Here is an 85,904-nt window from a genome sequence, read left to right as displayed (position 1 = left end):
TTACGGTATTGTTTGGGTTCCTTTCGTAGCGAGCGAATTTGTTTACGTTCCTCTACATCTTCGCTAGCGTTAATCTTTTCTGTATATGTTTGGATGGTTTCATCTAGCTTCTCTACTACTTTAGAAAGTTCCGCGGTAGATAGTTCATCAAGACTTTCCCGTTCGATTTCAGGGATGATCTCTTTTTCTAACAACTCTTCATACATCTGACTGGATCTTTCTACAAGACCTGAACTATACTGTTCCACGGACTTGCGCCAGACAAATGTAAATTTGTTCGCATTCGCCTCAATCTTCGTTCCATCAATAAAAATAGCTTCTTCATCAATTAGCTGTTTTTGTACCAGCTGGCAACGAAATTGCACGAAGCACAGACGTAATAATTCTTTCACATTGGGATCAACGCGAAAACGATTAATTGTGCGATAGCTTGGTTCATAACCTTGGGCGAGCCACATCATGCGAAGACTGTCTTTTAACAGTCCCTCTATTTTTCTACCCGAAAAAACAGACTGTGTATAGGCACACAAAATGATCTTTAACATCATACGTGGATGATAAGATGGGCAACCTGTCTCATGCGAAAAACTGTCAAAAGCCTCTTTAGGAATGCTTTCGACTAGATCGTGCACAGCGTAAGCAATCTCATGTTCTTGTAAGCTAATTTCTAAATCCAAAGGTAAAATCAGTTGATTCATGTTATAATCTTTAAACATAAGGATACCTCCGATACTTTTTGTTGTGGTGACTAAATTTTATCAGAAGGTATCCTTTTTTTCTTCCTAAAACTTAAAAATCCAATACAAAAAAAAGAACGGACCCGACAAGTTTCATAGGGTTCGTTCTTTTTCAATTAGAGGAGGGTTTTGTCCCAGCCTCTTTAATTATGTTGGGCTCTATCTAATAAAACACAAATACCGTCCTCAACAACAAACGAGCTCCATTGCCATCAGTGGAGGTATTTCCGACCCACTGTGGAGAATTGCAGCTTCGTACACAACTATAGATCGGTTACTTGTTTTTCATAAGAGAACTCTCATTTAAACCCTCACTGAATATATTTCCAAACATCTTCCACAGATTCATAACCGAAAATATTACACAATAACAACTCCAATTCAATCGAGTACGCTCACATTATCGCTTCTTTAATGTCTACTTGTGCCCCTGCATCTTATTAATTTAGTTTCGTATATTTTAAACTTAAAAAGCCAACAATGGAATTAATATCGAATTTTACCGTTCTTCCAAAAAATGCTTTGTAACATATAGAAGTGAGGAATGTACATGTTTTGGAAAAAACAATCAGATGAAAATAAGCCTGTTTCTCAATCAAACGCAGAATCAGAAATATCAATAGAGACTCTAAAAAAAGCCCTCGTTCAAATGGATGATGCGGAATTTGTGGAACTCAACATTTCTGAAAATCAAAATGTTGATCTTATCTACGTAAGAACTCTGATTGACCAAGAAAGATTAAATGAAAGCATTCTAAAACCTTTATCTAACTGTTCCAAACAATCCATTCAGGAATGCAATGTTCACTCAACAATAAACTCCATCTCCACTTTTAATGAGGCAATAAAGCAGCTGTTTAAAGGATCTGTTTTGTTATTTGACTCTTCGTCAAACCTTTGGTTCGCTATCCCTTTAGAAAATCCACTTGGACGTGCAATTGAACCATCCGATACTGAAACCATCCTTTTAGGAGCAAAAGACAGCTTCAGTGAACAGCTAGAACAAAATATTACGCTCATTCGTAGGCGTCTTCCAACACATGATCTGAAAACAGAGAAGTTCACCGTTGGTTCTTTAAGTAGGACAAATGTGGTTTTATTGTACATAGAAGGGCTGACCAATCCAGAATTTGTTTCAACTGCCAAAAAGAAGATTTCGGAAATTAATTATGATCTCTTATCTGATTCTTCTCAAGTAGCGGAATTCATGGAGGAACATCAAGATAGTATTTTTCCTCAGTTTCAGCAAACTGACCGACCTGATGTTGTTGCTTATTCTCTGGGATCAGGAAAAATTACGATTCTGGTAGACAATACACCTTTTGCTCTCGTTGCCCCAATTACTTTTTTTCATTTGTTCCAATCACCAGAGGATTATATTAATCGATGGGTAGTTGCCAGTTTTTTGCGCATCATCCGATATGTAAGTTTTATTCTGTCTATCACATTGATCCCATTCTACGTGGCATTAACAACTCATCACTATCAAATGATTCCTTTACAAACACTTTTCGTCTTGGTGGAGTCAAGGAGCAAGCTTCCGTTCACTCCTTTTTGGGAAGCATTTATCATGTTGATTTTTATTGAAATTATAAAAGAAGCAAGTTTAAGGATGCCAACAAAGACTGGTCAAACGCTTGGGGTTATTGGGGGCATTGTAATTGGTCAAGCAGCAGTTGAGGCTGGTATGGCAAGTCAGGTGTTAATTGTCATGGTAGGGATTTCAACTATCGGATCTTTTCTTGTTCCTAATTACCTTGTGACAAAGGCGAATTCATTGATTCAATTCATTCTTCTTGTATTTTCTTCGTTCCTTGGGATAGTAGGGATTGTTTTGGCAATGATTGTAATTTTAGCCCACCTTAATGGCTTGTCTTCACTCAAGCAGCCATATTTATCTCCTGTTGCCCCTTTCTACGGAAAAGATTGGCTTGACCTATTCATTCGAGGGCCTTTAGTCAAAATGAAAGAGCGTCCAGAACATCTTAAACCGCTGAAGATGAAGAGATATCAAACTAGGAGATGAACTGATGGAAGCCCTTCAATTATTTAATAAGAATGAAACCTATAATGGGTTCTATGTCATGTTGATGGTAAATCGCCTCCAGATGCTTTACTTTTTTTTGATTATGCCAAGGTTTTTGATTCATTCATATATGATTTGGGTGATTATAGCGGTCGGCATATTGTCTCAACTAAACATTCTTCTTTTATCCAAATGGTTTTTAACCCGGATTTCTAGCGAAGGATACAAGGGATTTGTCCAATTATTCGGAAAAAAACTTGTACGTCTCCTCTCATTCATCGGGTTGTTCTTTATCCTGCTTAAACTTTTCGTGATTTTGTTAGGATTCTCGGAAATGGTTCAAATATTTATGTTTCCAGCTACAGATTCAAATTGGCTGATCTTTTTTATTCTGTTGTCTTGTTTGTATGTAGCATGGAAGGGCGTTGAAAAAACTATACGTTTTGTCGTGATTTCATTTTTGGGTACATTTTGGATGTTCTTATTCTTTGCTTTTTTCTTCTTTCCTCCAATAGCTCAACTCAGTGATTTGTATCCAATTATTCCAATGGAATTAAGTGTGATTTCCTGGAAAGGAATATTTTTAATTTTATCTTCCTTTTCAGGGCCTGAATTTCTGGTATTTTTGGGACCGTGGTTTAAAACAAATAATAAGACATTTCGCTATTTGTCTTATGGCAATGCTCTAACCGTTATAGAGTATGTATTCTTGTATATGGCGTCCATATTCTATTTCGGTTCCAATTATTTAAGCAAAAGTCAATTTCCAGTTGTCACTATGGCCCGTTATTTTCAAAATCCAGTAATTGAACGTATGGATATGGTCATGCTTTCTTTAGAATTATTTAACATCGTCTTTGCGGTTTCAATTTTTCTACTGTTGTTTTATGGAGCATCTAAAATAGCTAGTGGGAAAATGGAGAGACCACCCAGTCGAGTAGGCTTTTTATTCAGTGTATTCATTATTTTAATTGGAATGATTCTTGTAAATGAATGGATTTGGAAGTCAGATGAAAAGCAAGTTATTTTACTTAATCTTCAAATTTTAGCAGGAAGCTTAAGTTACTTAGTGGTTCCAATTACTATGATCGTAGTGATGAAGATAAAGGGGTTTAATAAACATGAGACTACGAAAGAAGATGGCTAAAAAATTGTCAATCATATTTATGGCGTTATGGTTAACTGGATGTGCCCCTTTTACTGAAAATAACATTATTGAAGAGCTTACTCCAGTCACATTTTTATCACTTAGTAAAGGGGATGAAGGTAAAATAAAAATCAGTACGATTTTGCCTTCTCTAAGCAAAGAAAAAAAGAGTGTAATAACGCAAGAAGTAAGCTTAATAAAGGAGGTACTAAGGAGTTTTAATTTAAACTTCTACCAGGAAATGAAATTTGGGCAAATGCGAATGCTGATAATTAATGAAGACCTCGGAAGAAACGAGGGGATTATGTCCATTATTAATGTGTTATTGACTGATCCGGATATTTCTTTGAGAATCTATTTAGTTATCGTAAAAGGAAATTTTGAAGAATACTTGGAAAATCAATTGGACAAACAAGAAAATCTTGATTACTCTTTTTACCGAATGCTGAAGCACTATGAGGAAAAAAATCAGGGAGAATTAAGTGTCGTTAATCTACATGAATTTAAAAAAATGTTATATACTCCTTATTCAGATCCTTTCTTACCTGTATTCAAAATAGAAAATGACGCTATCCGCTATGAAGGTACAGCCCTGTTTCAAAATGATAAACTAGTTGAAATAATAACAACTTTTGATGATCGTATCTTTCAGCTGTTAACCAACGATCACTACTTAGCAGTTTTACCGATCCCAGAATTAAAAGTTGTTCTAGGTCATGTTAGGTCTAAAACGAAAGTGGATATCAATAAAAGCTTGACTACAATGACCTATACTGTGAATATAGACTCAAGAATTGAAGAATACCGGGGAGAAAAGCAATTATTTGATCCAAAGGATTTAGAAGATTTTAAAAAAGATATCCAATCCAATCTTGAAAAACAAACACAAGAACTAGTAAAAAAGATGCAAGAATTGAATGTGGATCCATTACAGCTAGGCATTCATACATTAAAGCCATTCTCAAAACCAATGGATGAAAAAAAATGGATTGAACTTTACAAGAAGATGGACATTAAGATTGATTATCAGTTAAATATTGAGCCTTTGACGGATGCAAATTCAAAAAGGCAAAACCTTTAATTCTTCCTATTGCAATCTCTTTCTCATTAATCGGACGTGCGTCTTCTTCAGCCTGCTTTTCCTTTAACCATTGTTCACGTTCGACCTTCGGCTTCCGTCCGCGCTTTTTCGGTACCTGCTTCTTTTTCTTTTTGGCGGCTTGGACTCGATCTCTTGCCTCAAAATGTGTGGCATCGAAGGCGACATATTCATCGCTGATATGCCCTTCGTCGATGGCAAGTAGAATTATCATGAATCTGCGGAACTACTACAGCATCAGGTGGCGTATGAGAGGCACCTGATATGATTACATTCTGCTCTCTATACTTCCCTGCATTTGCTCTGTCTATTGAATGCAAGACGATGCTATGCAATTCTTTAATCACTATTTCTGAGAGGGGCTGATCTTGCTGCACTATTTCTTCTGCAACTAAAATAGCTTCCTTATGATTAATAGCTTCTAGATGCTCTCTCATGGATTTTCCGGCAATAACTATGCCATCATCTAGCACTGCTTTCGTTTCATAAATCGATAATCTATTTCCTTCAATCGCATTGGAATGATATGTATTTTTAATTGAAAAGTCTTCTTTCAAGCTACGAATAAGCCCTTTTGAAATTGGTCGTCGTTGATCGACATTCTTTTTTAACAGTGAAAGTCGATCCGTTTTTTCTATCACAGCTTACATCCCCTTTATTAAAATAAGGGATATTGTGCAAGAGCTCACTCTTGTACAATATCCCTTCATCGAAAAAGTATAGAAAACCGATTCATCACTGGATATATTTCCAGATGTATTCAACGTCTTCGTATAGGTGCTTCACTACAATTCATTTTCTAAAATTCGATCTATTATTCGTATGATTTCCTTTACAGATATATCTTCTTGTTCGTTTTTAGAGTATATGGTTAACGGATATATTTCTAAGTCGGCTGTGACTAAATACCATATTACACGAAATCCGCCACTCTTTCCTTTGTTTGCATTTGGATTACTCAATCTGGTTTTATATACGACATTTCCTTTGGTTCTGGGAATTCGGTCCCCATATAATTTACCTTCTTCAAAATCCGAAAAAAGGGAATCGACTAAATCAACCACTACTGGATATTTTCTAGCGATTTTTAAAAGCTCTTTTTCGAACGCTTTAACGCCAAGCACTTTATACTCCATTATTTTTCTTCTAAGCTCTTCCTCACTCGGTTCATCATATCCTTATATGAATGTTTGGGTAACTTTCCCTTTCTCATTTGGTCTACTTCTTTTATAGATTCTGTCAGTATTTTTTTACTATCTGCCTGATTGTCTTTTAAAATGGCCATTTCATTTTCCTCCTTCTCATCCACACATACCACATCCTTTCAGATTATGTATATGTGTAAGTATGTAATGAGCATGATGATTTAAACATCGTTTTACTTTATTTTTAAAAATAAGGGATATCACACAAGAGGTTCTCTTGTACAATATCCCTTACATCTTATTACACCTTAATCTCATAATGGAGACGGTGGGAGTCGAACCCACGTCCAAAGGCTCTGCTACTTCAGCGTCTACGCGTGTAGATTGATCATTTGGTTTCGCGCAAGCATTATGCCATCAATCAGGGCTTCCTGTGCGCTATTCCGGGAATCTCTTATGACAGCCTCAGAATGCAGATGTCATCGTAGCTCACTATAAGTGAACCTTACGCCTCCACATGAGCGATGAAAACGGAAGGTAGATTCAACAGCTTATGCTGCGAATGCTAGGTTGTTGTTTGTTTTGCCAGTTATTATTAACTGTCGTTTCTGACGGAGACGATCCCTCCGACGCGCGGCTCAAGCCCAGACCACCCCTGTCGAATCCGTAACGTCCCCGAAGGAAAGTCCGGAACCCAGGCCCGTTTCACTTAAAACGGCGGATCGTACTTGATACTTCATCTAGTATACAATAATTCAGCTGAAATATCAATCTTGTTGATTGGCTTTGAAAGCTCGTTGCATATCGCGCTTATGCTCTTTTTCTTTCAAGTCTTGGCGCTTATCATAGAGTTTCTTCCCTTTACCTACACCGATTAATACTTTGGCGAAGCCGTTTTTAATATACATTTTCAATGGGATGATCGAATAGCCTTGTTCTTTCATCGTGCCTGCGAGTGAAGCGATCTGTTTTTTGTGCAACAGTAACTTACGCACACGAACCGGATCATGGTTATGGATATTCCCTTGTTCATAGGGGCTGATATGCATATTCGACAGCCATGCTTCGTTATTACGGATCAATATAAATGCATCGCGCAACTGGACTTTCCCTTTGCGGATCGATTTAATTTCCGTTCCTTTTAACACGATTCCTGCTTCAATCGTTTCTTCAATTGCGTAATCAAAGTTCGCCTTTTTATTGACGGCGAGTACTTTTCCAGTTCCTTTGGCCATGCAACTTCCTCCCTGACAGAAGACCGGAGACAAGCTCCAGTCTTATTTTTTCTTCGGACGTTTCTTAGATTTCTTTGGCATACCTTCATAAAACTTCTTCTTCGGCTTTTCATACTTTTTATTGCGCTTGTCGCTGGAACTTTTCGCTCCGCCACCGGCACTCGATTTAGTACTAGTACTTTGACTTCTTCCTCTGCCTGCACCTTGGCCACGGCTCTTGCCTCTGCCAGCCTGAATGACTTTTGGTGTTTCTTTACGAGAGCCTCTGAAGTTTTCTTTCATTCCAACAATTTCGAAGTCTACTGCTTGCTCTTCTGGCTTAACAGATGTCACACGCACTTTTACTTCATCACCGATACGGTATTGTTTCGCTGTACGTTCCCCGATCATCATCATTTGGCGATCATCGAAGCGATAATAGTCGTCGTTCATATTCTTGACATGGACAAGTCCTTCGATCGTATTCGGAAGCTCCACAAAGATACCGAAGTTTGTAACAGACGAAATGACCCCTTCAAACTCTTCCCCCACTTTATCGACCATAAACTGTGCTTTCTTCAATGCGTCCGTATCACGCTCTGCATCTACTGCACGACGTTCACGTTCAGACGTGTGACGAGCAATTTCAGGCAGTTCAGCAGACCAATGGGCAATCGTTTGTGCGGACCTGTCTTTATTGAATAAATACGTACGAATCAGACGGTGAACGATTAAGTCCGGATATCTTCTGATCGGTGCGGTGAAGTGCGTGTAGAACTCCGTCGCTAAACCAAAGTGACCGATACTGTCTTGGAAGTACTTCGCTTGTTGCATCGAACGCAATAGCATCGTCGAGATCAGAGATTCTTCTGGCAATCCTTCGATGGATTCGACAATTTCTTGCAATGCACCTGAATCTACTTGTTTACCTGTTCCTTTAACGACGATTCCAAAGGTCGTAAGAAACTCGAAGAAGCGTTGTAATTTCTCTTCTTTTGGATCTTCGTGAATTCGGTATAAGAAAGGTACTTTCATCCGGTCTAAGTGCTCTGCAACGGTTTCATTGGCCGCTAACATGAATTCTTCGATCAAACGTTCAGAAACTGTACGCTCGATAATGATCACGTCTGTCGGCCAACCATCTTCATCTACGAGAATTTTGGATTCTTTGAAATCGAAATCGATGGCGCCACGGTTTTTACGCTTTTGACGGAAATTGCTAGCCAGTTTCGCCATATCGTTTAGCATCGGTACGATTTCTTCGTATTTCTTCGATAGCTCTTCGTCTTGATGTTCGATGATTTGGTAGACATCACCATAGGTCATGCGATAACTCGAGTTGATGACACTTGGATAAATGTCATGGTCGATGACTTTACCATTTGCATCGACTTTCATTTCGCATGTCAATGTCAAGCGATCTTCTCCTGGATTAATGGAACAAATACCGTTAGACAAACGATGCGGTAACATCGGAATCACGCGGTCCGTAAGATAGACACTTGTGCCACGGTCTGCTGCTTCTACGTCCATTGGAGAGTTCTCCGTGACATAGTAGCTAACGTCTGAAATATGCACAAATAGACGATAGGATCCGTTGTCTTCTTTGAAGACTGAAATCGCATCATCCAAGTCTTTTGCATCGGCACCGTCAATAGTCATCGTCAATTCTTTACGTAAATCTCTACGGCCTTCGAAGTCTTCTGGCTGAACTGTCGTCGGTACACTGTTCGCGTGTTCCATGACGTCTTCAGGGAATTCAATCGCAATGCCATGCTTGTGAATGATCGATAAGATGTCCACGCCTGGGTCATTTTTATGTCCAAGAATTTTTGTGATCATGCCCGTTGCATTGTTTTCATCCGTTGGCCAGTTCGTAATTTCCGCGATAACTTTCTGACCGTCTACCGCTTCCAATGAATGACCTTTTTCGATATACAAATCTATCGGCAATTTCTTGTCGTCCGGCAAGACGAAACCATATCCTTCATGTGCTTGATACGTTCCGACCACTTGCGTAGTTTTACGTTCGACGACTTTCGTGATGACGCCTTCGCGACGGTCTCCGAATGAGCTACCGGACACACGTACGAAGACGATATCGCCATTCATTGCGCCGTTTATTTCATGAGGTGGGATGAAGACATCATCGCCCTCTACGTCTTCAGGTACGACAAAGCCGAAGCCTTTTGCGTGACCGATGAATTTTCCGCGAAGAAGATTCATTTGTTCAGGTAAGCCGTAGCGGTTATTGCGTGAACGAACGATTTTCCCGTTCTGTTCTAATTGTACGAGCATTTTCACTAGTTCTTTAAAGTCGTCCGCCTGTTCTACGTTGAGTGCTTCTGAAATCTCGTGGACAGTGGACGGCATATAGGATTTCTCTTTTAATAAAGATAAAACCCGTTCTTGTAACTCTTTTATATTTGGTTCCAAACAATCATCTCCTCCTTTTTTCAAACTATATAAGTTGTTAGAAACGTTGATTTCCGTTCCAGGCGGACGCGTTCCGCGGGCACGGCTTCAATCTCCTCGTCCGCTTCGCTTCCTGCGGGGCTTTCAGCTCGCGCTGTTCCCACAGGAAGAGCCGTCACGAAGAACGGCTTTTGCGAGTAAAAGCGAAGCGTTAGGAGCACATCTTTGCACACGCCGCCTGAAACGAAAATCAACTGAGTGTTCTATTAATAACAAATTCCTTTTTAAAGACGAAAATTCAACTTATATAGTTATATCTTCCCCTAATTTCACTCTTGCCAATCAAGGGATTCTAAAAAATGTAGTACGTTTTCGTGAAGTTGTGCTTTTTCGGGACCTAGTGTAATGACATGTCCTGATTCTTCGTACCATTGTAGCTCTTTTTCTGTAGATTGTGCTTCGTCGTAAATAATTTGTGCGGAGTTCGGATCGATTACGTCATCATGTCGTGATTGAACCACAAGTAACGGTGTGTAGATGCAGTCGACTTGATCGCGCACGTTTTGGACCATGGATTGTAAACCGTCAAGGCCCGGCATGGACTTTGTTTTCAAGTCGTCCATTTCTAATTTGATTTGCTCGTCTGATTGACCTGCGAACTTTTTATAGTCTCGTGCGTACTTCAGCACGCCTGACCACATCAAGTCAGTCGTTTTCATCGTCATCGGTGCACACATTGTCACGATGCCTTTTAGCGGAAATTGCGCTGCCAGTCTCAATGAAAATACACCACCGAGTGATAATCCCGCCACAGCAATCTCATTATATCCTGCCTCTTTCAGCTGATTATATGCACCTAATACATCTTCCCACCACTGGTCAGGATTCGTCTTGATCAATTCTTCAGGCGGCACGCCATGACCGCGGTAATGCGGTGCCAATGACGTATAATTGTGCTTTTCAAGGAAGCGGCCAAGCATCCGCACATCCGCAGATGTTCCTGTAAACCCATGCAACAGTAATACCGCACGTTTTCCATGTTGAAAGAAGAATGGTTTCGGTTGGGCAATTCGCATGTCTTTCGTTCCTTTCTACGAAAAGCGCCTGACCGTTCAAACATGGTCAGGCGCTTGCATTTTATATTTTCATGATCGCAATGGTTAGGACAAAAAATAAGACAGATAAGACGATCGTCGCTCTTTGTAGAACGAGATCTAATCCACGTGCTTTTTGTTTTCCGAAAAGTTGCTCTGCGCCTCCGGAGATGGCCCCTGACAGTCCCGCACTCTTACCGGATTGCAATAAAACGACTACTATTAATGCTATAGCTACGACTATCAGCGATGCTGTGAAAACTGCATGCATGTTTTTCCACCTCCAAAAATAGCAAGTTACAACATTTCTATTCTACCAAAGCAAGTCTCTCGGCACAACCTTTTGTTACGAATTATGCCGATTGACTGAACTATATAAGTTGAACAAATGATTTGTTACTTAGTATTACTAAGTTGCTTGGAGTGCAAGGCGGCGACTCCTGGGGGATTAGCGTGCGCCTTGAGACCCCGCAGGTAGCGTAGCGAACGAGGAGGCTCAAGCCACGCCCCCCGGAAAGCGTCCGCCTGGAACGGAAAGCAACGGTTGGTACCGTCCATTTCTTTAATTCATCTAATATAGTTGCGATTATTTATTCAAATTATAGAATGTATCTTTGCCTAGGTACTGAGCAGTTTCAAACAATTGATCTTCGATACGAAGTAATTGATTGTACTTCGCGACACGATCCGAACGAGAAGGTGCACCCGTTTTAATTTGGCCAGCGTTTGTTGCCACTGCGATGTCCGCAATCGTTACGTCTTCTGATTCACCTGAACGGTGAGAGATGACAGCTGTATAGCCTGCACGTTTCGCCATTTCAATTGCATCGAATGTTTCAGTCAATGTACCAATTTGGTTCACTTTAATCAGGATCGAGTTACCGATTCCTTCTTTGATGCCGCGTGATAATTTCTCTGTGTTTGTAACGAATAGATCGTCACCAACCAATTGCACTTTGTTGCCAAGACGCTCTGTCAATAGCTTGTGGCCATCCCAGTCGTTCTCGTCCAAGCCGTCTTCGATCGATACGATTGGGTACTTCTCACAAAGCTCTTCATACCAAGCAACCATTTCTTCAGATGTTTTACGGATATCTTCACCTGCAAGGTAGTAGTTGTTTTGGTCTTTATCGTAGAACTCAGAAGAAGCTACGTCCATAGCAAGCAAGATGTCTTCGCCCGCTTTGTAACCGGCTTTTTCGATTGCTTCGATAATGGTAGTAAGTGCTTCTTCGTTAGAAGCAAGGTTCGGAGCAAATCCGCCTTCGTCTCCAACTGCTGTGTTCAAGCCTTTGCCATGAAGAACTGATTTTAGGCTGTGGAAAATTTCCGTACCCATGCGAAGTGCATGACGGAAAGATTCTGCGCGAACTGGCATGATCATGAATTCTTGGATGTCTACGTTGTTATCCGCATGCTCTCCGCCGTTTAAGATATTCATCATCGGTACCGGTAATTGCTTCGCGTTGAAGCCGCCAAGGTACTGATACAATGGAACGTCTAAGTAGTCTGCTGCTGCGTGTGCAACCGCCATAGATACACCAAGAATGGCGTTAGCACCGAGCTTGCCTTTATTCTCCGTACCGTCTAGTTCGATCAATGCTCTGTCGATAACCACTTGATCCAATACGGAATAGTTTTCTTCGAATTCAGAAGAGATGACTTCATTGACGTGATCTACGGCTTTCAATACACCTTTACCGTTGTAACGATTTTCGTCGCCGTCACGTAATTCTACCGCTTCATACTCCCCAGTAGATGCACCAGATGGTACGATGGCACGTCCAAAGGCACCGCTTTCTGTGAATACTTCTACTTCTACAGTTGGATTGCCTCGTGAATCCAATACTTCTCTAGCTTGAATGTGGGTAATAATTGGCATGAAAATCTCTCCTTAGAATAATGGTTTTCCGGTCATTTCAACCGGTTGTGGAATTCCTAACATTTTCAACATCGTCGGTGCCAAGTCTGCAAGAATACCGTCTGTGCGCAACACTACGTCTGGATTCGTGACAATGACAGGTACAGGATTTGTCGTGTGCGCTGTCATTGGTTGTCCACCGACGGTCGTCACTTCATCCGCATTGCCGTGATCCGCTGTGATAATAGCCGATCCGCCTTTTGCCGATAACGCGTCAATGATTCGGCCTAAACAAGCATCAACCGTCTCAATCGCTTTTACAGTGGGCTCTAACATACCGCTATGGCCGACCATATCCGGATTTGCGAAGTTTAGGATAATGGCATCTTGTCGTTCCGCTTCGATTTCGGCAATTAACGCATCGGTTACTTCGTATGCGCTCATTTCCGGTTTCAAATCATACGTCGCGACTTTCGGCGAATTGATCAAAATCCGAGTTTCCCCTTCAAACGTCTCTTCGCGTCCGCCACTCATAAAGAATGTCACATGTGGATACTTTTCCGTTTCCGCAATCCGCAACTGACGCTTGCCTTGGTCTTCAAGCACTTCACCGATTGTTTTGGTTAAATTGACATTATGGAATACAATGTCCGCTACTACATCATCATTATAATGCGTAAAGCCGACAAAATGTAAGTCCGTAAATTTTTTCACGCCTCGATTGAAGCCATCAAAGTCAGGTTGCGTGAGAGCACGAGACAATTGAATCGCGCGGTCTGGACGGAAATTGAAGAAGATGACCGCATCTCCATTCTCGATCGTCGCCACTGGTTTGCCGTCTTGTTGAATGACGAATGGCTCGACAAACTCATCATGTATTTCTTCGGCATACGAAGCACGGATTCCTTCTTCTGCCGAATCGCAATGTGGTCCGACACCATATACCATCGCGTCATACGTTTTTTGCACGCGTTCCCAGCGCTTGTCGCGGTCCATCGCAAAATATCTGCCGGACACCGTCGCAATCTGACCGACACCGACTTCTTCCATCACATCTTCCGTACGTTTAATATACGGAAGAGCCGTCGTTGGTCCTACGTCACGGCCATCGAGGAATGCATGCAAGTAGACACGCTCTACACCGTGTTCTTTCGCCATTTTCAATAAAGCGAATAAATGCTCATAATGACTATGAACGCCACCGTCAGACAATAGGCCCATTACGTGAAGCGCAGAGCCTTTCGTTTTGACATGCTCCATCGTGTCAAGCAATGCCGCGTTGGCAAAGAACTCGCCTTCACGAATCGACTTATTGATGCGCGTTAAGCTTTGGTAGACAATACGGCCAGCACCAATATTCAAGTGCCCCACTTCAGAGTTCCCCATTTGTCCTTCTGGTAACCCTACTGCCTCACCACATGCTGTCAATGTCGCGTGCGGGTAGTTCTCCCACAGCAAGTCAAAGTTTGGAATGTTGGCGTGCGCTACCGCGTTGCCATACGTTTCATCGCGTAAGCCAAAACCGTCCAAAATAATTAACGCGACCGGTTTATTCGCCATGAGTCCCAGCCTCCACTAATTTTACGAATGCGTTCGGATCAAGACTTGCTCCTCCGACTAATGCACCGTCGATATGATCTTTGCTAAGTAATTCAGCGATATTTTCTGGTTTTACACTACCGCCATATTGAATACGGACTGCATTGGCCACATCTGATGAGTAGAGTGTTTCGATCTTATGACGGATCGCTGCACATACTTCATTCGCATCATCTGCCGTTGCTGTTTTACCTGTGCCGATCGCCCAGATAGGTTCGTACGCAATGACGGACTGTTTCGCTTGTTCCGCTGTGACACCGACTAACGCTTTTTCCACTTGCGCGGAGACGATCGAAACGGTTTCGAGTGCTTCGCGCTGTTCCAACGTTTCTCCTACACAGATGATCGGAACCAAATGATGGTTGAACGCTGCGAGTACTTTTTTATTCACTGTATCGTCTGTTTCATTGAAGTATTGACGACGTTCAGAATGTCCTAGAATGACATACTGTACCCCTAAGTCTTCAAGCATAGCCGGGCTAATTTCGCCAGTGAATGCCCCTTCTTCTGTATCATGCATCGTTTGAGCGCCTACTTTGATCGCAGTCGTTTCAAAACGTTGTAGTAAATCGTTCAGATACAATGCCGGTGGGCAGATAACTGCTTCGACTTGATCTGACGCCGTGAGTTGTTCTTTAATCTGTTCCGCAAATTCTGCAGCTTCTCTAGATAATTTAAACATTTTCCAGTTGCCCGCAATGATTCGTTTTCGCAAAAGAATTCCTCCTTATTCTCGATCTTGTAATACAGCTACTCCTGGCAACTCTTTGCCTTCCATGAACTCGAGTGAAGCGCCGCCACCAGTAGATACGTGATCCATTTGATCGGCTACTTCAAACTTCTCAACAGCCGCCGCAGAGTCGCCTCCACCAATTACCGTATACGCAGACGTTTCCGCCATTGCATCCGCCACAGTTTTCGTTCCGTTTGCGAATGGTTCCATTTCGAACACACCCATTGGCCCGTTCCAAATGACAAACCGTGAATCTTTAATGACTTGCTCGTAACGCTTTGCAGTTTCCGGCCCGATATCCAGACCCATCCAACCTTCTGTAATAGCATCGACTGAAACCGTTTTAGTTTCTGCATCCGCAGCAAATTTATTCGCAACGACTGCATCTGTCGGCAAGTATAAAGTGACTGCCTTTCGCTTCGCCTTTTCAATGAAAGACTTCGCTAACTCTACTTTATCTTCTTCTACTAGTGAATCTCCAGTTTCGTGACCTTGAGCGCGTGTGAATGTATACGACAATCCGCCACCAATCAACAAGTTATCGACTTTATCCAACAAATTATCAATGACGCCGATTTTGTCTTTTACTTTCGCGCCACCTATGATCGCCGTGAAAGGACGATCGGGATGAGACAATGCTTTTCCGAGAACATCTAATTCTTTCTCGAGTAAGAAGCCCAGAACGCCAGGTATGTATTCTGCAATTCCAGCGGTAGAAGCATGTGCGCGGTGCGCTGTTCCAAAGGCGTCATTCACAAAGACGTCGGCAAGTTCTGCAAATTGCTTGGATAGTTCAGCATCATTCTTCTCTTCGCCTGGATTAAAGCGAACGTTTTCAAGCAAAATCACGTCGCCATCTTTCATTTCTGCAATCGCTTTCTCTACTTCTTCACCGATCGATGAATCGAGTTTCTTCACTGTTTTACCTAGAAGCTCAGACAATTTATCGCCAGCAGGTGTCAAACGCATATCTTCTTGCACTTCACCTTTAGGCCGTCCTAGGTGGCTAGCTAAAATAACTTTTGCCCCCGCGTTCGTCATATATTCAATTGTTGGGAGTGCCGCTCGAATGCGCGTATCATCCGTTACCTTTCCATCTTCCATCGGTACGTTGAAATCTACGCGACAAAATACGCGCTGACCGTCCAATTTAATATCTCTGATTGTCTTTTTCATGTTCATTCAATAAGTCCTCCTCGGCTTAAATACAAAAAGAGGAACGGGGTTCTCCGTTCCTCTCACCCATATTTATTCATTATAATCGGTTAGTTGTGGAATGGCTACGATTTATAACAGAATTCATGGTTTTCTCTACTTATAGACCTTGTTCGTTCATATATCGTGCTAAGTCGATACAACGAGCGGAGTAACCGGACTCATTATCGTACCAAGAAATGACTTTCACCATATTGCCTTCCATGACCATTGTAGACAAACCGTCTACTGTGGAAGATGCAGTGTTTCCATTGTAATCAACAGATACGAGTGGCAAATCACTGAAATATAGAAGTCCTTGTAATTCGCCTTCGGATGCTTTCTTCAATGCATTATTCACATCTTCAACTGTTACTTCTTTTTCTAATTCTGTCACAAAGTCCACAAGTGAAACATTTGGAGTCGGTACACGCACTGCCATTCCATCAAGTTTGCCTTTCAATTCAGGAATAACTTTCGTTACAGCGGAAGCTGCACCCGTTGAAGTCGGAATCATCGACACACCAGCCGCACGCGCACGTCGGTAGTCGGAGTGTGGAAGATCAAGAATTTTCTGGTCGTTCGTATACGAGTGAATGGTCGTCATCATACCTCGCTTAATACCGAATGAATCGTTCAACACTTTCACAATAGGCGCTAAACAGTTCGTCGTACAAGACGCGTTCGATACGATGTTGTCGTTCGCTGCATCGTACGTTCCTTCATTGACACCCATCACAAGTGTAGTCATTTCACCTTGCGCTGGAGCCGACAAGATAACTTTCTTCGCGCCTGCATCCAAGTGTTTTTGCAATCCTTCTTTTGAACGGAAGACACCTGTACAATCGATGACGATATCTACCCCAAGGTCTTTCCAAGGTAGGTTCGCAGGATCTTTTTCAGCAAATACACTAATCTTTTTATCATTTACACGAATAGAAGATTCATCTGATTGCACGTCTGCATCGAAAACACCGTGTACTGAATCATATTTCAATAAATGAGCCAACATCGCTGCGTCCGTCAAATCATTGATTGCCACGACTTCCATATCTTCAGTTGCAAATGCTTCTCGAAGTACCAATCGTCCAATTCGTCCAAATCCGTTAATCGCTAGTTTCACTGTCATAATAAATCGCCTCCGTTAAAGTAGTTATAATCTTTTCGCCTTCTAGGCAGTGCATCTGCGGGTCACATCAGCGACAGCATGTTTTGTGCTGCGCCTTCGTCTGTTACTAAAATGGTTTGGGACGGTGCACTCGCTAAATACGACAGCAGTGCTTCCGCTTTACTCGCCCCGCCGGCTACAGTGAGCACGAGCGGAACGTCTTGCAATTGCTCCATCTGAATCCCAACTGTTCGAATACGATGGACAATTTCACCTTGCTGATTAAAATAAAAGCCGAACGCTTCTCCCTTAGCTTGTCGATCCCGTAGAATCTGCTGTTCCTCTTCAGGAGAGTTTCGCAATACAGCCATTTTCGTCGCATTCCCAACACCATGGATCACGCAGTCGGTGCGACTATATAACTCCAGCATTTCTTTCGCAGCAGGCTCATGCTGGAATACCGCATGCGCTTCTTCACTAAGAGTATCTGGATAATAAAACGCTTTATATGTTGCATGACACGCTTCCGCAAACGAAGCTGCGATCATATTCGCCTGTAAGCCAATTTCTTCTCCCACGCCACCTCTTGCTGCGATGAATTGCACATCCGGCAACTCGTCTTGCTGCATAAACGATGGAATCGCGGCTACTGAACTGCCGCCAGTTACTGCGACAATTTCATCACCTTTTATACGCGAGCGGAATTGCTTCGCCGCTTGCATACCGAGCAGCTTTTTCGTCAAAGGCGAATCATCGGAATCCCCTTCCACTACATGTACTTTTAGAATGCCAAGGCGCTCCGCCAACTCATTCGCAAGTTGTCGTCTGCCCGACTTTTCCTCCATCGTATCATGCAATGCAAAGAGCACTTCTATACCTTTTTCTGTAGTTGACACGCCTTCTTTCGCAATATGCACCAATTCCTGCTCTTTCAATAAATCGAGCATCGTACGCGTTTCCCTCTCGGAAAGACCAGACACAGAACTAAGCGTTCTTCTGCCAACAGGGCCCGACGCTTTGATCAGTTTCAACATTTGATAGCGTTGCTCGATTAACAGTGGAAGTTCAGGAATAAGTGCGAGTTGCGCTTCATAAAATGATAAACTCACTCACATCACTCTTTTCAAGCGGGTTATATTTGATCCCTCTAAATAATTAACGTCCCACCTAGGGTAAAAAAATACTATACATGAAGTATAGCATATTCAGAAATGAAACACAACAAGAAAGCGTTTTCATTATTCAATTAATTCCAAAATATCGATATAGCCGATATTTCCATATGTTAACACCTGTCCCTCGTGCTCAACAACTGGGATCATCAGCATAAATTTCTCATGAATATCGTCATCTTCCTCTATATTAATCGTCTGCCACTCGAGTGGATAATCTTCCGCGACCAAATGAAGCATTCGTTCCGCTTCTTCGCACAGCTCACAATTAGGTTTCGTGTAGAATTGAATTTTCATATGTAGGTCACCTCGTTTTTATTTATGATTACATGAAACTGGTTATATTTCTAGGGATTTGACTTTTTTGGGGTGGTGGATGGGTTGGGTGGGTGGGCGCGGCGATCGAATGTGGGAATATAAGGTGTCAGGCCGCGGGCATTGAGCGGGTGCAAGGCATCATTGAGCGGGTAACGGGATATCATGAGCGGGTGCGGAATGTGATTGAGCGAATAACGTTACGCATAGAGCGCTTGCGGGATCACATAGAGCGGATAGCGTACCACATTGAGCGGCGCGCAACGCGAATGCAAAAAACTAGATGGCGCGACGATAGAATTTGGGAATGTTAAGTGTCGAGCCACGGGCATAGAGCGGATGCATGGCTTCATTGAGCGGGTAACGGGAAACCATGAGCGGGTGCGGAATGTGATTGAGCGAATAACGTTACGCATAGAGCGCTTGTGGGGGCACATAGAGCGGATAGAGTACATCATTGAGCGGCGCGCACCGCGAATGCCAAATACTAGATGGCGCGACGATAGAATTTGGGAATATAAAGTTTCTGGCCGCGGGCATAGAGCGGATGCAAGGCTTCATTGAGCGGGTAAAGGAATACTTTGAGCGGATGCAGATTTTGATTGAGCGGATAACTTTACGCATAGAGCGCTTGCGGGATCGTATAGAGCGGATAGCGGGATACATTGAGCGCCGCGCGCCGCGGACAGGGCATAAAAAAAGTGACGACCACTCACGAATCGAGTCATCGTCACTTCCTACGAAACAAGCTATTACCAACTTCGACCTGCTCCGCCACCACCACCGGAACCACCGCCGCCGAAGCCACCAAAGCCTCCGCCGCCACTTCCACCTCCGAAGCCACCACCACCGGGGCCAGGGAAGAATATTGGACCGCCGCTAGATCGACCACGTGGACCGCCGCCACCGCCTCTTCCACCACCGCCGAAAAAGACGCGGAAGATAATGTAGAGAACGATGATCACAATAACAAATGATGGAATGCCAACGTCTTCTTCACCTTGTTCGGGGTATACGACTGGCAACTCATCGCCTTCGAGCCCGTATTCCGCCGCTATTTCATTATAGAACGCTTTGTACGCTTCCATAATCGCAAGGTCTGGTTGTTCTTGAATTAAATAGGGCATCGCGAGTTCATCAATATAACGTCCGACTTTCCCATCAGGAAGTGCTCCTTCCAAACCGTAGCCGGTCGTTAAATAAAACTTGCGCTCAATACCTGCCGCTTCATTTTTTTCTGTGGACACGACAAGTAATGCGCCATTGTCCATTTCTTTATCGCCTAATTGCAATTCACGAAGTAGGCGTAAGGCATAATCCTCCACAGGTTCCCCTTCTAGGGAATACACTGTACGAACAGCAAGTTCTGCTTTCGTAGCCGCTTGCAAGCGAATGCCATATTCTTCTATTTCCGCTTCTTGAGCGGGTGATAAAATGTCCGCATCATCCACTACCACTTCTGTAATCGCATGAACCGTTGTAGTACCAGTAAGGGCCACTAGTAGCGCTACGAGGAACATGCAGACGCGGTTTATCACTTCACGTCATCCCCAAAATCGACTGATGGCGGTTGTTGCGCCCCTTCGACCGCTTTGAAGTATTCTTTTTCATCGAATCCAAAGATCGAAGCCACGATTTTACCTGGGAATCGTTTAACGGTTCTGTTGAAGACCGACACGACGTCGTTATAATCTTTACGAGCCACCGCGATACGATTTTCCGTGCCTGCTAATTCATCCATTAGCTGTTGGAAGTTTTGGTTCGCTTTTAAATCCGGATAATTTTCTACTACTACTAATAAACGACTTAATGCGCTCGATAGTTCTGAATCTGCTGCTGCTTGTTCTTCAGGACCTCGTGCGCCGGCCATTTTACTACGTGCGTTCGCAATGTTTTCAAGCACCTCTTTTTCATGTGAGGCATATCCTTTCACCGTATTCACTAAGTTCGGGATTAGATCTACTCTACGTTGTAATTGCGTTTCAATCTGCGCATACGACTGGTCGACGTCTTCTTCCAAATTAACTAACTTGTTGTAAGAAGGAACAATCATAATCGCTGCGATGACTACTAACACTATAATGGCTATAAGCGGGCCAGCTATTTTCTTCATACATCACTACTCCTCTCATCATTTCATTAGTATGTACTTACCCTACTTCTTTCACTCACCAAACTTCCTGATGCGATATTTTAAAAGTTAGTGGTTAGGTCTATGCCCCATTTACTTCCTATATATAAGCATAAACTACATACAATATGATGCATCTAATCAATCATTTGTGCTTTTAGATAAAATTTGCAAGAATATTTTTCTAAACTACTTTACAGACAATTTTGAGTAAGTTATACTGATAAAAGTTGTACGAAGGAAACAATATAGTACCAATCATGCATTAGAGTTGCATAAGGGAAACAATTGTTTTATATTATTACCTATCAAAAAACCATAATGCTTCTTAACTAAAATAAAAGTAGTATTCCTTTTATCTGAAAGTTGCACCAGGGAAAGAAAAGAGGAGGAAACTGGATGATACATCCGATAACAGTCAATAATATAAGTGTTTCGTATGACGGCCATGAAGTAGTAAAAGACGTTTCATTTTCATTTGGATCTGGAAGTTTGATTGGTGTTCTTGGCCCGAATGGTGCGGGTAAATCCACATTGATGAAAGCGATGCTTGGCTTAATCCATAAAGATCATGGAGATGTAAAGATCGGTAGCGAGACAGTGGATTCTATGCGGAAACAAATTGCCTATGTTCCCCAGCGTTCCAATATTGACTGGAACTTCCCTATCGTTGTGAAAGATACAGTTTTGCTTGGAACTTATCCAAAAATCGGCTTGCTAAGACGTCCACGTAAAGCGGATAAAGAGTGGGCCATGGAGTGTTTAAGGCAAGTAGGAATGGAGAGCTTTGCCAATCGCCAAATTGGGGAATTATCAGGCGGGCAACAACAGCGAGTGTTCCTTGCACGTGCACTAGCGCAAAAGGCGGATTACTTCTTCCTTGATGAGCCTTTCGTAGGAATTGACGTATCGAGTGAAGAAATCATAATTGAGATTTTGCGTGAAATGCAAGCGAATGGCAAAGTGATTTTCGTCGTTCACCACGACTTGTCAAAAGTGAAGAAATATTTTGATGGGCTCATTCTTATTAACAAAGAGTTAATTGATGCAGGTCCAACGAATAAAGTATTCCAATCCAGCAATATGGCGAAAGCATACAACCGTGAATTTATGATCGACGGCTTGGAGGTTTCTATGTAATGGAATTTATTCAAGACTTACTGACGTACGGTTTCTTACAGAAAGCATTGATTACGTCGATCATGGTCGGCATCATTTGTGGAGTTATTGGAAGTTTCATTGTCCTTCGGGGCATGGCATTGATGGGCGATGCGATTTCCCACGCAGTTCTACCGGGTGTTGCTATTTCGTATATGCTCGGAATTAGCTATTTCTACGGCGCAGTGTTTACGGGTGTTCTGACAGCATTCAGTATCGGTGCCATATCTCAAAATAGTCGAATCAAGAATGATTCTTCGATTGGCATAGTCTTTTCAGCGTTTTTCGCTCTTGGGATTATTTTAATCACACAAGCTAAAAGTGCGACAGACTTGACGCAGATTTTATTCGGTAACGTGTTGTCTGTCCGCAGTTCCGACATGTGGCTGACTTTGATCGTCGGTGCCATTGTCATTTTAGTAGTCTTTCTGTTCTTTAAAGAACTACTCGTTTCCAGTTTCGACGAGACGATGGCTGCGGCTTACGGTTTAAAAACACGTTTGATTCACTACGCGATTATGTTTTTACTCACACTGGTTACTGTCGCTTCCCTACAGACTGTCGGGGTGATCCTCGTTGTATCTTTATTGATTACACCAGCTTCTACAGCGTATCTGTTAACCAATCGACTATCGGTCATGGTCATATTGGCAGCATTTTTCGGTGCTGTGTCCTCCATTACTGGACTGTATTTCAGCTTCTTGTATAATATGCCAACCGGGCCCGTGATTGCCTTGACAGCGACAGCCATCTTCGTCTTGGCATTTTTATTCTCGCCTAAACAAGGAATTGTCGTGGGGATGTTCCGTAAGAAGTTTAAACGTAAATCGATTACAGGCGCAACCAACTAAGCGTTTAACTGACCTGGCAGAAAAAATTTGTATTCACAAAGGAGTAGAATGTACTACATGAAAAAATTAGCAAAATGGCTAACACTATCATTGCTCGCTGTATTCATGTTAGCAGCATGTGGCAATGACAAGGGCACGAAAGTTGGTGACCAAGCAGCGGAAACGGACGACAAGCTAAAAGTCGTTACTTCATTTACCATCATTGCGGATATGGCACGCGAAATCGGTGGGGACTATGTAGAAGTATATAACTTAGTGCCAACCGGAACGGATCCTCATGAATATGAGCCTTTGCCAAATGATATTAAAGCCGCAACCGATGCAGACGTATTATTCTACAACGGTTTAAATCTTGAAGGCGGAAAAAAAGGCTGGTTCTTCAAAATGATGGATTCCGTTGGTCAGAAAGACGAAAACATCTATAGCTTAACTGAAGAAGTAGAACCTAAGTATATCGGTGGAAAAGACGGCACTGACGAGGAAATCAACCCACACGCGTTTATCGATCCAGCTGTTGGTGTGAAAATGGCAGAAGCTATGCGCGATGCATTGATTGAAAAACACCCGACAGAAAGTGAAAAAATTCGAGAGCAAGGCGATGAGTACGTACAACGCCTACAAGAATTAGATGATGAATTTGCGGAACGCATTTCTACGATTCCTGAAGAAAATCGTGTACTCGTAACAAGTGAACGTGCTTTCCAATACTTGAGTGACCACTATGGCTTAAAAGAAGCGTTTATCTGGGAAATCGATACGGAAGAGAATGGTTCACCTAAACAAATCAAAGAGCTCATTCGCTATATCCAAGAACATAACGTGCCTGTATTATTCGTGGAATCTAACGTAGATACTCGCCCGATGGAAACTGTTTCCGCAGAGACTGGCGTTCCAATTGCTGAAAAGCCCATCTACTCTGACGAAATTGGTAACCCTGGTGACGCGATCGATACGTATATAAAATACTTGAACTACAATATGAATCTCATCCATGATGAGTTAAGCAAAGAACGATAATTAGCATGATCTATCAATTTCAGACAAAAAGGAAGCCACACTGCCCTGTGACTTCCTTTTTTGTTTGTCTAAAAGCATTGAACATATAAGCCTGAACTTATATGATATAGATACTAAAAAATAAAGGAGTATTTTATGAATCCTAAACAAATGGAACGTTACTTAAAAACCATTGGGGATCAATCCCGATTACAATTACTGAAGGCATTGGAGCAAAAACCTCTATGCATTTGTGATTTGAATACTTTACTAGACGTATCACAACCCGCAATTAGTCAGCATATGCACAGATTAAAAAGTGATGAGATCGTGCTGAATGAACGACGTGGACGCTGGGTATATTGGTCACTTAATCATTCCCATCCCTACTATTTCTTACTATTGGAATTATTGAAGGTATTGCCGGTTCCGACTATTGAATGTAGCGAGGAGGAGAACCCATGCAAATAATACTGGCTTCCCTTATATTTCTACTCACACTGATCTTGGTTATTTGGCAACCACGCAATCTATCCATCGGCTGGTCTGCCATCGCCGGCGCTGTTCTCGCTCTACTTGCGGGCGTCGTCAGTTTTACTGATGTCATCGATGTAACGTCTATCGTATGGAATGCTACATTGACGTTCGTCGCACTAATCATTATTTCATTGATCCTAGATGAAATCGGATTTTTCGAGTGGTCCGCATTACATATGGCGCGCTTTGCCAAAGGAAGTGGCGTTCGCATGTTTTTACTTGTCATCCTACTTGGCGCTGGTGTGTCGGCTTTATTCGCGAATGATGGAGCCGCTTTGATACTCACACCCATTGTCCTTGCAATGGTGCGTGCACTGAATTTCAAAGAGAAAATGATTTTGCCCTTCGTCATGGCGTCAGGATTCATTGCGGATACTACTTCCTTGCCACTTGTCGTCAGTAATCTCGTGAACATCGTTTCCGCCGACTTCTTCGGCATCGGTTTTGCTGAATATGCAAGCCGTATGATCATCCCGAACTTCTTCAGCCTTGGTGCCAGTATTCTCGTGTTGTATATGTATTTCCGGAAATCTATACCGAAACGTTTCGATGAAAAGTTGTTGCGTACACCTGCGAGTGCTATACGTGACCATAAATTGTTCCGCATTTCCTGGGTAGTGCTCGGTATGTTGCTGATCGGCTACTTCATTAGTGAATCATTAGGTTTACCTGTCTCCTTCATCGCCGGTTCCATTGCGATCATGTTCTTGCTAATTGCAAGAACGAGCGAAGCAGTGCAGACTAAAACGGTAATCAAAGGTGCTCCATGGGCTATTGTGTTCTTTTCCATCGGGATGTACGTAGTCGTCTATGGATTGCGCAATGCAGGATTGACATCTGTTTTGACCGCGTTGATCGAGTGGACATCGAGCCACGGCTTGTACGCCGCTACGATTAGCATGGGGTTTATTGCGGCAATCCTGTCATCGTTCATGAACAATTTGCCAACCGTGATGATAGATGCGCTAGCGATCCAGGATGCTGCGGTTCCGCCTGATGTGCGGGAAGCGTTGATTTATGCCAATGTAATCGGGTCTGATTTAGGTCCGAAGATGACACCGATCGGTTCGCTCGCCACGTTGCTGTGGTTGCATGTGCTGTCGTTAAAAGGCATACGGATCTCTTGGGGATATTATTTCAAAGTAGGTATTATATTGACTGTGCCTACTCTCCTCATTACGTTGACGGGGCTATGGTGGTGGCTTTCAGTTTCTTAAATCGGTTGTCAGTTAGACAGGAAATATACTTGATTAATATAGGCCCCACTCGGTGAGATAACCTATTTTCTCACTGTGTGGGGCCTATATATTAATCGAATTCTCGTAAGCAATAAGTAGATGGTAATTCAGGTGCAACGATGACAACCGTAAAATCTGTAATGGAATCTTCTGAAATGACTTCTAGAATTTCTATTTTGAAAATCAATTGATTTATTCTTCCTGTAAGCGTAGTTCATGCGTTATGTTTCACTTCTCGCTATTACTAACATCGGCATATGTTTTTAGAAAAAAGCCTTCTGTTTTTGACCATTCACAATACAATATATGTTGAAGATTCACATGCCCTAAGCGTTCCATTTCCGCATAAAGCCATGCCTCCGTTTTTCCAATAAAGTCTAAGACTTCCTTCTTGATCTGTCCCTCATCAATTAAGAGTACGGTCGGTTCTTCTTCTCGGTTCTCCAGATTCATATCCTGTACAGCCACGGGTTTATACTTGGCGTATTGATTAATTGAAATATCTCCTCCCGGCTCGATAAACAAGTCCCGTACTTCTCTCAACGAAAAAATCCCTTGTTTACGAAGCATCGTTCTCAACTGCTCCATTTCTAATTGGTTTTTTTTCATCAATTTTTTATTGATTTTCCCATCATGGATCAACTTGTCCGTTTCTCCTTTAATCAATATACGTAACGGATTAGATAGGGTGACAATTTTCTCTACGGCATAAATGGCAACTGCCCACACTACAACCGAAAATAAAAACAGGAAGATAGATATCTTATTATCATAGAGGCTCTCTTCAAGAATTCCACCGAATACGAGAAGATACACCACATCATACGGTGTCATTTGGCTAAGATGTTTTTTCCCTAATAGTCTTATGACAACTAGAAGAGCAACCAAGCCGATTATCAGCTTTCCACCCGTCATTACATAATCCATCTTAAACACCTCCAGACTTATTCACAACTAACAAAAAACAGTTAGATAGTGAGCTGAGCTGCCTATAATTTTTCCCCTCTTTATTTTACCCAGCATTTTTACTTGGTAGCTGATTTAACGCAGTTCAACTATTTATCGAGTTAAGAAACCATTTACCTTGCTCTAGTTTGTAGTGGACTATTTCGCACCTTGCTACTCTTTCAGAAGGCCCCGAGTGTTTGTATACGAACTAATCGAGAGTTATTTGGCCCTGTTTTCATTAGCACCTACAGATAGCATCCCCATTTGTACAGTGAACTAAACAAAGTACGTTTGTTTCCTTCCTCCATTTTATGCAAGGAAAAAAACGTCTTCTGACGGTGGAATACACATATGAAACCAAAGACTGCCAAGAGATATTTAGCAACGAAGTTTAAAAGAAGTGCCAGACGGGGAAAATAAAGAATAGAAAGTTCGGAGCAATAGAAATTCCAGCATAAAAAAAGCGTTTGAGCATGATCGCAAAATGCGAACTGTTCAAACGCTTCACTATGATGCCCTCGGCGGGAGTCGAACCCACATTTCAAGCTTCGGAGGCTTGCGTGCTATCCATTGCACCACGAGGACTAAACGTGTAATATCAAGCTTTAACTATAATTACTCAACTACAGAAAAAAGCTTTTCTTCTGTAAGAGACATCTTCCATTATATCGTAGAATATAATGAAAAGCAATGTGTATTTTTAAGGCAAATGATTTGACCTTTGTTGACCTTAATAGGTAAAATACAGTTATAGTTGAAATACGAAATGATTTCAACCGAACGAATATTATGAAGTGATTAAAGGAGGAAGTCTAATTGAATCTAATTCCTACAGTTATTGAACAAACAAATCGTGGTGAGCGAGCGTACGACATCTACTCTCGTCTATTAAAAGACCGTATTATTATGTTGGGGAGCGGCATTGACGACAATGTGGCAAACTCCATCGTTGCACAACTGCTATTCTTGGAAGCTGAAGATCCAGAAAAAGATATCTCCATTTACATTAACAGCCCAGGTGGAAGTATCACAGCAGGTATGGCAATCTACGATACAATGCAATACATCAAGCCAGACATCCGCACAATCTGTGTAGGGATGGCAGCATCTATGGGTGCATTCTTGCTAACTGCTGGTACAGAAGGTAAACGTTATGCTTTGCCAAACGCAGAAGTAATGATTCACCAACCACTAGGTGGCGCACAAGGTCAGGCAACTGAAATTGAAATTGCCGCAAAACGCATCTTGCACCTACGTGAAAAACTAAACCAAATCCTTTCAGATCGCACAGGTCAGCCAATCGACGTCATCGCAAAAGACACAGACCGCGATAACTTCATGACTGCCGAACGCGCTAAAGAATACGGCCTAATCGACCACGTTCTAGAACGTAGCGAAATCGAAAAGAAATAATAACTATAGGTTGTCACGGAAAGCCAAATGGCCTTCCGTGACAACCTTTTTTTATTTGGATTTTTATATTGGTTTGGGTTTTATTTTTACCAATCAAATGCACTAGCTCTCTAACTCCAGAGTGAGACACTTGTTGGTCAGAGTGGAAGGCGGCGACTCCGAGAGGATAAGCATGAGCCTTGAGACCCCGCACAGATGCCTTAATTTCTGCAAAGTACACAGATATACGTCAAAGCGAACACTTCGCTGTTCGCTTGGCTCAAGCCATGCCCGCAGGAAAGCGTCCGCCTGGAACGCAGATCAACTGCGCCACCCGCCTCACTACGTAAACAAATAAAAAAGGTAACGAAACCCAACTACAGGTTACCGTCACCTAATCAAATCAACTTACTGCTCCACTTCCACAATCTCAGCTAAATTCTGAAGAGCCAAATCTTCATCAATCCCGTCTGTAATCAACGTGATCTCTGTTCCCTTGGCAATCGCCAAACTCATAATCCCCATGATACTCTTTGCATTCACTTGACGAGTATCCTTCTTCAAATAAATGTCAGCCGAGTACTTATTGGCCTCCTGCACAAATAACGCCGCCTGTCTCGCTTGCAAACCAGGTTTAATTCCTACTTTTAGTGTTTTTTCTACCATATTGTGTGCTCCTTTTCTTCCTCTTCTTAAGAAGGATCTACTAATAATTTACCGTAATCGATCTGCAATTTCTTCAATCTTACGCAAACGATGATTGACACCCGATTTACTAACCGGTGTACCCGTTACTAGCTCGCCTAACTCCTTTAGCGTCACATCTTGATGAGTAACACGTAATTGAGCAATCTCTTGTAGACGTTCGGGTAATTGATCTAAACCAATCGTCCGCTCAATCAACTTAATATTTTCTACTTGCCTTTGTGCTGCACCAATCGTCTTATTCAGATTAGCGGTTTCACAATTCACTAGCCGATTCACGCTGTTGCGCATATCTCGCATGATTCGCACATCCTCAAACTTCATTAGGGATACATGTGCACCGATGATGCCCAGGAAATCGGATATTTTTTCTGCTTCTTTTAGATACGCGATAAATCCTTTTTTGCGTTCAATAGATTTTGCGTTCAAATGAAAATGGTTCATCAACTCAACAAGTGATTGACTATGTTCTTGATAGCTTGAGAAGACTTCCAAGTGATAGGAAGACGTCTCCGGATTATTAACGGAACCTCCTGCCAGGAAAGCTCCCCGTAAGTATGCGCGTGCACAGCAATCTTTTTCAATTAGCTGTGGATCGATCGTGTTAATCATTTGGAAGTCATGTGTCATAATGGATAACTCTTCCAATAAGTGCTTGGCTCCATCACGGATCCGGCAAATATAGACATTGTTTTTCTTTAAACGCATTTTTTTCCGAACAAGCAATTCCACTTTATATGGATACAACGCCTTTACATTCGAATACAAACGACGCGCAATAGAGGCATTTTCCGTTTGAACGTCAAGACTAAGTTGTTTATTTGAAAAAGACATGACACCATTCATACGGATGAATGCCGCAATTTCTGCTTTCGTACAACAATCATCCGTTTCAATCTGCGTCAATTCTTTCTTTGTTTTGGATGCAAAAGACATGATATTCCCCCTCTTCGGCGATTTTCACATCTATCCGCCTTCTACGTTCTCTCTATATAACGCATCAACATATCTGACACTTCCATTGTTTTATGCATTACCGTCCCATCGATAAGAGACGCGATCTCTTGCACAAATACTTCAGGCACTAGCGCTTGCAGGCACTCCAAATCATTCTCCACAAGCCAAGGTTCTTCATTTTCAGCCAGGTTATGCATACGTCTGAACGCTTCTACGTTATTCACTAGAACTGCATCAAGAAACGGTTCTCCCGCATGATCATAGAGTGCCTGAACATGCTCAGAAGCAGTATAGCGATACGTTTCGCCACGTTGTGTGGTTAAGTTACCAACATAGACTTTTTTGGCAGTACTTTCGAGAATCGCTTCGCGAATGTCCTGCACTAAAAGTGTTGGCAAAGTACTAGTATACAAGCTTCCCGGTCCAAATACGATTAAATCTGCATTTTTTATCGTATCGGCTGTTTCCGGTAATGGTTTTACGTCTTGAGGCGTGATGAAAACGTTACGGATTTTCCTTCCATAGAGAGGAATTTTCGATTCGCCTGTAATGATTGAACCATCTTCAAGCTCTGCATGCAAGGTAATTCGCTGATTTGCAGCAGGTAATACGGTTCCTTTAATATTCAGAACAGCGCCCATCTGCTCGACTGCACGGGCGAAATCACCAGTAATCGTTGTTAAGGCCGTAAGCATCAAATTCCCAAGAGAATGTCCCTTCAATCCATCTGATCCCTCAAAGCGATGCTGGAACATTTTTTCAATCATGGGTTCGACATCTGAAAGCGCTGCCATAACCTGTCTTATATCTCCAGGTGGCGGGACGTTATACTGGTCAAATAAACGACCTGAACTTCCCCCATCATCCGCCACCGTTACAATAGCTGTCAATTCAATTGGATAACGCTTTAAACCGCGAAGGATATTGGATAATCCTGTACCGCCTCCGAATACAACAACGCGTTTCCTCTTAGTGGATTGCATATTCATGTCAACCCTTTCTTTTTTCAACATCCCGATGCGATACATGTGTTGGGTATTCACTTTTAAAAACGCCTGTAAAGTATTCAGCGAGTGTAACAGAACGGTGTTGACCACCTGTACAACCGAATGCGATAACTGCCTGACCTTTTCCTTCTTGTTTATACTGTGGAATTATGAACTTGAATAAATCCGTTAGTTTCTCAATTAATTCTTTCGTGTCCGCCCATTTCAATACATAATCAGATACTTCATGATTCAAACCTGTCAACGGACGTAATTCTTCCAAGTAAAACGGGTTCGGTAAAAATCGTACGTCAAATACTACATCTGCATCAATCGGCATCCCATGCTTGAAACCAAATGATACAAAATTCAAGGTAAAGTTCGGCTCGCCTGCTTCAGAAAACTCACGTGTAATTTTTTCCCGTAAGTCTTTGGGCTTTAATTTCGATGTATCAATAATAGAACGTGAAAGTCCTTTTATTTCAGTCAGCAAATGACGCTCTTTCCGAATCCCTTCAAGTAACACGCCACCTTCAGATAATGGGTGTGATCTGCGTGTTTCTTTATAACGTTTTACAAGAGCTTCATCATCTGAATCCAAGAATAACAAACTGGTTTTGACATCTTCCATCTTGAATAATCCTTCGATTGCTGTAATCATGGAATCAAATAAACTTCCGCCGCGCGTATCCATCACTGCGGCAATACGTCTCATCTGATTATTCGACTTCATCATCAAATCGAGGAATGTTACAAATAGTTCGGGTGGCAAATTGTCGATACAATAGAATCCCATGTCTTCAAAGCATTGCATAGCGACTGTCTTGCCTGCACCTGACATACCCGTAATAATTACCACTTCATATTCATTTACCACTTGTGGTTGATCCATAAATATTATTCACCTTCCATTGATTGTTGAAGTGATTCCCGCAAGAGGCGGAATTGCTCTGTATAATAGAATGTTCCATACTGCATGCCTTGCTGATTCACTGCAAAGAGCAAATTCTTGCGATCACCTTCCGCCATTGGCAGTGTATGCAAACTTTCTATCGGATGCCATTCTAATTCACCTTCGATAGTTGTCTTCATCAATTCTCCGGAATAATCATGTGCGACAAATGTGAAGAGTAACCATTCGTTCAATAATTCTTTTCCCTCATCGTCCATAATCATCATCGTATATATGCCTTTTACATGTGGCGAGATTGCCTGCGCACCGGTTTCTTCGAGAAATTCACGATGAGCTGCTTCATAAACCGACTCACCTTCGTCTATTTTCCCACCCGGTGCCACATACCATCCACGCCTTGGCTTCTTTAGTAATAGGACTTGACCGTCTTTCACCACGAGCAAGTTAGCAATTTTTTGCATATGTAGTTCCCCACTTTTCAAGTATGTATGTATAGTATACAACGCTTTCATTGAAAACGAAAAAAAAAGACGGCTATTCACGGAAGATTATACCGTAAATAGCCACAAAGTTGCTATATTGTGAAAGGGGGTGTCTTTCTTCTTCTATTATCCCTCTCTTATATTGCAAGACGATTACACACACGTTACAATTTCAACAATCGTTTATGCCTTTGCTTCTACTTCTTCCGCCAACTCTTCGATATACTTCTGAGCTGCTTGAGCTGCAATACTGCCGTCTCCTGTAGCCGTCACGACTTGGCGTAATAATTTCTCCCGCACATCGCCAGCAGCAAAAATACCAGGAATTTTTGTTTCCATAATATCATTCGTTTCGATATAGCCGTTTTCATCCAAAATGCCGAGATCTTTGAAAGGCCCTGTTATGGGATCTAATCCTATATAAACGAACATACCTTCCGTTTCCATTTCGCGTTCAGAACCATCTTCAGTTGAGACGAGCGTCAAGGAACCAATCTTACCATCTTTTTCATTCACTTGCTTAACCGTTGAATTCCAAATGAAATCAATCTTCTCATTTGCGAATGCACGCTCTTGTACGATTTTTTGTGCACGCAATGTATCACGACGGTGGATGATTGTTACCTTGTTAGCAAAACGTGTTAAGTATGAACCTTCTTCTACCGCGGAGTCACCGCCGCCAATTACGACGATATCTTTATTACGGAAGAATGCTCCGTCACATACCGCACAATAACTCACACCGCGACCAGTCAATTCCTCTTCGCCCGGAACACCTATCTTGCGGTATTCTGCGCCAGTTGCCAAGATGATTGCACGTGCTTTATATTGTTTCTCGCCCACATAAATTGTTTTGTATTCGCGACCGTCTTCGATTTTCGTTACGTCACCGTAAGCATATTCTGCTCCGAAACGTTTCGCATGATCGAACATTTTTGTGGAGAGATCTGGACCTAAAATACTTTCAAATCCAGGATAGTTCTCTATTTCTTCTGTGTTGGCCATTTGACCGCCTGGCACGCCTCTTTCTAACATCAATGTAGACATATTTCCTCGTGATGTATAGACAGCCGCTGTCATACCTGCTGGTCCTGCACCAACGATGATTACGTCATAAATCTTTTCTTCCGTCGTCATGGTCGTTTTCCTCCTTAAAAATATGCACCTTATTTGGTGTTATTCACTTCGTCAAAAATTTCATCTGACTAGCAGATAAAACTATCGCTATATAAAATCGTACGAGAAACACACCCAAATTTCAACTTAAATGCAACTTCTGCAGATAGTTATTCATTTGTATAAGGCAGAAATTGAAGCAATTCCTGAATATACTTGGATAGCGTCGAAACGGAAACGTTATAGTTTTCTGCTACAGATTTCTTTGTCACTTTCTCGTCATGCGATGATTGGAACATATAATCTGCCGCAGCAGCTAGTGCATGCACGTTACTGAACATATATTTCTGCTCAAGTGCATGTTCACATAGCGTGAACCACATTTGAAAGAGTTGTACACTTCGCTCATCAAGCGGTTTATACTCTTCATACAATAGATCACAAATAGCTAACGCTTTTTTCAAAGCCTTTTCGAATGGATTCGTCACTTGGAATGAATAGCTCAGGCTATGCGCTAAAAACAACTGTTCCACAGCAGTCAATTTTTCAACGTCAATATATCCTGGATGCGAAAGAATTTCCTGTAAATGTGACGACTTTCCTACTACATACAAGCCGAACATTCGCTCACTGCGATAAGGGCTCGAAATCTTTTCAATCAGGAACGGAACATCCTCTTCGTAAGAATCTACGTCCACCTCTTCGTCCAATGATTTCCATGGTTCAAATCCTTCTTTAGTCGGGTCCAATTTCAGCAAGGCTTCATTTGCCTGCTCCGCTACTTTTCGGTGACCTGTAAAGTATGCAGCATTCGCCAGCCAGAAGTAGTATCCGACATCTCCTTCAAATCCGCGTTTTTGCAGACTGCGAAGCCAGTGGTACGCTTCTTCATAACGACCTGTCAGCGCAAATGTCGCTCCTAATTTATAGCGCTGTTCGAATTGGTACGGTTTAATCTTCGACAACAGCTCCATCATGCTGTTCAGGCGCTCTTCATCCCGATTGTAATAAAAGAACACTGCTAAGTTACACAGCGCATGGATATTGCCTTTTTCCTCACGTAAGACATTGTATAGAATATCTTCCGCATGTTTTTCCTTACCTATATAAAAATACGCAAGCGCCAAATTATTATGGACAGCCCATGTCTTTGGATAATCCACTAATAAATCCTCAAGCACGTCAATGGCAGCTTCAAAGTCCCCTTGTTCCATCATACGGCGCGCTTTTTCTTGCCTAAATATGACTTCCCCATCCAGCTGTTCGCCTTCTTCAACAAACATTTCTTCTTGATCAGCGAATTCAGAGATTTCATGGGCTTCTTCCACAAATACGCCATCCGGTGCTATAGCAACATATTTCAATGCGTACTGCTTCGCTTCACGCAGCAAGCCTAGATGTGCGTGAACTTCTGCTAAATAAAATGTCGTCTCTTCATTGTTTGGATCCAGGTCATCAGCCGTTTGCAGCAGTTCATACGCATCTTCAAAGCGACCAACTTCCATTATAAACACACCGTATTCCATATGTGTCAGTGCATCTTCTGGATTCAAATCCAGTGCACGTTTATAATATTTTTCCGCGTCAGAAAATTGTTCGCGTTGCATAGCTTGCATCGCGCGTTTACGATAAAAATCACCGTCAGGCAGGAATGATATAATTTTATCTTTTTTAAAACGTTGGTTGTTTTTCAATCGAACTCCTCCGAAAAAGTAAGAGGAACGCACGTGACGTCCCCCTGCAATGTATCCTCTAGTATAGCACAACTACATGGCCCGTCATTCATTTGCTTTCACGTGCTGCACGTTCTACCATTTGTTCGGCTGTATATATAATACGCACCGGATTACCGCCAGCAAATGTACCGGCCGGAATGTCTTTATTGACAAGTGATGCAGCGGAAACAATGGCACCGTCACCAATTTTCACACCCGGCAAAATCGTCGTATTGGCTCCAATCAGTACATTATTGCCTATTTCCACATCTCCAATACGATATTCGTCTATCAAGTATTCATGCGCCAAAATCGTCGTATTAAACCCAATTATGGAGTTTTCGCCGACAGAGATGCGTTCCGGAAACATGACATCCGGTACAACCATTAGCGCAAAAGCCGTATGTTTTCCAACTTTCATTCGCAAGAACCATCGATAGAGAACGTTTTTCCATGAAACAAATGGCGTGTACCGCGCAATCTGAATGACGATGAAATTCTTTGCGACCTTAAAGATCGAGATGGTACGGTAAATATGCCAAAGTGAATTAGCATCTCCTTTGGAAGGATGCCGTTCCGTGCGTCTCATAATTTGATTCCCGCGGTGATTTTAAGTAAGTCGGACATATGTTGCAACATAAAGTCGGGTTTAAATGTCTGCAAATATTTTTCCCCTTTTAGTGCCCATGCAACTGCCGCAGTTCGCGTTCCTGCATTTTGTCCTCCGAGTATGTCGTGGAAGTTATCCCCGATCATGAGTGACTCTTCTGCTGTTCGATCAAGACGTTGCAATGCCAATAAAATCGGCTCTGGATCCGGTTTAGGATTCGTTACATCATCCAGTCCAATCACAGTCTCAAAATAAGGTGCAATACCTAGAAGATCGATCCCTCTTTCCACCATATCGCGCTTCTTTGTGGAAACGACTGCCATCTTCAAGCCTAGATCATATAATTTACGAAGCGTATCAGTCACACCTTCGAATTCAGTTACATAGTCATCGTGATGCGCTAGATTCCATTCACGGTAATCTGCTACCAGTTCTTCTGTCATATCCGGTGCAATCGAAGAAAAAGTATCATGTAATGTAGGTCCGATAAACGGTAACATCTCTTCTCGCTGGAAACGTCCAGGGAAATATTTTTCCAATACATACTGGAAAGTTGAGAGTATTAACTCATTTGTATCGGCAAGCGTTCCGTCAAAATCAAATAGTAATGTAGTAATTGGTTGATTAGTCAATAACAGCTTCCCCCTTCTCTCTCGGCTGCTTCCATAAAATACTCACTGTGATCGTCAGTACAATGGCGGTCACAAGCCGAATTATCAATAATGGCCATATCGGTATACCGAGTGGCAGGAATAACAGTGTATCCTCAATCACCGCATGACATGCCATCAAGAAAATAAAGGCCAGTGTAATATCGCGTTTCGATACGCCATCTTCCTGCACCGCTTGAATCATGACACCTGCACCATATGCCAAACCGATCAATAATCCGGCAACGAGTGTCATCGACGCATTGGGTTTTACACCAATCATTTTTGTAAACGGTGCCAATCCAGTAGAAAAACGCTCCAAGTAATTGCGATCTTTCACATACTGCACAACTACCATTAATGGAATGACGATCAATGCCAACTGCAAGACACCAAATATTGCCTTTTCAAGTCCAAGTATGAAAATCTGCAAAAAGCCTTCTGGCACAACTTCCGCTTGCGGCGTTAGACCGTATTGCGCGATTTCGTTGCCGCCTGTCCAGAATACATTGATCAGCACTCCAGCTAGCACAGCCAATCCAAGTCGAACGACAAGCACTGTCCATAGTTTAACGCCTACTTTTATGGCGACAGCTGTCTCAATGAACAGATTATGCGCAAAGCTGATCATCACAGCAATAATGAATACTTCTTTAACCGTTAATTCTAATGAAATGATGCCCGCAATTCCAGCATATAAGTTTAATGCATTACCAAGCACGAGGGGCACAGCAGCTTCACCGCGCAAGCCAAATAGATGCATAATCGGTTCAACCAATTGCACCAGCCAAGGCAAGATAGGTGTAAACTGCAAAATGGTTACAAGTAATGTAATTGGGAAAATGATCTTGCCGAGTGACCATGTCGTTTTCAATCCCACTTGTAATCCATTTTTCAACGTATTGGATAATGCGATAGTATGTTTAGTTGTCATCATAGTTCTCTTTCACTTTCATTACATATCTACGGTACAACAAGATGGCAAGACCTACGACAATTCCTGTTACAGATACTAACTGTGCTGCCCGCAAACTACCGATGACATATAAACTATCCGTCCGCATTCCTTCAATAAAGAATCTACCGATTGAATACCAAATGACGTAGAACAAGAACACTTCGCCTCGTTTCATCTTCAGCATTCTTCGGATAACTAAAATGAGAATGAGTCCGACCACGTTCCATAACGACTCATACAAGAATGTCGGATGATACGTTATCCCCTCAATCGTCATTTGATTCATAATCCAGTCTGGAATTATGGTGTTTTCTTTAAACGTATCTGAAACCGGTCCACCATGGGCTTCCTGATTCATGAAATTTCCCCAGCGCCCGATAATTTGTCCGATTAATAAACCAGGTGCCGTAATATCTGCAACTTTCCAGAAGGATACCCCACGCTTCCTACAGAAAATCACCGCTGTAATGACCGCACCGATCAACGCACCGTGGATCGCAATCCCGCCATTCCAAATTTGAATGATTTGGTCCGGATGATCACGATAATAATCCCATGTGAAAATAACATAGTAAATTCGTGCACTGACAATTGAAATAGGAATCGCCCAAATGAGCATGTCCGTTAGTAAGTCGGGGTGCATTCCTCGCTTTAGCATTTCTCGTTGAACTACCATAAATCCTAAAATAATTCCGAGCGCGATCAAAATACCGTACCAGCGAACTTCTAGGCTGCCAATACTGATCGCGACTGGATTAATCGCTAGCATGGATACATTCACTTAGTCGCGCTCCTCTTCTTCTAATAGTTCCGCATTGTCTGCGATTGCTTGATCCAAACGATTGGCAAATTCCTCTGCAGCATTAATGCCAAGACGTTTCATGCGATAATCCATTGCCGCCACTTCAATGATCACCGCGATATTCCGCCCTGGTCTTACGGGAACGGATAATTTCGTAATTTGCGAATCGAGTATTTCTACCTTCTCTTCGTCGATACCAAGACGGTCATAATGCTTCTTATCATCCCAAATCTCCAAATCGACCGCTAACAATACACGCTTATCATCTTTCACGGAACTTGCACCAAATAACGTCATCAAATCAATAATACCGACACCACGAATCTCTAGCATATGCTTCAACAGTTTTGGTGACGTTCCGATTAAGATGTTATCGGATACTTGACGAATCTCAACAGAATCATCTGCAACTAGTCTATGCCCTTTTTTAATGAGTTCTAACGCAGTCTCACTTTTACCTACTCCGCTGCCACCCGTTATTAAAACCCCTACGCCATATACGTCGACTAGCACACCATGAACTGTGGTCATCGGAGCGAGTTGTCCGACCAAGTAATTCGTCAACATTCCAGAAAACTGTGTAGTCTTAAAATCCGTCCGAAGAACAGGAATGTTTTTCTCTTCAGCTAATTGGCTCAATTCTTTTGGACCTTCCTCGCCATGAGCAATAATGAAAGCCGGCGTATCGTCCGAACAAAGTCTTTCCAAACGCTTTCTTCGCGTAATGGAAGACAATGTTTCAAGGAAAGACATCTCCTTGCGCCCGATCAACTGCACACGTTCGGCAGGATAATAATCAAAATAGCCCGCCATCTCAAGCCCCGGCCGTGAAATATCACTCATTAGGATCTGCTTATGAATGCCCGCGTGCCCAGCAATCAATTCCAATCCAAATCGATTCATAATATCTTCTACTGTTAATTCACCCATGAAGTTCCCCACTTTCTGCTACGATGTACGTATTCCGGAAATCATTTGCCGAATCATCGTTTCCTGTGCTTATGTACAAATCATTCAACCCTATTTTACCATGAAGGAAATGAAAAGAAATGGATTACTTCTTGATCTATATTCCCTTTTTGTATCCTTTTCAAAAGTCTTCTCTATATAGAGGATAAAGGAGAGTGGAGAGAATTGACACTAATTATTCTTGATGCAGGTCACGGGCCAGATACACCCGGCAAAAGAACACCTGATGGAAAACTTCGCGAGTACGATTTTAATGCGGCAGTAGCTGTACTGGTCGGAGAGTTTTTAACGAAGGAAGGCATGACAATAAAGTATACGCATGCGTCTACACACGACGTAGCTTTAGGTGAACGAACAGCTTCGGCTAACCGTATGAGAGCGGATGCTTTTGTTTCCATCCATGCCAATGCATTCGGCAATGGCTGGAACACTGCACAAGGGATTGAAACGTATATGTATCCACAAGCAAGCAAAAGTTCCGCAGTCCTCGCCTCGGCAGTGCATAAATCTTTAATTTCTGCTTGCCAACGTCCCGACCGCGGCGTGAAGAAGGCCGATTTTGCGGTCCTGCGCGACACCAACATGCCCGCGATTTTAGTTGAGTGTGGCTTCATGTCGAATCAGACAGAGGCTACTCTATTGCAAAGCAAAACGTATCAACTTCAATGTGCACGAGCTATAGCTTTTGGTATTTTGTGTTGGGAGTATGGTAGATGAATTGTGAAGATGTGGGAGGAAGATGCGTGGGGTTATGAGCGGTTATGAGTCATGATTGAGCGGGTATCCCGTGGGTATGAGCGGTTACGGACTGTGATAGAGCGGCTAACCCGTGTCATAGAGCCGCTACGCAAGATCTATGAGCGCTTATACGAATTTTATGAGCGGCCCGAGCGCCTGCCTGCTCGCCCAAAGCGGCTGCCCTCTCGCCGCAGGGACTATGAGCGGCTAAACGTCGTGATTGAGCGCATATCCCGTGGGTATGAGCGGTTACGGACTGTGATAGAGCGGTGAACCCGTGTCATAGAGCCGCTACACAAGATCTATGAGCGCGTACACGAATTTTATGAGCGCCCCAAGCGCCCTAAGCGGCCGCCTTCTCGCCGCAGGGACTATGAGCGGCTAAACATCATGATTGATCGCATAAACCGTGGGTATGAGCGGTTACGGACTGTGATAGAGCGGCTAATCCGTGTCATAGAGCCGCTACACAAGAACTATGAGCGCTTACACGAGTTTTATGAGCGCCCCGAGCGCCCCGAGCGGCCCAAGCGATTGCCCACATCAAATATACAAACACAAAAAACACCTGCACCGCCACAAACGGCAAATGCAGGTGTTTCATTAAGCTATCAATCCATATCAACAGAGTTATAACGAACCAAAACAGTACCTGTCTTGGATTCACCCGTAACATGCAGCGGTTCTTTCGTTGCGTCCTCCACATTTTTGCTGAAACGGATTGTACGATGCAAAAACTGCTCTTGCTCTTCCACACGTGATACGTCCTTCAACCGCAAGTCAAGCTTACCCATGTTGGATGAAATTTCTCCCTTTACTCCTAAAGATGACGGGAAGTAAATTTCAACCGTCCCGCTGATGGACTTCGCTTCTATACTTCTTGCATCAGCAGATGAAGTCGTCAACGTCACGTTTCCGTTTAGGGATTTTGCGTCTACATCATTTACCGCGCCATCTACATAAACTCGACCATTTAATGTTTCGGCTTCTAACTTTTCACCGGTAACTTTTAATAAACGTACCATACCATTTGCAGTTTCCAGCTTCGCTTCATCGAATGTACTATCTGCACATTCGATTTTACCATTCGCTGTTCTAATACGTAGATCTTTAAAATCTACACCTTCCAATGAACAGCCGCCGTTCAATAAACGTATAGAAAGTTTACTATATGGTGTGGCTGTCGGTACATACAGATCGACATTTACTTGTAACATCTTCAAGTCGCTTCCGATACGCAACTTATTGCCGTCTTTTACGAACAATAACTTCTCAAGGAACTGACTTAGCGCATCTGCTTCGGAATCATTATTAAAATGCTTTACAGAGAACTTCGCCATGATCTCGTCATTGTCTGAAGGATGAACTTCCACAGTACCATGGTCAATATGGATGATAATTTCTTCGATATCTTCTACCGATTTACTTTCCGTATGTGTAAAGGAGACAGATTTGCTGAATGGTGCTTCGAAATCGAATTCTTTCACACGGTGTACGGCCGTATCCATAAATCGCATGAAGCGGTCACCTGCTGTGACGAATTCTTTACGGATATCTTCGAAGAAAGCATCGGCTGAAGAGTTCTCTTCTGCTGTTTCTTTTTCAGGTTCTTTACCCATGGCTTCTAGTAATTTCAATGCTTCATCAGCTGTGATTTTACCTTCTTCAAGCATCGTTAGTATTCGTATGCGTTCATTTTGCATAACCAGATTCCTCCTCGTTTTGGCTAATCTTTTTAGCAGCTATCTATTTATACGGTTCTGCGGAACAAAAGTTTCATTTCTATTTCGTTACTACACTTTGAATTTGTTCCTTCATCCGATTTCGATCTCTTTCTAGGATGGTTTTCAAATATTTCCCCGTGTAGGACTCTTTAACTTCTGCTATCGCTTCCGGTGTCCCCGTTGCAACGATTTCTCCGCCTTTGTCTCCGCCTTCCGGACCGATATCGATAATATAATCGACCGTCTTAATGACATCCAAATTATGCTCAATGACGAGAACCGTGTTACCCCCATCAACTAGACGTTGAAGAACTTCAAGTAACTTGGCTATGTCATGTACGTGCAAACCTGTTGTCGGCTCGTCTAAAATATAAAACGATTTACCCGTGGAACGTTTATGCAATTCCGAAGCCAATTTCACACGTTGGGCTTCCCCACCTGAAAGTGTCGTTGCGGGTTGACCTAATTGTACATAGCCTAAGCCTACATCAACTATCGTCTGTAATTTACGGTGAATTTTCGGGATATTTTCGAAAAACACCACTGCATATTCCACGGTCATCTCCAGTACGTCCGCAATGTTTTTTCCTTTATATTTCACTTCCAACGTTTCCCGGTTATACCGTTTGCCGTGACATACTTCGCACGGTACATATACGTCCGGAAGGAAATGCATTTCGATTTTAATGATTCCATCTCCACGGCATGCTTCACATCGTCCACCTTTTACGTTGAAACTAAAGCGACCCTTTTTATAGCCCCGAACTTTCGCTTCATTTGTCATCGCAAAAACATCGCGTATATCGTCAAAAACGCCTGTATACGTAGCTGGATTGGAGCGGGGTGTCCGTCCGATTGGTGATTGATCAATATCGATGATTTTCTCCAAATGTTCCACACCGTTAATACTCTCGAACTTTCCAGGTCTTTGTTTGGATCGATTCAATTTCTGAGCCAATGTTCTATGCAAAATATCATTGACCAATGTACTCTTACCTGAACCGGAAACTCCAGTGACTGCGATAAATTGACCGAGAGGAAATTCTGCATCGATATGCTTTAAATTGTTCTCTGAAGCACCTTTAACAATAATGCTGCGTTCATCACGTGATCTTCGTTCAATCGGAAGTGGAATGAATTTCTTTCCGCTTAAATATTGTCCGGTCAGCGATTTCTTGTTTTTCATAACTTTAGCGGGAGTACCTGCAGCTACTACTTCTCCTCCTGCCACGCCAGCGCCAGGACCGATATCAATTAAATAGTCCGCAGCCATCATCGTGTCCTCATCATGTTCTACAACGATCAACGTATTACCGATATCTCGCATACTCTGAAGCGTGCCAATTAGTCTGTCATTATCTCGCTGGTGAAGCCCGATTGAAGGTTCATCCAGTATATATAGAACACCCGTCAAACGTGATCCAATTTGTGTAGCCAATCGTATTCGTTGTGCTTCTCCACCAGATAATGTCCCTGCAGAACGAGATAAATTGAGATAGTCGAGACCTACGTTTACCAAAAAGCCCAAGCGTTCTTGGATTTCTTTTAGGATCATATCGGCAATTTGCGTATCTTTCTCAGAAAGAATTAGTTGGTCAAAGAACTTTGTCGTTTCAACAATCGAGCGTTCCGTGATTTTTCCGATATGCTGACCATTCACTAATACCGCAAGTGATTCAGGCTTTAGGCGGTAGCCTGTGCAAGTGGGACATGACTTTTCTGTCATATATTTACTCATCTGCTCACGAATGTAGTCTGATGATGTCTCATGATAACGTCGTTCAACGTTGCGCAAAACCCCTTCGAAATAAATATCGCTATCACGGGTATTACCAAATTCATTTGTATAGCGGAAGCGAATCTTTTCTTTTCTCGATCCTACCATCAGTTTTTCAATATCCGAGTCAGCCAATTCGCTAACCGGTACATCCATTGGAATCTTATAGTGCTTCGCAATCGTCTTCAGGAGTTCTGGGTAATACTGCGAGCTTGTTGGCTCCCATGGGGCAATGGCGTGTTCTTTTAGCGTCAAATCACTATTTGGAATGACTAAATCTGGATCCACTTCGAGTTTCATTCCAAGTCCGTCACATTCAGGACAAGCGCCGAATGGGCTGTTGAATGAGAACATACGCGGTTCGAGTTCGCCAATAGAGAATCCACAAATAGGACACGCGTGGTGTTCACTGAAAAATAGTTCTTCTTCACCGATTACATCTACCAGCACATTTCCGTCAGCTAGTCGCAAGGCGGATTCCAACGAGTCACTTAGACGTGTTTCGACGCCTTCCTTCATGACAATTCGATCGATGACGATTTCAATCGTATGTTTTTTATTTTTATCTAACTCTATATGATCATCCAAATCAATCGTTTCACCGTTGACTCGTACGCGTACATAGCCTTGTCTTTTGATATCTTCAAATAATTTAGCATGCGTCCCTTTACGTTCTGAAATAATAGGAGCCAAAATTTGAATTCTCGTACGCTCAGGCAACTGAACTACACGATCCACCATCTGTTGAATTGTCTGTGTAGAGATTTCAATACCATGGTACGGACAATGTGGTTTCCCAACTCGCGCATATAGCAAACGCAAGTAATCATAGATTTCCGTCACCGTTCCTACAGTAGACCGTGGATTTTTACTTGTTGTTTTTTGGTCAATAGAAATGGCGGGTGACAGTCCTTCTATAGAATCCACGTCTGGTTTATCCATCTGTCCAAGGAACTGACGCGCATATGCGGATAAGGATTCCACATAGCGACGCTGTCCTTCCGCGTAGATCGTATCAAAAGCTAGTGAAGACTTGCCTGAACCCGACAGGCCCGTAAGTACAACCAGCTTGTCGCGTGGAATCTTCACCGTAATATCTCTCAGGTTATTCGCTCTCGCTCCCTGTATTACAAGTTCTTTATTTTTCATGCGGACTCTACCTTTCTGCTTTCAGTTCTATTACGGTATCGCGTAACTCTGCGGCTCTTTCGAAGTCCAAAGCTTTTGCTGCGTCTTTCATTTCTTTTTCCAATTTGATTAGCAATAAGCCTTTCTCGTCTTTCGATAACTTCTTGCCGTTCGTCACCTTTTGCAAATACGATTCCGTTTCTTCAGCCACTTGAGTCGCACGGATCAATTCACGTATCGGCTTGACAATTGTCGTTGGTGTTATATCATGTTCTTCATTATAAGCTATTTGAATTTCACGACGACGTTCCGTTTCATCAATGGCTTTCTTCATCGAATCTGTCATTTTATCTGCGTACATAATGACGCGTCCTTCCGAGTTACGTGCTGCGCGACCAATTGTCTGGATCAACGCACGTTCTGAACGCAAGAATCCTTCTTTATCCGCATCCAAAATCGTAACCAAGGAAACTTCCGGGATGTCGATCCCTTCCCGCAGTAAGTTGATCCCGATCAATACATCATACGTACCGACCCGTAACTCGCGAATAATTTCTGTACGTTCCAGTGTCTTAACATCAGAATGAAGATACTGAACTTTAATTCCGATATCTTTTAAATAGTCCGCTAAGTCTTCTGACATTTTTTTCGTCAGAGTGGTAATCAATACACGTTCGTCTCGCTCGATTCGAAGATGTATTTCATCCAATAAATCATCAATTTGTCCTTCAATAGGGCGTACTTCAATGATCGGATCCAGTAATCCTGTAGGACGTATAATCTGTTCGACCATTTCGTCTGTATGCTCAATTTCATAAGGGCCAGGCGTTGCTGAAATATACATCGCTTGGTGAATATGCTCTTCAAATTCCTCAAACTTCAGTGGTCGGTTGTCCAATGCAGAAGGCAAGCGGAAACCATGTTCTACCAGTACCTTTTTACGCGCTTGGTCTCCATTATACATACCACGAATCTGTGGCAAAGAGACGTGGCTTTCATCCACGACAATCAAAAAGTCGTCAGGGAAGTAATCAAGCAATGTATAAGGTGTTGCGCCTGCTTCACGCAACGTTAAATGTCTGGAGTAGTTCTCAATGCCAGAACAGAAGCCCATCTCTCGCATCATTTCGAGGTCATAACGCGTCCGCTGTTCTAAGCGTTGCGCTTCCAATAATTTATCGTTATCTCGTAAATATTTAAGCTGTTCTTCCAATTCAATTTCAATATTTTCAATTGCTTTTAATAATTTCCCTTCGCGTGTTACGAAGTGGGAACCTGGGAAAATAGCCACGTGATCACGATCACCGATGACTTCACCTGTTAAGGCATCCACTTCACGGATTCGTTCGATTTCATCTCCGAAAAACTCAAGACGTATACAACGCTCATCACGTGCCACTGGGAAGACTTCGACTACATCGCCTCTGACACGGAATGTACCTCGCGTAAAATTAATATCATTGCGTTCGTACTGAATGTCCACGAGCGTGCGTAATAGTTGATTACGCGGTATTTCCATTCCCTTGCGTAATGAAAATACCATTTCATTATATTCTTCTGGTGAACCAAGACCGTAAATACATGATACGGATGCTACAATCAATACATCATTACGTTCGAATAAAGCACTGGTTGCGGAGTGACGAAGTTTATCAATTTCATCATTGATCGATGAATCCTTTTCAATAAACGTATCCGTCTGTGGCACATACGCTTCCGGTTGATAAAAGTCATAGAAGCTAACAAAATATTCTACCGCATTATCTGGAAAAAATTCTTTGAACTCGCTATATAATTGGCCAGCCAACGTTTTATTGTGGGCAATGACCAGTGTAGGTTTATTGATTTCCGTCAGCACATTAGAAACTGTAAATGTTTTACCAGTCCCTGTTGCACCAAGTAACGTTTGATGTTTCTTACCTTCTTTTATGCCGTTAACAAGGCTATTGATCGCTTTTGGCTGATCTCCTTGCGGCGTATATGGTGCCTGCAATTGAAATGTTTCGTTCAAATGGTTCCACTCCTCTTCTAACACACCTATCCTTCTATTTTACCACAACTATCGTTTTTTCTAAAGAAATAACGAACGTACGTTTTAAACTCACTCTCTATGTACTGTATTGTACCCTTGTACTTTGTGAAAGAAACTTACAGCTAAGACATTCTACATAATAAAAAACACTGCCAGGATTTTGTCCTAGCAGTGCCTATAAATAAATTATTTCGTTTTAAGTTCATATCCTTGTTCTTGTGAAATGTCGAGCAATTGTTGTGTATACAGGTCGAATGCTTCTTTGTCATTTTGATCCAGCGCATCGTCTATCAATGACATGATTCGCGATTGTGTTTGTTCCCAGTGAATGTGTTGTAGAAACAGATCCCAATAGATTTCATTCAGCAGCTTTTCCGCTTGGAGAGAAGTGCTATTGTTACCTACCGCTTTCAAAAATTCAGCATATGAGTTGTTATTATTCATCTCTCTCACCCCTGATACCTTTTAGTAATTATATATGCAATAGAATATAAATTGCAACCACTATTCTAACTATTCGAACTTTTGAATTATTTAGATGCAGTTATTAGAGTATTTACTAGGCACATATATTCAGATGATTTTGTGACATTTAGTAGATTATGAACTTTAGTTCCACTTTACTAGTATCTATCATCAAACTTCTATTATTTGCTCTTTGGTCAATCGGATCGTTGCCTCACCGACAATGAGTGCGATCGCCGCAATCAAAACAGGTGTAATGCTTAGTCCGTATAACGGTAATGCCGCAAGTAATAGAATGATGGCTTGTAGCCAAATCATTTTTCTCACTAACGAACGAACCGCTTTGATTTGCGATTTTTCTTGTTCTTCGGGAAACAGCTGATCCATAGTAAACTCGTCTCCACCTTCAAGTGCCAATATTAACTGCACAGCAGTCGCAAACGCTAGCGCTCCTACAAAGATGAACGATACAACGGGGAACGGTATTAAAAACGCACCCAATGCAGACAACGCCGTTAATCTAACCCACAACCAAAATGTATCATCTGTACGAATAAATGTCCTGACGATTAAGTACTTTTGCACATCCTTGCGCTTGAATGTGGAACGTTTCATAGCCATCGTTAACCAACTACGCTTACTTACGGATCCGACTAGATGTGGTACTTCCGTGAAGTAATTCGCAAATCGATAAAAACGCATCATACGATTTTGTTCCAATTCAATAAACTGCTCATATGGAAACGGATAACGCGCTGCTTGTTTATCCCAAAACTTCGCATAGAGCATGGCGATAAGAATGCCGATAAAGATAGCAACTGTACTCCAAGTCAGTGCGAATTGAATCGTCAAAAATGTTAAAACCAGTCGAAGTACACGATCCGGCCAGACGAAGTCATGATTCGCAATACGAACACTGTATTCAGTTCCTACAAACAGTCCTTTAAAGGCAATGATCACCAACAATACAAGAAGATAATCAATGCCCGTTCCCACTTCTGTTGCCTTTAATAACGGCAACGCAATTACCATAGCAATCAATGGTAGCGGAAGTTGTGAAAACGTCGACCAAGTGATCGAGCGTCTCATATAACTCGACAATTGATTTTCTAATGGCAAGAAAAACACAATATCTGCCGGCTTGAGTAATGTGGTTGGTGCAGCTTTCATTAACAAAAGCGCAAGGACAACGGATACGGTAAAGGCAGAAGGAAATGAAACAGGCACTTCTTTCAGCCATTCACTATATGCATACCCACCCGCTCCAATGGCAAACATGAAAACGATAGCCAAATGTCCGGTGAATACATAGCGCATATATTTCTGTAGTTCATTGACGTAATGGAAGAACCGCTGTCCCCAAATTTCATGCATGTTGTTCATAGTCAGTTTCCTCAGTCATGGCAATATATAAGTCATCTAGTGTGGCATTTGGTCGCCCGAATGCTTTGCGCAAATCGTCCATCGTGCCATTCGCACGTACTCGTCCTTCGTGCAACAAGATAATGCGGTCACAATACTTCTCAGCCGTTGCCAATACGTGGGTCGACATCAAAATAGAAGCACCCGCGTTTTTTCGTTCAATGATTTGATCGAGCAACGCGCGAATCGCCAATGGATCTAATCCAACGAATGGCTCATCGATAATATATAATTTCGGTTCTACTAGAAAAGCACACATGATCATCACTTTCTGTCGCATACCTTTGGAAAAGTGAGCCGGAAACCACTTTAAGCGTTTTTCCATACGGAACTCTTTCAGCAACTGTTCGGTACGGATTTCAAATTGCTGCTTGTCCAGTCCATATGCCATCGCAGTCAGTTCCAAATGTTCTTGTAATGTAAGTTCTTCGTATAACACTGGCGTCTCTGGAATATAACTGAATGATTGGCGGTAATGTTCTTTATCACGAAACGTTGCCCCATCAATCTTAATTATTCCTTCAAGCGGATTCATCACACCGATAATATGTTTGATTGTCGTACTTTTTCCTGCGCCATTTAGGCCGATTAATCCGACCAGTTCCCCTTCTTCTAGCTGAAATGAAAGGTCATGTAAAACAGGCCTGCGCGTATAACCACCTGTGACGTGTTCTAGTTCTAGGATTGCCATTATCTTTCCCCCTATCTTCTCGTATTATTTTAGCAAAGAAATTGTAAAATTGCTTTATCCGCCTTCGTTAACTATCTGAAAATATGCTACAATACATCCAAACATGAAAGGATGTGTAGAAATGACCTCATGTATTTTCTGCAAGATTGTAGAAGGAACGATTCCAGGAGAAAAAGTATACGAGGATGATCATGTTATCGCCTTTATGGATATTATGCCCGTCACGAAAGGACACGTACTCCTAATTCCTAAAACACATCGTGAAAATGTGTATGAATTAACTGAAGATGAAGCCGCGAATTTATTTAAAGTGGCACCAAAAATTGCCAATGCATTAAAAAAAGAATTTCACCCGGCCGGAATGAACTTATTGCAAAACAATGGATCTTTCGCAGGTCAGTCAGTCTATCATTTCCATATGCATTTAATACCGCGCTATGATAAATCAGATGGGCTGAAAGTAGAATTTGATACAAAGGTAGAGCAGTTCCCGATGGACGTAGTGTCTGATTTAGCTACCCATATTTCCAGACGCCTGCAAGAATAACATGCGGAAGTTGTAGGCAGAAGCGTACGCTATTTTTCTCCATCACTCAAGAGGAATTCTACTCTTCTGTCCGCTTCTTCAAACCAGTAGAAAAGCTTTTGGCTGTATAATATTTCATTGATATCTTGCTCAACTATGCACGAACATGCTTTAATAAAATAATAACAATACAAAAGGAGTGTTCTCTATATGAAAGCGTCCACATTCTTTATTGGCTTGGCAGCAGGTGCTGTTACTTCTGCGGTAACTGTTCTATATTCTACACCAAAAGCCGGAAGTGAACTGCGTGACAGTGTCAAAAATGCATCACTCGAATTGAAGGATAAGTTGAAAGATGTCAAAGGGCAAGTCGCGGATCTAAAAGAGTCTGTAACCGATCTAACGAAGGAAGCAAAAGAGCTTGTGCCAGAAACTGTTGAAGACATGAAAGTTTCTGTAGCGGACTGGAAGCGCTCGACCGAACACAATAAGAAGCGCTTAGAGAAAGAAATTTCTGCAATTCAAGCAGCTTTGGATGATCTTGAAAAATCAATTGGAACTCGCTAACGTATTTCCATTTAGTGACCAGTTGTTCACTTGCTAATCATTGAGTGGTACCCATAGTAAAACAGCTACATTCTATGGGATATTCGCTCAAACTGATTTATTTTATTATTCCGTCTTCTTTATTTGTTGTTTTTTTGGTATAATAAATAAAATGACAGAAAGAAAGCAGGTGTCTCGATGGCCGATCAAAATATTTCACGTAAAGACGCCATGATCTTCAATCAGCGTGTTGCCCAAATGTCCAAGGCATTATGGAAAGCTGTAGAGAAGGATTGGCAACAGTGGATTAAGCCGTATGAACTCAATATTAATGAACATCATATTTTATGGATCGCCTACCATTTAGAAGGTGCTACCATTTCAGACATCGCAAAGTTTGGGGTAATGCATGTCTCAACCGCCTTTAACTTCTCAAAAAAATTGGAACAACGCCAGCTTTTATATTTCACAAAAAAAGAAGATGACCGACGCAATACCTATGTGACGGTTTCAGAAAAAGGCAAAGCATTACTCATCCAGATGAATAAAAATTACCATAATGAAGATTATAGCGTACTTCAGGGTTCTCTTCCCCTTCGTGATATTTATGGCAAATTCCCTGAATTCCTAGAGGTCATGTCCGTATTGCGTAACATTTATGGAGATGATTTTATGGACATTTTCGAACGCGGTTTTCAGAACATTGAGAAGACGTATGTCGATTCAAATGATTACCTTATAAAATCTAAAGTGGAGTCTTAATCACCTGCTCTTTACACGGTGTAGTTTTTTCCTTTTGATCACATATTCTGCTATGATAGTAAAGAAGCAGAAAGAGGAGGTCTATAATGGTTATTGCGATTACCATTCTATTTTCATTGTTCTACTTATATCAAATTAATAAAATGACATTTGCTCTTTGCCAATCTAGGGAGATTCCAGAAGAAAAGCAGCCAAAGATTTATCGAACTGTTAACATTCTGATCACCATCCTCATTTTATCCTTATATGTAGAAGTGTTCTTTAGCGCCTGACACTATGTATGCCCGCCCCCATTGCAGGAGGCAGGGCTTTTTTTAATACAAGTATGCTGCACCGACGATGATCAACAAAATGAACAATACAACAATTAAAGCAAAGCCTGATGAACCTGATCCGCCCTGTGAGTAACCGCTCATGAAGGCACCCCCTTTCACATTCTATCCTATGCGAAAGTAGAAAAAACCGGTTGGGCTGTTTCAGATGAATGGAACCTTTTTGTTTTTCATACGTTATATGATATAGTGTTTACTTGAAGAATAATCAGAATCTATATTTAGATTAGGGGAGTTAATTACATGAAAAAGAAGATGTTAGCATTTACACTTGCGGCTTCGGTTGCAGCTTTATCCGCTTGTTCTGGCGGCGATGAAAAAGTTATGACGTCCAAAGCAGGAGATGTAACGAAAGATGAGTTTTATCAAGAAATGAAAACATCTGTCGGTGAACAAGCTCTACAAATGATCATCTTAGAAAAGGTTCTGGATGATAAGTATAATGTAGACGACAAGCAAGTAGACGCAGAATTCGAAAAAAACAAAGAACAACTTGGTGAAAACTTCGAAGCTTTCTTAGCTCAACAAGGTCAAACACCTGAGAGCTTTAAGAAAATGATTCGTTTGAATAAATTGCAAGAAGCTGCATTGACTGACGGCATTGAAGTTTCTGACGAAGAGTTAAACAAGCGCCTCGAAGAATCTCAATCTGAAATCAACGCTCGTCACATCTTAGTTGAAGATGAAAAGACAGCAAATGAAGTAAAAGAAAAGTTGGATAAGGGAGAAGACTTCGCGAAAGTAGCTAAAGAATACTCTACTGATCCAGGATCTAAAGATGAAGGTGGAGACCTTGACTGGTTCGCTTACGGTGTAATGGTTCCTGAATTCTGGAACGCTGCATATGACTTGGAGCCAGGTAAAATCAGTGAGCCTGTTCAATCAGATAACGGCTTCCATATCATCGAAGTAAAAGAAAAGCGCAAAACAGACGATGAAAAGATTACGGATGAAAAGAAAGAAGAAATCCGTCATGAACTATTGATGGAAAAGGCTGACGAAAACGAGCTATTGAGTAAAGTGGCAAAGCTAGTGAAAGCAGCAGATGTAAAGATTAAAGATGAAGATTTGAAATCTGCACTTGATTTGTTCAAGATGGAAGAGCAACCGGCTGAAGAAGGAACACCAACTGACGAAAAAGCACCTGCAGAAGATGCCCCAGCTGACGATGCTGAAGTGGAAGTTGAAGAAGGTAAGTAATATTGAAAAAGGTCTGCCTTGGAAGTCATAACTTCCACTGGCAGACCTTTTGTTTTTATAATCATAATGTTTGTCTGTTTGTATTTTATTACAATGATAAGTAAAAACCCCGTATCTTCATGTATCGTTCTTCTTGTAAAACCACAACTTAACAAATTCATTATGTTGCAACGGGGGCGTGCCCTGTTCCATAGTAGTTTATTCAAAAGTAGGCTTGTAGAATGAACGGTTATCTAATGGGAATACGCGCTCGGAGAACTCGCCTGGCGTAGTCTTCGACATGACGCGGTTCAGCATATTCATCTTCGCATCGATATTATCGATATAATGAAGAATCTCCGCCTCTTTCAACATCGGGCGCTTTGGACTGCCCCACTCCTCTTTACCGTGATGAGACAACACCATATGCTGAAGCAACATTATTTCTTCACCATCGATCTCCAGCTCTTCTGCTGCCTTGGAAATTTCATTGACCATGATCGTAATATGACCTAGCAAGTTCCCTTCAATCGTATACTGCGTGCCGACTGGACCTGACAACTCGATGACCTTTCCGATGTCATGCAAAATAATGCCTGCATACAGCAAATCTTTGTTTAACGTCGGATACAATTCCGCAATCGCCTTGCCAAGTTTCAGCATCGACACTACATGATCTAGCAAGCCGGATACGTAGTCATGATGATTTCTCGTAGCTGCCGGATATAACACGAAATCCTGCTGATGTTTCTTCAGTAAATGACGGGTAACACGCTGGATTTGTGGATTTTTCATTTCAAAGAAATACTGCATCAATTCGTCTAGCAATACTTCCTTACTCTTTTCGGCAGACGGTACTAAATCTGCAATCGTCACGCCTTCATCTTCTTTTACAGGACGGATTGCTTTAAGACGAAGTTGGTTTTTCCCGCGGTATTCATGGATTTCTCCACCTACTTTTACGATGGTCGCTCCCTGATACATCTGGGCTTGTTCTTCACCCGCATCCCAAAGTTTTGCTTCAAGGTCCCCACTTTTATCTTGCAGAATCAACGTCATGAACGGACTCCCCTGCTGTGTGACACCTTTTGTTGCCTGCTTAATCAATAAATACATGTCGATCGTTTCGCCGACTTGATAGTCAAGTAGTTTTTTCATCAGTAAATCTCCCCTTTTACTTTTCGTCCAATCTCCATTGTATGAGGTTCACTTGGCCATTTAAACTTCATTTCTTGATGGCAAGTAAAGTATAGAAATTGATGAGATGGCTGTAACTCTGTAAGTATTTCTATCATACGCGAAAGTCGCTCATTATCAAAGTGAACAAATGGGTCATCCATAATGATTGGGAACGGTGCACGCTCTGATAATTCATAGGCTAACGCTAGTCGTAAAGAAAGATAAGCTTGCTCTTTTGTAGCTTGACTGAGCTCATTGATCATGAAAGTTTGTCCTTCGGCAGTGACTGCCTCAAAATAACCTTCTGTCGTTAAACCAACCGTCGCATACCGATCCCCTGTTAAATAGCTGAACCATTTATTTGCTTGAATGAGTACGGCTGGTAATTGATGTTCTTTCCACTCACTCATCGTCTGTCGAATCGACTCACGGACAGCTTTGCGGATTACCCATTGCTCTGTCATTTCTTCCAACTCGGCTTTCCGCACTTCAACTAACTGCTGAAGCTCACTGTACGACTGGCTGGTACCCATTTGTGAGATTTCATGTCCTACTTTGACTTGCTCATCTACAAGCGCTTCTACTTCTTGCCGTATGATTTGAAGGCGGTTTGTCGTCTCGCTGCGTTGTCGTTCTAGTTCCGGTATAGTCCACTCTTTTACCAATGGTTCCTTATTATATAAGGAAAGCTGGGCTTCTACTTCTTTTAGCTGTCGTTTCAGCAATTGTGCATCTTGATCTTGCTGATACGCTGTATAAAATTGCTCTTTTTCTGATACGCCAACGACAGTAAACAATTGTAAAATTTCCGCTGTTGTCGTTTCCAACAGCTCATTTGTTTCTTGTAATTGCTTTTTGATTTCAAGTACTGTTTTTTGCTTGCTTAGATGCTTTTCTTGCAAGCTATTCTGATGAAGTAGTTCTTGGCGAATTCTTTCAAATAAACCTTCTTCTGCGACAGGTCCGAGCACTTTTTCCACTTCTTTGATTAGCGACTGTATGTGTTGCGTCGCGGTTAGTAAACGTTGCTGCCATGTTTTCTGATCTATTACCGCATCCTGGAACTCGCGCAGTAGGCGGAAGCTTTCCTGAATATTAAATGTCAAATCGAATGGTTCATCTTGCAACAGGTCTTGCCATTTCTTCACCGTTTGTTGTTTCTGATCATATAGTTGTTCCATTTCTTCCGCATATTTCTGTAACTTGAGATCCAGTCTTTCAATCTCTGCTGCCACTTGCCGTTGGTCACGCTGTTGTAGCTCATCACGCTCAGCTAGTCTTTCGAGTTCTGCTGCTAACGGTTCATTATCTCGAATGAACGATTGCTGATCTGATACAGAATTGGGTCGTTGTTTCCATAACCAAGCACCGACCGCCACCATTACGATACCGAGGCACGTGAACAACCATTGCTGTTGCAAGACACTATATGCCCCAATCGCTAGGCCAATGAGCATAATCATTACTGGAACCATCTGATTCGATGACTGCTGATCCGCCGCAGATACAATGAATTTAGCTTCCGCAAGCCGACGTTGCAGTTCGGGTAAAGCCTTCAGTTTCTGTCGTTCAGATTCAGTCAATCGCATTCGTTCAGTATGTTCTTTTCGTTGCTCCGCTTCCTGCCGTTCGCTTTCCGCTTCCGCGAGGAGACGTTGCAATGCTTTTAATTGCTGATCCAACTCTTTCTGTTCTTCAAGGATTGGTTCAAGCTGGCGTTCACGTTGGATGGAGACGTCCATCTTCCCTATCGACAACTGCTGATCAGGGGTTAATCCTAAACGATTACTGAGTTGCTGTTGTTTCTTTTCGAGCAAACGGATTTCTTGTTCAGCAGAAATTCGGTCCGTCCGTAACCGATGCCACTCTGCTTCTTGTGTGACCCAGCGCTCTAACTGTTGCCTTTCACTAGTAGGCCGTAAATCAATCCATTCCGATTGCCATTCCGCTTGTTCTTTCTCTAGCCGCGTTTTCTTTAATTGCAATTCGGATTGTTTACTAGCTAGTTCCTCATACCGACGAATTCCCGCCGCTGGGAATGTATCGGTCAAATGGGAAAGTTGTTCAAGTAATTGATTGCGCTGTTGCTGTAGCGGAACAATTTGCATGGCAATTCGTTGTTCTTCAGACTGCTTATAAAGACGTTGCTCTTCCAAGCGTAAAGTCGCCACTTGCTCGTCGAGTTCTTGCTCGCGACTAGTAAGTGGTTCATACATCGATAGCTTCTGCTGCTCTTTTTGCATCGCTTGTTCAAGTTCACGTATTTCGGCTAGTTTTTTATTCATCTGTGGGATTTTCCCCGACTTTTTGAAGAGGCTACCCATTTCTTTCTCCATCTTCTTTTCCACTTTCCACAGTGTATCTAGGCCGGTCGTTCCGGATGCAAGTAATGTACGGCTTAAATCATTTTCATCCATCTTCTCGAGACCTTGTAACTGGAATAAGGAGAAAGAGAAAATGGATTCAAATGCTTGTCGATCATAGCCTCTCAATAACTTCTTTAGTTCTGCTTCTTCCATAATACGCCCATCTTCAAAACGGATTAAGATATCACCTGAAGACTTACCACGCACCCGTTCAATCACCCAATTACCATACTCTTGATCTTCTATATACAGACAGCCGCCATATTTACCACCTGTTTTCGGCTCATAGCGCAGCTCCTGTTGATTTTTTTGAGGAAATCCAAATAAAATATGAAGGATGGCTTGCTGAATGGTCGTCTTTCCCGCTTCGTTCGGTCCATACAAAAGATTCATACCGGGGCGCAAATCAATTTCTAGATTCTCATGCTGACCGAATCCATAAAGAAGTATTTTCTGGATTTTCATTTCAGCTCTCCTTCAACATTTCATTCTCAAGCAATGCAGTTGCCTGCTGTTTTAACCGCTCAAAATCCACAGGCTTCAATGCCTCTAAATAACGACCGGCTTTATGGCTGTATACTTCTTTCACCAAATCATTCCAGTCATTCGTTTCCCAAGAAGCAATGGTTCTTTCCACCGGTTCCAGTAATGAATTCGGAACTGCTGAATCATGAATTGGTGGCCATTCAATTGCTGATATCCACACAAATGGTTCTATAGCTTCATACTGCTCTCGCAAAATGTCGAGCCATTCCCCTTCCACTCTAGCCAAGTCGTTTATCAGGCCTTCTGTTTGTTCCATCACTAACTCTACGACGACACTACCGGCTTCCGCTGTCAATTGATCTATCGCTTCCTGACAAGCAGAAATCCAGTCATCTGCGTATTCAATTCCTTCGCACGAAACCGTCAATGAAGTGTACACAATATCCGATGTGCCTACAAATTTCATGGATGTATGAGTCGATGTCAACAGGACATCGTAAAAACCTTTCTGTCCTGGTTCATTGCGATGACGGCCTTGAATATTGCCGGGATAGACGATTGGTGGTTCCTCTGATAATACTTGGCGTTTATGAATATGCCCAAGCGCCCAGTAGTGGTAGTGCTTATCCTGCAATTCACTGACTGTAAACGGCGCATAGACAGCGTGCTCTACATCTCCTGCCACACTTCCGTGTAATAGACCGATATGTATTCCGTCAGTAGCTTCCGGATAATCCCTAATCATTGGTTCTTTCACATGGCGCTGCGGATAGCTGAAGCCGTGTAAGTATATTATCTCGTCACGGATAACCAATTGTTTTTGTTCCACTTGTTCAGAAAACACGTGGACATTTTCAGGCAACGAAACTCTAGTCCATCTGCCCGACAAGTTATCATGATTTCCGTATGATAGATAGACAGGGATATTCACTTTTTGAAGTTGTTGCATACCTTGCTGGAAACGAATTTGCGCACGCAAGCTACGGTCTTCCCCGTCGTAAATATCGCCGACAATGACAATGAAATCCGGTCGCTCTTTGACTGCGTAGGCTATAATTCGGTCGAATGCAGCGAATGTGGACTGTTGCAATCTGGCTAGCTCGTCTGGACCTGCTGCGGCCATGCCTTTAAAGGGGCTGTCCAAGTGCAGGTCGGCTGTATGTAAAAAACGTATGGGTTCCATAGGTCGCACCTCTTCCACGAATACTCGTTCTTATTTTACCATATTCGTTCAATTGAGGGAAAGGTGGTTAAACAAATATAACTAGCGTGCATCGTTGATCGACGTTCCGGGCGGACGCTTTCCCGAGGGCGTGGCTTGAGCCGCTTCCCTCACTTCGTTCAGTCCAGGGTCTCAAGGCTCACGCTGATCCTCCGGGAGTCGCCGCCCTACACTTACGATCAACTAGTGTCTCTTTCTGAATGGGTAGGTTAGAGTAATAGTTAAGTAGATTTCTGCACTGAACTTAACTAAGTTGAAAAACATAACCAATTAATACGCTATCGCCAAAGAGCGATCTTCATACATCTACAATAAAACTAGGATTGAGACGGACGCTGAGGCTCAATCCTCCCGCACTCTCTAATTGATCCACCCCAATATTCTCATTAAGACTTTGAACTTGAATCCACGCAAAAATGCCCCAAGAAGCACCGTGACTTCTTGGGACACGTAAGTCTATTCTTTTCCTAGCTGAACAGCCTTCTTCAAATCTTTCAGCGAACGTGATGGCCCATACATCAAGACACCGCCACGATACACTTTTGATCCGAACCAGCCGAGGATCAAGATAGTCACCACCATAATGCCTATCGAGAGCAAAGGCTCCCATAAAGGCAAGTCAAGCATGCCTACTCGTAGGAACATGACAAGTGGAGCGAAGAATGGGATGAACGAAGCGATTTTCAAGTAGCCCAATTCTGGATTCCCAAGTCCAGTTGCTGCGATGATGAAGGCTGCAACGATCAGCAACGACATCGGCATAATCATTTGCTGAACATCTTCTGTACGGCTCACTAATGAACCAAGCAAGGCTGCCAGTGTAGCGTATAAGAAATAGCCGAGTAAGAAGAATATCACGGCGTAAACAAGTGTACTTACTTCTAGGTTTTCTAAACTGAAGAATGCGGATAGCTCATTTTTCTCTCCCGTGGCAGAAAGCCTATAAGCTAAGAATCCTGATACTGCATAAATTAGAATTTGTACAATTCCAAGTGATCCGATTCCTAGTACTTTCGCAAACATATGTTTAACAGGTGATACACTCGAGATAAGAATTTCCATCACGCGTGATGATTTTTCAGTTGCGACTTCGGTTGCAATCATCGATGAATAAATAATAACGGCAAAGTAAATGACGAACATCAATACATACACCAAGATACGAGCCTGGTTTAGTTCTTCTTCTGACTTTGCTGTTTCTGAAATATTATGTTTCTCAAATTGAATGGGTGCAAACAACTTGGAAACTTGTTCAGCAGATAAAGAGAGCTGTTCAGCTTTCACTTCAGTTTGAATGTTCTGTAATGCGTCTTGTAGAGTAGAAGGTAAAAATTGATCTACTAGACTGCTTGTAGTGTAATTCGCTTGAATCGTTTGATCTGCATCGAAACTCAATTCCATGAACGCTGCAATTTCTTCCGATTTTACTTGCTCTGACAGCTGATCTGGCGAGTCCTCTGTCAGCTCTAATGAAATACCTTGCTCATTTCGCTGAAGTTGTTCAAGCAAACGGTCAAATAACACTCCACTTTCATCAACAACCAGTACACGATCATCTTCTTCATTCCCCATCATTTTACCGACTCTCTCCATAATACTCGGCAAATTCGCGAAGAGAAAAATCCCTGCTACCATAATAAGTGTCGTTATGAAAAATGATTTGGTTTTAGCTTTAGTTAAGAAGCTTTGTTTGAAAATAATCCAAAATTCACGCATGCTCTTTCCCCACTTTCGCAATGAATATGTCTTGCAAAGATGGTTCTTCTATTTCAAACTGACGAATCGGTCCTTTTAGCAATGCTGCCTGCAACAACGTATGCGCCACTCGTTCTTCCTCCACCTGAAAGACTGCACCTTCCAATGAATGATGAGCTGTTGTTACGCCTTCCATGCTTTCAAGTTCCATTAAAGGAAAGTCTGCACGAATCCGGACGTTCTGTTTGCCGAATGAACGTTTAACGTCACGCAAATTTCCACTGACTAATTGTTTGCCATGGTGAATAATACTGAGTTGCTCACATAACTCTTCCACATGATCCATGCGGTGACTAGAGAATAGGATTGTTGCCCCGCCGTTACGGAAGTCAACGATTGCTTTTTTTAACATCTCGACGTTAACTGGATCAAGTCCTGAGAACGGTTCATCTAAGATCAGTAATTGAGGATTATGTAGTAATGCAGCAATAACCTGTATCTTTTGCTGATTCCCCTTAGATAATTCTTCTACCTTTTTATTCGTATTTTGTGGTACTTCGAAACGATCCAACCAGTGAAGTGCTGCACTTTTCGCTGCAGACTTTTTCATTCCGCGCAGCTGTCCAAGAAAGATTAACTGATCTAGCACTTTCATTTTGGGATAAAGACCTCGCTCTTCAGGTAAATAGCCAATTAGCGGACTCGTTTCATACGATATCGTGCGGCCATTCCATGAAATATTTCCTTCTGTCGGAGTTAATAATCCCAAAATCATTCGGAATGTAGTGGTCTTCCCTGCACCGTTCGCTCCAAGGAAGCCGTACATCGTTCCTTCTTCCACCGTCAATGACAGCTGATCCACTGCTGTGAAATCGCCAAATCGTTTAGTCACCCGTTCCAATTCTAAAGCCATACACATCATCTCCTTCAATACTCTCTATCTCTTTCTACGTTCCAAAAGACAATATGTTTCACAATCATAAATATTCTTCCACTATATTCTAACATGAGAGATCTTTTTATAGCTCAACTTACTGAATCATTATTCATTTCGCACGATTCATAGTATACTAAATAAAAGATGATGGAGGCGATATAATGAAAACCTACAAACTTACAGCGTACGAAAAAGATGGTTCATTAATTACAGAAGAGACTTTTACTGCGGAATCTGATGATGCAGCAAAAGAACAAGGTCATCAGTTGCTGTCAGAAAAAGATTTGCTCGAGCGAACACACCGCCTAGCTTCCCCTCTTGGTAAACTATTATTATTCCATACATGAACAAATGACAAAATCTCCATTTTGAGGGGGTTTTGTTTTATTTTTAAGAGGATTCTAAGCAGAGGTATATTGTATTGCGCACATTTACAAATTTTTATATAAAAAGCACAAGATTTTTTCAGAATTTTGTGATACGCTATGTTCGTGAAGAAATCGTAGAAGGAAGTGACTCGTTTGAACATTGCTTTGATTGCGCATGATGAAAAAAAGGCTGAATTAGTCAATTTCACAATTGCTTACGAGCAGATTTTTGCTAAACATACTCTTTACGCAACGGGCACAACAGGGTTACGCATCATGGAAGAAACCGATCTTTCTGTCACACGACTCATGTCGGGTCCACTTGGTGGAGATCAACAGATGGGTGCCATGATCGCGACAGGTGAGCTAGATTTAATTTTATTTTTCCGTGATCCGTTAACTGCACAGCCACATGAACCTGATGTGAGCGCCTTACTTCGATTATGCGATGTCTATGGTATACCTCTCGCTACAAATTTAGCTTCAGCGGAGTTACTATTGCGTGCTATAGAAAAAGGCTATTTCTCATGGAAAGAAACAGCCGCTAAGTATCAATAATATTACAAAAATGATCATAGATATAAACGAGACGCGCAGTTTTCATAGCGCGTCTTCTTTTCATTTATCGGCCTGTGAAGCTCGGTTTTCTTTTCTCAATAAACGCCTGTACGCCTTCGCGATGATCAGTAGTTGAGCGCATAGCTACTTGTGCTTCGCCTTCAAGTTTCAAGATTTTCTCGAGTTCAACGATGCCTGCTGCATGGAGTATTTTCTTTGTTGCGGCCATTGAAGCTGTTGGGGAGTGTAGGATAACTTGAGCACGTTGTTGTGCCGTATTCCAAGCTTCTCCGTCCGCTACCACTTCATCAACGAGTCCGATATGCATTGCACTTTTTCCATCCAGTACTTTCCCGGACCAAATGAGTTGTTTCGCTCTGGTTGTGCCTACGCGTTCCTTAAGGAAGAAGTGACCCCCACCATCTGGAACGAGCCCGATGCCGATAAAGTTCATTGCAATTTTACTGGATTCTTCTGCAATGACGATATCGCATGCAATGGCGATACTGCATCCAAGTCCAGCTGCTGCACCGTGCACAGATGCGATTGTGATTTGGGGCATGCTGTACATAGACAATGCCAATCTGGATAAGTCGGCCATAACATCTTCCATTTTCATCGGACCATTTGGATCTAGCATAGCTTTAACGTTACCGCCAGCAGAAAATGCGCGGCCAGCTCCTCTAAATAGTACAACATGCACGGATGAATTATTCTTTAGTTGATCCACGATATCTGCAAGATCCTTCATCATGACTCCGTCCATCGCGTTCATTACTTCAGGCTGGTTAAAAGTTACGGTTGCTAATCTTCCTTCAACTTCTACTTCAATCTGTTTTGTCAAAATTAAATCCCCCTTTATATGAATGGTTGTTCATTCATTACATTATACACAATTATCTGAGCATTGGTATAACTACAACAAAAATATTGAGGTGGGATATAACTTAAAGAACAGTCCGGTTCCCTATGCTACACTCTTGAGTACTAACTAATTAACCTTTATAAATAGTATTCAGTGAATGAAAAAAGGTATGAAGGTGTCTTCTCCTTCATACCTTATGAGTTCTTGTCCCAGCCACAATCCGTATTATTTTATTGTTTCTGAAGACGGGAATAACTCTTCTAAATACGCTATTTTTTTATCTATGGCTTCTTCAAACCCTACTATATAGGCGCCAGGTTCTTTTGGGTTATGGAATTGCGTCAGCTTGCCAGTTGCCGGTTCCATAAACTTGCTTGAAGCTCCGCAACCTAAGCCGATAATGGTCTGTGCTTCTTCCATAATCAATATGTTATAAAGACTTTCTTCACCTGGTTTAGAATAACCGACATTTTCAAGATTTCCTAAAATATTTTTCTGGCGGTAAAGATAGTAGGGGATATAGCCGTTATTGCGCGACCATTCTTCTCCGCGTTTCATCATTTTTCCTACTGTTTCTCGATCCGCCACTTGGTACTTGTCCTTATTCCGTGTCATTTCAGAAGCACGCTTGAACGACAAGGTATGGATGGTCAAAGATTCCGGCTGCATCTTTTCCGTTTCAGCCAATGAGTGTTCGAATTCTTCAAGACCTTCATTCGGCAAACCGATGATTAAGTCCATATTAATATTGCGCATTCCTTGCTCACGGGACAACCAATATTTATCGATCGTTTCTTGTACCGTGTGATGACGGCCGATTGCTTTCAATGTTTCATCCGTATAGGACTGTGGATTGACACTGATTCGATCTATTCCCCACTTCTTCAGTACTTCGAGTTTCGGTACCGTAATCGTATCAGGACGCCCAGCTTCTACCGTCACTTCACGAACATGTTCCATGTAAGGGAATGAGTCCATCATCGTTTGATAAAGCGCATCCATTTCATCTGCTTCAATAGACGTGGGTGTTCCACCGCCAAAATAAATTGTCGTTATACGAATATCACGCTCTTTTAACCATTTACCCATTGCACGCATTTCTTCATGCAAGCCGTCGAGGAATGTTTCCACTCGTCCACTTTTTCGATGAATCGCATAGGCTGGGAACGTGCAATATGCACATTTTGTTGGACAAAACGGTATGCCAATATATATACTCACTTGTTCTTTCAATGAATACAAATCTGGCAATGCATTCAGTTGAACGTCTGCAATTTCTGCAATCAATTCACTTTTCCGTACGGATACCCTATGCCGTTGCTGAAGCAGTTGCTTTGCTTCCGCTACCGTATGACCGTCTTGACGATACATATGATACAACTTTGTAGGTCGGATTCCCGTTAGGATCCCCCACTCTTGATTCATGCCAGTTGCTTGTTCTAGCGCATCTAGCAATACGTGGGAATACATTCTTTTACGCTGACGTATTTGTCCGCGTTCTTCTATTTCCTTTACCTCTTCGACAAAACGCGACGTATACTGCTTACCTTGCCATTGAATTTCGACCGTTACACTTGGTGATTCATCGTATTCCTCGGTAAACCGTAATTCAATTGCTGTATCATCTGTCTGTTCCGTAACTATTTTAGACTGTTCAAAAAACAAATTGGCCAAGTGTGTAAACATTCGTATCCAATCTTGGGGGAACTGTTGATTTACATGTAATTGTTGCATGATTTTCTCCTACTCTCCATCTGTTGAAAAAAACCGGCCAAGGCCGGTTTCGATGTATCTATTAATTGAATCCTTCATATAAATCTGAAATTGGTTTCAATACTACACGGTTGATTTCCTCGATCAATTCGCTAAGCTTCATTTCAGCAGTCAGCATAGCCAATATTTTCGGATTTTCTTGAGCAAGTTGCGCTGTTTTCTGTGCGTGCTCAAGCTCGTCTCCTTCAATCTCTTCACCAGCCATTTGTTTCTGTTGTAAATTCATTTGGATTTCGCGGAAGCTTTCGAACAATGCAAGAGCTTGTTCGTCACCTTTCACATCGGCCATTGCTGTTTTCACCGCTACATACTCATCTGTTTTACGTAAAGTAGATTCCAATTTGTTCATATCATCATAAATGTTTACTGACATACTATCTCCTCCTACTATCCATTTAATATAAGTGCAATAACGCCTTGCACAATTCCTATGATACCACCGAGAAATGCGCCCAGAACCGTAATCATTTTAAACTCTCTGCGTGAAATGCCGAGAACTAGATCTTCTAGAACAGCCACAGGGAACGTGTCTACTTGCTCTTTCACCATCTCATCAAGTTTTAGCTTTCTCAATGATTGTTCAAGGTGCGCTTCAGCCTGTGTGAATAAAAAGTTGACAATTTGTGGTGTCACATTGTTAGCCGTCCATGTGGATCCTTGTGGCCAATAATGTGACAAACTGTGATCGAGTCTTTCTTGTAGTGCTAATTGATCCAGTGCATACTTTCTCACTGAAGCAAACACACTATCAAAGTCGAATCCAGACGTCAACTGTTCCATTGGTTGTTGCTGAACATTTTGCCACTCTTTCCAAATCAGTTTATCTAATAACTCTTTTGTTCCGGGCGCTCCTATAAATCTCAATGCTTCCCGTTGGACCTTGCCGACCAGAGACTCCGATTCTCCAAAAAACATATTGAGCATGCCACCGAATGTTCCTTTTGAAGCTAAGAAATCATCGATCAACTTTTGGAATGTCTGTCTTCCTTCTGCTGAATCGACAAATTGACTGGCGCGAACTAATACGAAGTCAGAGGCTAATGGAATTCTTTCTTCGATTTGTTGTTGCCAACGAAGCGGCATAACTTCCTCCACTGTACCTGTTGTTACTTTAACTTTCATCTCATCCAGCTGTTGATCGATCAATGTGATCATCTTGTCTTCCACTTGTTCTGGAAGTTTGTCAGCACCTGCAAGCTTGAGCCAATCGTTCAAGGTCTTATCTGATTGCAGGATGTATTTATCCATTTGACTTTGAATAAATGTCTCTACACGCTTTTCCATTCCAGGTGTTAACATCTTTTTCCTGAATAGGTCAGGTGTCAGCAAATAATTTGTCACTGTTTTACCAAGCTGAGTCGCCAATTCATTTCGGCGCTTCGGTATCAAGCCGGGGGTAAACGGCAAACGTGTTTTTCCAATGTATTTTGCCTCATGTGGCCTAAACAGCATCTTGATCGCCAGATGATTCGTTACTCCACCAATCAAGGCGCCAATAAACGCCATGAACAAAATAGTTAGTACTATTTTCAATCGCTTCACCTTATTCCACTTGATCTTCGTTCCAATTATAACAAAAATCAGCTGAATGAAAAGCAATTAGAGACGGAGATATCTGACTTTACATTTGATAGCAGTTCAGGTACGTTGCAAGTAGAGTATTACGTACCACGATCTTATGGTTTCACATATCGTTAAAGGAGGCAATCATTTCATTGAAAAAAGAAATTATCGACCACTTAGGAAGAACCGTTGTGTATAATTTTCCACCCAAACGAATCGTCACATTATGTCCTGGTATTACAGAAACTTTATTCGGAATTGGACTTGACAAAGAAATCGTTGGACGCACACGGTATTGTATCTATCCTGAACAGGTTAAGAACGTCCCCGCAGTCGCAGGAACGAAAGATTTGAAGTTGGAAAAGATACATGAAGTACAGCCCGATTTAATTATTATGGAAAAAGAAGAAAACACAAAAGAGATGGTCGAAATTCTTTCCGAGTTCTATCCGGTATATGTAGCGGAAGTGCAGACAATCGAGCAAGCTTATAGAATGATTACAGATATGGGATCATTGACTGATCATCAGCAACAATCAAAATCGCTTGTCGAGGAAATCAAACAAGCATTCACGATGCTCCCCACTCTTCCTGCTGCACGAGTTGCTTACGTCATTTGGCAAAAGCCGTATATGGTTGTCGGTAAAGACACCTATATCAACTCGTTATTACAAAAACTCGGTTTCATCACGCCTTTCGCGGAATCATCTGACCGTTATCCCGCTGTAACAGAAGAACAATTTTTGGACGCTGATTTGGACTTAGTATTGCTATCATCTGAACCCTATCCATTTAAGGAAAAACAGCAAATTCAGTTTCAGGAAATGTTACCTGATACAACGATTCAGCTAATTGACGGAGAAATGTTCTGGTATGGAGTTCGAATGCTTGAAGGTGCGAATTATTTCAAAGACTTTTCTTTCGATGTTTAATTTACTTTACTCCGTTGAATATTGTAGACATTCGAATAGCATGCTCCATGTCATCATGTAAAGCGATAAAAATCGGATCATATGCCTCTTCAAAAGGAATCGTCAAAAACAGTTCCTTACACTGTTCCACTGCTTCAAGTTCATTAACTAGCGCATTTTTAGCTGATTCTTTTAAATTCGTACAAGGCGCTGGCTTTTTCGGATTCGGCACAAACTCTTTTGTCATTATATAATGGAGCTGCTGGAACATCTCGTAGTGACTTTTTTCATCCTCATACGCATGGCGAATGAATTCCTGCCATAACAAATCATTCGTCAGCTGGTACATGGACTTATAATAAAAATATGATTTATACTTTTCCTCGATCGCATTACGTAGTTGAGTAACAAACACACACTCATCCTTTCGTCCTTTTGGTCAGTTTATGAAAGGAACGAACAGGATATCACTACTGGAACAATAAAGGAGAAAATTAGATGCTACAACACTTCAGTTATAAAAAAATGTTTGAAGACACTGATCTACCCGGTTGGACTATCTCATTTTATTACCAAAACAAACAATATAAAGGTGATTACCATAAAGATGGCACGATCAACTGGACAAATGGTACACCGCCAGATGAAGAAAAGATCGTCCGAATGGTCCATGATCTTATGACTTTCCACGTCTATGAATGAGATCCATCTAAATCGACCATCCTCTAACTAGAGGAGGTGCTTTTATGGGTAAAGAACAATCAAAAGGCAAACAACAGTTAGAAAAAGAGCGGTTGAAAATACAAAACCAAAAAACTGAAAACGTCTTTGAAGACAAAAGCCACATCCCTAACGAGCAAAATGCCTTTAAAGAAACCCAGCCAAAATACGGTGAGTAAAAATATTGCAGAAGACTGAAGACATCTTCCTTATGTATAGGACATGATCTTCAGTTTTTTAAAAGTATTTTTAAAGTTCAAAAAAGTGATTCTAAATAGACGTGGGGCTCTCTGTGTAGCGGTGTGACCATGTTCCTCTTCATTCTATATATCGACATATTACGTACCTCTCATACGATTTTTTCATTCTGCAAGCAAATCGAATTGTAATTTCTCTTTAAATAAATTATTATAAAAGATAACTAACTTTACTTTACAGGAGGTGTACGCTTTGTTCTTTTCCCTCATCCGGGTTAAGCGCGAAGCTATTATTTGGATATTGCCATACGATTGGCAGCATTTGCTGCCTTGATCGCAATCACCGCTTTTTTTGTTGCGTGTGAATTCGCAATCGTGAAAGTCCGTTCATCACGTCTCGACCAATTAATCGTCGAAGGTAATCAACGTGCGGTTCTTTCAAAAAAAATTGCCGATAATTTAGATGAATATTTATCCGCTTGTCAGCTCGGAATTACGATTTCGGCACTTGGCCTAGGCATGCTCGGGGAACCAACAGTTCGCATGATGCTAGCTCCCGTTTTTGACATGTTTACACTGGATGCCCATATCGAAACCATTCTTTCATTCACCTTCGCTTTAGCGATCGTCACCTATTTGCATGTCGTGGTAGGAGAACTAGCTCCAAAAACCATTGCATTGCACAAGGCGGAAGAATTATCCTTATCCCTTGCCGTCCCACTGAATCTATTTTACCGTCTTATGTACCCGATCATTAAAGGAATGAACGGATCGGCACGTCTTGTTACACGATTGCTAGGCTTCAAATCCATTTCCGAATTAGAAGTAGGTCATACAGAGGAAGAATTGCGTATTATTTTATCTGATAGTTTGCGAAGCGGTGAAATTAATCAAGCGGAGTTTAAATACGTCAATCGTATTTTTGAGTTTGATGATCGAGTCGCAAAGGAAATTATGCTACCACGAACAGAAATGATGACAGTCGATAAAGAAATGACATTATCCGAAGTGTTTGAATTACTAGGCGTTGAACAGTTTACTCGTTATCCGATTATCGACGGAGATAAAGATCACGTCATCGGACTGATCAACATGAAACATTTGCTGACGGCCTATATTAAAGATCCGTCAAATGGTAGTAAATCGGTCGTTAATTATATGCAACCGATTATCCGAGTCATCGAAACGATCCCAATTGGGGAATTACTCTTGAAGATCCAGCGCGAACGTATTCATATGGCTATTCTATTGGATGAATATGGAGGGACATCTGGTCTGGTCACTATTGAAGACATCTTAGAAGAAATTGTTGGGGAGATCCGCGATGAATTTGATATGGATGAACTTCCTGAACTTCAGGTTGTTGGGACAGACCACTATATTCTAGATGCCAAAATGCTGATTGAAAATGTCAATCTTGCATTGAACATCGAAATACTTGAAGAGGATATCGATACCATCGGCGGTTGGTTCATGGATCAACGCTTCGAAGCTATACAAGGGGAAAAGATTATTGAGCAAGGATATGAGTTTACTGTCAAAGAAGTAGATGGCAACCATATTCTTTACCTAGAAGCAAAAAAGCAAACTCTCGAAGCTGCAACCAATGAAGCTACCGATTCGTCTAAATAAAGCTTTCCCGTCCAAATGGGAAAGCTTTTATCTATTATCAAATGATAAGGAGATCCTCTATGAATAAAAAACAGGAAAACTGGCTTCTCTCGATATGGGCCGTCGCGTTCATCGCTTTAATAGGCTCTTTGTATTTCTCTGAAATCAAGGGTTACATACCTTGTACGATGTGCTGGTATCAACGTATTTTCATGTATCCTATTGTATTGATCGGTTTGATCGCACTCATTCAGAAAAACATTTCGATCGCCTGGACTACGGCTTCATTCGCTTTTATCGGAGGCTGTATTTCTCTCTACCACTATGGTATTCAGAAACTGACTTTCTTACAAGATAGTGCTCCTGAATGTAGCGGAGCCTCTTGTACTGCTACATATATCAATTATTTCGGCTTCATTACGATTCCTTTTCTTGCATTGATAGCATTCGCTTTTATTTTCATCGCAAGTCTTGTAATCTTGAAACAAACAAAGGAGTGAAACACATTGAAAAAATTACTAGCTATTGGTGGCGTTATTGTCGTGATCTTCATTTTGATCGTCGTCCTCAATAATAAATCCAATGAAACAAAGCTCGCCGACAATCCGTACGGTACAAATAATCTACAACAATCTACAATCGATTTATTAGACAATGAAAGTTATCAGAACGTCGCACTTCCGGAAGAGATCTTCAAAAAAATTGAGAGCGGTGAACCGACAACGGTTTATTACTTCAGTCCGGAATGCCCGCACTGCATGGATATGACACCGCGTTTAATGCCGATTGCAGATGAATATGGTGTACATGTCTATCAGTATAACCTGCTCGAGTACGAGGATCAGATGAAACCAGAATACGATATTACAGCATGGCCTACACTAGTCCATTATAAAGATGGAAAAGAACAAGGCAGAACAGTCGGTTCACAGCCTGACGAACAAATTAGAGCATTCTTTGAAGAATTTGAAAGCAACTAAGGAGACTACGTAAATGACAAGTTTTCATTATACGACTACACAACCTGGCGAGACGATCGAAAAGCTACTAAGAGAACAATGGCAAGGTGGTAAGAAATCTGTGCACCAAATGCGCATGGATAAAAGTGTAACGGATACAGATGGACAACCAGTGGATTGGAAAGAGCCCCTTCCGGAAGGCACGGAACTGGTCTTCGGTTTCACTGATGCACAATCTGCATACAAACCAGAACCCTTCAATTCCTTGCGGGTATTATGGGAAGATGAACATATACTTGCGGTACACAAACCTGCAGGGGTGTCCGTACATCCGGAACACTTACCTGGTACTGGCACATTGATGAACGAAGTCATGGGTTATATCGAAGCAAAGAACGGTACTTATGCAGAGCATATCCACCGATTGGATCAACATACCGCTGGAGTTTTACTTATTGCAAAACATCCACTAGCGAAAACGATGTTCGATCGGATGTTGGAACAGAATCAAATTGAACGATATTATACGGCTGAACTTGAAGGTCAGCTAAGAAAACCGCGGGGCACAATTAATATGCCAATCGGTAAAGATCGCTATCATGCAACAAAGCGTAGAGTATCACCATCCGGTCAATCCGCAGTCACGCATTTCAAGGTACTTGAACGTAAACCTGATACAACCATTGTCGAAGCCCGATTAGAAACAGGGAGAACACATCAGATTCGCGTCCACTTTTCCCATATGGGTCACCCCGTAGTAGGAGATCAGCTATACGGCAGCGAAACGATGTCAAGAGGACCGTATAAGCTAGTTGCTACAAAGGTCGCCTTCACACATCCGATAACGTCAGAAATGATTGTAATAGAGACTGAATAAGACAAAAAAGAGCTGTCCCAGGGGTCGTAAAGACCACTTGGGACAGCTCTTTTTTATTACCTGTAGCACGATGACTTCCAGGGAATCCGCATTTTATTATTTCACTAACAACTGCTGAATACCGCTTTCCAAGCGCTTATCGACTTCTTTTGCATCTTCTATATGCTCTACAATCAGTTCATGTGCAGATGAAAATAACGTATTCGCCTTCTGCAACTCCTTTTGCATCAGTGCGGATAATTTATTTTGCTCCACGATCATCTTTTCGATAGATGAAATATCAATCTGACTTTCTTGAACAGTCTCCAAGATATGATCAATTTTAGATGCAGTCTGTACACTAACCGCTACTCCTTGTTCAATCAACTTCGAACTTTTCTTCGTAGCTTCCAACGCTTGTACTATTTCCTCTCTAAGAGAGTTCGTTAACTGCTGGATATCTTTTGTACTGGTAGATGTGCTTTCCGCTAGTTTCCGTACTTCCTGTGCGACGACAGAAAACCCTTTGCCATACTCGCCTGCTCTTGCTGCCTCAATTGAAGCATTTAATGCTAGTAAGTTAGTTTGCGCTGCAATGTTTTCAATAACACCGACAATCGACTGAATTTCTACAGACCGGTCACTCAATTGCGACATACTTTTCTCCGACTTTTCCATATGCATACCTAAGTCATTCATAACTTGGGCGGTCAATCGGACATCTTCTGCGCCAGTTTCCGCTTCTTCCACCATGTATATTGATTTTTCTTCCAAAGAATGACCATTTTCTTGCAACTGTAAAGAGGATACCATTGTTTTTTCACTTAATTGCTGTATTACATGAAAGCTAGACTCGATATCGGATACTGCTTCACCTAAGACATTGTGCTGTGCATTCACTTTTTCATGTTGGGCAACTGCAGCAGTCAATTCTGTCTCTACTTGCTGATAACGTCGGGTGTCTGTTTGTTCTACTTCGACATGTGCTGTTTGTATTGTCGTTTTGTCTTCCATTGCACGCTTCTGCGGTTGTCGTCTAAATATCCCCATTCTCTTTCTCCCTTTTACCATAATAGATATACTTAAAACGAATCTGGATCTGTACCTGTCCGTTCATCACGGTTTAACGCGTCGATCATCGACATATCAGAAAGTGTCAACTCAAAATCAGCCACTTCACTATTTTCTTGAATACGATCAAATGATACAGACTTTGGAATAACAATCAATCCATTTTGGAGATGCCATTTGATGATGACTTGAGCTACAGTCTTCCCATGTTGCGCAGCAATTGCAATGAGTGTTGCATCTTCAAGAATTTGACCTCTAGCTAAAGGACTCCAAGACGTTACCGCAATTTGATGCTCCCTACAAAACATCCGTAGCGGCTCTTGAGTTAAACGTGGATGGAGTTCTATTTGATTTACCATAGGGCGAATATTAGCAATCGTAAATATCTCTTGTAAATGGGACGCGTGGTGATTGGAAACACCTGTTGATCGAATCAATTTTTCATCATATAGCCTTTCAATCGCGCGATATGTATCTACGTAGCTGCTGGCAACAGGCCAATGTGTCAAATATAAGTCTAAATAATTCATATCCAATCTAGTTAATGAACGCTCAAATGCACGTAGTGTTTCATCATATCCTTGGTTATCATCCCATACTTTCGATGTCACAAAGAAGTCTTCACGCGCAATACCGGTGTGACGAATTGCCTCCCCTACAGCTTGTTCATTATCATAAATAGATGCAGTATCAATTGCTCGATAGCCTATTGAAACCGCTTTCTCAACAGCTTGAATAGTTTGCTCATGTTCTGTCATTTTATAGGTTCCTAAACCGAACTGTGGCATTTGCACGCCGTTGCTCAGTATAACCATCTGATCAAAAATTGTTGTCATGAAAAATCCTCCTCTTTGAACTCCTAGTGTAATTGTACATTATTTTACAGAATTTACGAATGCTTTTTCGATATAACAGGTTGATTTCTTCTAAAAAAACGAATATTATTGTCTATGGACTTTATTATGTTCGTAAAATAAGGAGAGAATACACAGTGTTCCAATTAAAGAACAATCACACGACTGTCAAAACAGAATTACTTGCAGGAATGACCACTTTCCTGACGATGGTCTATATCGTCATCGTCAATCCAATTATTTTATCCGAAGCCGGTGTTCCATTTGATCAAGTATTTTTAGCCACCATTATAGCGACTGTAATCGGTACGCTTTGGATGGCCTTATTCGCAAACTATCCAATTGCTATTGCACCCGGAATGGGATTGAATGCATACTTTGCATCCATCGTCGTTGGGTCTGACGGTCAGCTCGACTACCTGACAGCTTTTTCTGCAGTCTTTATAGCGGGTCTACTCTTTGTCTTATTATCGATGACTTCTTTCCGGGAAAAGCTGATTGAAGAAATCCCCGAAAACCTTAAACACGGTATCACTGCCGGAATCGGATTGTTTATCGCATTTATCGGTTTACGTTTATCGGGATTAGTAGTTCCCCACGAGTCCAACATCGTTCAGCTAGGTGAACTTACCTCGCCCGCTGTATTACTGACGTTGTTCGGATTGCTCGTGACCATTATTCTAATGAACCGCAATATCTATGGTGCAATTTTTATTGGAATGATTGCAACAGGTATTGTTGCATTCTTTACGAAGCAGTTACAGTTCGATGGTATGGTGAAAATGCCCCACTTGCCTGAAGGTATTCTAGTGTGGAACCCGGTACAAGCGATGCAAGATGTTATTTCTTACGGTTTATACGGTGTCGTCCTGTCGTTTCTACTCGTCACTTTATTTGATACAACGGGAACAATGATTGGAGTAGCCAAGCAAGCTGGACTTATGAAAGGTAAATCTTTACCACGTGCTCGCCATGCTCTCCTTGCCGACTCAGTAGCCGCCACAGTCGGTTCAATGGTGGGAACTAGCCCAACATCCGCTTATGTTGAATCCTCCTCTGGCGTAGCTGTAGGTGGGCGTACAGGGTTGACTACGTTAACAGTTGCAGTGCTATTCATTGCCGCAGCATTTTTCAGTCCTATCGTTAGCGCATTATCTGGTGTCGCGGCCATTACAGCCCCCGCTTTGATTATTGTGGGTAGTTTAATGATCGGTGCGGTTAAAAATATCGACTGGGATTCATTCGATGAATCATTCCCTGCATTTCTGGTTATTTTGACAATGCCGCTTACGTCCAGTATTGCGACAGGTATCGCACTTGGGTTCATTACATACCCATTACTGAAAATCACAAAGGGACAAGGTAAACAAGTTCCTCTATTGATGTATATATTCGCGGTATTGTTCACCTATCAGTTGCTATTCTTGCCCCATTAAGATTTGTTAGTAACCTGTCACATAAAATCCCGAAGATTATTTCATTTATATAACTTTTACGGTATACTGTAAGAAGGACTATTGATTTCATAGGAGGTACAAACAATGAGACTAATTCTAATTATGGCCGTTTGTTTTGCATTCTTATCTGCAATCTTTACTGGCGGATATGAAAATAAGCCAGGCGAATCTAAAACGAACCAAATGAAGTAAAATAGAAAAGGGATTGGCCATGAGCCAATCCTCTTTTTTTATACATTATGTTAAATGCGCAAATCGCTGTTGACGAAGGGCTTCATAAATAAGAATTGCGGCAGTATTCGACAAGTTTAGTGAGCGAATATGCTCATCGTTCATCGGAATGCGTAAACAACTTTCTTTATACTGATCCGTTATTTCATTCGGCAACCCGGTAGTCTCTTTTCCAAACACAAAGAAGATATCCTTGTCAGTGTCTGAATAGTCAAACGTATCATAGCTCGTCTCTCCAAATTTTGTAATGAAATAAAATTCGCCTTCTGGATAGGCGTCTAGAAACTCCTGAATTCCTTCATGATACGTAATATCAACATGCTCCCAGTAATCCAGTCCAGCGCGTTTCAACATTTTATCTTCAGTGGAAAAACCAAGCGGCTTGATTAAATGGAGAGCCGTGTCGGTGCCTGCACAAGTTCGTGAAATATTTCCTGTATTCGCTGGGATTTGTGGTTCAAATAATGCTACGTGAATCGTCATCTTACTACCTTCTTTCAATTAATATGAAGCAGTTCCATAGCTTGCGTAATTTCCCTTATTACAAACTCATCTTCTTCAATGAGCAACACTTCTTTAAGCACCTCATGCCCTTCTGTCGTGCCAATTTCCCCAAGTGCCCATGCGGCTGTTCCTCTGATCATGGGTCGTGGGTCTTCTTTTATTAATCTAGTTAGTTCTGGTATCGCCGATTCATCTTTAAAATGAGCCAATGCAATAAGTGCATTTCGTTGAATGGGATTCTTTCCACGCCAAGAGCCTGACATATGGCCATACTGTTCCTTAAATTGCCGGTTGGATAATGACAAGAGTGACAGTAACAAAGGTTTAACAAGCTCTGGCTCAGGTGTGAATGCCAGTTGGTGTGTATGATTCATTCCCTTGTTTTTCGGACAGACCGTTTGGCATGTATCACAGCCATACAAGCGATTCCCAATCTTGTGCCGAAATTCTTCAGGTACAGGCTTCTTTGTTTGTGTCAAAAATGCAATACACCGCTGGGCATTTAATTGTCCCGGCTGTATTATCGCACCCGTAGGACAAACATCCAAGCATAAATTACAGTCTAGACATTGATCTTCCATCGGCTCATCTGGTATAAATGGCAAATTCGTAATCATCTCGCCAAGATAAACGTACGATCCGAACTCCGGTGTAATGATCGAACAGTTCTTAGCCGACCAACCAATACCCGCTCGTTCTGCTACTGCGCGATCTACTAGCTCTCCTGTATCCACCATAGAACGAAGTCGCGCATCCGGTACCTTAGTAAGGATAAATAATTCAAGCTGTGCTAGTTTGTCACGCAACACTGTATGATAATCTTCACCCCATGAAGCCCTACAAAACATACCACGGCGCTCCCCTTTTTTCCCACGGGGACTATCCGATAATCTTGAGGGGTATGCAACTGCAATAGCAATGATACTTTCTGCTTGATCCAGTAATAATAAAGGCTCCGTTCGCTTCTCTATATCCGACTCCTCAAAGCCAGATTGATAATTTAATCGTTGCTGTTGTTTCAGACGATCCTTTAATTTTACAAACGGGGCTGCTGTCGTAAAACCAATTTTGTCTATTCCAATGGACGCCGCGAACGTTCGTATTTCAAGCTGTAACTGAGCGACATTCACCATTCCCCGCCTCCCTTATGATAAGATGAAATAAAATTACAAGCAGGTGATACTGATGCAACTTACTATTGATTCTTCTATATTCACGAAAATCCCTGATTTTAAATTAGGCATAATCTATTATAACAAAACAATCGTCTCCGCATCACCTCAGATGCTAAAAGGGCGACTACAATTATTTCAAGAACAACTCTATTTCGAACTACTCGACAAAGATATTACCGATTTCAACGGTTTAGCGGAATGGCAATCCATCTGGACAACTCTCGGAGCAGACCCATCAACTCAGCCACCAGCTCTTCAGTTACTCTTACAACAGATCCAAAACCGTCACTTTACCTCTTCCTTCCATAGTGCAGAAGATCTGAATACGTTCTTTTCCTTGCAATACGAAATCCCAACAGTTATTTATGATGCTGATAAAATAGCCGGGAATGTTACTTTATCTGTCGGCACCGCTCGAGATGGCTACGAAGGATTGAATAGTCAATTCAATACCTTTGAAGATATCTTGCTCCTAAGCGATGGATATAGCCCGTTCGGTAGCCCGTATATTGATTCTATACGAACAGCTGTAACTGAAGAAACTGAAAACATCATTCAATTACTCTTTATTCGTCCTTCATTGGATCAAGACAAGGCTTGGCAGTTAGCCGAAGCTTGCGGTAAAATGTTCACTAGCATAAACGGTGGAGACTTTCAAAGTTCTGTAATGGATAGTCAAAATCCTAACTTTATACTAACAAACGAGGTGGAATCTTGAATATTACATTAGCTGAAGGAATTAAATTAAAAAGTATTCTGGCAAAGCAAATACGGGAATTAGAAACAGAGGCACAACGAGTGGCTTTCATAACAGTAGAAAAAGGGTCACCCCGTCCTATAATCAGCCGTAAATTAGAAGATGTGGAAGCTGAAATGGAACGAGTAAGAATAGATCAACGCAAACTAGACTATCTCATCTACGTAGCAAACAGTACCCATACAGTAGAATTCGAAGACAAACAACTACCATTAGTCGAAGCTATTGAACTGGCTATCCAATTGCGTGCAAAGTCTTCATACTATAAACAGTTCTCTTTAGCGAGTAAAGAAGAAATACAATATGGTTTTGCCGAATCCACGACGATTTATCGTGTAGCATTGTTTGATCCGGAAGAATATCGGCTAAGAGCCCAGCAAGCTGAAAAAGCAGCACACCAACTATCGAATCGCATCAACATGAAAAACTATACTATCACTCTTGACTTTGATGGCACTAATTACTTTTAACCTCAAAAAGGTGAGACTCCTTTTTGAGGCATAGGGTGGGGAATATGAACACAAACTTGCTAAAACCAATCACTCGTTACCCTTTACACATTGACCAATGACCTATAACCAACCATGTCCATGGCAATGAACCCTTACTGAGTAACATCTTTTCATATTTCTCCTCTATGGCCTGCTGCCTGTCGAAATGACAGACGGCAGGTATTTTCATTTTTTTCTATACAAAGTGGCGGGACACAGCTAGCAGGAATCCGATAAAAGTTAAAACAGTATTTCTTAAGGTTTCATTCCTTATAAATAAGGTTAATCTGGGTAGACTATAGAAAAATGAATGGTTTTAGGGAAGGAGTAATGAATATGCAAAGCAAGCAGCAGGAGCAAAGCTATAATGAACAACAAATGAAACAGCAACAACAACAATTGAAGGATAACCAATCGCTAATGGAACAACAATTTGATACCAAAAAGAAGATGGCATTGCAAGCTATGCAGCAAGCAGTACAATCGCTCCAACAAATGTCGTCTATATCAGATTTGGCAACATTGCAACAAGCACAACAACAACTGCAACAAGCGGTTCAACAGCTAAATTATATGCAAGGCATCTCCATTACACAATCCACAACTGCTGAACAACAGCAACTAGAACAAGTACAACAACAAATTGAGCAAGCTGCGCAAACACTTCAGCTCATCCAATCTCTTAACAGCGGAAATAAAAGCTTTAAAAAAGGGTAAAAACACATCCAGAACTTTCTACTTTGAAAGTCCTGGATGTGTTTTTTTTATGGAATGATTATTTGATCCAAGCAATGAATGTATAACCTCTTTTATTTCTTGATACCCTGTACATCTGCAAATATTGGATTGCAACCACTCTTCCACGATTTCTTCATTCGCATCTGGATGATTGGTTAGTAGTGCATGACAATTGACAATAAAACCAGGTGTACAAAACCCGCATTGAATTGCCCATTTATCAACAAACGCCTCACGAACAGGCGAATCTAATAACCCCTCAATTGTTGTGATGGGTAAATTAACTACTTCAACTGCCAATGATAGGCAGGAGTGGCTTGGCTCTCCGTTCACAAGCACCGTGCACGCTCCGCAATCCCCATTTTCACACGACCGTTTGGCACCTGTTAATCCAAGCTTTTCTCTTAAAGTAGATAGCAGGGTGTCCGCGTTCCGAACCCCCACTTCCTTGGTTTCCCCGTTTACATGTAAGTGAATAAAAGCTTTAGACGTCCCGTTATGCCTATTCATTCGCCCATCTCCATTTCTTCCATGACATCCAGCAACACATTTTTCAATACAAATGCCCTGTACTCTCTAGACCCTTGTAAGTCATCCACAATACTTGAAGGCAAATTGTCCATTACTTGGTCTATCCTATTAACAACAGGGATGGTTGAGTCATTTACTATATTCTCTATTTTATCCGATCTGAAAGGATAGCCACACACACCGCTAAAAGCAACTCGTAATCGATTGTCTTTCAAGATTGCGGCTACCGATACAACTGGATAACCCACTTTCGAAAACTTGGTCCTTTTTAGGCTGATATACGGTAGGTCGATATTGGATGAATCAATAATAATTTGAAGAAGAAGTTCTCCTGATGAAAGATTCAATTTTCTGTTGAATACGGAATTTAATAAAACAGCTCTTTCATCATTTCCCTTCGCGAGTTTCACTTTTGCATCCACTAGCAAAAGCGGTAAAATACTTTCTTTATATATCAATTCACTATTTATATTCCCACCGATTGTAATTTTATTTCGCGAGGTATGATCCGCAATTTGTTTAACAGTTGCCCCTAGAAAAGGAAATAGGTTTGAATTTGTAATTTTATTTAATGAAACTGCGGCTCCTATTACTAAATTATCGTCACGCATTTCCAACACATTACATTCGGGAATTCCTTTACTATCGATTATCGCATCTGTATAGATCTTATTCGTACGAGCAAAGGTAATAAATTCAGTGCCGCCGGAAATGAATAGGGCCTTTTCACCTTGTTCATGTACTCCATTGTACGCTTCTATCGTTTCGGCAACTGAAGAGGGTTTAAAGTACTTGAAATCAAAGGATATCATATAGTTCCCTCCACCTTCCTTTGCCAAATGGATTCTGGTGTAAGCGGTAATTTATTTAACTCCATGCCAGTTGCAATGGAAAGACTGTTTGCTAAGCATGCCGGTGCTCCAATAACACCATATTCTCCTATTCCACGGGCGCCAAAAGGTCCATCAATCGCTGGGCTCTCGATAAAATCCACAAGATATTCCGTTGGTTGTTCACCGTAACGCAACATCGGATACTCTCGAAGGTTTGAATTTTTTACAATGCCATGTTCATCAAACACAAATTTTTCGCTCGTTGCGTAACTTAGTCCCATATACATACCGCCACGCATTTGTTGCGTTGCTGTCATTGGGTTAATAATAGTTCCTCCATCTAGCACCGTAACGCCTGTTAAAATGGAATACGTAAAATCCCTTGTGTCTAATTCTATTTCTACGGCTTGCACACCAACCGACCACCAGGGTCCTGGCTTACCAAACCCAGTCTGTTGATCCATCGGTGTTAAATGTCGTTGTATATGTTTTCCGATTCCGACAATTTGCCCTTCTATTGAATGTCCACTTGGATACGTATAGCCTAAGGCAATATCCTTAATATCCACGCCAAACGTAGGGTCAGGTTTTATGTACACTCTTCCACCACCAACCTCTAAGTCATCAGGAGAGCATTGCAAGACAACTGCAGCCGTTTTCTTTAATTGGGCTATTGCATGATCTGCAGCAAAAACAACAGCCCTTCCCGCTAGAAAAGTTGTACTACTTGCGACTGTGCGCCACTGATGGGGATCATATTGTGTATTTACTTCCATCGTGACATGAATTTTATTCATGTCCATACCTAATTTTTCTGCGAGAATTTGTCCGAGAATCGTTTTAGTTCCTTGTCCCAACTCTATAGCCGCACAATTTAAATTTACGCTGCCGTCTGCTTCAAAAATGATAATGGCACCTGCTTGTGCATTTGTTGCTGTTGTGGACGTTTTCCAAAATGTACTAATCCCTTTCGTTCGAACTTTGTTTTTTCCACTCTTAATGCATTGTCCTTCGTCCCACTTAATTAGCTCTTTGGCACGGTTAATGCATTTCTCCAAATCACCAATATTGTTCGCTGTCAAGACGGCTTGTGTCGGTGTTGTATCACCTGGTTTTATACCATTTATAATACGAAACTGAAGTGGATCTATTTGTAACTTCTCAGCAAGCTGGTCCATGGTTCGTTCTACTGCAAATGTAAGCTCAGGGTGTCCATATCCCCTAAAAGATGTCGCAAACGGATGATTCGTATACATACAGTATGAATCACACCATACATTTGGAATGTTATAAGGACCTGTACAATCGAGTGCTGCGGCCCTGGTAATCCCTGCGGCTTGATCAGTATACGCACCTGAATCGATTAAATACGTATATTTCCCCGCAACTAATTTACCTTCCTTCGTTACACCAAGTTGAACCGTTGCATCGAAACCAATTCGGCAAGGTGCTGTGGTCATATCTTCTTCCCGATCAAACTCCAATTTCACTAATTTTCCACCTACCGCTTTCGAAGCCAAATAAGCAAGTGGTTCCAACTGAACAGTTCCCTTCCCACCAAACGCACCACCAACCATTGGAATATGAACTAGGATATTTCCAACATCAATATTGAAAAATTGGTTGAGCACTTTCTTGATTGTGAATGGTGACTGACTACAAGAATGGACAATGACTTTACCTGCTGGATTAATTTCAACCCGCGTACTTCTTGTTTCCATTGCGACATGATCAGAAAGATTAAACGAATACGTCGCTGTAATGGTTTCCTCACTATTTGCCCAAGCCACATCAAAATCACCTTTACGGATTTTAATATGGCTCCCAATATTTGTAGACGCTTTAGGATAGACATCGCTTATGATTTTCGTATATTGTGCAGCGTTTTCATGCACAAGTGGCGCATTTTTTTGAAACGCCTGTTGCGCGGAATTCACAATAGGTAAAGGTTCATATTCAACTTTCACTTTCTCTGTTGCACGTTTTGCCTGATATTCATGATCTGCTACGATAATTGCTACAGGTTCACCATAATAACGAACTTTTTCAAATGCCAACGGGGGCCGATCTGCTAAAATAGGTCCAATATGGTACGGAAACATTTCGCCAGTAATGATCGCACGCACGCCAGGCATTTTCCATGCTTCAGTCGTATCTACGGAAATAATCTTAGCATGGGCTTGTGTGCTTTTCACAAGCTTTGCGTGCATAAGTCCAGGAGCTGAATAATCCCCTATGTATCTGACTTTTCCAGTTGATTTCTCTACCGCGTCAATTCGTTGTTCTGGTTTACCAACCGTGTACCAAGATGTATTCGCCATTCACCTAACGCCTCCTGATCTTTAGTTACCGTGCTACAATAATGCGTGTTTCTTTATTTATTTCATGTGCTGATGCATCCATGATTTTCTCAATTGTCATGCTAGTTTCTTGTAATTCCATTTCATCGACCACAACGAAAACGGGTGCCCCACCCCCTTGAACTGTTTCCGGTTTCATCGTAATGACCGCTACAATTTCCGCATGCTGGTTCTCCAATTTACTCAACTCCTAATTACGTAATCCATATAACAACCTTATATTTTACGAGTTGCTCTTATCGGCTTCCTTAGGCATTCGAATGGCACTATCCAGAATAGGAACTTTATCTAACACCGCCCTAATCTGATTAAAATCCTTTTCCCGTGGCAAGAAAAATAATGCAATTCGACCGTCTGCCATATCTCTTTTCGTAAGTGGAATCAAAGCTGGTTCGCCGGAGTCAAGGTAGCTACCTAGAATAGTAGCGACATGATGTAACATCGCCTGCCGTTGCCCTAGGAAGGACAACGTAACAATGCTATTCTGATTTTTCGGCGTAACTATTGCACCTACTGCTTGTTTAGTTATGGTTTTCCTCGTATCCTCGAGCCCCACGTTTTTAATTAATATATCGTCAACAAAGAGCGTTGGCCCTTCAAAGCGGATTTCTGCTTCTTTAACATCTGCGATATCACTCAAAAACTTACCTGACATATTGAACTTCACAATAACCAGCATGACAATCCCACCGATTACTCCTATCCAAAATGAAAATACAGCACACAATGTTGTGATAAGTGCCGTAAACATGACTAAATAATTTCGGCTTTCAAACGCCTGTGCCATTCCTTCAATGAAAGGTGCTCCTCTCTTTACAAGTTCGAACGTATCTATATTTTCAAGCGATTCCCTCTCCATTTTTCTAACTTCTCGAAACTGAGTCGCCGCAAGGCCAAGAAACGTAACAGCAGTCCAGTCAGATTCTAGAACTGCCGGAATTGCTACAGCACCGATGAATGCAGAAATGAAGCCAAAGGAAAGATGAATAATCCTTCCAGTAGGATAGGTTGGGTATTGCCGGAAATCAGTGCGTAATAATAGCATTCGTGCAACAAAACCAAAGGTAATTCCGATGATAACTGGAAGTAAGTAAGTTCCCACATGTAACCTCCTCGAATTAGGATAGATCATTCGTATTCTAACCATCACAAGCACAATTTATAATAGAAGATGATATTTTAAAAATGAATAATAGAATGATGTAATGGAAAAGGTGGTTAAAAAGGAGGAAGGTAAAAAATTGAAATCTATTCAGCAAATAATTGAAACAGTCTTGGTTGATACCCAACCCGCTGTACTTGCAATGATAGTTGATATAGAGGGATCCTCATATCGAAAGGAAGGTACGTGGATGCTAATTCAAGAGAACGGTGTGCAGATCGGAATGATAAGCGGTGGTTGTTTAGAAAATGATTTACACAGTCACGCGACACAATTATTTAGGACAGGCAAAGCGATTACTGTGCAATATGATTTAAGTTCTGAAGACGATCTTGGTTGGGGACGCGGTGCAGGATGTAACGGTGTTGTCACGGTATTAGTCCGTGATATTGATGAGAACTTTCGGAATATCCTTGATAGTATACACAAGCAAATACAAGCCAATGAACCTACATACTTTCTTCAATCAATGACAGACTTTAGCCAGTATGGATGTCTAACCTCCAAAGGACATCATTTTGGAGAAGTACAAGCAAACCTTACGCTTAACTTTAATAATTTAATACCGTTTCAAAGAAAAGTTGGACAAATAAATTCCGGTGAAGATTCGGTGTATTTCCAACTCATTTGGCCACAACCCCTTCTTTATATAATTGGTGCTGGCGTCGATGCAAGACCACTTGCACGACTTTCGGAGAATCTTGGTTATGCGGTCCATCTTTTTGATTGGCGAAGCGGTATTTGTGACGAGATCTACTTTCCTACTGCGGCATCTATTCAAATTGGCAATGTCTCAAAACTATTATCAAACGTAAAATTTAGCCCGATGGATTCAGTTGTCCTCATGACACATGATTTTCAATTGGACTATGAAATCGGAAGACATTTACTTGAATTCAAATTATTATATTTCGGCATTTTAGGGTCAAAAAAAAGAACAAAACGTCTATTTGATGGAAAACTTCCAAATAGTGTTCATTCACCAGTAGGATTATCGATTGGAGCAGATGGACCTGAAGAAATCGCTGTAAGTATCGTATCAGAACTAATTGCTGTGAGACGAGGAGTAAATTCATGAAAATCGTTGGCGTTTATCTTGCTGCGGGAAACAGTACACGAATGGGTACCCATAAATTAGCACTACCCATTGGAACTATGTCACTTGGAAGCTTGGCACTTGAAACTGCATTGAAATCGCCACTTGATAAAGTTTACGTAATCATTAAAGATACAGATGACACTGAATGGATTCCACCACATATGAAAGACAATGCTAAATGCACAATAATTCAATGCTCTACCTCAAATGAAGGACAATCTGAATCCTTGCGCTGCGGCATTCAACATGCCCAAGAACGTCATGCAGATGGTGTACTTGTTATGCTAGCCGATCAACCTTTCATAACAGTCCAAATGATTTCCGAAATGATTAATTGTATGAGAAAAAAACCGGCCTGTAGATTCGTGGCAACTACATCTAATCAGGTCATTATGCCTCCCGTGCTATTTTCCTCCTATATGTACCCCGACCTTTTAAAGTTACGCGGAGATAAAGGAGCACGTGCAATTTTACAAGGAGATTTCCTTCAAAAAGGGAAGCTTTTGGCTTGTAACGACAAACGGCTCGTATTCGATGTTGATACAACCGCAGATTACGAAATCCTGAAAGGTTTCGAATAAACGAATCAACTAAAACACTTCTCTATCCTTTGCTAGAAAAATTGGATAACACAAATTAAAAAGGTTAAATTTTAATAAATCACTGAATTTCGACGGTTGTGAAGACCCTGTAATATAGAATGGATTTAACCCATAACGCCTCTTTACAATGCAGATCACAATGTTTTATTTCGTTTTGCTTATGTTCCCTTCTCTACTAAATGCCCCATCGTCAACACATTGGTCCGCGTGCCATAACTAGCTATTACTTGAAAACGTAACCTTAATAATCAATATGTCATCGCATGAATCCTGTATGGCGCATTGCACATTCTTTTGATAAGCAATGGATATTTCTTCTTTTAGTATCTAAGACATAAAAAAGAACACAGCGTATGCTGTGTTCTTTTGTTGATACCCGAGGCCGGACTTGAACCGGCACGCCTCGCGGCATCGCATTTTGAGTGCGACGTGTCTGCCATTCCACCACTCGGGCACGTGTAAAGTAATTATATAAAATTATAAGGCGGCAACCGGAATCGAACCGGTGGTAAGGGTGTTGCAGACCCGTGCCTTACCGCTTGGCTATGCCGCCAACATAGTGGAGCGGAAGACGGGATTCGAACCCGCGACCCCGACCTTGGCAAGGTCGTATTCTACCACTGAACTACTTCCGCAAAACTAACTGGGGTAGCTGGATTCGAACCAACGAATGACGGAGTCAAAGTCCGTTGCCTTACCGCTTGGCTATACCCCACTAATGGGGCGGGCGAGGGGAATTGAACCCCCGAATGTCGGAATCACAATCCGATGCGTTAACCACTTCGCCACGCCCGCCATATTATAATTACTTATAGTATAGTAATGAATATGAATGCTATTAAAAAATATGGGGCGGACGAGGGGAATCGAACCCCCGAATGTCGGAACCACAATCCGATGCGTTAACCACTTCGCCACGACCGCCACAGTAATTATTAATTTTAAAATACAGGGGCAGTAGGAATCGAACCCACACCAAAGGTTTTGGAGACCTCTATTCTACCGTTGAACTATGCCCCTAAATGGTGGTGGGGGACGGATTCGAACCGCCGAACCCGGAGGGAGCGGATTTACAGTCCGCCGCGTTTAGCCACTTCGCTACCCCACCAGTAAGGATGCCGGCGAAAGGACTTGAACCCTCAACCTACTGATTACAAGTCAGTTGCTCTACCAATTGAGCTACACCGGCATATAAATGGTGGCTCAGGACGGAATCGAACCGCCGACACAAGGATTTTCAGTCCTTTGCTCTACCAACTGAGCTACTGAGCCACATTTGTTATTTCCATAAAGACGCTTTTTGAAGCGTATGTATAAAATGGCGGTCCCGACGGGAATCGAACCCGCGATCTCCTGCGTGACAGGCAGGCATGTTAACCGCTACACCACGGGACCTTGGTTGCGGGGACAGGATTTGAACCTGCGACCTTTGGGTTATGAGCCCAACGAGCTACCACTGCTCCACCCCGCGATAATAC

General features: G+C 41.9%; 87 protein-coding genes, 13 tRNA genes, 1 other RNA gene and 1 pseudogene. 31 read left to right on the top strand and 71 right to left on the bottom strand.

Annotated features, from left to right (window positions below; translation table 11 throughout):
• Positions 1 to 716: transposase (locus CSV63_RS14690; protein WP_143565413.1), on the bottom strand; the 716-nt coding region annotated here is incomplete at its 3' end.
• 571 nt (positions 717 to 1,287) lie between these two features.
• Here CSV63_RS14690 and CSV63_RS14685 point away from each other — a divergent pair.
• The 3 genes from CSV63_RS14685 to CSV63_RS14675 are packed head-to-tail and all read left to right on the top strand — an operon-like array spanning position 1,288 to position 4,991.
• The gene (locus tag CSV63_RS14685) at positions 1,288 to 2,763 is read left to right on the top strand and encodes a spore germination protein (protein ID WP_199203676.1); all 1,476 of its coding nucleotides are present in this window, start codon (positions 1,288 to 1,290) and stop codon (positions 2,761 to 2,763) included.
• A 4-nt stretch (positions 2,764 to 2,767) separates the two neighbouring features.
• Entirely contained in the window at positions 2,768 to 3,910 is a 1,143-nt protein-coding gene (locus tag CSV63_RS14680) for a GerAB/ArcD/ProY family transporter (protein WP_099696480.1), read from the top strand.
• Complete coding sequence (locus CSV63_RS14675; protein ID WP_099696479.1) at positions 3,885 to 4,991, top strand: Ger(x)C family spore germination protein; 1,107 nt, start codon at positions 3,885 to 3,887, stop codon at positions 4,989 to 4,991. Before CSV63_RS14680 ends, CSV63_RS14675 begins: the two co-directional genes overlap by 26 nt.
• Positions 4,992 to 5,004: 13 nt before the next feature.
• Here the strand turns inward: CSV63_RS14675 and CSV63_RS17065 are convergent.
• From CSV63_RS17065 to CSV63_RS14585, 18 genes and pseudogenes are all read right to left on the bottom strand, one after another.
• A pseudogene (locus tag CSV63_RS17065) lies at positions 5,005 to 5,220 on the bottom strand (IS5/IS1182 family transposase); the annotation flags it as partial.
• Positions 5,180 to 5,650, bottom strand: a complete 471-nt coding sequence (locus CSV63_RS14665) for a Fic family protein (RefSeq protein ID WP_099696477.1) — start codon at positions 5,648 to 5,650, stop codon at positions 5,180 to 5,182. The pseudogene CSV63_RS17065 and the gene CSV63_RS14665, both read right to left, overlap by 41 nt.
• A gap of 144 nt (positions 5,651 to 5,794) precedes the next feature.
• Complete coding sequence (locus tag CSV63_RS14660; RefSeq protein ID WP_099696476.1) at positions 5,795 to 6,145, bottom strand: type II toxin-antitoxin system RelE/ParE family toxin; 351 nt, start codon at positions 6,143 to 6,145, stop codon at positions 5,795 to 5,797.
• A complete protein-coding gene (locus CSV63_RS16555) occupies positions 6,145 to 6,294 on the bottom strand; it encodes a hypothetical protein (RefSeq protein ID WP_156890526.1) in 150 nt (49 codons plus the stop codon). Before CSV63_RS16555 ends, CSV63_RS14660 begins: the two co-directional genes overlap by 1 nt.
• 177 nt (positions 6,295 to 6,471) lie before the next feature.
• Positions 6,472 to 6,831: a transfer-messenger RNA gene (gene ssrA / locus CSV63_RS14655) on the bottom strand.
• A gap of 90 nt (positions 6,832 to 6,921) precedes the next feature.
• Complete coding sequence (smpB, locus tag CSV63_RS14650) at positions 6,922 to 7,389, bottom strand: SsrA-binding protein SmpB (protein WP_099627435.1); 468 nt, start codon at positions 7,387 to 7,389, stop codon at positions 6,922 to 6,924.
• Positions 7,390 to 7,431: 42 nt separating this feature from the next.
• Positions 7,432 to 9,741: a ribonuclease R gene (gene rnr, locus CSV63_RS14645; protein WP_233192135.1), complete on the bottom strand. Its 2,310-nt coding sequence runs from the start codon at positions 9,739 to 9,741 to the stop codon at positions 7,432 to 7,434.
• Positions 9,742 to 10,112: 371 nt separating this feature from the next.
• Complete coding sequence (locus CSV63_RS14635) at positions 10,113 to 10,859, bottom strand: alpha/beta hydrolase (protein WP_099696473.1); 747 nt, start codon at positions 10,857 to 10,859, stop codon at positions 10,113 to 10,115.
• 61 nt (positions 10,860 to 10,920) lie between these two features.
• Positions 10,921 to 11,148: a preprotein translocase subunit SecG gene (gene secG, locus CSV63_RS14630; protein ID WP_029054061.1), complete on the bottom strand. Its 228-nt coding sequence runs from the start codon at positions 11,146 to 11,148 to the stop codon at positions 10,921 to 10,923.
• A gap of 315 nt (positions 11,149 to 11,463) precedes the next feature.
• Positions 11,464 to 12,759, bottom strand: coding sequence for a phosphopyruvate hydratase (gene eno / locus CSV63_RS14625; RefSeq protein ID WP_099696472.1), 1,296 nt, complete (start codon positions 12,757 to 12,759; stop codon positions 11,464 to 11,466).
• Positions 12,760 to 12,771: 12 nt separating this feature from the next.
• Positions 12,772 to 14,298: a 2,3-bisphosphoglycerate-independent phosphoglycerate mutase gene (gene gpmI, locus CSV63_RS14620; protein WP_099696471.1), complete on the bottom strand. Its 1,527-nt coding sequence runs from the start codon at positions 14,296 to 14,298 to the stop codon at positions 12,772 to 12,774.
• Complete coding sequence (tpiA, locus tag CSV63_RS14615) at positions 14,288 to 15,052, bottom strand: triose-phosphate isomerase (RefSeq protein WP_099696470.1); 765 nt, start codon at positions 15,050 to 15,052, stop codon at positions 14,288 to 14,290. Before tpiA ends, gpmI begins: the two co-directional genes overlap by 11 nt.
• A 12-nt stretch (positions 15,053 to 15,064) precedes the next feature.
• On the bottom strand, positions 15,065 to 16,252 hold the full coding sequence (locus tag CSV63_RS14610) for a phosphoglycerate kinase (RefSeq protein WP_099696469.1): 1,188 nt from the start codon (positions 16,250 to 16,252) through the stop codon (positions 15,065 to 15,067).
• 133 nt (positions 16,253 to 16,385) lie between these two features.
• Positions 16,386 to 17,393, bottom strand: coding sequence for a type I glyceraldehyde-3-phosphate dehydrogenase (gene gap / locus CSV63_RS14605; protein ID WP_099696468.1), 1,008 nt, complete (start codon positions 17,391 to 17,393; stop codon positions 16,386 to 16,388).
• A gap of 62 nt (positions 17,394 to 17,455) precedes the next feature.
• Entirely contained in the window at positions 17,456 to 18,481 is a 1,026-nt protein-coding gene (locus tag CSV63_RS14600; RefSeq protein ID WP_099696467.1) for a sugar-binding transcriptional regulator, read from the bottom strand.
• A gap of 129 nt (positions 18,482 to 18,610) precedes the next feature.
• A complete protein-coding gene (locus CSV63_RS14595) occupies positions 18,611 to 18,841 on the bottom strand; it encodes a glutaredoxin family protein (RefSeq protein WP_099696466.1) in 231 nt (76 codons plus the stop codon).
• Positions 18,842 to 19,611: 770 nt separating this feature from the next.
• Positions 19,612 to 20,397 (bottom strand): TPM domain-containing protein, encoded by a 786-nt coding sequence (locus CSV63_RS14590; protein WP_099696465.1) that lies wholly within the window; start codon positions 20,395 to 20,397, stop codon positions 19,612 to 19,614.
• On the bottom strand, positions 20,394 to 20,972 hold the full coding sequence (locus CSV63_RS14585) for a LemA family protein (protein WP_099637110.1): 579 nt from the start codon (positions 20,970 to 20,972) through the stop codon (positions 20,394 to 20,396). Before CSV63_RS14585 ends, CSV63_RS14590 begins: the two co-directional genes overlap by 4 nt.
• A gap of 417 nt (positions 20,973 to 21,389) precedes the next feature.
• On the opposite strand from CSV63_RS14585, the gene CSV63_RS14580 reads away from it, so the two are divergent.
• The 5 genes from CSV63_RS14580 (at position 21,390) to CSV63_RS14560 (ending at position 25,749) form a co-directional block, all read left to right on the top strand.
• On the top strand, positions 21,390 to 22,130 hold the full coding sequence (locus CSV63_RS14580) for a metal ABC transporter ATP-binding protein (protein WP_099637109.1): 741 nt from the start codon (positions 21,390 to 21,392) through the stop codon (positions 22,128 to 22,130).
• Positions 22,130 to 22,999, top strand: coding sequence for a metal ABC transporter permease (locus tag CSV63_RS14575; protein ID WP_099637108.1), 870 nt, complete (start codon positions 22,130 to 22,132; stop codon positions 22,997 to 22,999). Before CSV63_RS14580 ends, CSV63_RS14575 begins: the two co-directional genes overlap by 1 nt.
• Before the next feature lie 57 nt (positions 23,000 to 23,056).
• Complete coding sequence (locus tag CSV63_RS14570) at positions 23,057 to 24,016, top strand: metal ABC transporter solute-binding protein, Zn/Mn family (RefSeq protein WP_199203675.1); 960 nt, start codon at positions 23,057 to 23,059, stop codon at positions 24,014 to 24,016.
• A gap of 135 nt (positions 24,017 to 24,151) precedes the next feature.
• Entirely contained in the window at positions 24,152 to 24,466 is a 315-nt protein-coding gene (locus CSV63_RS14565; RefSeq protein ID WP_099696463.1) for an ArsR/SmtB family transcription factor, read from the top strand.
• Positions 24,457 to 25,749 carry an arsenic transporter gene (locus tag CSV63_RS14560; RefSeq protein ID WP_099696462.1) on the top strand — a complete coding sequence of 431 codons (1,293 nt, stop codon included), beginning with the start codon at positions 24,457 to 24,459 and terminating at the stop codon, positions 25,747 to 25,749. Before CSV63_RS14565 ends, CSV63_RS14560 begins: the two co-directional genes overlap by 10 nt.
• 249 nt (positions 25,750 to 25,998) lie before the next feature.
• Here CSV63_RS14560 and CSV63_RS14555 read toward each other — a convergent pair whose 3' ends face one another.
• Entirely contained in the window at positions 25,999 to 26,697 is a 699-nt protein-coding gene (locus CSV63_RS14555) for a DUF421 domain-containing protein (protein ID WP_099696461.1), read from the bottom strand.
• A gap of 534 nt (positions 26,698 to 27,231) precedes the next feature.
• Positions 27,232 to 27,303: transfer RNA gene (locus CSV63_RS14550), tRNA-Arg, on the bottom strand.
• Between the two features lie 231 nt (positions 27,304 to 27,534).
• On the opposite strand from CSV63_RS14550, the gene clpP reads away from it, so the two are divergent.
• Complete coding sequence (gene clpP / locus CSV63_RS14545) at positions 27,535 to 28,131, top strand: ATP-dependent Clp endopeptidase proteolytic subunit ClpP (protein ID WP_099673766.1); 597 nt, start codon at positions 27,535 to 27,537, stop codon at positions 28,129 to 28,131.
• A 387-nt stretch (positions 28,132 to 28,518) separates the two neighbouring features.
• Here clpP and CSV63_RS14540 read toward each other — a convergent pair whose 3' ends face one another.
• From CSV63_RS14540 to hprK, 12 genes are all read right to left on the bottom strand, one after another.
• Entirely contained in the window at positions 28,519 to 28,776 is a 258-nt protein-coding gene (locus CSV63_RS14540) for an HPr family phosphocarrier protein (RefSeq protein ID WP_099696460.1), read from the bottom strand.
• A 48-nt stretch (positions 28,777 to 28,824) separates the two neighbouring features.
• Positions 28,825 to 29,751 carry a DNA-binding protein WhiA gene (gene whiA / locus CSV63_RS14535; protein WP_085131583.1) on the bottom strand — a complete coding sequence of 309 codons (927 nt, stop codon included), beginning with the start codon at positions 29,749 to 29,751 and terminating at the stop codon, positions 28,825 to 28,827.
• A 41-nt stretch (positions 29,752 to 29,792) separates the two neighbouring features.
• On the bottom strand, positions 29,793 to 30,755 hold the full coding sequence (locus CSV63_RS14530) for a gluconeogenesis factor YvcK family protein (RefSeq protein ID WP_143565414.1): 963 nt from the start codon (positions 30,753 to 30,755) through the stop codon (positions 29,793 to 29,795).
• A gap of 7 nt (positions 30,756 to 30,762) precedes the next feature.
• Entirely contained in the window at positions 30,763 to 31,650 is an 888-nt protein-coding gene (rapZ, locus tag CSV63_RS14525; protein WP_099696459.1) for an RNase adapter RapZ, read from the bottom strand.
• Between the two features lie 5 nt (positions 31,651 to 31,655).
• Positions 31,656 to 32,132 (bottom strand): 8-oxo-dGTP diphosphatase, encoded by a 477-nt coding sequence (locus CSV63_RS14520; RefSeq protein WP_099637088.1) that lies wholly within the window; start codon positions 32,130 to 32,132, stop codon positions 31,656 to 31,658.
• A 204-nt stretch (positions 32,133 to 32,336) separates the two neighbouring features.
• Positions 32,337 to 33,290 carry a thioredoxin-disulfide reductase gene (gene trxB / locus CSV63_RS14515; RefSeq protein WP_099696458.1) on the bottom strand — a complete coding sequence of 318 codons (954 nt, stop codon included), beginning with the start codon at positions 33,288 to 33,290 and terminating at the stop codon, positions 32,337 to 32,339.
• Positions 33,291 to 33,439: 149 nt separating this feature from the next.
• Positions 33,440 to 34,963 carry a tetratricopeptide repeat protein gene (locus CSV63_RS14510; protein WP_099696486.1) on the bottom strand — a complete coding sequence of 508 codons (1,524 nt, stop codon included), beginning with the start codon at positions 34,961 to 34,963 and terminating at the stop codon, positions 33,440 to 33,442.
• Positions 34,964 to 35,051: 88 nt separating this feature from the next.
• Positions 35,052 to 35,573, bottom strand: a complete 522-nt coding sequence (locus tag CSV63_RS14505) for an acyltransferase (protein ID WP_099630639.1) — start codon at positions 35,571 to 35,573, stop codon at positions 35,052 to 35,054.
• Entirely contained in the window at positions 35,570 to 36,226 is a 657-nt protein-coding gene (gene ppaX / locus CSV63_RS14500) for a pyrophosphatase PpaX (RefSeq protein ID WP_099696457.1), read from the bottom strand. Before ppaX ends, CSV63_RS14505 begins: the two co-directional genes overlap by 4 nt.
• Positions 36,219 to 37,178: a nucleoside recognition domain-containing protein gene (locus tag CSV63_RS14495; RefSeq protein WP_099696456.1), complete on the bottom strand. Its 960-nt coding sequence runs from the start codon at positions 37,176 to 37,178 to the stop codon at positions 36,219 to 36,221. Before CSV63_RS14495 ends, ppaX begins: the two co-directional genes overlap by 8 nt.
• Positions 37,168 to 37,983 (bottom strand): prolipoprotein diacylglyceryl transferase, encoded by an 816-nt coding sequence (gene lgt / locus CSV63_RS14490; RefSeq protein ID WP_233192133.1) that lies wholly within the window; start codon positions 37,981 to 37,983, stop codon positions 37,168 to 37,170. The genes CSV63_RS14495 and lgt overlap by 11 nt, the downstream gene beginning before the upstream one ends.
• On the bottom strand, positions 37,984 to 38,934 hold the full coding sequence (gene hprK, locus CSV63_RS14485; RefSeq protein ID WP_099696455.1) for an HPr(Ser) kinase/phosphatase: 951 nt from the start codon (positions 38,932 to 38,934) through the stop codon (positions 37,984 to 37,986).
• 204 nt (positions 38,935 to 39,138) lie between these two features.
• Between hprK and CSV63_RS14480 the strand changes: the two genes are divergently transcribed.
• The gene (locus tag CSV63_RS14480; protein ID WP_099696454.1) at positions 39,139 to 39,690 is read left to right on the top strand and encodes an N-acetylmuramoyl-L-alanine amidase; all 552 of its coding nucleotides are present in this window, start codon (positions 39,139 to 39,141) and stop codon (positions 39,688 to 39,690) included.
• Positions 39,691 to 40,101: 411 nt separating this feature from the next.
• Complete coding sequence (locus tag CSV63_RS16380) at positions 40,102 to 40,347, top strand: hypothetical protein (RefSeq protein ID WP_143565412.1); 246 nt, start codon at positions 40,102 to 40,104, stop codon at positions 40,345 to 40,347.
• Here the strand turns inward: CSV63_RS16380 and CSV63_RS14475 are convergent.
• The 6 genes from CSV63_RS14475 to CSV63_RS14450 all read right to left on the bottom strand — a co-directional run bounded on the left by CSV63_RS14475 (position 40,323) and on the right by CSV63_RS14450 (position 48,950).
• A complete protein-coding gene (locus tag CSV63_RS14475; protein ID WP_099696453.1) occupies positions 40,323 to 41,414 on the bottom strand; it encodes a DUF4097 family beta strand repeat-containing protein in 1,092 nt (363 codons plus the stop codon). The genes CSV63_RS16380 and CSV63_RS14475 overlap by 25 nt on opposite strands.
• Before the next feature lie 79 nt (positions 41,415 to 41,493).
• Positions 41,494 to 44,361: an excinuclease ABC subunit UvrA gene (gene uvrA / locus CSV63_RS14470; protein ID WP_099696452.1), complete on the bottom strand. Its 2,868-nt coding sequence runs from the start codon at positions 44,359 to 44,361 to the stop codon at positions 41,494 to 41,496.
• Positions 44,362 to 44,368: 7 nt separating this feature from the next.
• Positions 44,369 to 46,351, bottom strand: coding sequence for an excinuclease ABC subunit UvrB (gene uvrB / locus CSV63_RS14465; RefSeq protein ID WP_099696484.1), 1,983 nt, complete (start codon positions 46,349 to 46,351; stop codon positions 44,369 to 44,371).
• A gap of 207 nt (positions 46,352 to 46,558) precedes the next feature.
• Positions 46,559 to 46,816, bottom strand: coding sequence for an IDEAL domain-containing protein (locus tag CSV63_RS14460; RefSeq protein WP_099696451.1), 258 nt, complete (start codon positions 46,814 to 46,816; stop codon positions 46,559 to 46,561).
• Positions 46,817 to 47,008: 192 nt separating this feature from the next.
• Positions 47,009 to 48,220 carry an ABC transporter permease gene (locus CSV63_RS14455; protein WP_099696450.1) on the bottom strand — a complete coding sequence of 404 codons (1,212 nt, stop codon included), beginning with the start codon at positions 48,218 to 48,220 and terminating at the stop codon, positions 47,009 to 47,011.
• Positions 48,204 to 48,950 carry an ABC transporter ATP-binding protein gene (locus tag CSV63_RS14450; RefSeq protein WP_099696449.1) on the bottom strand — a complete coding sequence of 249 codons (747 nt, stop codon included), beginning with the start codon at positions 48,948 to 48,950 and terminating at the stop codon, positions 48,204 to 48,206. The genes CSV63_RS14455 and CSV63_RS14450 overlap by 17 nt, the downstream gene beginning before the upstream one ends.
• A gap of 121 nt (positions 48,951 to 49,071) precedes the next feature.
• On the opposite strand from CSV63_RS14450, the gene CSV63_RS14445 reads away from it, so the two are divergent.
• The 4 genes from CSV63_RS14445 to CSV63_RS14430 all read left to right on the top strand — a co-directional run bounded on the left by CSV63_RS14445 (position 49,072) and on the right by CSV63_RS14430 (position 51,056).
• On the top strand, positions 49,072 to 49,497 hold the full coding sequence (locus CSV63_RS14445; protein ID WP_099696448.1) for an HIT family protein: 426 nt from the start codon (positions 49,072 to 49,074) through the stop codon (positions 49,495 to 49,497).
• 189 nt (positions 49,498 to 49,686) lie between these two features.
• Positions 49,687 to 50,043, top strand: coding sequence for a YtxH domain-containing protein (locus CSV63_RS14440; protein WP_099696447.1), 357 nt, complete (start codon positions 49,687 to 49,689; stop codon positions 50,041 to 50,043).
• 177 nt (positions 50,044 to 50,220) lie between these two features.
• Entirely contained in the window at positions 50,221 to 50,784 is a 564-nt protein-coding gene (locus CSV63_RS14435) for an HTH-type transcriptional regulator Hpr (RefSeq protein ID WP_099696446.1), read from the top strand.
• Positions 50,785 to 50,870: 86 nt separating this feature from the next.
• On the top strand, positions 50,871 to 51,056 hold the full coding sequence (locus tag CSV63_RS14430; protein WP_029054118.1) for a hypothetical protein: 186 nt from the start codon (positions 50,871 to 50,873) through the stop codon (positions 51,054 to 51,056).
• Between the two features lie 42 nt (positions 51,057 to 51,098).
• Here the strand turns inward: CSV63_RS14430 and CSV63_RS14425 are convergent, their stop codons facing one another.
• On the bottom strand, positions 51,099 to 51,200 hold the full coding sequence (locus tag CSV63_RS14425) for a YjcZ family sporulation protein (protein WP_099696445.1): 102 nt from the start codon (positions 51,198 to 51,200) through the stop codon (positions 51,099 to 51,101).
• Between the two features lie 159 nt (positions 51,201 to 51,359).
• Between CSV63_RS14425 and CSV63_RS14420 the strand changes: the two genes are divergently transcribed.
• Positions 51,360 to 52,316, top strand: a complete 957-nt coding sequence (locus CSV63_RS14420) for a peptidylprolyl isomerase (RefSeq protein ID WP_099696444.1) — start codon at positions 51,360 to 51,362, stop codon at positions 52,314 to 52,316.
• Between the two features lie 198 nt (positions 52,317 to 52,514).
• On the opposite strand, the gene yhaM is transcribed toward CSV63_RS14420, so the two are convergent.
• From yhaM to CSV63_RS14395, 5 genes are all read right to left on the bottom strand, one after another.
• Positions 52,515 to 53,453 (bottom strand): 3'-5' exoribonuclease YhaM, encoded by a 939-nt coding sequence (yhaM, locus tag CSV63_RS14415; protein ID WP_099696443.1) that lies wholly within the window; start codon positions 53,451 to 53,453, stop codon positions 52,515 to 52,517.
• A complete protein-coding gene (locus CSV63_RS14410) occupies positions 53,453 to 56,305 on the bottom strand; it encodes an ATP-binding protein (RefSeq protein ID WP_099696442.1) in 2,853 nt (950 codons plus the stop codon). The genes yhaM and CSV63_RS14410 overlap by 1 nt, the downstream gene beginning before the upstream one ends.
• A 1-nt stretch (position 56,306) precedes the next feature.
• Positions 56,307 to 57,509, bottom strand: coding sequence for a metallophosphoesterase family protein (locus CSV63_RS14405; RefSeq protein WP_099696441.1), 1,203 nt, complete (start codon positions 57,507 to 57,509; stop codon positions 56,307 to 56,309).
• Between the two features lie 495 nt (positions 57,510 to 58,004).
• Positions 58,005 to 59,264 carry an ABC transporter permease gene (locus CSV63_RS14400; protein ID WP_099696440.1) on the bottom strand — a complete coding sequence of 420 codons (1,260 nt, stop codon included), beginning with the start codon at positions 59,262 to 59,264 and terminating at the stop codon, positions 58,005 to 58,007.
• Positions 59,257 to 60,156 carry an ABC transporter ATP-binding protein gene (locus tag CSV63_RS14395; protein WP_099696439.1) on the bottom strand — a complete coding sequence of 300 codons (900 nt, stop codon included), beginning with the start codon at positions 60,154 to 60,156 and terminating at the stop codon, positions 59,257 to 59,259. Before CSV63_RS14395 ends, CSV63_RS14400 begins: the two co-directional genes overlap by 8 nt.
• A gap of 185 nt (positions 60,157 to 60,341) precedes the next feature.
• Between CSV63_RS14395 and CSV63_RS14390 the strand changes: the two genes are divergently transcribed.
• Entirely contained in the window at positions 60,342 to 60,527 is a 186-nt protein-coding gene (locus tag CSV63_RS14390) for a YhzD family protein (RefSeq protein ID WP_099696438.1), read from the top strand.
• Positions 60,528 to 60,701: 174 nt separating this feature from the next.
• Complete coding sequence (mgsA, locus tag CSV63_RS14385) at positions 60,702 to 61,106, top strand: methylglyoxal synthase (protein WP_199203674.1); 405 nt, start codon at positions 60,702 to 60,704, stop codon at positions 61,104 to 61,106.
• 64 nt (positions 61,107 to 61,170) lie between these two features.
• Here the strand turns inward: mgsA and CSV63_RS14380 are convergent, their stop codons facing one another.
• From CSV63_RS14380 to CSV63_RS14365, 4 genes are all read right to left on the bottom strand, one after another.
• A complete protein-coding gene (locus CSV63_RS14380) occupies positions 61,171 to 61,953 on the bottom strand; it encodes an enoyl-CoA hydratase (RefSeq protein ID WP_099696436.1) in 783 nt (260 codons plus the stop codon).
• A 243-nt stretch (positions 61,954 to 62,196) separates the two neighbouring features.
• A complete protein-coding gene (locus CSV63_RS14375) occupies positions 62,197 to 63,705 on the bottom strand; it encodes a coproporphyrinogen III oxidase (RefSeq protein WP_099696435.1) in 1,509 nt (502 codons plus the stop codon).
• A gap of 61 nt (positions 63,706 to 63,766) precedes the next feature.
• A complete protein-coding gene (locus CSV63_RS14370) occupies positions 63,767 to 64,117 on the bottom strand; it encodes a YlbF/YmcA family competence regulator (protein WP_099696434.1) in 351 nt (116 codons plus the stop codon).
• Positions 64,118 to 64,131: 14 nt separating this feature from the next.
• On the bottom strand, positions 64,132 to 65,286 hold the full coding sequence (locus CSV63_RS14365) for a DUF445 domain-containing protein (protein ID WP_099696433.1): 1,155 nt from the start codon (positions 65,284 to 65,286) through the stop codon (positions 64,132 to 64,134).
• A 173-nt stretch (positions 65,287 to 65,459) separates the two neighbouring features.
• On the opposite strand from CSV63_RS14365, the gene CSV63_RS14360 reads away from it, so the two are divergent.
• Positions 65,460 to 66,239 carry a helical backbone metal receptor gene (locus CSV63_RS14360; RefSeq protein ID WP_099696432.1) on the top strand — a complete coding sequence of 260 codons (780 nt, stop codon included), beginning with the start codon at positions 65,460 to 65,462 and terminating at the stop codon, positions 66,237 to 66,239.
• 1 nt (position 66,240) lies between these two features.
• Here the strand turns inward: CSV63_RS14360 and CSV63_RS14355 are convergent, their stop codons facing one another.
• Complete coding sequence (locus CSV63_RS14355) at positions 66,241 to 66,633, bottom strand: ferritin family protein (protein WP_099696431.1); 393 nt, start codon at positions 66,631 to 66,633, stop codon at positions 66,241 to 66,243.
• Positions 66,634 to 66,716: 83 nt separating this feature from the next.
• Between CSV63_RS14355 and CSV63_RS14350 the strand changes: the two genes are divergently transcribed.
• From CSV63_RS14350 to CSV63_RS14330, 6 genes are all read left to right on the top strand, one after another.
• Complete coding sequence (locus CSV63_RS14350; RefSeq protein WP_099696430.1) at positions 66,717 to 66,920, top strand: YheE family protein; 204 nt, start codon at positions 66,717 to 66,719, stop codon at positions 66,918 to 66,920.
• A 44-nt stretch (positions 66,921 to 66,964) separates the two neighbouring features.
• Positions 66,965 to 67,117 (top strand): hypothetical protein, encoded by a 153-nt coding sequence (locus tag CSV63_RS16550; protein WP_158233973.1) that lies wholly within the window; start codon positions 66,965 to 66,967, stop codon positions 67,115 to 67,117.
• Between the two features lie 312 nt (positions 67,118 to 67,429).
• Entirely contained in the window at positions 67,430 to 68,767 is a 1,338-nt protein-coding gene (locus CSV63_RS14345; RefSeq protein ID WP_199203673.1) for a hemolysin family protein, read from the top strand.
• Positions 68,768 to 68,826: 59 nt separating this feature from the next.
• Positions 68,827 to 69,246, top strand: a complete 420-nt coding sequence (locus tag CSV63_RS14340; RefSeq protein WP_099696429.1) for a disulfide oxidoreductase — start codon at positions 68,827 to 68,829, stop codon at positions 69,244 to 69,246.
• A 6-nt stretch (positions 69,247 to 69,252) separates the two neighbouring features.
• A complete protein-coding gene (locus CSV63_RS14335) occupies positions 69,253 to 69,726 on the top strand; it encodes a thioredoxin family protein (RefSeq protein ID WP_099676505.1) in 474 nt (157 codons plus the stop codon).
• 13 nt (positions 69,727 to 69,739) lie between these two features.
• A complete protein-coding gene (locus CSV63_RS14330; RefSeq protein WP_099696428.1) occupies positions 69,740 to 70,582 on the top strand; it encodes an RluA family pseudouridine synthase in 843 nt (280 codons plus the stop codon).
• Positions 70,583 to 70,678: 96 nt separating this feature from the next.
• Here CSV63_RS14330 and CSV63_RS16800 read toward each other — a convergent pair whose 3' ends face one another.
• Both CSV63_RS16800 and CSV63_RS14320 read right to left on the bottom strand, forming a co-directional pair.
• Positions 70,679 to 71,611 (bottom strand): methyl-accepting chemotaxis protein, encoded by a 933-nt coding sequence (locus CSV63_RS16800; protein WP_304442422.1) that lies wholly within the window; start codon positions 71,609 to 71,611, stop codon positions 70,679 to 70,681.
• 32 nt (positions 71,612 to 71,643) lie between these two features.
• Positions 71,644 to 72,468, bottom strand: a complete 825-nt coding sequence (locus tag CSV63_RS14320) for an aldo/keto reductase (protein WP_099696426.1) — start codon at positions 72,466 to 72,468, stop codon at positions 71,644 to 71,646.
• Positions 72,469 to 72,623: 155 nt separating this feature from the next.
• Here CSV63_RS14320 and CSV63_RS14315 point away from each other — a divergent pair, with 155 nt between their 5' ends.
• Positions 72,624 to 73,922, top strand: coding sequence for an NCS2 family permease (locus tag CSV63_RS14315; protein ID WP_099696425.1), 1,299 nt, complete (start codon positions 72,624 to 72,626; stop codon positions 73,920 to 73,922).
• A 258-nt stretch (positions 73,923 to 74,180) separates the two neighbouring features.
• Here CSV63_RS14315 and trmL read toward each other — a convergent pair whose 3' ends face one another.
• Together trmL and queG are read right to left on the bottom strand one after the other, a co-directional pair.
• Entirely contained in the window at positions 74,181 to 74,657 is a 477-nt protein-coding gene (trmL, locus tag CSV63_RS14310) for a tRNA (uridine(34)/cytosine(34)/5-carboxymethylaminomethyluridine(34)-2'-O)-methyltransferase TrmL (RefSeq protein ID WP_099696424.1), read from the bottom strand.
• A gap of 14 nt (positions 74,658 to 74,671) precedes the next feature.
• Positions 74,672 to 75,808: a tRNA epoxyqueuosine(34) reductase QueG gene (gene queG / locus CSV63_RS14305; RefSeq protein WP_099696482.1), complete on the bottom strand. Its 1,137-nt coding sequence runs from the start codon at positions 75,806 to 75,808 to the stop codon at positions 74,672 to 74,674.
• Positions 75,809 to 75,863: 55 nt separating this feature from the next.
• Here queG and CSV63_RS14300 point away from each other — a divergent pair, with 55 nt between their 5' ends.
• From CSV63_RS14300 to CSV63_RS14290, 3 genes are all read left to right on the top strand, one after another.
• Positions 75,864 to 76,571 (top strand): B3/B4 domain-containing protein, encoded by a 708-nt coding sequence (locus CSV63_RS14300; RefSeq protein ID WP_099696423.1) that lies wholly within the window; start codon positions 75,864 to 75,866, stop codon positions 76,569 to 76,571.
• Entirely contained in the window at positions 76,565 to 77,080 is a 516-nt protein-coding gene (locus CSV63_RS14295) for a hypothetical protein (RefSeq protein WP_099696422.1), read from the top strand. The genes CSV63_RS14300 and CSV63_RS14295 overlap by 7 nt, the downstream gene beginning before the upstream one ends.
• Before the next feature lie 357 nt (positions 77,081 to 77,437).
• Complete coding sequence (locus tag CSV63_RS14290; RefSeq protein WP_233192132.1) at positions 77,438 to 77,818, top strand: hypothetical protein; 381 nt, start codon at positions 77,438 to 77,440, stop codon at positions 77,816 to 77,818.
• A gap of 18 nt (positions 77,819 to 77,836) precedes the next feature.
• Here CSV63_RS14290 and CSV63_RS14285 read toward each other — a convergent pair whose 3' ends face one another.
• Genes CSV63_RS14285 through CSV63_RS14265 form a run of 5 tightly spaced genes read right to left on the bottom strand, consistent with a single transcriptional unit; the run spans position 77,837 to position 82,695 of the window.
• The gene (locus CSV63_RS14285) at positions 77,837 to 78,349 is read right to left on the bottom strand and encodes a (2Fe-2S)-binding protein (RefSeq protein ID WP_099696420.1); all 513 of its coding nucleotides are present in this window, start codon (positions 78,347 to 78,349) and stop codon (positions 77,837 to 77,839) included.
• Positions 78,346 to 79,182: an FAD binding domain-containing protein gene (locus CSV63_RS14280; protein WP_099696419.1), complete on the bottom strand. Its 837-nt coding sequence runs from the start codon at positions 79,180 to 79,182 to the stop codon at positions 78,346 to 78,348. The genes CSV63_RS14285 and CSV63_RS14280 overlap by 4 nt, the downstream gene beginning before the upstream one ends.
• On the bottom strand, positions 79,179 to 81,524 hold the full coding sequence (locus tag CSV63_RS14275; protein ID WP_099696418.1) for a xanthine dehydrogenase family protein molybdopterin-binding subunit: 2,346 nt from the start codon (positions 81,522 to 81,524) through the stop codon (positions 79,179 to 79,181). The genes CSV63_RS14280 and CSV63_RS14275 overlap by 4 nt, the downstream gene beginning before the upstream one ends.
• A gap of 25 nt (positions 81,525 to 81,549) precedes the next feature.
• The gene (locus tag CSV63_RS14270) at positions 81,550 to 81,741 is read right to left on the bottom strand and encodes a capping complex subunit for YIEGIA (RefSeq protein ID WP_099696417.1); all 192 of its coding nucleotides are present in this window, start codon (positions 81,739 to 81,741) and stop codon (positions 81,550 to 81,552) included.
• A gap of 45 nt (positions 81,742 to 81,786) precedes the next feature.
• Positions 81,787 to 82,695, bottom strand: a complete 909-nt coding sequence (locus CSV63_RS14265) for a YIEGIA family protein (protein WP_099696416.1) — start codon at positions 82,693 to 82,695, stop codon at positions 81,787 to 81,789.
• A 109-nt stretch (positions 82,696 to 82,804) separates the two neighbouring features.
• On the opposite strand from CSV63_RS14265, the gene CSV63_RS14260 reads away from it, so the two are divergent.
• Positions 82,805 to 83,803: an XdhC family protein gene (locus tag CSV63_RS14260; protein WP_158233972.1), complete on the top strand. Its 999-nt coding sequence runs from the start codon at positions 82,805 to 82,807 to the stop codon at positions 83,801 to 83,803.
• Positions 83,800 to 84,405: a nucleotidyltransferase family protein gene (locus CSV63_RS14255; protein ID WP_099696414.1), complete on the top strand. Its 606-nt coding sequence runs from the start codon at positions 83,800 to 83,802 to the stop codon at positions 84,403 to 84,405. Before CSV63_RS14260 ends, CSV63_RS14255 begins: the two co-directional genes overlap by 4 nt.
• 394 nt (positions 84,406 to 84,799) lie before the next feature.
• Here the strand turns inward: CSV63_RS14255 and CSV63_RS14250 are convergent.
• The 12 genes from CSV63_RS14250 to CSV63_RS14195 form a co-directional block, all read right to left on the bottom strand.
• Positions 84,800 to 84,880 (bottom strand) — tRNA-Leu (locus CSV63_RS14250).
• Positions 84,881 to 84,908: 28 nt separating this feature from the next.
• Positions 84,909 to 84,979 (bottom strand) — tRNA-Cys (locus CSV63_RS14245).
• Positions 84,980 to 84,986: 7 nt separating this feature from the next.
• Positions 84,987 to 85,061 (bottom strand) — tRNA-Gly (locus CSV63_RS14240).
• Between the two features lie 8 nt (positions 85,062 to 85,069).
• Positions 85,070 to 85,141, bottom strand: a tRNA-Gln gene (locus CSV63_RS14235).
• Positions 85,142 to 85,145: 4 nt separating this feature from the next.
• Positions 85,146 to 85,221, bottom strand: a tRNA-His gene (locus tag CSV63_RS14230).
• Between the two features lie 53 nt (positions 85,222 to 85,274).
• Positions 85,275 to 85,350: transfer RNA gene (locus CSV63_RS14225), tRNA-His, on the bottom strand.
• A 25-nt stretch (positions 85,351 to 85,375) separates the two neighbouring features.
• Positions 85,376 to 85,446 (bottom strand) — tRNA-Trp (locus CSV63_RS14220).
• A 3-nt stretch (positions 85,447 to 85,449) separates the two neighbouring features.
• Positions 85,450 to 85,534: transfer RNA gene (locus tag CSV63_RS14215), tRNA-Tyr, on the bottom strand.
• Positions 85,535 to 85,542: 8 nt separating this feature from the next.
• Positions 85,543 to 85,615: transfer RNA gene (locus CSV63_RS14210), tRNA-Thr, on the bottom strand.
• A 7-nt stretch (positions 85,616 to 85,622) separates the two neighbouring features.
• Positions 85,623 to 85,698 (bottom strand) — tRNA-Phe (locus tag CSV63_RS14205).
• 47 nt (positions 85,699 to 85,745) lie between these two features.
• Positions 85,746 to 85,821: transfer RNA gene (locus CSV63_RS14200), tRNA-Asp, on the bottom strand.
• Between the two features lies 1 nt (position 85,822).
• Positions 85,823 to 85,897 (bottom strand) — tRNA-Met (locus CSV63_RS14195).
• Between the last annotated feature and the right edge of the window lie 7 nt (positions 85,898 to 85,904).

The sequence above is a fragment of the Sporosarcina sp. P34 genome, from assembly GCF_002743375.1.
Classification (GTDB): domain Bacteria; phylum Bacillota; class Bacilli; order Bacillales_A; family Planococcaceae; genus Sporosarcina.
Note: the sequence above shows the minus strand (reverse complement) of the source record. Positions and strands in the feature narration are given on the sequence as shown.

Bases quoted from the DNA above. Each gene is read 5' to 3' on its own strand.
- CSV63_RS14685 (WP_199203676.1), top strand. From the start codon at position 1,288: ATGTTTTGGAAAAAACAATCAGATGAAAATAAGCCTGTTTCTCAATCA.
- CSV63_RS14680 (WP_099696480.1), top strand. From the start codon at position 2,768: ATGGAAGCCCTTCAATTATTTAATAAGAATGAAACCTATAATGGGTTC.
- CSV63_RS14675 (WP_099696479.1), top strand. From the start codon at position 3,885: ATGAGACTACGAAAGAAGATGGCTAAAAAATTGTCAATCATATTTATG.
- CSV63_RS14660 (WP_099696476.1), bottom strand. From the start codon at position 6,145: ATGGAGTATAAAGTGCTTGGCGTTAAAGCGTTCGAAAAAGAGCTTTTA.
- CSV63_RS16555 (WP_156890526.1), bottom strand. From the start codon at position 6,294: ATGGCCATTTTAAAAGACAATCAGGCAGATAGTAAAAAAATACTGACA.
- smpB (WP_099627435.1), bottom strand. From the start codon at position 7,389: ATGGCCAAAGGAACTGGAAAAGTACTCGCCGTCAATAAAAAGGCGAAC.
- rnr (WP_233192135.1), bottom strand. From the start codon at position 9,741: ATGCCGTCCACTGTCCACGAGATTTCAGAAGCACTCAACGTAGAACAG.
- CSV63_RS14635 (WP_099696473.1), bottom strand. From the start codon at position 10,859: ATGCGAATTGCCCAACCGAAACCATTCTTCTTTCAACATGGAAAACGT.
- secG (WP_029054061.1), bottom strand. From the start codon at position 11,148: ATGCATGCAGTTTTCACAGCATCGCTGATAGTCGTAGCTATAGCATTA.
- eno (WP_099696472.1), bottom strand. From the start codon at position 12,759: ATGCCAATTATTACCCACATTCAAGCTAGAGAAGTATTGGATTCACGA.
- gpmI (WP_099696471.1), bottom strand. From the start codon at position 14,298: ATGGCGAATAAACCGGTCGCGTTAATTATTTTGGACGGTTTTGGCTTA.
- CSV63_RS14610 (WP_099696469.1), bottom strand. From the start codon at position 16,252: ATGAACATGAAAAAGACAATCAGAGATATTAAATTGGACGGTCAGCGC.
- gap (WP_099696468.1), bottom strand. From the start codon at position 17,393: ATGACAGTGAAACTAGCGATTAACGGATTTGGACGAATTGGACGATTG.
- CSV63_RS14595 (WP_099696466.1), bottom strand. From the start codon at position 18,841: ATGAAAATTCAATTCTACACGAAACCTAATTGTGAGCTGTGCGAAGAA.
- CSV63_RS14585 (WP_099637110.1), bottom strand. From the start codon at position 20,972: ATGAAGAAAATAGCTGGCCCGCTTATAGCCATTATAGTGTTAGTAGTC.
- CSV63_RS14580 (WP_099637109.1), top strand. From the start codon at position 21,390: ATGATACATCCGATAACAGTCAATAATATAAGTGTTTCGTATGACGGC.
- CSV63_RS14575 (WP_099637108.1), top strand. From the start codon at position 22,130: ATGGAATTTATTCAAGACTTACTGACGTACGGTTTCTTACAGAAAGCA.
- CSV63_RS14570 (WP_199203675.1), top strand. From the start codon at position 23,057: ATGAAAAAATTAGCAAAATGGCTAACACTATCATTGCTCGCTGTATTC.
- CSV63_RS14565 (WP_099696463.1), top strand. From the start codon at position 24,152: ATGAATCCTAAACAAATGGAACGTTACTTAAAAACCATTGGGGATCAA.
- CSV63_RS14560 (WP_099696462.1), top strand. From the start codon at position 24,457: ATGCAAATAATACTGGCTTCCCTTATATTTCTACTCACACTGATCTTG.
- CSV63_RS14555 (WP_099696461.1), bottom strand. From the start codon at position 26,697: ATGGATTATGTAATGACGGGTGGAAAGCTGATAATCGGCTTGGTTGCT.
- CSV63_RS14540 (WP_099696460.1), bottom strand. From the start codon at position 28,776: ATGGTAGAAAAAACACTAAAAGTAGGAATTAAACCTGGTTTGCAAGCG.
- whiA (WP_085131583.1), bottom strand. From the start codon at position 29,751: ATGTCTTTTGCATCCAAAACAAAGAAAGAATTGACGCAGATTGAAACG.
- CSV63_RS14530 (WP_143565414.1), bottom strand. From the start codon at position 30,755: ATGCAATCCACTAAGAGGAAACGCGTTGTTGTATTCGGAGGCGGTACA.
- rapZ (WP_099696459.1), bottom strand. From the start codon at position 31,650: ATGGATCAACCACAAGTGGTAAATGAATATGAAGTGGTAATTATTACG.
- CSV63_RS14520 (WP_099637088.1), bottom strand. From the start codon at position 32,132: ATGCAAAAAATTGCTAACTTGCTCGTGGTGAAAGACGGTCAAGTCCTA.
- trxB (WP_099696458.1), bottom strand. From the start codon at position 33,290: ATGACGACGGAAGAAAAGATTTATGACGTAATCATCGTTGGTGCAGGA.
- CSV63_RS14505 (WP_099630639.1), bottom strand. From the start codon at position 35,573: ATGAGACGCACGGAACGGCATCCTTCCAAAGGAGATGCTAATTCACTT.
- CSV63_RS14495 (WP_099696456.1), bottom strand. From the start codon at position 37,178: ATGACAACTAAACATACTATCGCATTATCCAATACGTTGAAAAATGGA.
- hprK (WP_099696455.1), bottom strand. From the start codon at position 38,934: ATGGGTGAATTAACAGTAGAAGATATTATGAATCGATTTGGATTGGAA.
- CSV63_RS16380 (WP_143565412.1), top strand. From the start codon at position 40,102: ATGATTGATCGCATAAACCGTGGGTATGAGCGGTTACGGACTGTGATA.
- CSV63_RS14475 (WP_099696453.1), bottom strand. From the start codon at position 41,414: ATGCAAAATGAACGCATACGAATACTAACGATGCTTGAAGAAGGTAAA.
- uvrA (WP_099696452.1), bottom strand. From the start codon at position 44,361: ATGAAAAATAAAGAACTTGTAATACAGGGAGCGAGAGCGAATAACCTG.
- CSV63_RS14460 (WP_099696451.1), bottom strand. From the start codon at position 46,816: ATGAATAATAACAACTCATATGCTGAATTTTTGAAAGCGGTAGGTAAC.
- CSV63_RS14455 (WP_099696450.1), bottom strand. From the start codon at position 48,220: ATGAACAACATGCATGAAATTTGGGGACAGCGGTTCTTCCATTACGTC.
- CSV63_RS14450 (WP_099696449.1), bottom strand. From the start codon at position 48,950: ATGGCAATCCTAGAACTAGAACACGTCACAGGTGGTTATACGCGCAGG.
- CSV63_RS14445 (WP_099696448.1), top strand. From the start codon at position 49,072: ATGACCTCATGTATTTTCTGCAAGATTGTAGAAGGAACGATTCCAGGA.
- CSV63_RS14440 (WP_099696447.1), top strand. From the start codon at position 49,687: ATGAAAGCGTCCACATTCTTTATTGGCTTGGCAGCAGGTGCTGTTACT.
- CSV63_RS14435 (WP_099696446.1), top strand. From the start codon at position 50,221: ATGGCCGATCAAAATATTTCACGTAAAGACGCCATGATCTTCAATCAG.
- CSV63_RS14430 (WP_029054118.1), top strand. From the start codon at position 50,871: ATGGTTATTGCGATTACCATTCTATTTTCATTGTTCTACTTATATCAA.
- CSV63_RS14425 (WP_099696445.1), bottom strand. From the start codon at position 51,200: ATGAGCGGTTACTCACAGGGCGGATCAGGTTCATCAGGCTTTGCTTTA.
- CSV63_RS14420 (WP_099696444.1), top strand. From the start codon at position 51,360: ATGAAAAAGAAGATGTTAGCATTTACACTTGCGGCTTCGGTTGCAGCT.
- yhaM (WP_099696443.1), bottom strand. From the start codon at position 53,453: ATGAAAAAACTACTTGACTATCAAGTCGGCGAAACGATCGACATGTAT.
- CSV63_RS14410 (WP_099696442.1), bottom strand. From the start codon at position 56,305: ATGAAAATCCAGAAAATACTTCTTTATGGATTCGGTCAGCATGAGAAT.
- CSV63_RS14405 (WP_099696441.1), bottom strand. From the start codon at position 57,509: ATGGAACCCATACGTTTTTTACATACAGCCGACCTGCACTTGGACAGC.
- CSV63_RS14400 (WP_099696440.1), bottom strand. From the start codon at position 59,264: ATGCGTGAATTTTGGATTATTTTCAAACAAAGCTTCTTAACTAAAGCT.
- CSV63_RS14395 (WP_099696439.1), bottom strand. From the start codon at position 60,156: ATGGCTTTAGAATTGGAACGGGTGACTAAACGATTTGGCGATTTCACA.
- CSV63_RS14390 (WP_099696438.1), top strand. From the start codon at position 60,342: ATGAAAACCTACAAACTTACAGCGTACGAAAAAGATGGTTCATTAATT.
- CSV63_RS14375 (WP_099696435.1), bottom strand. From the start codon at position 63,705: ATGCAACAATTACATGTAAATCAACAGTTCCCCCAAGATTGGATACGA.
- CSV63_RS14370 (WP_099696434.1), bottom strand. From the start codon at position 64,117: ATGTCAGTAAACATTTATGATGATATGAACAAATTGGAATCTACTTTA.
- CSV63_RS14350 (WP_099696430.1), top strand. From the start codon at position 66,717: ATGCTACAACACTTCAGTTATAAAAAAATGTTTGAAGACACTGATCTA.
- CSV63_RS16550 (WP_158233973.1), top strand. From the start codon at position 66,965: ATGGGTAAAGAACAATCAAAAGGCAAACAACAGTTAGAAAAAGAGCGG.
- CSV63_RS14340 (WP_099696429.1), top strand. From the start codon at position 68,827: ATGAATAAAAAACAGGAAAACTGGCTTCTCTCGATATGGGCCGTCGCG.
- CSV63_RS14330 (WP_099696428.1), top strand. From the start codon at position 69,740: ATGACAAGTTTTCATTATACGACTACACAACCTGGCGAGACGATCGAA.
- CSV63_RS16800 (WP_304442422.1), bottom strand. From the start codon at position 71,611: ATGGGGATATTTAGACGACAACCGCAGAAGCGTGCAATGGAAGACAAA.
- CSV63_RS14320 (WP_099696426.1), bottom strand. From the start codon at position 72,468: ATGACAACAATTTTTGATCAGATGGTTATACTGAGCAACGGCGTGCAA.
- trmL (WP_099696424.1), bottom strand. From the start codon at position 74,657: ATGACGATTCACGTAGCATTATTTGAACCACAAATCCCAGCGAATACA.
- CSV63_RS14300 (WP_099696423.1), top strand. From the start codon at position 75,864: ATGCAACTTACTATTGATTCTTCTATATTCACGAAAATCCCTGATTTT.
- CSV63_RS14290 (WP_233192132.1), top strand. From the start codon at position 77,438: ATGCAAAGCAAGCAGCAGGAGCAAAGCTATAATGAACAACAAATGAAA.
- CSV63_RS14285 (WP_099696420.1), bottom strand. From the start codon at position 78,349: ATGAATAGGCATAACGGGACGTCTAAAGCTTTTATTCACTTACATGTA.
- CSV63_RS14280 (WP_099696419.1), bottom strand. From the start codon at position 79,182: ATGATATCCTTTGATTTCAAGTACTTTAAACCCTCTTCAGTTGCCGAA.
- CSV63_RS14275 (WP_099696418.1), bottom strand. From the start codon at position 81,524: ATGGCGAATACATCTTGGTACACGGTTGGTAAACCAGAACAACGAATT.
- CSV63_RS14265 (WP_099696416.1), bottom strand. From the start codon at position 82,695: ATGATCTATCCTAATTCGAGGAGGTTACATGTGGGAACTTACTTACTT.
- CSV63_RS14255 (WP_099696414.1), top strand. From the start codon at position 83,800: ATGAAAATCGTTGGCGTTTATCTTGCTGCGGGAAACAGTACACGAATG.